This window comes from Streptomyces sp. NPDC056161 (genome assembly GCF_042268025.1).
Classification (GTDB): Bacteria; Actinomycetota; Actinomycetes; order Streptomycetales; family Streptomycetaceae; genus Streptomyces.
In genome coordinates this window covers 57,672-156,112 of record NZ_JBHJUV010000023.1, presented here as the reverse complement: position 1 = coordinate 156,112, position 98,441 = coordinate 57,672, and the positions used below count along the sequence as shown (strand labels likewise).

Here is a 98,441-nt window from a genome sequence, read left to right as displayed (position 1 = left end):
TGGTGACCGTGTTCACCAACCCCGCCCCGCCGAGTTGTGAGCGGTCAGTTCGCCGACTCGTCAGTTCGCAGGCGCGGTGGCCGTGTTGGCCGGTCCGTCGGCGGGCCGGTGGGCCGGTGGGCCGGGGCGTCGCCGCGGCGGGCGGAGAGGGCGCCCGCCCGACGGTCCGGGGGGGGCACCCGTCCGGGTGTACGGCAGTGGGGTGGGAGCCGCTGATCACACGGTTCCCCCGTGCCCGTCACCGGCAGGACGGGCCTAGCATCGTCAACAGTGGTCGGAGTTCCAGGAAGGTGCGGCGATGGCGCAGCAGGCGGAGCGGACGCCGCGTACCAGCGTCTGGCTCGAACAGAAGGCGCCCCGGGGCGGGCGCGGCGGCGGGCAGCCGTCCGGCCTGGACCGGGAGCGGATCACCGGGGCGACGGTACGGCTGCTGGACGCGGAGGGACTGGCCAGGTTCTCCATGCGGCGGCTGGCCGCCGAACTGAACGTCACCGCGATGTCCATGTACTGGTACGTCGACACCAAGGACGACCTGCTCGAACTCGCCCTGGACGCGGCCTTCGGCGAGCTGCGGCTGCCCGAGGCCGGGGAGACCGGCGGCGACTGGCGGGACCAACTGCGCTCGCTGGCCCGCGAGTACCGGGCGTTGCTGGTGCGCCACCCGTGGCTGTCCCCGTTGGCCGGCCGCTACCTCAACATCGGCCCCAACTCGCTCGCCTTCTCGGGCCGGGTCCAGCAGGTCGTACGCCGTTCCGGGCTGCCCGCGCACGGGATCACCGGCGCCATCTCGGCCGTCTTCCAGTTCGTGTACGGCTACGGCACGATCGAGAGCCACTTCGCCGCCCGGGTCGAGGCCGCCGGCATGACCCCGGACGAGTACCACCACGCGGCCATGACCGCGGTCACGGAGGCCCCGGAGACCGCCGAGGTCATCAAGGAGTCCACGGACATCAGGGCGGCCCGCGCCGGCGCGACGGTCGACGAGATGCTGGAACGCGACTTCACCTTCGCCCTGGACCTCCTGATCGCAGGAATCGAAGCCATGGTCCAAAAAACCAAGCCCAGTTAGCCCCACGCCCCCGCACCCCACCGACCACCTCCGTCGGCAACACCCCCCTTGAGGGGCGCGGGGAACTACGCAATCACCGCCGCTCGACCAACCGCGAGGAACTACGCAATCACCGCTGCTCGACCAACCGCGCCGGAAATCCCCCCGTCGCCACCGGCCCCCACCGCGTCGGCGTGACGCGGATGATCGACTTGCCCTGCTTGACCATCGCCTCCCGGTACTCGTCCCAGTTCGGGTGCTCACCCGCGATGTTCCGGTAGTACTCGACCAGCGGTTCCACGGAGTCGGGGCTGTCGATGACCTCCGCCGTCCCGTCGACCTGGACCCACGGCCCGTCCCAGCTGTCGCTCAGCACGAGCAGGCTGACCCGGGTGTCCCGCTTGGCGTTGCGGGTCTTGGCGCGCTCCGGGTACGTGGAGACCACGATCCGGCCAGCGTCGTCGACCCCGCAGGTCAGCGGTGACGCCTGGGGGCCGCCGTCGGCCCGCCGGGTGAGCAGGATGGCGCGGTGCCGGGGCCGTACGAAGTCCAGCAGCTCGTCGAGGGAGACGGCGGTGTTCGTCGCGATGTTCGGTGCCATGAGCGAAGCCTAAGGGGCCGTGACCTCGCTCAGGGTGACCCTGCTGGGCCTACGTACACGCCTACATCTGCGGCAGCGTCTCGCCCTGCACCGCCTGGATGTCCAGTTCGATCTTCAGCGTGGTGCCGATGGCCGCGATGCCCGCCTGGACGATCTGGTTGTAGGTGATGGCGAAGTCCGAGCGGTGCAGCTCCGTCGACGCGCGGAAGGCGGTGCGGACGCCGCCCCACGGGTCGGGGCCGGTGCCGAGGTAGGCCAGGTCCAGGTCGACCGGGCGGACGATCCCGCGCATGGCCAGCTCGCCGTGGACCGTCCAGCGGTCCGAGCCGGCCGGTGACAGCCCGGTGGAGCGGTAGGTGATCTCTGGGTGCTGCTCGGCGTCCAGGAAGTCCGCGGACCTGAGGTGGTTGTCGCGCATGCCGTTGCCGGTGTCGATGGAGGAGGCCCGGATCACCGCCTGGACACGGGACTTCCCGATGTCGTCGGGCGCGATCTCGATCGAGCCGGCGAATTCGGTGAACCGGCCGCGCACGCTGGAGATGCCCAGGTGCTGGGCGACGGCGGCCACGGTGGAGTGCGCCGGGTCGATCGTCCACGGTCCCGGCGGGGGCAGCTCGGAGCCGCCCTGCCGGGACAGTGTCACGGTGCCGACCTCGGCCCGTCCGCTCGCGGTGACGATCGCGCTGGAGGCGACGGGCGCGTACCCGATGGCCGTGACGATCACCGTGTACGCCCCGGGCGCGAGCGGGGTGGTGTCCCGCACGGCGCCCTCCGCGTCCGCCTCGGCCCGCAGTACCTGCGTGCCTGTCATGTCGGTCACCGTGACGACCGCGTGCGACACGGCCCATCCGTCCCGGCTGCGGATCCTCGCGGTCAGTCCCATCCCGTTTTCTCCCTCAGAAGCCATGGTTCGAACATTTCCATGGTGGCTTCGAAAATCTGTACAAATTGGTCGTAAAGTGTCCGGCCCGCGGGGGGCAGGCCGTCGCTCAGGACGTACCCCCCACGGGCCGGAGTAGTGCGCTACTCGCCGGGGTGGGCGAGTTCTATGTCGTGTCCGTCGGCCCCGGTGCCCTGCACCGTCAGGGCCGTCGCCACCGGCGGGTAGCCGGTCGCGATGACGGTGTAGTCACCGGCGTCCAGGTCGGTGAAGGCGTACGCCCCGTCCGACCCGGTGGTGGACGTGCCGACCACGTTGCCGGCCGCGTCCACGAGAGTCACCCGGGCGTCGCCCAGCGGACCGGACGGTGCCCGGACGACACCCTGGAGCCGGGCCCCCGCCTCCAGGTCCACCTCGACCCGGGTGACCCCGGTGGCACCGACCTCGACGGGCAGGGCCCGCGGCCGGAAGCCGGACGCGTTCACCGCGAGCGTCACCGCGCCGGGCACCAGCTCACCGAACGTGAACTGCCCCTGCTCGCCGGTGGTTCCGGTGGCGAGCAGATCGCCGCGCACATCGGTGACGATCACCATCGCGTCCTTGACCGGCAGCGCGCTGCCGGCCGCCCGGACGACCCCGCTCAGACCGCTGGTGCCGCTGAGCAGCACGTCGTACGACACCGGGTCCTCGTGCACCACGACCGTACTGGCCTGCGGCTGGAAGCCGTCGGCGGAGGCGATCAGGACGTACGAGCCGGCGCCCGGCGCGTCCAGCCCGTAGGAACCGTCGATCTGGGTGACCGCGCGGCCCAGCTGGCGGCCGGAGAGGGAGATCAGGGTGACCGCGGCCTGGCCCACCGGGGCGCTGTCGGCGCCGCGGACGTAGCCGTGGATCGGGGTGCCGCCGGAGCCGGACTGCTCCGGTGCGGGCAGGGTGGCGACGGCGGTCAGCTGCCGCGCGGCGGCCGGCTGGAGGCCGTCCTCGGCCTTCGCCACGACCGGGGAGGCCCAGCTGGGCACCTGCTCCGTGGCGGGCGCGGCGGCCTGGGCGACGATGGCCGGGGCCTCGGCCGCCGCGTCCTGCTTCGGGTCCTGCGTCGTGTTCTCGTCGGCGGTCTGCGCCAGCGCGCCCTTCGTCCGCAACGGAACCTCCTTGATGAACAGGGTGATCAGAAAAGCGAGTGCCGCGAGGCAGCCGGCGATCAGGAACACATCGGCGATGGCGTGGCCGTAGGCGCTCTCGATGACCGTGCGCACCGGCTTCGGCAGGGTGTTCAGGTCCGGGATGGCGTCCGAGGAGCCCGAGCCGGCCAGGGCCTGGGCGTTCTTCGGGCTCAGATCCGCCAGGCCGTCCTTGATGTAGTCGGTGATCTTGTGGGACAGCACCGTGCCCAGGGCGGAGACGCCGACCGCGCCACCGAGGGAACGGAAGAAGGTGACCGTGGAGCTGGCCGAGCCGAGGTCGGACGGATCCACCTGGTTCTGCGTGCACAGCACCAGGTTCTGCATCATCATGCCGATGCCGAGGCCCAGCATGGCCATGAAGATGGCCATCTTCCAGTACTCGGTGTCGTAGCGGATGGTGCTCAGCAGGCCGAGGCCCGCCGTCACCAGCAGACCGCCGGCGACCAGCCATCCCTTCCAGCGGCCGGTGCGGGTGATGAACTGGCCGGAGACGGTGGAGGCGACGAACAGGCCGCCGATCATCGGGATGGTCAGGACACCCGACATCGTCGGGCTCTTGTCGCGGGCCAGCTGGAAGAACTGGCTGAAGAACACCGTGCCGGTGAACATCGCGACACCGACGAACATCGAGGCGAGCGACGCCAGGGTGATGGTGGGGTTGCGGAACAGCCTGAGCGGGATGATCGGCTGGCTCGCCCTGGCCTCGGTGACCAGGAACAGCGCGCCGAGCACGATCGCGCCGCCGACCATCGTGTACGTCTGCCACGACAGCCAGGCGTACTTGGTGCCCGCGAAGGTCACCCAGATCAGCAGCAGCGAGACCGAGGCGGCTATGAAGAACGCGCCGCCCCCGTCGACCTTCACGTCCCGCTTCACCACGGGCAGGTTCAGGGTCCGCTGGAGCACGATCAGCGCGATGATCGCGAAGGGCACGCCGACGTAGAAGCACCAGCGCCAGCCCAGCCACGAGGTGTCGGTGATGACACCGCCGAGCAGCGGGCCGCCGACGGTGGCGACGGCGAAGGTGGCGCCGAGGTAACCGGAGTAACGGCCGCGCTCACGCGGGGAGATCATCGCCGCCATGACGATCTGCGCCAGGGCGGACAGACCGCCGACGCCGACGCCCTGGACGACGCGGCAGGCGATCAGCATGCCGGGGTTGTGCGAGAGACCGGCTACGACCGAGCCCAGGACGTAGATGACCAGGGCTATCTGGACGAGGGCCTTCTTGCTGTACAAGTCTGCGAGCTTGCCCCACAGGGGAGTCGTCGCGGTCATCGACAGCAGGGCGGCCGTGACCACCCAGGTGTAGGCGGACTGGCCGCCGCCGAGGTCGCCGATGATGCGGGGCAGGGCGTTGGAGACGATCGTGGACGACAGGATCGCCACGAACATGCCGAGCAGCAGCCCGGAGAGCGCTTCCATGATCTGCCGGTGCGTCATGGGAGCGAATTCGGAGCCTCCCCCGTGCTTGGCGTGAGCCCGCACACCGGCTGGTGTGGTCGTTGCCATGGGCTTCCTTTTCTACGTTTCTGGCTTCTGCGTTCTGCGTTCTGCGTTCTGCGTGCTTTATGCGGGTGTACGGGTGGTCGTCGCTTCGAGGACGGACGTGGGTGCGGGCGCCGGCGCCGGTACGGCTGCGGGCGCGGGCGCGGTCGCGGTGGCGGTGGCGGACTGCGGCGGGTGATGGGCCCGGACATGCGGGGGCCGGCAGTCGCCGAAGCTGTCCTTGAGCCGGGCCATGAGCCGGATCAGCAGGCCGACCTCGTCGTCGGTCCAGTCGCCGAGCCGCTCGGCCAGCAGGTCGGTGGTGCGCCGCGCCAGGTCGTCCACCATGGCGTGACCCGCGGGCGTCAGGCGCAGGATGCGCGAGCGCTTGTCGGCGGGATCCGGGGACCGTTCGACCCAGCCCCGGTCGACGACGTGGCCGACGGACCGGCTGGTGACGGACATGTCCACGGAGAGCAGCTCGGCGAGCTTGCTCATGCGCATGTCTCCGTAACGCCCGAGCAGGGTCAGTACGGCGGCGGAACCGCTCGGGCAGTCGTGCGGCAGCACCCGTCGCAGGTCCCGGTGCACGGCCCCGATGGCGCTGAACTGACGCCCCAGCTCCTCGAACTGCGTCTGCTCAGCCATCACACCTCCCGTGTTCGTTGCTTGAGGCAACCTTAGACTTGCTTGGTTGCTACAGGCAAACAACAGGGGGCCATCCGGCATAAAAACTTGGCAAAGACAAGTATTACGAGCGTAAATATGCAGCTGGACCGGGAGGCCGGACGAGGGCAGGCGGACGAGGGCGGGCACCGCGCGCTCGGAACGGGGGACGGACCCCGGGGGGACCCGGGTCCCGGGAGGCGGTCCGGGAGACGGTCCGGGCAGCCGTTCCGCGCCTGCTTCCTCGGCTTTCCCGGGGTTTTCCCGGGCTTTTCCTGGGCTTTTCCCGGGCTTTCCTGGGCTTTCTTCGCCGCCCCCGCTTGGGCGGCCCCGCCCCTCTTCGCTAGTGTCTCGGCCCATGGCTAACACCCAGGGCCCCCAGGGCAACCAGGACCCCGCAGGCAGCACCCAGATGTTCCGCGCGTTCGTCGACGAGTCCCCGCAGGGCCGGCAGCAGGCGACCGCCCCGGCCGGCCCCCGCGTCGGCCTGATCGTCGGCGTCGTCGTGGCCGTGGTGATCGTGGCGGTGGTGGCCTGGCTGGCACTGAAGTAAGGCCGGCCGCCGAGCCGTCGGACGGCTGAGCGGCCGGGCCGGGTGGCGTGGCGTGGCGTGGCGTGGCGTTACGCCGATACGCCGGTGAGCTGATCGGCGAGCCACGGCACGACATCCGTGGGGTAGGGCGCCGGCAGACCGAGCACGAGGTGCCGGAAGCCGGCCTCGACCGCCGCGTCGATCGCGTCCCGCGTGACGCCGGGCCGGTCGTAGGAGACCGGTACGAACAGGGAGCGGGTGACCGAGGCCGGATCGCGGCCGGCCTCGGAGCAGTAGCGGTCCAGCAGCGCGCTGCGGCGCACCGCGTCGTCGATCTCACCGCCCGGCATGTTCCACACGTCGGCATGGTCCGCGGCCACCCGCAGCGTCGCGGCCGAACGCCCGCCGACGAGGATCGGCGGATGGGGGCGCTGGACGGGTTTGGGGCTGCCGAACGCCCCGGTGAGGCGGTGGTGGGCGCCCTCGAAGTCGAACGGTTCCTCCTCGGTCCACAGCCGCCGGATCAGCGTGCATGCCTCGGCGAGGCTCTGCACGGCGTGCGCGGCGTCGTGGTAGGGCAGCCCGTGCGCCTCGTACTCGCGCCGGGCCATGGGCAGGTCGGGGCGCGAGCCGGCACCGATGCCGAAGTCGAGCCGGCCCCCGGAGACGATGTCCACCGTCGTGGCGATCTTGGCCAGCATCGCGGGCGGCCGGAACCGGTTGCTGGTCACCATCACGCCGAGCCGCAGCCGCCGGGTCTGGGCGGCGAGCGCAGCGAGCAGCGTCCAGCCCTCGAAGGTGGGCCCTTTCTGGTCACCCCAGATCGGCATGAGGTGGTCGTACAGCCATGCGTGCTCGATCTGCGGGGTCTCGTCCGCCGCCCGCCAGATCCGCAGTATGTCCTGGTAGTCGACGTGCGACGGGGCGGTCATGATCCCGAATCGGGGTCCGGGGGTGTGCGACATGATGTCGTCGTCCTCCTCTCGCGCGGCTGCGCCGCGGTCTCGAACGGTCGGCGTCGCCGCCGCGGCGCCGGGCGGCGCGGGGCGGACGGGGTGGCGTGGCGCGGACGGGGTGGCGTGGCGCGGACGGGGTGGCGTGGCGCGGACGGGGTGGCGTTCTTCTGCTGCGGGGCCGGTCTTGTGGTCCGTGGGGTCAGTGGGGGTCCGGCCCGGCGGACGGGGCGGGACCTCGGTGGTCGGGCCGGGGGCGCCGGCGATCGGGGCGGGACGCCGGTGGCCGGGCAGCAGTGGTGGGCGGCCGGACATGGGATGGTGGTGACCTGGCGGGGGCGGCCGTCGGGCTCCCGCTCGGCGTCCACAGAAAAGCGGAACTCCGCTCCGGAAAGAATACGGAACGTCGATCCGTTTAGGCAAGCCCGTCGGCGGCGACTCCGACGGAGGCGGATCCTGCGGCAGCAGGTCCGGCGGTGGAAGATCCGGTGGCGGAAGATCCGGTGGTGAAAGATCCGGTGGTGGAAGATCCGGTGGTGGAAGGAGCGGTGCGGTGAACGACCGTGACGCGGGCGCGGTGCGCGCGACCCGGCCCAAGCGGGCGGACGCCCGGCGCAACGAGGAGACCCTGCTCGACGCGGCGGCGGCGGCCTTCGTGGCCTCGGGGGTGGAGGCCCCGGTGCGCGACATCGCGGCTCGGGCCGGTGTCGGCCTCGGCACGATCTACCGGCACTTCCCCACCAGGGCGGACCTCGTCATCGCCGTCTACCGGCACCAGGTGGAGTCCTGCGCCAAGGCCGGGCCGGCCCTGCTGGCGAGCAGCGCGAGCCCGCACGCCGCGCTGGCGCAGTGGATCGACCTCTTCGTCGACTTCCTGGTCACCAAACACGGACTCGCCGCCGCCCTGCGCTCCGACAGCACCGGATTCGAGACGCTGCACGCCTACTTCCTCGACCGGCTCCTGCCCGTGTGCGCCCAACTCCTCGACGCCGCGGCCGCCTCCGGCGAGGTCCGGTCCGACCTGGAGGCGTACGAATTGCTGCGCGGCGTCGGAAACCTCTGCATCGGCGCGGACGGCGACCCCGGCTACGACGCGCGCAGGCTGGTCCGGTTCCTCGTCGAGGGGCTGCGCGGCCCGCGGTGACCGCCGGCCCGCCGCGCGCTCGGGTCATTTCCAGGTGACGGCCACGTCCTGCGTCTCGATGTGCATCCCCAGCGGTACCCGCCAGGCGTCCACGCACACCGTCCAGGTGTGGTCCTCCTCGGCCTTCGGACCGAGCGGTGCCGGGAGGTCCACCGCGGACTCCACCGTCGCCCAGTCGATGCCGAGCGCGCCGATGACATGCGTCCCGAAGGTCACCGTGCCCGAACGGACCGCCGTTCCCCCGGTGTTGCGGAAGGTCACCGTCACCTTCTCGCACCAGCGCTTGTCGGTACTCTTCCGGGCCGGGTCGTCCCAGGTGAGAGCGGCGGGGGTGGGTGGTGTGGCGGGGCCGCCGGACGGTGCCGGAACCGGGGACCCGGCACCCGTACCGGTCGGCGCGGTGCCTCCCGGCGTGGCCGGTGCGCCGGCTCCCGCCGCGCCGTCGGCCGCGGATCCCCCGCCGCCGACGCCGGATCCGGTCCGGCCGTCGTCGGCGGTGCCGCTTCCGCCCGGCGTCGGGCGGTCCGGCCGTGGCTGTGAAGTCGGCCCGGCGCCGGGCGAGTTGATGTCCGCGCCGGGCGGTCCGTCGAGCGGCACGAGCGTCACCGGGGCGCTCGGCTTCAGCGACGTGCCCGATGGCGCCTGCGGGGAGCCCCCCGGTGCCCCGACGGCGACGTAACCGCCGCCCCCGCCGCCGCCCCCGCACGAGGCCAGGACCGCGCCCAGACAGACGGCCGCCGCCGACGCCGCCGTGACGGCACCACGGCGGCCCTGGGCGAGACCCGTCCAGGGCCGGTGGACCGCTCTGGTCCGGGAGGCCGATCCGGTCCGGGGGGCCGATCCGGTCCCGGGGATCGCTCCGGTCCGGGGGGCCGATCCGGTCCGGGAGACCGCTTCGGTCCCCGCGTCCGGCCCCGTGCCCGTCCCGGTCCCTGTTCCCGTTCCTGTCCCAGTGCCGCGCATCGGGACAGTGTGGCTGACGCACCGTCAGGAAGGAAGGGGCGGGCGGGAGAAGGGCCGGGCGGGGAGGGAGGAGGAGCCGGGGCGGCCTCAGTCCGAGATGAGACCTTCGCGCAGCTGCGACAAGGTCCGGGTCAGCAGGCGGGAGACATGCATCTGGGAGATGCCGACCTCCTCGCCGATCTGGGACTGGGTCATGTTGGCGAAGAAGCGGAGCATGATGATCCGCCGCTCGCGGGGCGGGAGTTTGGCCAGCAGCGGCTTCAGGGACTCCCGGTACTCGACGCCCTCCAGGGCGGTGTCCTCGTAGCCGAGGCGGTCGGCCAGGGAGCCCTCGCCGCCGTCGTCCTCGGGGGCCGGGGAGTCCAGGGACGAGGCCGTGTAGGCGTTGCCCACGGCCAGCCCGTCGACCACGTCCTCCTCCGACACGCCCAGAACCGCGGCGAGTTCGGTCACGGTCGGGGAGCGGTCCAGCTTCTGGGACAGCTCGTCGCTGGCCTTCGTGAGCGCCAGCCGCAGCTCCTGGAGCCGCCGCGGGACCCGCACCGACCACGAGGTGTCGCGGAAGAAGCGCTTGATCTCGCCCACGACCGTCGGCATCGCGAACGTCGGGAACTCGACGCCGCGTTCGCAGTCGAAGCGGTCGATGGCCTTGATCAGGCCGATGGTGCCGACCTGGACGATGTCCTCCATCGGCTCGTTGCGGGAGCGGAAGCGGGCTGCCGCGTACCGCACGAGCGGGAGGTTGAGTTCGATGAGGGTGTCCCGGACGTAGGCACGCTCGGGGCTGTTCTCGTCGAGTGCGGCGAGCCGCAGAAACAGGGAGCGGGACAGGGTGCGGGTGTCGATGGCCTCCGAGCCGGCCTGGACGGCCGGATTGGGCGTGGCCTCAAGGGCCGTGACGTCGTCGAGCACGTCGAGAGCGTCGAGCTCCTTGGGCGCTGCCTCGCTGTTCGTGGGCGTGAGCACCTTCGAGCTGCCCTGGTCTGCGGACATGCCACCCCCTTTGGGTCGCGGGACGGTCGTGGTGCGTCCCCTGGGAGGAACGCAACCTTCACCTGAATACCGGAGCCGGAGCCCCGGCAAACGCGCTTCCCGCAGAATGTCACATGTCGGCAACGCGCTGTAGTGACATGTCGACACGAGAGTTCTGAATCAGCCCAGCCAGGAGGGGGTCTGGCGGCCCGCGGGCCGGCGGATGTCGGAATCTTCCCTGGTGGGCGAATCGCTCGGTCCGGTGATCGATCGCTCTCGCATTCGGTTGTGCGCCGGAGCGGTACGGCGGCGGATGCGCGGCGACCCGTCGGCTGTTCGTCGGCGACCCGTCGTCGGCTCGTCGGCGGCTCGTCGGCGGCCCGTCGGCGGCCTCGCGGCGGAGGCTCGGGGCGGTCCCGCAGGGCGCGGGGACCTGCGCGACCAGCCACGCCGGCGCCGCACGTCACGACGGCGCACGCCCCCACGGCTCACACGCCACCAGTACACGCCACCAGTACGCACCACCCAGTACGCACCACCCAGTACGCACCACCCAGTACGCACCACCCAGTACGCACCACCCAGTGCGCGCCACCCAGTACGCGCCATCCGACCGGCGGAACCCCTACGCGTCGATCCGGTTCGCCGACCGCAGCCGCTGGAAGCTGCGCGCGAGCAGCCGTGAGACGTGCATCTGGGAGACGCCGAGTTCCGCACTGATCTGCGACTGGGTGAGGTTGCTGTAGTAGCGCAGCAAAAGGATTCTCTGCTCCCGTTCCGGGAGTTGCACCAGCAGGTGACGGACCAGGTCGCGGTGCTCGACGCCGTCCAGGGCCGGGTCCTCGTAGCCGATGCGGTCCAGCAGTCCGGGCAGCCCGTCGCCCTCCTGCGCGGCCTCCAGGGAGGTCGCGTGGTACGAGCGGCCCGCCTCGATGCAGGACAGCACCTCCTCCTCGCTGATGCGCAGCCGCTCGGCGATCTCGGCGGTGGACGGGGAGCGCCCGAACGCCGTCGTCAGGTCCTCGGTCGCGCTGTTGACCTGCACCCACAGTTCGTGCAGCCGGCGCGGTACGTGGACGGTGCGGACGTTGTCCCGGAAGTACCGTTTGATCTCGCCGACGACGGTCGGCATCGCGAAGGTCGGGAACTGCACGCCCCGGTCCGGGTCGAAGCGGTCGATGGCGTTGATGAGGCCGATGGTGCCCACCTGGACCACGTCCTCCATCGGCTCGTTGCGGGAGCGGAAGCGGGCGGCCGCGTAGCGCACGAGCGGGAGGTTGGCCTCGATGAGCGCCCCGCGCACCCGGTTGTGCTCGGAGGTGCCCGGCTGCAAGTCCTTGAGCTGGGCGAAGAGCACCTGGGTGAGGGCGCGGGTGTCTGCACCGCGCCGCTTCTCGGGCACCGGGTCCGGGGCCGGAGCGGGAGCCCCGTCCTGGGGCGGCGCAGTACTGGCCGACAAGGTCAACGCCACCTCTTCTATCGGACACCTCATCCGTCAAAAGCGGTCATAGCATCACAAGACATGTGCACTGTGTTCAAGCACCGCATAACTACGTGTTGAGCGGCGAAGTGGGGCATAGATGCAAAAAATCCCCGCACCATTCCAGTGCGGGGGCGAGGCTTCGACCGTACGGCTCAGACCTCGTAGTCGGCGATCACCCAGGTGGCGAACTCCCGCCACAGCGCGACACCCGCCTGGTGCGCCGGGTGCTCCAGGTAACGTTTGAGGGCATCGGCGTCGTCGACCGCCGAGTTGATCGCGAAGTCGTGGGCGATGGGCCGGTCGGAGATGTTCCAGCCGCACTCCCAGAAGCGCAGCTCCTCGATGCGATCGCCCAGGGACCGCATGGCCGCCTCGCCCGCCCGGACTCGCGGGTCGTCGCGCTCGACGCCCTCGTTGAGCTTGAACAGGACCAAGTGGCGGATCATGGGCGTCCCCTCAGCTCTTTCCTCCGTTGACGGCCCAGGTCATGAAGTCACCGATGGCCTTGGCCGCGTTCGATATGCCCTCGAACCCTATCTGGACGTAGTCCGCCGCCTTGGCCGGGTCCGTGATGATCACGTACAGCACGAAGACCACGAGCACGTACACGGCGATCTTCTTGGCGTTCACCGCCACCGCGCCTCCCCTGTCACTGATGTGTCCGTCGGGCCGCCTGCTGCCGGCGGTGAGTGTAGCCTTCACGTGCCCCACGGGAACCAACGGCCCGCCGGCCGAGGGCTCTTGCCGGTCTCGCACCGCCCATGCGAAAGGGCCCCGTCGGTCGACGAGGCCCTTCTACAGCGGTAGCGGAGGGATTTGAACCCTCGGTGACTTGCGCCACACTCGCTTTCGAGGCGAGCTCCTTCGGCCGCTCGGACACGCTACCGAGGGAGACCCTACAGCACCGGGGGCGGGCGGCTGAAATCGGTATTTCAGCGCTCCCGGAAGAACTCGCTGAGCAGCTGGGCGCAGTCCTCGGCCAGGACGCCCTCGACGACCTCGGGCCGGTGGTTGAGCCGTCGGTCGCGCACCAGGTCCCAGAGGGAGCCGGCCGCGCCCGCCTTCTCGTCACGGGCGCCGTAGACGACGCGGTCGACCCGGGACTGCACGAGGGCGCCCGCGCACATCGTGCAGGGCTCCAGCGTGACCACGAGGGTGCACCCCGTGAGCCGCCAGGCGCCCAGCTCGGCGGCGGCCCGCCGGAGCGCGAGGATCTCCGCGTGGGCCGTGGGGTCGCCGGTGGCCTCGCGTTCGTTGTGGCCGCTCGCGAGGACCGTCGCGCCGTCCGGGGACAGCACGACGGCGCCGACCGGGACGTCCCCGCCCCGGACGGCCTGCTCGGCCTCCGTCAGGGCGAGCCGCATCGCGGCCCGCCAGCGGTCGCGTACCGGATCAGGGATCCGCTGCGCGGGTGATCCGGTCAGCGGACGGTCTCCAGCACCTCCGAGGCGCCCAGAGCCTCGGCGATGGAGCCCAGGGCGTCCTCCGCGTCCAGGGCGCGCAGCTCCTTCTCGCTGACGCCGAGGTCGTCGAGGATCTCGCTGTCGCCCACCGGGCCGTGGCCCACCGCGTCGGCGGACGGGCCGTCCTCGTCGTCCTCGTCCTCGTCGTCGGACTCACCGTCCTCCGTGCCGTCGAGGTCGAGGGCATCAAGGTCGGGGCCGTCCGAGCCGGGCTCGCGGCCGAGCAGTTCGTCGGTGAGCAGGAGTTCGCCGTAGGCGCTGCGGGCAGCGGCGGCGGCGTCGGAGACGTAGATGCGAGGGTCGTCCTCGCCGTCCACGCGGACGACGCCGAACCACGCGTCCTCCTGCTCGATCAGGACGAGCACCGTGTCCTCTTCGGGAGAGGCTTCCCGGGCCAGGTCGGCCAGATCCGACAGGGTTTCCACATCGTCGAGCTCTGTGTCGCTCGCTTCCCACCCGTCTTCGGTGCGCGCGAGCAGTGCGGCGAAGTACACCGTGACTCTCCCACTGGTCTTAGGCGTGCCGGTTGGGGGTCCCCCCGGCGGAGGTTCTGGGCGGAGAGAGCTGTGCTCCGAGCCCCGCCCACTCGGAATCGTGGCAGAAACAAAGCGCTCAGGGGACGTCTTCGGCTCCCTGTGTCTGGCAGTTTTGATCGCGCGAATGCAAAGTCGCATCCGTACGTCGGTCAAGGAATCACCAGCGCACTCGTTGCCGCCACCTGCGGATCGTACGCGGCTTTTGGGCGCGCTCACGCACGGCCTCACTCGCAACGCACCGGGGACCGCCGATCTTCCCTACCAGCGGAAGGTGCGCATGCGCAGTGTCTGCCGGAGTCTGGCCACCTTGGCGCGGCGCGGCTGGACGCGGTCGCGCAGTTCGCGCGCCTCCGCCAGCTCGCGCAGGAACCGGGCCCGGCGGCGTCGGCGCTCGGCGTCGGTCTCGGGTCCGGGTTCGGGTCCGTCGGGTCCGGACGCGCTCCCGGCGGTTGCGCCGGGCGCGTCGGTGCGGTCGGGCGCGACGGGGTCGCCGGGCGCGTCCGACTGGTGATCAGGCTGCTCAGGCATCGTTTCACCACCCTGGTCAGTCCATCCCACTGTCCCCCGAACGGGTGGTTTGATGCCAGCGCAGGCGGCGCAAGGGCGCGGTTACTGTTATGAGCATGCGTCTCCACGTCGTCGACCACCCCCTGGTCGCCCACAAACTCACCACGCTGCGCGACCGGCGCACCGACTCCGCGACCTTCCGGCGACTCGCCGACGAACTGGTCACCCTGCTGGCCTACGAAGCCACCCGGGACGTACGTACCGAACAGGTCGACATCACCACGCCGGTGGCCACGACCACCGGCGTCAAACTGTCCCACCCGCGCCCGCTGGTGGTGCCGATCCTGCGCGCCGGGCTCGGCATGCTGGACGGCATGGTCCGGCTGCTGCCGACCGCCGAGGTGGGCTTCCTCGGCATGATCCGCAACGAGGAGACGCTTCAGGCGTCCACGTACGCCACCCGGATGCCGGAGGATCTCTCCGGCCGGCAGGTCTACGTCCTGGACCCGATGCTCGCCACCGGCGGCACGCTGGTCGCGGCGATTCGGGAGCTGATCAGGCGTGGCGCCGACGACGTGACCGCCGTGGTGCTGCTCGCCGCCCCGGAGGGCGTCGAGGTCATGGAGCGCGAACTCGCGGGTACCCCGGTCACGGTCGTCACGGCCGCGGTCGACGACCACCTCAATGAGCAGGGCTACATCATTCCCGGCCTGGGGGACGCGGGGGATCGGTTGTACGGCGCTGCCGAGTAGCGCCGGGTGCCTGCGGCGCTTGTGCGAGTCGCGGGCGTGTGGGGTGGGGTGTCTGCGGCGTCTGTGCGAGTCGCGGGCGTGTGGGGTGGGGTGCCTGCGGCGCCTGTGCGGGTCGTGGGCGTGCTCGGTGGGGTGCCTGCGGCGCCCGTGCCGGTTCGTGAGTGTGCACGGTGAGGTGCCTGCGGCGCCCGTGCCGGTTCGTGACTGTGCACGGTGAGGTGCCTGCGGCGCCCGTGCGGGGTGGTGGGGGCGTGCGTAGCGCCTGGTCGCGGTGGGTGGGTCGGGGCCGGGGGGGGGGGGGGGGGGGGGGGGGGGGGGGGGGGGGGGGGGGGGGGGGGGGGCGCGCGGGGGGGGGGGGGGGGGGGGGGGGCGGGGGGGGGGGGTGTCCGTCCTCGGACCGGCGCTGATGCTCGTCGATGGGGGGACCGGTGACGGATGCCGGCCGCTGCGGGCGGACACCCCCCGCCCCGTCCCCTTCCCGCCGCGGGCGACCGCGGGGGACGCGTCAGCAGTTCTTCTTCGACGTGGCGGGCGTCGTCTTGGACGGGGCCAGCGCGGCCAGCGCCTTCTCGGCGTCCGCCGGGTTCGCGAGACCCTTGAAGGCGGTGCCGATGATGAGGTCGAGGGCGGTGCCCTTGCGTCCGGCGTCGGTACGACGCTCTGCGCCGCCGAGTTGGGTGGCGAGGACGGGCAGCGTGGTGTTCCGCGCGGAGTCGGGGCCGAGCAGTATCCCCGTACCCTTGATCTTCTGATCGAACTGGGTCGGCGCGTTGCCGACCTCGCCGATCTTGAAGCCGCGTTTCTTCAGCTCGTCCGCGGTGGTCTTCGCAAGGCCGGTGCGCGGCGTGGCGTTGTAGACGTTCACGGTGATGCCGCTGGGCCGGGGCACCGTCGCAGCCGGGCTCGCCGAGGCGTCGGTCCCGGTGGGGCAGTCCGGCTCGGCGTTCGCCGCCGACGCCTTCTTCCCGCCGGTGAAGACGTCGATGAGCTGCCAGGTCCCCCAACCGATCAGGGCGAGTACGGCGACCACGGCAACCAGCCCGAACGCGAACCTGCCGCGCCGCCGACGAGGGCGCATCCTGGGGTATTTGTCCCCCGTGATCCGGTACTTGCCGCCCATGCCGGGGGGAGTCAGCATGCTCATGGCCGCAGCGTAGTGCGCCTGGGCTGCCGTGCCTACTAGATGATCATTCGATGGCGCAGGAGAACCCGAAAGGGTCAACCGTCGAGCCGGAGACGGCCGACTGGTGGGGCCGAAGACAGCCGACTGGTGGGTGTGGGGCCGGGAGGGTGGCCAGTCGGGTCGCTCGGGCCGGTACGGTCGGCTCCGCGGGTCAGTCCAGTTCGAGCACGCGCGCGTGCAGCACCTGGCGCTGCTGGAGAGCCGCACGCACCGCGCGGTGCAGTCCGTCCTCCAGGTAGAGGTCGCCCTGCCACTTCACGACGTGCGCGAAGAGGTCGCCGTAGAAGGTCGAGTCCTCGGCGAGGAGCGTTTCCAGGTCGAGTTGGCCCTTGGTCGTCACGAGCTGATCGAGGCGGACCGGGCGCGGTGCGACGTCCGCCCACTGCCGGGTGCTCTCCCGGCCGTGGTCGGGGTACGGCCGGCCGTTTCCGATGCGCTTGAAGATCACACGGAAAGCCTACCGGTCAACACGTTCCGGGCGCAGCCGTGGCGACGGAGTGCGACGCTGGAAAAGGCGCCCTAAATCAGGGCATATCGGGAATAGGGGTCCGAGATGGGTGACAGCGAGACCGTGCGGCCGGCCACTTCCCCGGAAATGCGCGGGAGCGCTCCCGCACTGCCGAAGGAGGCCCTGGAGATCGCCGCTGGGTACGCCTTCGCGGGCCCGGCGCTGGATCTCGGCGCTCTGCTGTGGGACGGGCTGTGCCTGCCCGACGCGCAGGTCCGCATTCCGCTCCCGATGCTCAACCGGCACGGTCTGGTCGCGGGCGCCACCGGCACCGGCAAGACCAAGACCCTGCAACTGATCGCCGAGCAGTTGTCGGTGCAGGGCGTTCCCGTGTTCCTGGCCGACGTCAAGGGAGACCTGTCCGGGATCTCGGCGCCGGGCACCGGGGACGCCCGGGTGCGGGGGCGCGCGGCGGACGTGCACCAGCAGTGGACGGCGACCGGCTTCCCCGCCGAGTTCTTCGCCCTCGGCGGGGTGGGGCACGGCATCCCGGTCCGGGCCACGGTCACCAGCTTCGGTCCCGTGCTGCTGTCCAAGGTGCTCGGGCTCAACCAGACCCAGGAGCAGTCGCTCGGCCTGATCTTCCACTACGCCGACACCAAGGGCCTCGAACTGTTCGACCTCAAGGACCTCAGGGCGGTCGTCGCGTTCCTGACCTCCGAGGAGGGCAGGGCGGAACTGAAGGCGATCGGCGGGCTGTCGACGGCGACGGCCGGGGTGATCCTGCGCTCCCTCACCGCCTTCGAGGCGCAGGGCATGGCCGACTTCTTCGGCGAGCCGGAGTTCGAACCCGGCGACTTCCTGCGCTCCGCGGACGACGGCCGCGGCATCGTCTCCGTCCTGGAACTGCCCGCCGTGCAGGACCGGCCGCAGTTGTTCTCGACCTTCCTGATGTGGCTGCTGGCCGATCTCTTCCACGACCTTCCCGAGGTCGGCGACGTGGACAAGCCGAAGCTGGTCTTCTTCTTCGACGAGGCGCACCTGCTGTTCGACGGCGCGTCCAAGGCGTTCCTGGACTCGATCACGCAGACCGTGCGGCTCATTCGCTCGAAAGGGGTCGGCGTCTTTTTTGTCACCCAGACCCCGAAGGACGTGCCCTCCGACGTCCTCGCGCAACTCGGCAACCGGGTCCAGCACTCGCTGCGGGCCTTCACCCCGGAGGACCAGAAGGCTCTGAAGGCCACCGTGAAGACGTTCCCGAACTCGGCGTACGACCTCGAAGAACTGCTCACCGGCCTCGGCACCGGCGAGGCCGTGGTCACCGTGCTCAGCGAGAAAGGTGCGCCGACCCCGGTCGCCGCGACCCGGTTGCGCGCGCCGGAGTCCCTGATGGGCCCCGTCGACGCCGCCGCCCTGGACCGGGCCGTGCGGGAGTCTCCGTTGTACGGGCGTTATGCACAGGCTGTGGACCGCGAGTCGGCGTACGAGAAACTGACGGCGGCGCAGGAGCAGCCGCGGCCGGATCAGCCGCAGGCTCCGGCGCGGCGGGGCGGGGCGCCGAAGGAGGAGCCGACCCTGGTCGAACAGGTCGTCGGCAGCGGCATGTTCAAGTCCCTCGCCCGTTCCGTGGGCACACAGCTCGGACGGGAGATCACCCGCTCCCTGTTCGGCACGGCCCGCAGAAGGCGTTGACCGTGACAGACAGGAAGCGTTGAGCCCGGGGGGGGTGGAGAGAGGGTACGGGGCGCTGGGAGGGGCGCGAGGTACGGGGAGGGGGTGGGGGGGTGTGGGGAGGGAGTGGGGGGTGCGGGGGTGGGGGGGTGTGCGGGGGTGGGGGGTACGGGGAAGGGCGCCGGGCACTGGGAGGGGGCGCGGGAAGGGGGCGCGGGGCACTGGGAGGGGGCGCGGGAAGGGGGCGCGGGGCGCGGGAAGGGGATGTAGGGGTGCGGGGTGCGGGGTGCGGGGGTGGGCTGAGGGGCGTATGGAAGATCGCATGGAGATCACATAGAGATCGCATAGAGATCGCATGGACGTGATGGGGCGACGTGGTGGTGCCGGGAGTCGTGCTGTGCCCGGCACCACCACGTCGGTCGCGGCCATCGTGTCGAGGTTGTCGATCGGGGGCGATCGAGGGCGTGGCGATGGGTCAATCGCGCCAGCCGCGTGGCCGCTTCACGGGTTGCTGATGCGGCTTCGGTTGGTCCGTGTCCGGTTTCGGTGCTGCGCTGCGCAGGGCCTCCGCGCGCAGCAGGGCGCGCAGGACCGCGTACGGGTCTGAGGGCATGGCCGTGTTCCTCGTGGTTCCTCGTGTGTGCTGCCTGGGGTGCTGACGGACCTGGGGAGGGTGGGTCCGTCTCAGCAGCGCAGGACCACGGAACAGCGGGCGCGCAGGGCGTGCGGGGGCCGGGGCGGCAGGGGGAGCGGAGGGGCGTGCGGGGCAGCGGTCGGCGGATCGGCCAGGGGCGAGGGGCCGGCGGCCGCCAGGGGGTGGTGGACGGCCCGGGACGGTGGCCGCAGGGCCGTGTCGAGGCCGTCGTGCTGGACGATGTCGCCGACGACGATCGGTGTCGCGTGCGCCTCGGCGTGGGCGCCCGGCACCAGCAGCGCCAGCAGCAGCACGAGCACCCGCAGCCGGACTCGGCCGGACCGGAGGGTGCGCGCGCTGCTCATGGAAGGTCATCTCCCCGCGGGGCGTTCGGCGTTCATCGCGATGGCTGCGGGATCCGCTCGCACGGCGTACGGAGCGTCGTCACACGGCGCGGGGCACCTGGCTGGCGTGGTTGTGGATGCCGATGGACGTGATGATCTCGACGATGCCGACGGCGACCAGCCAGGCCCCGGCGACCACGGTGAGGACGGCGATCGAATCGAACGGCGAGACGATCAGTACGATCCCGGCGATGAAGGTGACGACCCCGAGGAAGATCTGCCAGGCCCGCGCGGGCATGGCGCCGTCGGAGGCGGCGGCCAGGGTCTGGGTGATGCCGCGGATCAGCCAGCCGATGCCGATCCACAGGGCGAGCAGCAGGATCGACTGCATCGGGCCGCGGAAGCAGAACAGGCCCAGCACGATCGACAGCGCGCCGCTGATGAAGGCGAGTACGCGCAGCGAGGTCGCCTTGTGCGTGCCGAAGGCGGCGGACAACTGGAAGATGCCGCTCACCACCAGGTAGATGCCGAACAGCACACCGGCGATGAGCAACGAGACGCCCGGCCAGACCAGGACGAGGATGCCCAGGATGAACGAGGCGACGCCGGTGAGCAGGACGACCTGCCAGGCGGCGCGCGACAGGGCGTGCAGTGGCCCCTCGAAGGGCGGCTCGGGTTCGTGGCGGCCGGTCGCGGTCGCCGGGTGGGTGGCGTGGACCTTGCGGTCGTCGTACTCGGGGCCCCAGTTGGAGCCGCTGCTCGGTGGCTCGGTCATGCTCCATGCTGGGATCGGCCCTGAGCGGCCCGCCACCCGGGACGGGCCACCCGGCTGACACACCCGGCTGACGCTATTTTCCGGATCTTCCCGGCTTCCCGGACCCATCGGCGGTCTTGGCCGTCTTGGCCGTCCTGGCCGTCGTCTTCGCCCTACCGGCGGTCATCTGCGTCGTACCGGCAGTCGTCTGTTGCGTCGTACCGGTGTCCTTCTTCGTCGTCTTCGTCGTCTTCGTCGTCTTCGTCGTCTTCGCCGTCGACTTCAGTTCCTGTTTGTACGCGCGCACCTTGGCCAGCGACGTGGGCCCGGTGATGTCGGCGACGGACCGATGGGACTTCGCCTCCCCGTATACTCCGGCGGCCTCGCGCCAGCCCTCGGGGCGTACCCCGAGCCGCTTGCCCAGCAGCGCAAGGAAGATCTGTGCCTTCTGCCGTCCGAACCCGGGCAGGTCCTCCAGCCGCTTCAGCAGTTCTGCCCCGCTGTCGACGTCCCGCCAGACGGCTTCGGTGTCCCCGTCGTAGTGGTCGACCAGGTACTGGCACAGCTGGTGGATCCTCTTCGCCATGGCGCCGGGGTAGCGGTGCACGGCTGGTTTCTCGGAGAGCAGCGCGGCGAAGGACTCCGGGTTCTGGGCGGCGATCTCGTGTGCGTCCAGGTCCTCGGCGCCGAGCCGTCGCGCGATGGTCGCCGGGCCCTGGAACGCCCACTCCATCGGCACCTGCTGGTCCAGCAGCATGCCGATCAGCGCGGCGAGCGGACTACGGCCGAGCAGCGCGTCGGCCTCGGGGTCCTGGGCGAGGTGCAGTGTCACGTCCATGAGTCGATGCTGCCGTGCGTCGGCCCTGGTCGCGCGCCAAGGGGAGGGGGCGCCGTTCGGCCGGGTGGCCGCCCGCCGCGCCGGGCCGTGTCCTCTCGCCCGCCCCCTGGGCCTCGACCCTCTCGCCGCTCGCGTACGATTCCTGCACCTACCCAAGATAATTAGGTAAGGCTAACCTAAAAATGGGAGGGTTGGTGTGAGCACCGAGATCTACCGCGACGCCTGGGGCATCCCGCACCTGCGCGCCGACAGCGTCCGTGAACTCGCCCGAGCGCAGGGGCGGGTCACCGCTCTCGACCGCGCCTGGCAACTGGAGGTCGAACGGCACCGCTCGTGCGGGACCTCGGCTTCCTTCCTCGGCGCCGAGGCCCTGTCCTGGGACGTGTTCGCCCGCCGCGCCCGCCTCGACGACACCGCGCGACGCTGCTTCGCGGCCCTGGAGCGCCGGGACCCGGAGACGGCGGACTGGGTACGGGCGTACGTCGACGGGGTCAACGAGGGACTGGGCCGAGGGGCCCGCCGCGCACCCGAGTTCACGGGGGCCGGGCTCGCACCGGGCCGCTGGGAGCCGTGGACGCCGATGGGTGTCTGGCTCGGCACGCACGTCCTGTTCGCCGGATTCCCCGCCAAGTTGTGGCGGGAGTGGGCGGCACGGCACCTCGGGCCCGACGCCGTCGGGCTGTTCGCCACGGACGGGCCGGGCAGCACCGGCAGCAACGGCTGGCTCGTGAGCGGCGCGCGCACCGCCACGGGGCGGGCGGTCCTCGCCGGCGACCCGCACCGGTTCGTCGAGGAACCCGGCGTCTATCAGCAGATCCGGCTCGCCTGCCCCGAGTTCGACGTCGTCGGCCTCGCCGTGCCGGGCGTTCCCGGCATCGCCCACTTCGGCCACACCGGCACGGTCGCCTGGTCCATCACCAACGCGATGGCCGACTACCAGGACCTGTACCGCGAGCGGTTGCGCCGTACCGGCGCGGGAGTGGAGGCGCTCGGGCCCGACGGCGACTGGCGGCGCGCACACCGGCACATGGAGACCGTGCGGGTGGCGGGGGAGGCCCCGGTCGAGATCGAGATCATCGAGACGGACCGCGGCCCGCTGATCGTCGGCGGACCGGAGGGATTGGACGGAGTAGCGGAGGACCCGGACGGCGTACCAGAGGGCCTGGACGGCATGCCCGAGGCCCCGGGTGGCCGACCGGAGAGCCCGGGTGGCCGACCGGAGGGCCCAGGTGGTGTCCCGGCGGAGGAGGGCTTCCACGCGGCGGTTCTCGCGGATTCCGCAACCCCCGGCGTCCCCAAGGTCCCGAGTACTCCCGAAGCCCCCGGCGTCCCCACCGTCCCGAGCGCCCCCAGCACCCCCCTCCTCCCCCTTCCCCTCTCCTCCCCCCTCGCCCTCGCCCTCCGCTTCCCGCCCCGGGTCACCGAGGATCTGGGGTTCGGCGCGCTCCTGCCGCTGCTGCGGGCCCGCCGGGTCGGTGACGTCGACCGGGCCTTCGACCGCTGGGTCGAGCCGGTGAACGTCGTGCAGGCCGCCGACACCGAGGGCGGGCTGCTGCACCGGGTCGCCGGCTGGGTGCCGGAGCGGGCCGGGGTCAACCGGCTGCGGCCGGTGCCCGCCTGGGAGTCGGCGTACGCCTGGCGGGGCCGGCACTCGACGCCCCGCGCCGGACTGACCGACGGCATCGCCGTGATGGCGAACCAGCGCGGCCCTGCCGCCCCCCTCGGCGTCGAGTTCGCCCCGCCGCACCGCGCCGACCGCATCCGCGCCCTCCTCGACGGGCGCCGGGTCTGGTCCGCGGCCGACATGGCCGCGATCCACACCGACACCCACCTCGCCTCCGCCGGTCCGCTGCTCGCCCGGCTGGCGGCCCTCAACGGCCTGACTCCCGAGGCCGCCCGGCTCCGCGACCGCCTGCTGGCCTGGAACCGCCGGATGGACGCGGACAGTTCCGACGCCGCGGCGTACGCGGCGGTGCGCGGCGCCGTCGTACGCCACCTCGCGGCACACCCGGCGTTCGCCCCGCTCGCAGAGCCGCCCGCCTACCCGGACGTCCTGCTCCCCTGGCTCGCGCTCGTCCCTCGCATCGGCTACGCCCTCGAACACCTGCTGACGGCCGAGAAGCTGTACGGCATCGACCGCCCCGCCGCCGTCCGCGCCGCCGTAGAGGAGGTCGCCGCCACGCCGCCGTCCGGCACCTGGGCCGACACCCACCGGCTCGCCCCCTGGCGCGCGCGGCCCGGGACGCCGTACCGGCCGGAAGCCGAACCGGGCCTGTCCGGCGACCACGACTGCGTGCTGTGCACCTCCGCCGTACCGGGTCTCACCGACCTCGCCGCGCGCGGCCCGGCCGCCCGCTACGTCTGGGACCTGGCCCGCCGCGAGGACAGCCGCTGGGTGGTGCCGTTCGGCGCCGACGGGGTTCCCGGCGCACCCCACCACCGCGATCAGCTCGACCTGTGGGTCCGGGGCGAACTCGTCCCGGTCGTCACCGACTGGACCCGCCTCACGAGGGAGACCACGATGCCCGACCCGCACACCGACCCGCATGTCGACCCGCATGTCCATCCATATGCTGATCCGTACGACGATGCAGACACTGGTCCGAACCCCGGCCCATACCCCGGCCAATACCCCGGTCCGCACCCCGGTCCGTACGGCGACCCGGGTTCTGGAACCCCGTACGCCGCTGTCCGTGAGGCCGTCCACGAGCAACGGGTCGACGGCTTCGGCACCGTGCGCGTCCTGCCCCTCGATCCCCGGGCCGACGCCGCCGTGGTCCATGCCTGGGTCAGCGAGGAACGCGCCGTCTTCTGGGGCATGAACGGCCTCACCGAGGACCAGGTGGCCGAGATCTACGCCCACCTGGCCACCCTCGACACCCACCACGCCTTCCTCATGGCCAAGGACGGCGAACCGGTCGCGCTGTTCCAGACCTACGAGCCCGCGGCCGACCGGGTGGGCGAGTGCTACGAGACGCGCTCCGGGGACATCGGCATCCATCTGCTGCTCGCTCCCGCCGGGCCGGCCGGCACCCGGCCCGGCTGGACGGCGGCGCTGCTCTCGGTGCTCACGGCGTACGTGCTGCGCGGCCTGGGCCGCCGCCGGATCGTGGTCGACCCGGACGTGCGCAACGAGAAGGCCGTCGCCCGCTTCCTGAAGTCGGGTTTCGTGGCAGGTCCCGCGGTCGTCCTCCCGGAAGTCGACCTCCCCGACGTCCAGTTGCCCGAGAAACACGCCCAACTGGCCTTTCTGGACCGGGCGGCGGTCTTCCCGGAGGAGGACGCCGGCGCCTGACGGCGGTCGCGGCGGGACCTCTTCCGGACTTTGCCATCTCTTTACAACCCGTTCCCCTGCCACCTCGTCTCTCCGCTCGATCCACAACCGCCCGCCGACCACCGGGCGGTGAGACGAGAGGAAGCGATTCGATGCGCCGTACTGTGCTGAGCCTCGTGGCGTTCGCAGCCACCGCCGTGCTGGCGGGCGCCGCGCCCGCGTTCGCCGACGGGCCGACCCCGGTTCCGTCCGCGCCGAAGGAGGCCACCCCCGTTCCGTCCGCGCCGAAGGAAGCCACCCCGGTTCCGTCCGCGCCGAAGGACGCCACCGCCGTTCCGAGCGCGGTTCCCTCCCGGGCATCCGGTGCCGCACCGGCCAGGACGCCGGGCCAGGTCTCCGTCGTGCCCAAGGGCGCGCCCGACACCGGGGTGGTGGCGCCGTCCTCGGCGTCCGGTTCGCGGGACGGGCTGCTCGGCGGGGGCGCCGCCGCGGCACTCGTCGCGGCGGGTGGCGCGGTCTTCGTCGTACGCCGTCGGCGGGCCGCCGGGACCACCGGGGCATGACCGCGCTCTCCAGGCGCGCCTTCGCCACCGCCGCGCTGGCCGCGCTGCTCGCGGGCTGCGCAGGGAACGGCGGGGACGGCGGGGACGGAGCGGGGAAGGCGGTCGGCGGCGGGGCCGTGGTGGGCGGGGTGCCCGCCACGGCCGGGAGTGCGGGCACCGCGCCCCGGCCGCTCGGCCGTTCGGTCCCGGTCCGGCTGCGGATCCCGGCCATCGGCGTCGACACCCCGCTCCTGCAACTGGGCCTGGAGCCCGACGGCGCCGTCCAGGTCCCCCCGGTCACCGCGCACGACCGGGCGGGCTGGTACCGGAACTCGCCGACGCCGGGGCAGGTCGGGCCGTCGGTCCTGCTCGGCCATGTCACGGTCGGCTCCTACGGGGACGGCGTCTTCCGGCACCTGGCGCAGTTGCGCGCCGGTGAGAAGATCGTGGCGGTCCTGGAGAACGGCAGGCAGGCGGAGTTCGCCGTCACCCGCGTACGGACGGTCCCCAAGGCGGACTTCCCGTCGGACGAGGTCTACGGCGACGTGGACCGGCCCGAGTTGCGGCTCATCACCTGCGGCGGCCCCCGCACCGGTGACGGCTACCCCGACAACGTGCTCGTGTTCGCCGCGCTCAGCGCCGCCGCGCCCTGACCGGCGGGAGCCCGGGACCGTGGCCGGGCCGGTGGAACGCGACCCGTGGGCCCGGCATCTTTCCCCACGGGTGCCACCGCCCGACCCCCACCGGTGCCCCGAGGGGCAGTACGACCCTGGAGAGCGTTGAAACGGTCCCGCGACACGGCAGCGTCCGAACTGTTCGCCGCCCTGTACCCACGTCTCGCCGGCTGGTGCCGCCGTCTCGTCGACGACGACGAGACGGCGCACGAGATCGCCTCCGAGGCGTTCACCCGGCTCTGGGCCCGCTGGACGTCCGTGGACGAGCCCCGCGGCTTCCTGTACGTCACCGCCGCCAACATCGTCCGCGACCACTGGCGCAGACTGGAGCGCGAACGCAGGGCCGTACGCCGTGTCCGCACGGAGGCCGCCGTCCGCCCGCATGCCGAGGCGCCGGATCCTTCGGTACGTCTCCTCGTGCAGTCCCTGCCGGAACGGCTGCGCGTCCCGATCCTCCTCCACTACTACGCTGACATGCCGATCCGGGAGGTGTCCGTGCTGACCGGACGCAAGGAAGGAACCGTCAAGGCCGATCTGCACGCGGCCCGGGAACTGCTCCGCGTCCACCTGAGGAGAAGCCTTGACCACACGGTTTGACGACGACCCGGAGTTCGCGCCCGACGATCCTCTCGCGGTGATCCTGCGGCCCCCGGCCGAGCATCTCGGTCCGCCCGCCGGCCGCTACGCGGCGATCCGCCGAACCGCGGCCCGCCGCAAGCTGCTCCGTGCCGCGGCCGGTGCCGGCCTGACCTGTGCGGTGGCCGCCCTCGTCGCGCTGCCCCTGCACCTGGCCTCGTCCACCCCCGCTTCCCCGACGGTTCCGCTGGCCCCGCCGTCCTCGGTCACGCCGAAGCCGTCCGCGCCCCCGGTCCCGACCCCGTCCACGGTGCCCACGCCGGCCCCGGCGTCCCAGGACCAGGGCTCCGGTCCCGCCACCGCGCGCGGCACCCGGGTGCCGCCGAGCGAGCAGTCCCGCCGCACCCCGGAACCACCGCCGAGGTCCGCGTCCGGTGCCGTATCCGGAAGGGTCCCCACCCCCGAGCGGTCCGTCCCTCGCTGACCGCCTCCGGACGTTGGCCGATCTGCGACGGTTGATCCGTGCGGATAAAGCGGAACTGACCCTCTTATTGGCCATGCGGACGGTGACCAGTTGTCGATGTCCCACCCGGTTCGCCCACCAGGCAATTGCCTGGTGGGCTAGCCTGCGTCCTTGTCCGGGTAACCCCTGTTCACCTGTGAGTGGTTTCTCTCCGTAGTGTGTTCGGTCGTGAGCAGGTGGCCCGCCGTATCGCACCCGGGAGAGAGCGCGCAAGATGCCGTATTTCAGTCAACATCTCCAACTGATCTTGGCTGAGATGGATCGATAACTAGACAATTCTTTGGGCGGTCAGCCTGGGGCGAGGAACCACTGCCTGCGAACGACCTCTGGATCCAGCCGGGTTCGGAGGCAGCGTGTTGGAGGGGTTGTGGAACGCTATTTCACCAGCGGATGGCACGAGGATCTACGGCGTCACGTGCGGGAGTTCGCCGAGCGGGAAGTACGTCCGCGGATATCCGAGATGGAATCTTCCCGTGCGGTCGCGTACGAACTGTCCGGGCTCATCGCCCGGCAGGGCTGGATCGGAGTGACCATCGGCCGGGAGTACGGCGGGATGGGGGCCGGACATCTGGCCAAGACCATCATCATTGAAGAACTCGCCCGAGTCTGTGGGGCGATGGGAGCCATGGTGCAGGCTTCCCAGCTCGGCGTCGCCAAGATCATCCACTTCGGCAGCGCGTTGCAGAAGCGGACCTGGCTGCCGCGCGTCGCCGCGGGCGACTGCCTGCCGACGATCGCGACCACCGAGCCGGAGTCGGGCGGCCACGTCCTCGGCATGGCCACCACCGCCGTCCGCGACGGCGACGACTACATCCTCAACGGCCGCAAGGTCTTCGTGGGCAACAGCCACGTCGGTGACGTGCACGGCGTGGTCGTACGCACCGGCGAGGGTTCGAAGGGGCTGTCCGCCTTCCTCGTCGAGTCCGACCGCCCGGGTTTCTCGCTCGCCCCCCACCAGCCCGCCATGGGCCTGCACGGCTTCAGCTTCGGTGAGCTGATCTTCGACAACTGCCGGGTGCCGGCGGCCAATCTGCTCGGCGGCGAGGGCCAGGGCCTGGCCGTCGCCTACTCGTCGAGCGTGCTGTACGGCCGGCCGAACCTGACGGCGGTCTCGCTCGGCATCCACCAGGCCGCGTTCGAGGAGACCACCGCCCTGTGCATCGAACGCGAACGGTACGGCGCCCCGCTCGCCCAGCTGAACAGCATCAAGCTGAGGCTCGGCAGGATGAAGTCACGCCTGATGACCGCCCGGCTGGCCGCCTACCACGCCGTGCATCTGCTCGACCAGGGGCTGCCCTGCGACGCGGAACTGATGAACGCCAAATACCTCAACTACGAGACCTCCGTCGAGTCGGCCCGCGATGCCATGGAGATCCATGCCGCGAGCGGCCTGTTCACCGACCGTCCGGTGGAGCGCTACCTGCGCGACGCCCAGCACATCTACGCCCCCGCCGGCACCTCCGACATCCAGTTGCTGCGCCTCGGCGAGGTCGCCCTGGGCACCGACAAGGGCCAGTGGTCCGAGCGGCTGGCCGAACTCGTCCGCACCGTCGAGCCGCGCCGCCGGCTGGGCCAGTTGGAGACGGTCGGCCACCCGGCCTGACGGCGGAGGGACCCGTGCGAAGGACAGAGAGCCGCGGACACGACACCGTGTCCGCGGCTCCCGCGCATCAGGTCCGGCGCCCGGCCCGCACACACGGTCCGTGCCCCGCGCCGGGGTGGCTCAGATCCCGCCCCGGGTCTCCAACTGGTGGATCCGGTCCGACAACTGATCGGCCAGCGACTTGATGGTCGCCAGGCCCTCCCGGCCCCACGGGTGGGTGTCCGTGTCCACGACGCAGATCGTGCCCAGGGCCATCCCGGTCTTCCGGTCGATCAGCGGCGCACCCATGTAGGAGCGGATGCCGATCTCGTCCACGACGGGGTTGCCGGCGAACCGCGGATAGTCGCAGACGTCCTCCAGCACCAGCGCCTTCTTGCGGACCACGACGTGCGGGCAGTAGCCCTGGTCACGGGTCATCGTCCGGCCCACCTGGGGCTGCTGCTGCGGCGCCGACTCCAGCTGCACGCCCGGCCGGCCGGCGGCGTACAGACCGGCGAAGTACTGCCGGTTCTCGTCGATGAAGTTGACCATCGAGAACGGCGCGCCGGTGGTGTGCGCGAGATTGCGCGCGAACTCGTCGAACTCGGGCACGGGGAGGTCCCCCAGCCCGAGTTCGCGCAGCCTGGCCACCCGGGCGGGCGCGTCCCGGTCCTCCGGGGTGAGCAGCAGATGGCTGGTCGGGTCGTAGGACGTGTTGTAGGGAACCGGGGCTGACATGCAGGGCTCCATTCGGTCGAGGTGAGGGGCTCAGCGCGACGGGTTAAGCTCCGCGGGCACATGGCCGGGAGTCGATGCGAGCAGGTGCTTGACGAGATCGATCAACACGCGGGTTCCGGAGTTGCACTGCCGCGCGTCGCACATCACGACGGGTACGTCGGGCTTGAGGGCGAGGGCCGCCCGCACCTCGTCGCCGTCGTAGCGGTAGGCGCCGTCGAACTCGTTGACCGCCACGATGAACTTGATGCCGCGCCGCTCGAAGAAGTCGACGGCGGCAAAGCAGTGGTCCAGGCGCCGGGTGTCGGCGAGGACCACCGCACCCAGCGCCCCGTTGGACAACTCGTCCCACATGAACCAGAACCGTTCCTGTCCGGGCGTGCCGAACAGGTACAGGATGTGGTCCGCGCTCAGCGTGATACGGCCGAAGTCCATCGCCACCGTCGTGGTCGACTTGTCCTCGATGCCCACCAGGCTGTCCGTGCGGGCGCTGACCGTGGTCAGCAACTCCTCGGTGCTCAGCGGCTCGATCTCGCTGACCGCTCCGACGAAGGTGGTCTTGCCGACCCCGAAGCCTCCGGCGATGAGGATCTTCAGGGCGGTCGGAAAGGGGTCAGAGCCGCTTGCGAAGACCATGCAGCACCGCCTCCAGGAGGTTTCGGTCGGTCGGGGAGGCCGCCTCTACGACGCGCGGCGCCCGGGTGGTGAGTGCCTGGTGCGTCACGAGGTCGGAGAGCAGAACTTTGGTGATGACGGCCGGCAGCCGCAGATGGGCGGACACCTCGGCCACCGACATGGGCACCCCGCACAGCGCGAGGACCTGGTCGTAGTCGGGGCCCAGATAGGTGTGCGGCCGGGTGCCGGTGGCCATCACCATGGTGAGCAGGTCGAAGTGGGACGAGGGCTGGGTGCGACCGTTGCTGACCGTGTACGGACGTACTAACCGCCCGGCGTCGTCATCGAGCCACGAACCGTCCTCGGCGTCCGTCATTCTCAGCGCCCCGGATCCATCGAGGCGCCGGCCGCCGGCTGGCGGATCGGCGTGGCGAGGTACGGGCGGACGCTCTTGACCAGCATGGCCATCTCGTAGCCGAGCACCGCCGCGTCGGCCTCCCGGTCGGCGAGAACCGCCAGGCAGGCCCCGGAGCCCGCCGCGCACACGAACAGCAGCGCGGTGTCCAGTTCGACCACCACCTGCCGCACGTCGGCACCCTGGGCGAACTGCATGCCCGCGCTGCGGGCGAGCGAGTGCAGGCCGGACGACAGGGCGGCCAGGTGTTCTGCTTCGGCAACTGTCTCCAGCCCGTCGAAGGCTTTCGACAGTCCGTCGGAAGACAGCAGAAGAGCACTGCGGGTGTAGGGGACCCGCTGGACGAGGCCGGCCAGAAGCCAGTCCAGATTCTTCGACTGGCCGGCATGCATGTCGCTCACGGTGGCGTTCTTCTCCTTGCTACAAGTCCGAGCCTGAGGTCAGCGAGAGCTGTCGAAGGGAGGCTCATCGGGTTCGTGGTCGGCGAGGCTGACTCCGCGCTGGAAGCTGGCCATCAGTCCAGGATCGTGCTCCACCTCGTGATCGTCGTCCCGGCGGGTGACGGGACCGTTCCGCAACTCCGCCACCAGATGCTCCTGCGCGCGGCGCTGCGGCAGCCGGGGCCGGTCTTCGTGGGCGTTGCCGCCGCCGTACGGGGAACCGTGGTCGTGGTGTGCCGCCGGTGCCCCCGCGTAGTGCTGCGCGGGCGCGGGTGCGGCGGCGGTCCGGGTCTGCGGCAGCGGCTGCTGCATGCCGGGCTGCTGGGGCTGCTGGGTACCGGCCTGGGCGGATGCGGCGGGGCCGGCCGGGTGCTGCGCCGTGGACATCTGCGCGGCGGGCAGCTGACTGGTGTGACCGTGACCCGTGGGCATCTGCGCCTGGGCCTGCGCCTGCGCGATCTGGGCCTGGCTCTGCATGGGCACCCGGGCCTGGGCGTGGGCCTGCATGGGGATCTGGGCCTGCGGAACCTGGGCCTGGGCCTGCGCCGTGGGGATCTGGGCGTGGGTCTGCGCCTGGACCTGGGCGTGGGCCTGGGCGTGGGCCTGCGGGGGCACCTCGGCGGGCGCCTGGGCCGGGGCCTCGCCCGCCTCCTCGCCGATCAGGCCGCGCGGAATGACCAGGATGGCCTGGATTCCGCCGTAGATGTTGCTCTGCAACCGGACCGCGATGCCGTGCCGGCGGGCCAGCGCGGACACCACGTACAGGCCGATACGGCCGTCGGCGAGCAGCTTGCTGAGGTCGATCCGGTCCGGCTCGGCGAGCAGCGTGTTGATCCGCGTCTGCTCCTGGAGGGGCATGCCCAGGCCGCGGTCCTCGACCTCGACGGCGAGACCGGCGGTCACCCGCTGGGCGCGCATCAGGACCTGGGTGTGCGGCTCGGAGAACATCGTGGCGTTCTCGACGAGTTCGGCCAGCAGGTGGATGACGTCGGCGACGGCGTGGCCGCGCAGCGTGCCCTCGATCGGCGGCACCAGCTTGACCCGCGAGTAGTGCTCGACCTCGGCGATCGACGAACGCAGCACCTCGGTCAGGGTCACCGGGCGGGTCCACTGCCGGCGGGACACCGAGCCGCCGAGCACGGCGACGTTCTCCGCGTGGCGGCGGATGCGGGTGGCCAGGTGGTCGACGTGGAAGAGGCCCTTGAGCAGCTCCGGGTCCTCGACCTCGTTCTCCAGCTGGTCGAGCATGTTGATCGCGCGGTGCACGAGCGACTGAAGACGCCGGGCGAGGTTCACGAAGACCTCGACCTTCTCCTCGCTGTCCGGCGAGGAGGCGCGGGAGAACTGCGCCGTGCGCGCGACGGCGGTACGGGCCTGCCACATGCCGACGTTGATCTCGTACGCGATGCGGGCGAGCGGGTCGTTCTGCGGCGGGGCCTGGTGCGTGAACGGCGGCTGCTCCACCTGTTCGCCCTGCTCCAGCCGGCGCAGCACGTCCTGGAGGTCGGCCTGGGCGCCCGCGATGACCTGACGCAGCGACGCGTATCCCTGGGCCACCGACCGGTTCGCGGCGCGGCCGGAGCGCCAGGCACCGGCGAGCACGGCGCAGCCGAGGACGGCACCGCCGGTGAGCACGGCCCAGGTGGTCGCGTCGGCGGTACCTTCCTGGGTGCGCAGGACGACGAACACCACGACGAGCGCGAGGAGCGCCATGAGCGTCGCGGGCAGCACCGCGAGCCGGACCACGGACGAGTGCTGGGAGCGAATGGCCGAATCACTCGGCGTGTCCCGGGTGGGGGGCCTGGCGTGTCTGTGCTGCGCCGAAGCCGCCGCCGTCACCCGGCCGGGCTCTGAACGCACTGCATAGGGCGGGGTTTCGGGCATCGGAGTCCTCTCGGGCATGCAGGTGGGGACACACGGCGCGCAGCGCGGACCAACCGTCAACTCCGGCATGGAATCAGACAGTTATTAGGACAGCCACCCTACGCCACCCTCCTTCGAGTGACGTAATCGCAGGTATCGGCGATAGCGGGTGGTGACCCGCCAAAACGATTCAGTCGGACTCCGTAACAGCAGGGAAACCCGAGTCGGTGAAATATTGGTGAAACTCCTCTTCCCGGGGCCCGCCCACGGCCCCCACCACCCCTCTTGGGGGCGCGAGGAACTGCGCACTCAACCACGACACACCGACAGTGGACCGACGACCTATCACCCCCCTCAGGGGCGCGGGGAACTGCGCGACAAGCCACAACGCGGCCGCAGCCACCCGACAACCCACCACCCCCCAGGAGCGCGGGGAACTCCGCAACAACCCACGACCCACCGACAGCCGACCGACGACCTATCCCCCCTCAGGGGCGCGGGGAACTGCGCGACAAGCCACGACGCGGCCGCAGCCACCCGACAACCCACCACCCCCAGGGGCGCGGGGAACTGCGCAACAAGCCACGACGCGGCCGCAGCCACCCGACAACCCACCACCCCCCAGGGGCGCGGGGAACTCCGCAACCACCCACAACACCACCGCAGCCACCCAACGACCCACCCCGCCCAAGCCAGCGCAGCGCAAAGGCCCCGGCCACCCGGCCGGAGCCTCCGCGTCCCACTTGCCGCTCTGTCGGTCGCTCGCCGTGTCTCGCTGCTTCCGATGCCGTCAATGCGTCACCGGACGACGATCACCACAGGGCTGTTGCCGTAGCCGCCGTAGCCGCCGTAGCCGAAGCCGTTGCCGAAGCCGTACCCGTAGGGGCTGAACCCGAACGGTGCGTAGCCGAAGCCGTAGCCGACCCCGAACCCGCAGAACCCGCGATTGAAGCCGCCGCGACATCCACCGCCGCCGTTCGGCAGGCTGCTGTGGGACAGCGCCGCGACGCCGTGCGTGGTGACTGCGGCTGAGGCCGGGCTGGCTGCCGCTCCCGTTCCGACGATCGCACCGCCTGCGAGGAGAGTGGCGGCCAAGGCTTGCATGACCGGTTTCCTGCGCATATTTCGGCCTCCTTTGCCCCGGTGAGTCCTCACTCATACCGGTGTGTCCCCTCGCTCCAGGTAACACCGGATCGGCTGAACGGACCACCCGAGCACCCGCCGCCGCGCATCCCCAGGCCCGGTCCAGGCCGGTACCGGGCGGCCGTCCGCAGCCTGGAAGCCGCGATCACGAGGGTTTTCGGCCCAGTGGCCGGTCCGGGCGCTGTTCACCCGTTGAGGTGACGCCCAAGCGCCTTGGCGTACTGCACCGTCAACATCGAGACCGCGGCCTTGCTCGCCGCGTAGACCACGTGGGCAGCCTGGGCGCCTCGCCAGACTCCGCGTCCGCCTGACCGCGTTCGACGCTGCGGGCACCGACGTAGACGGTGCGCCCCTGTGCGACCAGCCGGCGGGCGGTCTCGTAGCCGAGCCCCTTGTTCGCTCCGGTGATCAATGTCACGGTCATGCTGAGCGTAGGGCCGTTCAGCGACATTGCCGGACCTTTCTCCACCGGCCGATCGGTATTACCGACGAATTCCCGACCAGTGCTGCGGAAATCACGAATATTGATCGAAGGCATTCACTGGACCGGACGCAACCCGTTGCCCGACCCTAAAATGTGCCCGAGCCCCCTTCTCCCCCCTCCGAACAGCTCAGGGCCGACGGCGTCGGCGAGGGGCCGGATCTGGTCTCCATACCGGTGGGCGTGGGCTCCCTGGCCCAGGCCGTCGTCACCCACTACCGCAGCCGTCCCGCCGTGCGGGCGCCGGCGCTGCTGTCGGTGGAGCCGCGGTCCGCGTCCTGCGTCCCGCGTCCTGCGTCCTGCGTCCTGGCGAGCCTGATCCAGGGCTCACCCGTCTCCGTCACCACCGGCGACACCATCATGACCGGCCTGAACTGCGGCACTCCGTCCAGCATCGCCTGGCCCCACCTGAACCACGGGCTGGACGCCGCGGTGGCCGTCTCCGACGCGGACACCGCCCGCGCGGCCGCCCACCTGGCCGCACTGGGCGTCTCCGCGGGCCCCTGCGGCGCCGCCGCCCTCGCCGGTCTCCGCGCGATCCTCACCGGCCCGGGTGCCGACGCCCGCCGCACGGCCCTGGGACTCGGCACCGACTCGGTGATCGTGCTGCTGAACACCGAGGGGACGGCCGCCAATCCGCACGCGCCCGCCCCCGACGCCCCGTGACGACGCCCCGTGACGACACCTCCTGACGACACCTCGCGATGACACCTCGCGATGACACCTCGTGACGACACCTCGTGACGACACCTCGTGACGACGCGTCGCAAGGCGAGCGAGCGGACGACCCCGCGCCGGGACGTGAACCGAGACCTCTCCCCTCCCGCTCAGTCGGATGTGAAGCTCATGACGCCGTGGATGCGGGAGAGGGTGAAGACGCGCTCGGCGTTCCTCAGGTGGCACCAGGCGTCGAGATAGGGCGGGTCGAGCACGAGTCGGCTCAGGGTGCGCACGGTCCGGTTCCCCGAGGTGGCGACGTACTCGACGGTGACGGGTTCACCGGTGTCGACGGCATGGGCGAGCTGACGGACGTCGCTGTACGCCAGGTTCTTCGCCCACCCCGCGACGATCTCCTCGGTGTCCGTGCCGAAGGGGCCTCCCCCGTCGAACGGCGCGGGTTCGGGGATGCTCGGCGGGGCGGCGAGCAGCCGGGCGGCCAGCACGACGGGGTCGACGGCGGGGTCGACGGCGGCGGATGCCTTCGCCGCGCGCGGGGCGGCGTTCCGGCCGCCGGCCCTCGTGCCGATGGCGCGCGGAGCCGGTACGGGAGCGGCGGCCCGCCGGGGCCGGCCCTTCTCGACGCGTGCCGTGCCGTCGGCCGTCTCCGCGACAGGGGCGTACCCCTCGGCCCGCAGCGCGGCGAGCGTCGTGTCGACCGGGCTGCGGCTGACCAGCACCGTCGGCGCCAGCTGTCGCAACCCGAGCTTGGCGAGTCCGGGGTGGGCGGCGAGTTCGGCCAGCAGGGCGGGCTCGTCGCCGTACAGGACGCAGGCGGCGGGGGCGACGCGTACCCGGCCGTGGCTGCGTGCGGTGTCGGCGATCAGGTACGACAGCGGCTGCGGCAGGGGGCCGACGGCGACGGCGGCCAGCTCGGTCGTGAGGTCGCCGGGGACACGGCCGGCGTCCAGGGCCCGACGGATGCTGCCGGGGCTGAACCGCCACACGGACGCCGTGCCGCTGGTCTCCCGGTCGGCGACGGAGTCCAGGAGCGAGGCCAGCCGCGTGGACGGTGTGCCGGTGACGACGGCAGTGAGGTCGGCGCCGATCCGTGTCGTCGTGGTGGCCGAGGGCAGCAGCCGCCGGCACTCGATGTCCAGGCCCTCCGTGTCGCCGGTCCGCAGGTGGATGCCCAGGGCGGACAGAGCACCGCGTGCGAGTACGCCGAGGAGTTCGGCCTCACGGATCACGATGGCGAACGGCGTTCCCTCCTGGGGTGCTGCGTGGGCGAGCGGGCGGTACCAGCCGATCAGCGGCCCCAGGTCCGGGGTGACCCTCGCGCCCTGCCCAGCGGGAAGCTGTTCGGCCGCGTCCAGCAGCCCGTGCCGGGCCTGCACGCAGCCGTTGCAAGGCGGTGCTCCCGCGAGAGAGGGAAGCGCCTTGTTGTCCTCGTCGCGGGCCTCGGTGGGGGTGAGCGGCAGGTTCCGCCACGTCCGGAGCAGGGTGGCGAACTGCTCCGCGGGTTCCTGTTCCGCCCAGGCGTCGTACGCCTCGGTGGGAACCACCCGATCACCGTCCCTGGCCAGGAGCCCGGCCGCGTACGCGGTTTCGAGAGCGAGGCGTACGACGGCGTCGTCGGCCTGAGCGGCCTTGCCGATCCGGGCCAGTTCACGCGCACCGATCCCGCCGGACTTCAGCCGGGCCGGCGCGGTCGCCGAGCAGACCGACAGGACCGAGGCGGCACGGGAGGCGAACTCGGTGGCCGCAACCGATGCCTCCTGGTCCACCGCTCTCCGGCCGACGGCCGCCGTGCGCACGGCGGGCGGGGCGGGTGTGAACGGGGCGTGCCAGCCCGGTCCGCGCAGCGCGAGCGCGACCTCGGCGGGCATGCGTGCGGGTCCGTGGCGGTGACGTTCCTGGACCAGGAGCCCCCGTTCCAGCGCCCATCGCTCGCCCGTTTCGGGGCCGGGACCAGGAGTGCCGAACATGATGAACCGCGGCTCCTCGGGCGCGGTCTCCGCTCGGCGTCCGAGCAACTTCCGGACCGCCGCGGGTGCCTCGGCGACCACTGCGGCGACCCGCTCCGGGTCGCTGTGGTGCGCGACCAGCGCGGCCAGCCGCTGTGACTTGGTGCCCGGCGGTTTGGCGCCCAGTGCCACCAGCATGCCGCGCAGCTCGTCGGAGGTCGCGCCCGCGAGCAGCCGCTCCAGCGGCGCGTCCAACCCGAGGGGCGTGTCCCACGCCTGTCGCAGCGGCGCGGCCATGCGGAGCTTCCCCGCACCGTCCGGCCAGACCAGAGCGTGATCGGCCAGCACCGTCAGCGCGGCGTCCAGTTCACGGGTGATTCCGTCTCCACACGTGACTCCGTCTCCACCCATGGCTCCGTCTCCACGCGTGACTCCGTCTTCACGAGCGGGATCGTCCTCACGAGCGGTCGTGTCGCCCACCGCTCCCAGCAACTCGGCCAGGGCATCGTGCGACATGGGTGCGCCGTGTGCCGCCAGCGCCTCCGCCACCTGGAGGTGCGGCAGCGCGAGCCGCGGCAGGACCAGTGCCACCGATCCCGGGCGCTGAAGACGGTCCGCCAGTTCCCCCACCGAGCGCGGCTCCGGCGGGGACACGGCGTCCCTTCGTACGTCGAGCACACGCGCCAGCCGAGAGCCGTCGAGGCCGGCCAGCCATGTCGCCAGTGTCGATCGGGATTTCATGCGGGTTACACCTCGTAGGACCAGGGAATGTCACGGTCGGGCCGGAGTCACGACGCCGGTCCAAGGATGCTGCATCCCGTGGTCCGCGGGCACCGCGCATGGGGCGGATTCCCCCCTTGGCAGGTGCTGCGGCGCCGGCTGGGGCCGCCCCCGTTCGATGCGGGACGGCTGCCTCGCCGCACCAATGGCGGAGTGCCGGCAGGAGCGCGGCCTGCCTGCTGCCTGATGCCGTCCGCGTCGCCACTGGCCGCCGAAGTGCCGGACTCGTGCCCGCCCGGTCACGAACCGGAGAGCAGCGCCGCGCTCACGGCGGTGACGGCCGGCAGCAGGAGGAGGACGGCGATCCGCACGCACCTGTTCTTGCTACGGGCGATCCGGCTGGTTCCGGTCAAGGTACGCATCAGCCGAGGATGCGGATCACAACTGCTCCGAAGAAGACCCGACGGCAGTTCGTCCTTGCGCTCCGCCTGGACCACGTCCTCGTAGTAGGCGAGGACGTGGGAGCTGTCCCTGATCCTCGGTCCGTGGCGGGGCAGCAGTGCCGCCAGGAGAAACAGCAGCGCCGCGGTGGTGGTGACCGCCCCCGTCCACCACAGCGGACGGGGCCAAGAGGCGCAGGCCGGGTAGCGGGCGAAGAGGAATCCCAGGAGCGATCCGCAGGCGGTGAGCAGGACAGCGGCTTTGCCGTCCGCCCGGCCGATCTCCACATGGTTCTGAGCGATCAGCTCGCGTGACAGGGCGACTACGTCCTCGGGGTCGCGTACGACCTGCGGGCGGCGGCGGGTCAGGGCGAGCGGGAGCCTCACCGGTGGTCTCCGTAGCCGCTGTCCCCGCCGCCCGTCGGTTCCGTACCGTTGAGCTGACGCAGGATCTCATCACCTTGCGGTACTCCCACGTCACTGAGCACATGGGCCAGACTCACGCCTACGAAGCTCCGGTCCTCGGGTGTGAGTGACTGGAGTGTCGCCGCGAGCGTGCGTTCCCAGCCGTCCGGGTCGGAGAGGACGTTGCGGTGGGTGACGGTCCAGTCGAGCACGTCCCTTGCCTGTTCCGGCTGGTGCAGCAGCCAGAGTGCTGCCAGACCCACGGGACCGCCCGCGATGACCTCACGATAGAAGCGGTACGCCTCGCGGTGAGCCTCGCCGAAGCCTGACGGGAGGAGCAGTCGCGTGTCGTCGCCGGACGCGGGCAACAACGCGGCAGGCGGGTCCAGGAACCAGTAGGTGAGGCCCGAACCGTCGATCGCCTGAGCCCGGCCGGGCGGTATGACCTCGGTCGTGCCGAAGTGGTGCGGCGGCTTTCGCAGCGGGTCGGCCGTGCCGGGCGGGACGGCCGCACCGGGCGAGACGGCCTGCTCTCGGATGTGGCCGATCACCAGGTCCCGGGCCCTTTCCTCGGTGAGCTGGTTCCGCGCCGCCAAGACCGGGTTGCTGACCCTCCAGGCGACCTCGTAACGGGCGGGGGCCTTCGGCGAGCGGCGCGGCAGGTCGATCAAGAGGCGCCGCTCGGCGAGCGAGACCCACACGACGTCGAAGAAATCCCCCCGGCGCACCGCACGCACCGTCGGCCGCGGGTAGCCCCAATGGTCGGGGCCGCGGGGCGGCACCATGCGGTCCTGTCCCTCGCTCGCGAGGAGCACCAGGGCACGTTCTTCTCGAAAGCCGAGGCGGAGGCGGAGCAGCTGCCGGACGGGCGAGGAGGTGAGGGGCGTGACGAGTGGACCGGTCATGATGAGAGCCCTCCTGGGGGAAGGAACGTCTGGGCGCGATGGCGGCGCAGTACGAAGCGCAGGACGCCACGGTGGGTTCGGGCCATGGCGGCCAGTGCCGTCAGGAAGTGCGGGAAGGCAGTGCGGTGTCGCAGGTCCGGATCGCTCTCGATCAGGGACAGACCCGTCGCCGTCGCCGCGTACGTGTCGGCGTCGTCGAGAGCGGCGACCACGAGGTCGAGTGCTTGCTCGGGGCGGTCCTGGAGGAGGTCGGAGAGGCGGACGCGGCGGACGCTCGGCGTGCCGGGCCGAGGGAAGGCCGCCAGGCTCATCGATTCGATGACGTGGACGGCCATCGTGTGGCGCTGCGTTCCCGGACCGGCCGCCTGCCACGCGTGCAGGCGGTCGAGGACCAGCGGATGGTTGGCGTTCTCGGAGAGCAGGGTGCTGAGGGCGAAGGACACCGCGGTGCGCAGGCGTCGCCCCAGCTCCTTGTCCGGGTCGTCGAGTACGGCGTCCAGAAGCCTGAGGGCGACGGTGGGGTGAGCCAGGCCGTAGCTGCCCGCGCAGGTTTCGGCCACGGTGCAGCGGAGGGGTTCGTGGGCGGCCCGGCTCCAGCTCCGCAACTGCTCGCGAACCGGACGGGTATGGGCGGGATGCTGCGCCATCTCACCCAGCGCGTAGGCCACCAGCCGGCGCTGCCAACGCATGGGCGAGGCGGCGAAGGACTGCAACCGACGCAGGGGGTCCGGGCCGGTCGCGTGTGCCAACACCTTTCCGATCGCCTGGCCCGCCGCGAGTTCGATGCCGGACTGGTGGGGAGTTTCCTCCAGCGTCCTCCACAGCAGTTCGGCCATGCCTTCGTAGTCCAGCCACAGGCAGCGGAGCAGGGCGTCCGACCGGTGTCGTCCGGAGAAGACGATCGGTTGGACCGGGTAGCGCTGTGCCACCCCGAGGCGCGCCGGAAGCGGCCGGGCGCCGATGGCTTTCAGCCGCTCCTCGAAGGCGGGCCCGAGAAGGTCGGGTTGAGTCCACGGCCCCTCCACCAAAGGTTCGCGGCCACCCGTACCTTCCGGACGTCCGGCCCTGGCAGCCACCGGCCCGCCCCGTTCGGCGAGGCGGTGGCGCAGGGTCGTAGCGAAGTCTTCGACAACCGTACGATCCTGGCCGGACAGCAGCGCGACCGCCGCCATCAGGGCGAGGTCGTCGGCTCGATGGCGCGATGTGGTCAGCGCTTCGCGTGCCGCCTCCACGCTGCCGGCCCGCAGATCGACGAGCAGGGACGTGGGTGTCCCGCCTGACCTGACGAGATCACGTAGCCCATCGGCCACTTCCACACCGGCTCCCGGCAGGAGATGGGTGCTGAGGTAGCCGACGAAGTCCGTCGAAGTGAGGTGTGTCCTCGCCTCGGCGCCCTGGTCAGCGCTGAGTTCACCCGTCCCGGTCATGACGTCCAGGCGCTTGGCCGCGACGTCGGCCGACGCTGGTGGGCGGTGCGCGACCTGCCAGGCCACCGTGTCGGCGGGAAGCTCCACCTCCGCCCGGACCGTGATGACCAGATGGGCGCCCGACTGACGCAGCGACGCGGCCAGCGCGGTGAGCGCCACTTCACTGAGCGAGGCTGCGGCCTGCGGTGACATGCCCTGGAGCACATAGCCGCGGCTTTCCTTGGGGCGCCAGTCCGAGACGTCGTCCGGTGAGTCCACCCCGGTGACGCCGCCCGTCCCGTACCGCTCCGTCAGCAGAGCGAACGCGGTGGTACTCGCGCCCGTACCGCTGCCGGCCCGCAGTATCAGGACGTGGCTGTCCAGCACTTTCCGGCACTGTTCGTACCTCGGCGGTTCGACGAATCCGTACAACCGGGCACGGACCTCCTCCGCGAGGTAACGGCCCTCCCGCAGGCGGGGCTCGGGGATGCGGTTGCTGACGTCGTCGTCGCGCCCGAAATACAGGTTGACGTCACGTCCGACCCCGCCGCCCATCAACGCCAAGCCCTGGTCCAGCCGCTGCTCGTTGCCGCGATAGGAGTACGACGGGGCCCGCAGGTCACCGCCGTCTTCCGGGCCGTCCGGCGTCGCGGCGGCGTCGGTGTCGCCGCTCACCGCGATTCCCCGACCTCGCCGACGCGCTTGTCGCCCGCCACGTTGTCACCGCTGCCCCAGTGCTGATTGGTTCCGTGGTACGCGGTCGAGCCGCCGGTGTACGTGACGTCCCGTCCGACACTCCCCATGATCGCGACGCCCTCGTGGACGTTCTGGGTGTTGTCGTCGTAATGCGCGCCGGACCGCTTCTTGTGGTCCTCTTCGCCTTCTGCGGGGGCATCGTTCTGCGCTGCCGACTCCGCACGCGGTCGCACACCGGCCTGCACCAGGTTTCCCGAGGGCGAAGGGACGTACAGCCAGGCCCGTTGCGAGAAGTGCTTCCCCTCCACCGTGGCCGGCACTTCCACGCAACGGTCAGGGTGCAGTCCGGAGTATCCGCCGAGCACGACGTCCTCGTAGACACGGTGGGAGATGACCGCGGCCAAGTGGGTGACCTGCTCGCTCGCGGCCGCGAGGATCGCCTTGACCGGTCGCGAATCCAGCAGCCGGTGTGTGTCGTTGCGAGCCGTCCCATTGCCGTCACCGGGGCTGTCGGCGTCCGGGAGCGGACCGACGTGGACACTGGCGCGAAGCCGGATGCGGGGACCGACACTGTGCAGGTTGTACGCGCCGAGAATGTCGTCCAGCACACCCAGGAACGGCCAGAGGACGAACGGCATCAGCGTCGGCTCGAAGCCGAACACCACCCCGTCGCCCGTGTTGGCGGGGAAGCGCTTGGAGTCGCGCAGTTCGTGGAGTTCGGCCCGCTCAAGCGCCTGGTCGACGAGTTCGGGGATCAACCGGCTCACCGGGCCGTGCTGAATGGCGGGAAGCCCGGTGAAGTCCTTCGCGTCGACCGCGAACAGGGCACGGTAGGGAGGCAACGGCCGGCTTTGGGCGTACGGGGTGGGAACAGACATGCCTGGTCTCCTCGTGGAGGACGGACGGTGACGAAGCCGATGAAGGCTGATTCGAGGTTCCGTCGGTCCGGTCCGCTCCACTGCACAGCACAGGGCACTTCGCGGGTGTCTCAGATCACAGTCGAGGCGGCCCCCGTCGACACTTCCGGCCCGGGTACCGGTCCGCTCAACCGGCCGGGGGTGACGGCGGCACGGGCGACACGGGCGACACGGGCGACACGGGTGGGGACTCCAGCGTCGCCCAGCGCCGTAGCGCGGTCACATCGTTGATGACGATCACTTTGCGGGCCGTCGCGACCGCACCGGATCCCCGCAGTTCCCGCAGTCCCGTGATGACCGCGTTGCGAGTCACTCCGATCGCCTGGGCGATCTCCTCCTGACTCAGGCCCGTGAGCCGTAGGCCGTCGGGTCCCCCTCCCCGGGAGTTCAGCTCGGCCAGTCGTAGGAGTGTCCGGGCCAGCCGGACGATCAGGGGCAGGTTCAGCAGTTCGGTGCGGTGCGTGTCGGACTCCCGGAGCCTGGAGAGGGCCTGACGCATCAAGTCCATGACGAGTCCGCGTTGCTCGACGAAGCGGCGGAACCGTGCGGCCTCCAGCACGACAGCCGTGCACGGGGTGAGAGCGATCACCTCCGCCGTACGCGCAGTGTCGTTGAAGACGGACACCTCGCCCAACAAGTCTCCCGGCCCTCGGAAGGCCAGCCAGTTCACGGCTCCGTCCGGTTCCAGGCGTACGACCTTGGCGAGGCCGTGGGTGAGGGCGAGCAGGTACGTTCCCGCAGAGCCTTGCCTCAGCATCACGTCGCGTTCGCGGAAGGTGCGCGTCGTGCCCTGGTCGCGTAAGTCGTGCCACGCCTCGTCCGACAGCACTTCGTCGCCCTCCCGGTACGGTCACTTCGGCCTGCGCCGCCCATGAGTTCTACGCGGGTTTCGCCGCCTGCACCGTTGGCCGGACAACTTTGTCCAAGAACAGCCGCTCCCACCACGCTGTCGCTCGCGGCCTGCCGGTCCGGGGTCGAGCGTGATCAGGGGTCCGTACGCTGGTTGGCAACTCGGGCGGGCGTTGGGCCTTGCCGCAATCAGCACGAGCGGGCTGACCGTCCGCGACGTGCGCGAGTGGCCGGCCAAGCCGGTCGGCATCTGCCAGTGCCCCGAAACACCGAAGGCCCCGGATCTCTCCGGGGCCTTCGACCTGTGTGCACTCGGCAGGATTCGAACCTGCAACCTTCTGATCCGTAGTCAGATGCTCTATCCGTTAAGCTACGAGTGCTTGTATTGTTTTTTCTGCTTTTCCTGCCGCTTCCCGGCCCTCTGGGCCGCTCCTGGCGACAGGAAGAACATTACATGACTGCCGCTGCCATGTGAAATCCGTTCCGCTCACCCCTTGTGACCTGGGAAGACAGCCAGATGGTGGGCTCGGGCGGATCCAGCAGACGGGTCGGACGGCCGGACCGGTCCGACGCCCCAGCTGGACATGGGCGGGCGACCCGGCCAACTCCGGATGGATGTGGACACGGAGCCGTCGACCTGGCCAGGGGTCGACTGCGTGGTCGACGGTGCGGTGGGCGGTGCGGTGCGCGACTGGCGGCGGACGCGTGCCGCAGGGGCGACCCGGTTCACGGGGGTGCCGACGAAAAGCCCGGTCGGACGGCGCCGCGGACGGCCGGCTGCCGCCGGGTAAAGAAGGAAGAGAAACGAAAGAAAAGGAAGAAGGGGAGCGGAGAAAAGGTGGGGAAAGCGGCTTGGGAAATGCTCTGGACATGACTCGGGGAGTTCAACCGATATCGGCTGAACTCCCTGGTCAGAGAGCGGAGGCGGAGGGATTTGAACCCTCGATGGGCTTTAAGGCCCAAACCGCATTAGCAGTGCGGCGCCATAGACCGGACTAGGCGACGCCTCCAGCACTACCTCCCACGCGAGCGCGCGAGTGGTGCGTGCAGATGATGACACAGTCGAGCGTGCTGTCACCAATCGGCTCCCACGGTACTAGGCAGTCGGGCCGCAGAGCAAAGCCCTCGCCCGCCGCGCCCGGCCCCGCAACGTCCGGCGGTCTGCCGCGTTGATCAGGTCATGTTGCTGGTCATCTCGCGCACCGTCGGCTCCGCCGCCGCCCTCGCCGCCGCCTCCGTCACGGCGCTCACCACGCTCACCGCGCTGTCCGCGGCGCCCGCCGTCGCCGCCGCGCCCCGCACCGCCGCGCCCGCCGTCGCCGCCGTCCCCGCGCCGGCCGCCTCGCCCGCCGCCGTCCCCGCGCCGGCCGCCTCGCCCGCCTCCGTCGCGGCGCCGCCGCCCGTCCGGGACGAGGACCGGGCCGGCGGATCAGGGTCCCGATCCCGAGCCGGGTCCGGGCCCGGGCCCGGGTCCGGATCCGGCGACCGGTTGACCATCACCGTCGAGCACGCGGGCCGGGGGCACGACGGGACGTACGAACTGTCCTGTCACCCCGCCGCCGGCAGCCACCCCGACCCGCGCGGCGCCTGTGCCGCCCTGGACAAGAACACCCGCTGGGGCAGCGAGCCGTTCGCGCCCGTGCCGGCGGGCAGCGTCTGCACCATGCTGTACGGCGGACCGGCGACCGCCCGTGTCACCGGCACCTGGGCCGGACGCCCGGTGGACGCCACGTACAACCGCAGCGACGGCTGCCAGACCGCGCGGTGGAACCGGATGGTGCCGTTCCTGCCGGACCTGGGCTCCTGAGCGTCCGCACCGACCGGGTGACCGGGGGCGCACCGGCGATTCGTGGCGGAATCCCCCGGTCCCGTAAACGTCCAGCAAAGGTCTCGCGAAGCGGAGGCATGCGGTCACACGTTCCCCGTCACTTCGTCGTGCGACCTCCCTCTCATCCGGCATCGCGAGCGCAATCGCTGCCTTTAGACTCCCTCGCGTGACACGCTGCGGGCCGGTTGGCAAGATGGCACGAGCGGTCGGCAAGGTGCGGTAACAGGGAGGAAGCGTCTCGTGAGCAGCAGGCCATCCCGAGGCGCTGCTCGCCTCGCAGCCATACTCGACGCGCTGCCCGACGCGTTGGTGCTGGTCAACGCCAATGGGACCGTCGTCAACGCCAACTCCATCGCCCTGGAGGCGTTCGAGGCCCCGGGCACCGCCCTGGTGGGGCGCGGGCTGCTCGATCTGCTGCCCCAGTTCGACTCCCGGCTGATCCCGGGCTCCATGCGACGCCCCGGCCACGTCGACACCCGCGGGCGCACCAAGCCCACGCGGATGATCGCCCGGCGCACCGACGGCAGCGCGTTCCCCGTCGAGGTCACCAGCGCCAACCTGGAGAACGGCCAGCAGGCGTACGACGGTTACGGCTACACCGGCGACGAACTGCTGATGCTCGTCGTGCGCGACCTGTCCGGGACCGTGGACACCGAGGCCGAGCTGGCGCGCTCGCAGCGGCAGACCGAGATGATCCTGCGGGCCGCCGCGGAAGGCGTGGTGGGCACCGACACCGACGGGCGGATCGTCCTCGTCAACCCGGCCGCCGCCCAGATCCTCGGCTACCGCGCCGGTGAACTCGGCGGAAAGGAGCTGCACACCCTCGTACTGCACTCGCGCCCCGACGGCTCCCCGTTCCCGTACGAGGAGTCGCCGCTCGCCGACACCCTGCGCTCCGGGCGCAAGCACCGGGTGCGCGGGCAGGTGCTGTGGTCCAAGGGTGACAAAAAGGTGCCGGTCGATCTGACGACCGCGCCCGTGCGCGACGGCGACCAGCTCGTCGGCGCCGTGATGACCTTCACCGACCGGCGGCCCTATGACGCCCTGGCCGACGAGAAGGCCGCCTCGGACCAGCAGCACGCGCAGCAGCTGGAACGGCTCTCCGAGGACCACGCCTCCGATCTCACCGCCCTGCGCCAGCAGCACGTGGCCGAACTGGAGGAGCTGCGCGAGCGGCACGCGGAGGAGTTGGCGTCCGGCGAGGAGCGGTACGCCGCGCTCGGCGAACGGGAGAAGGACCGCTACGAGGCCCTGTCCGGCCGGCACGAACAGCTGCTCACGCTGCTCGCCGGCTCCCTGCGCGGCCCCCTCGACGAGCTGCGCCGCGACCTGGCGGCCCTCGCCGCCGACGACGCCGGCCAGCTGTGGCCGGAGGCCAACCAGGTGCTCCACCACCTGTCCGCCGGCTACTCCCGCATCACCCAGCTGATCGACAACGTCCTCGGCTACCAGCGGCTCGACGCGGGCACGGAGAACGTCGTCCGTACGAAGGTGATGCTCGACTCGGTCGTCGCCGCCGGTGTCGACGGTGCCGTCGAGCTGATCGGGCCCGGCCGGGTGCAGTTCGCCGTGCACGCGCCGCCCATCGAGGCCGAGGTCGACCCGCAGCGGCTCGCGACCGCGCTCGCCCATCTCATCGCGGACGTCGCCGGGGTCGACGCGACGGGCAACGCGCCCGTGTCGACCGGGGGTTATCTGGACAACACCGTGGTGGTGGCCGCCGCGCAGCGCGGCGAGGTGGTACGGATCGAGGTGCGCGGCCCGTACTCCGGAGGAGATCCGGTGCACGAGCCGATCGTGCGCGGCATCGTCAGGGCCCACGGCGGCGTGCTGCAGACGCACGAGGTGCCGGGCATGAGCGGCAACGCGTACGTACTCGAAGTGCCGCTCGGCGGCGGAGCGGGCGCCGTCCAGGCGCCGGCCCTGCCCGCGGTCGCCACCGGCGGGCCGGCACCGGCCGAGCAGACCTCGGGCGGCGGGCGGCGGCGGGCCCGGCGGTCCTCCGTGGACGCCTTCCTGGACAGCGAGGTCACCGGCGAGTCCGGCGGCGAGACGGAGGCGCCCGCCCCGACCGGGCGGCGCAGGCGGCGGGCGGTCGAGGAGACCGCGTCGGGTGCCGCGGGCCCGGCGGAGGGCACGGAGGTCTCCTCCTCCGGCACGGGTAGGCGGCGCGGACGCCCCGCCGATGACGCCGGCGACGAGGACGGACACGGGCACGGAGACGGGGACGGAGACGGGGACGGAGACGGGGACGGACACGGGGACGAGGGGGTCTCCGAGGGTGCCGTCATGACGGCGGCCGAGCACGCGGCGGGGACCGCCGCGGTGGGCAGTGGCCTCGGCGGGACCGTGCCGCCGCAGGGCGTGCCCGCGCCCCCCGGACGGCGCGCCCGGCGCGAGAGCGGCGAACCGCAGGCCGCGCTGCCGCCCGCGCTGCCTGCCGCGGGCACCCAGCAGGCGCCGCAGGCCGGGGCCGGGCCCGCCCCACTGGCGGCGGCCGCGGGTGCCGCGCCGGCCGAGGACGGGCAGCCGACCGGGCGACGGCGCCGCGCGCTGGCCGCGGCGGCGGAGCGCGCCGCGGCGCAGGAGGCGGGCGCGCGTCCGGTGTTCGCGCTGCCGCCCGCCGATGCGGACCGCTCACCCGTTCCCGGCGTCGGCAACGGCCACGGGAATGGTCATGGGAACGGCCACGGGCCGGGCCAAGGGGATGTGGAAGGGGCCGGGGGCGGCTCCGGGCAGGGGGAGTCCGCGGGTCGCGGGTCGGTGACGGGCCGGGGGTCGGCAGCGGGCCAGGTGCCCGGCGCCGGTCCCGTGCCCGAACAGGCGCCGGTGCCCGCGCAGGGGCCGCTGCCGGTGCCTGCGGTGCCGACTCAGGGACAGGTGCCCGCTCAAGGACAGGTGCCTGCTCAGGGACAGGTGCCTGCTCAGGGACAGGTGCCTGCTCAGGGACAGGTGCCGGCCGTCGGTCCGGCGCCGGTGCCCGGTGCGGGCGTACCCGGCGACCACGGCCGGCACGACGCCGTACCGCACGACCAGGCCGAGGACCACACCCCGCCCCAGCCGCACCCCACCACCGCGCCGACCGGCCGTCGGCGGCGGGCCATGGCCCAGCCGGGGGAGGCTCCGGCGGCGCCGGGCACACCCGCGCAGGGCGTGCCGGTCCAGCCGGCCGGGACGGCGCAGGCGGCACAGGCGGCACAGCCGTTCGCCCCCGTGCCGCCGGGTGCCGCGGTTCCGCCGCCCGCGGCGGCCCCGCCAGGCCCGCAGGACCAGTCCGGCCTGCTCCCGGCCGCCCAACCGCTGCCCGCGGAGACGGCCCCCGCCGCACTCCCGGCCGGGGCTCCACCCGCCGCCGGCACCCCGGCGACGGACACTCCACCGTCCGGCACCCCCAGGACCGGCACCCCAGCGGCCGACGCACTGTCGTCCGCCACGCCGTCGCCCGCCACCCCGGCGTCCGGCACACCGGCGTCCGGCACACCGCTGCCTCCGGAGCACGCCGGTGCCCAGCCGCGCGCGGCCCAGCCGCTGCCCGCCGAGGCGACCGGCGCCCCGGTGGACCCGAACTCGACACAGGGCCGGGCGATCAGTGTGCGCACGCTGGGGCAGGGCGTGCCGTTCAGCAGGCAGGCCGCCCAGGTGCAGCAGCCGACGGCCACGCCTCCCCCGCACGGCCCGAACGCCGCCGGCCGTCGCCGCAAACTGGGCACCCGGCCGGATCCGGCCGCCGACCCCGAGCAGCGCCCTGACCAGCGCCCTGACCAGCGCGCCGAACAGGGGAGTCGGGCGCACTCGCCGTCCGAGCAGCCGTCCGCGCAGCCGTCGCCCGCCGGGCAGTCCCGGCTCGCCCCGGGCACCGAGGGCGCGGGACGCTCGTACGCCATCGGCGCCCCGGACGAGAACGCCGCCGAGGGTCCCGAACCACTCGACGGCCCCGGCGGTGCGATCGAGGTCGCGGACCCGCCGCGCCCGCAGCCGATGGACGACGAACTGCCGCCCGAACCGCTGGACAACCCGCGTCGGCTGCTGGTGTGGCCCGCACCGGACGTCACGACCCAGCAGGCACTGAGCGACCGCGGCTACCGTCCGGTGATCGTGCACTCCCGTGAGGAGGTCGACGCGCAGATCGCCGCCTTCCCGGCCGCGCTGTTCGTGGACCCGCTGACCGGGCCGATCACCCGGACCGCGCTCCAGTCGCTGCGCCAGGCCGCGGTGGCGGCGGAGGTACCGGTCCTGGTCACGGCCGGGCTCGGGCAGGCGACCCGGGAGGCCGCGTACGGTGCCGACCCCGCCGTCCTGCTGAAGGCCCTCGCACCCCGGGACAGCGAGCAGCATCCGCCGCGGGTGCTGCTCATCGAGGAGCACGCGGAGATCGCGCTGGCGCTGACCGCGACGCTGGAGCGGCGCGGGATGCAGGTGGCGCGGGCCGCGAGCGACGCCGACGCGGTGACCCTGGCCGGGCAACTGCGGCCGAACCTGGTCGTGATGGACCTCCTCCAGGTGCACCGCCGCCAGGCCGGGATCATCGACTGGCTGCGCGCGAACGGCCGGCTCAACCGCACCCCGCTCGTCGTCTACACCGCCGCCGTCGACCAGGCCGACCTGCCGCGGCTGGCCTCCGGCGAGACGGTGCTGTTCCTCGCGGAACGCTCCACCAGCACCGAGGTGCAGGCCCGCATCGTCGACCTGCTGGCCCGCATCGGCACCAACTAGCCGCTCCGCGGGGAGTGGCGGCAGCGGTGGAGGGCAGGGACGCGGGCGCTGCGCTGCCGAACCGGTCGGAGACAGATCAGAACCGATCGGAGACGGGCGAGGACCCGTCGTAGACAGGTGAGGACCCGTCGTAGACAGGTGAGGACCCGTCGTAGACAGGTGAGGACCCGTCGTAGACAGGTGAGGACCCGTCGTAGACAGGTGAGGACCGGTCAGAGACGGGTGACTTCCAGTTGACCGTCCGCGTACCGCCTGCGCAGCACCTTCTTGTCGAACTTTCCCACGCTCGTCTTCGGCACCACCTCGACGACCGTCCAGCGCTCCGGGAGCTGCCATTTGGCGATCTTGCCCTCCTGGGCGAGGAAGGTGCGCAGGGCCTCGAAGTCGACGGCGGCGCCCGCTCTGAGGACCACGGTGGCCAGCGGGCGCTCGCCCCACTTGTCGTCCGGTACGGCGACCACGGCGGCCTCCGTGACGTCCGGGTGCGACATCAGGGCGTTCTCCAGGTCGACCGAGGAGATCCACTCACCGCCGGACTTGATGACGTCCTTGGCGCGGTCGGTGAGGGTGAGGAAGCCGTCCGGACTGATGGTGCCGACGTCACCTGTCTTCAGCCAGCCGTCCTCGCTGAACTTCTCGGCGGGTCGCAGCGGCTCGGCGTCGGGGCCGTTGTAGTAGGCGGCCGCGATCCACGGGCCCCGCACCTCCAGCTCGCCCGCCGACTCGCCGTCCCAGGGAAGGCGTTCGCCGCCGGGTCCGGTGAGCCGAGCGGAGACACCGGCCGGAAAACGGCCCTGCGTGAGGCGGTAGGCGAACTCCTCCTCCGTGCCGATCACGTGGGCCGGCGGCCGGGCCACCGTGCCCAGCGGTGAGGTCTCCGTCATCCCCCAGGCGTGGCACACCCGCACGCCGAGCCGGTCGAAGGCCGTCATCAGCGAGGGCGGACAGGCCGAACCGCCGATGGTGACCTGGGTGAGGGAGGTGACGTTCCGGGGCCGGGCGGTCAGCTCGTCGAGCAGGCCCTGCCAGATGGTCGGCACCGCGGCCGCGTGGGTCGGGCGCTCGGACTCGATCATCCCGGCGAGCGGCGCGGGCTGCAGGAAGCGGTCCGGCATCAGCATGTTCACGCCGGTCATGAACGTGGCGTGCGGCAGGCCCCAGGCGTTCACATGGAACTGCGGGACCACGATCAGCGAGGTGTCCTGGTCGGTCAGGCCCATCGACTGGGCCATGTTGACCTGCATGGAGTGCAGGTAGATCGAACGGTGGCTGTAGACCACGCCCTTGGGGTCGCCGGTCGTGCCCGAGGTGTAGCACATGGCGGCGGCCTGGCGTTCGTCCAGCTCGGGCCAGTCGTAGGTGGTCGGTTTGCCCGCGATCAGTTCCTCGTACTCGTGCACCTGCGCCCGGCCGGCCGCCAGCGGGGAGCGGTCGCCGGGGCCGGAGACGACGATGTGCTCGACCGTGGTGAGCCGGGGCAGCAGCGGGGCGAGCAGCGGGATCAACGACCCGTTGACGATGATCACGCGGTCGGCCGCGTGGTTGACGATCCAGGTCAGTTGCTCGGCGGGCAGCCGCAGGTTGAGCGTGTGCAGCACCGCGCCCATGGCCGGGATCGCGAAGTACGCCTCGACGTGCTCGGCGTTGTTCCACATGAGGGTGGCCAGCACGTCCGGCCCACGTACTCCCAGGTCGTCGCGGAGTGCGTGCGCCAGCTGGGCGGCCCGGTCGCCGATCCCGGCGAAGCTACGGCGCTGAGGAGCGGCCTCCCCGGTCCCCCCGGTCCACGTGATGACCTGGGACGAGCCATGGACCCGTCGGCCGTGTTCCAGAATCCGCGAGATCGTCAGCGGGACGTCTTGCATCGTGCTGTACACCGAGGGCCTCCCCATCGAGTTACGCGGTGGTAGCTACTGGCCGCGATTCTCGGGGCATACCCGGCGGTATGTCACTACCTCCGGCCCGCTCGGTCTGTGTTCCACACCGGCATCCCCTGATCGGCGCCGACGACCGGCCCACTCGGCCCTCGGGACAGCACTCGCCTACGAAGACCTGCCCGGAGCCGCCCGCACCGACGCGGACCTCCGTGAAGCCGTCCTCATCGACGGGGGGCCTCTGCGGAGCAGCACTCGCCGACGCGGACCTCCGTGAAGCCGTCCTCATCGACGGGGACCTCCGTGGAGCGGCACTCGCCGACGGAAACCTCCGTGGAGCCGCGCTCGTCGACGGGGGCCTCCGTGAGGTCGCACGATTGGTCCAGGCGTCGGGTTCCCCCTCGTCATCCCACCGCCGAGCGCAACCGGCTGGGCTCGGTACGGACGCTGTCGACCGCACCAACCTCCCGCGGCATCCCCCGACATCCCTCGATATGCCTGCACGCCAGCGATACGCCGGGGGTACGCCCGGAATGTGCCCTGCATGCCCGAATAAGCCCCTAAGCCCCGCAAGATCCACAAGCCCCACAAGGTCTGCAAGCCCCGCAAGATCCGCCAAGAACCGCTATCGAACGAGCCCCAGTTCAGGATCCTCACGCAGCTTGCCGAGCGCACGCGACACCGCGGACTTCACCGTGCCCACCGACACCCCGAGCACCTCGGCCGTCTGGGCCTCGCTCAGATCCTCGTAGTACCGGAGGACGACCATCGCCCGCTGCCGCGCCGGCAGCTTCGTGATCGCCCGCCACATCGCGTCGTGCAGTGCCTGGCGCTCGGCCGGGTCGTCGTCGCCGGGCACGGGCTCCGGCTCGGGCAGTTCGTCGCAGACGAACTCGTCGACCTTGCGCTTGCGCCACTGCGACGTCCGGGTGTTCAGCAGCGCCCGGCGCACATAGCCGTCGAGCGCCCGGTGGTCCTCGATCCGCTCCCACGCCACGTACGTCTTGGTGAGCGCGGTCTGCAGCAGGTCCTCCGCGTCGCTGGGGTTGGCGGTCAGCGAACGGGCGGCACGCAGCAGTACCGGCTGCCGGTCTCTCACGTACGACGAGAACGACGGATACACGGAAGTCCCTCCACCCGACCGAAGCCGGGGGTGGGGCAGGGTCTGCCTCGCCGCCGGGGCGGCGTCCGAAGCACTGGTGCAGACGGGTGTGGTCATGGCTCCACGCTATGAGTGACCTGAGTCGGACGGATCGGCCGCAGGTCCCGAAGCAGAGTCCCCCTCAGGTTGTAGGGGTGGGGGTGGCTACACCTCCTGAAGGTGGAGTAGGGGACGAGACCTGCTCCGGGATGACCCCTGGGGGTCATCCGTCCGCCGCCAGGACCAGCCCCGACGTAGGCACTCCGGTACCGGCCGTCACCAGGATCCGGGCGGCCCCCGGTATCTGGTTGGCGGCCGTGCCCCGCAGCTGGCGCACCCCTTCCGCGATGCCGTTCATCCCGTGGAGGTACGCCTCTCCGAGCTGTCCCCCGTGCGTATTGACCGGCAACCGCTCCTCGGCCATGAAACCCGTCGCCTCCCCTGGCCCGCAGAACCCGAACTCCTCCAGTTGCATCAGAACGAACGGGGTGAAGTGGTCATACAGGATCCCCACGTCGATCTCGGCCGGGGTGAGCCCGGAGGTGCGCCACAGCTGGCGGGCCACCACACCCATCTCCGGCAGGCCGGTCAGGTCGTCACGGTAGAAACTGGTCATCTGTTCCTGGGCCCGGCCGGCGCCCTGGGCGGCCGCCGCGATCACCGCCGGCGCCCGCGGCAGATCACGGGCCCGCTCCACGGAGGTGACCACGAGCGCCTGCCCGCCGTCCGTCTCCTGGCAGCAGTCCAGGAGTCTGAGCGGCTCCACTATCCAGCGCGAGGCTGCGTGGTCGGCGAGCGTGATCGGGCGACCGTGGAAGTACGCCGCCGGGTTGGTCGCCGCGTATGCGCGGTCCCCCACGGCCACTTGCCCGAACGCCTCGGGGGTCAGCCCATACGCGTGCAGATAGCGCTGAGCCGCCATCGCCACCCAGGAGGCCGGGGTGAGCAGCCCGAACGGCAGCGCCCAGCCCAGCGCCACGCCCTCCGCCGACGGCTCCCGGTGCTGCACGCCCGAGCCGAATCTCCGGCCCGACCGCTCGTTGAACGCGCGGTAGCAGACCACCACCTCGGCCACGCCCGTCGCCACCGCGAGCGCCGCCTGCTGGACGGTGGCGCAGGCCGCGCCGCCGCCGTAGTGGATCCGTGAGAAGAAGGACAGCTCGCCCATCCCGCATGCCTGCGCCACGGTGATCTCCGGGCTGGTGTCCATCGTGAAGGTGACCAGCCCGTCCACGTCTCCCGGGGTCAGCCCCGCGTCGTCCAGCGCGGCCCGCACCGCCTCCACCGCCAGCCGCAGCTCGCTGCGTCCGGAGTTCTTGGAGAACTCGGTGGCGCCGATCCCGACGACGGCGGCCCGGCCGCCGAGCTGGTCGCGGGTGCGTACGGCCATCACGCACCTCCCGCCGGGACCGTGACCGTCACCGTCCCGGTCACGTGTCTGCCGATGGCGTTGGACCCGACCACCCGTACTGTCGCGGTGTCGCCGTCCACCTCCTCGACCGTGCCGGTCAGCACCAGGGTGTCTCCGGGATAGTTGGGCGCCCCCAACCGGATGGCGGCCTTGCGGAGGACCGCCGTCGGGCCGAAGTGGTCCGTGATGTACCGGCCGACCAGGCCGTTCGTCGTCAGGATGTTCATGAAGATGTCCGGGGAGCCCTTCTGCCGGGCCAGTTCCGCGTCATGGTGCACGTCCTGGTAGTCCCGGGACGCGATGGCTCCGGACACGATCAGAGTGCGGGTGACCGGGATCTCCAGCGGCGCCAGTTCCGCGCCCGCCGTCATCGCCGGCTTTCCTGCCGTCACCGCCATGCCTCACTCCCCATGTGCGATCAACTTCCCCAGCTCCTGGAGCGCTTCGCTCCCGCATCCCAGATAGGCGTCCAGCTGCCGACCCCACAGGAAGTGCCGGTGCACCGGGTGGTCGAGGTCGGCTCCGGTGCCGCCGTGCAGATGCTGACCCGTGTGGACGACGCGCTGCCCCGCCTCGGACGCCCACCAGGCGGCGGTCAGCGCATGAGTGGCATACGGCAGCCCGGCATCGCGCCGCCAGGCCGCCTCGTACGCCGTCACCCGTATCGCCTCGGTGTCCAGGTGCGCGTCGGCGGCCTTGAGCTGGACGGCTTGGCGAGTGGCTAGCGGGCGGCCGAACTGCTCCCGGGAGTTCGCATGCGTCACCGCCCGCGCGAGCGACCCGGCGCAGACACCGGCCTGGAGCCCGGCGAAGGCGGTACGGGCGGTGGCGAGGATGTCGTCGTAGGCACCGGTGTCCTGGGGCGGCTCGCCGGTCCCCAGGCGCTCCGCGTCGGCGCGGTCCAGGGTGAGGCGGCCGGCCGACCAGGGTGCGGTCAGGTCGACCGGCGTGACCGTCGCCCCGGCGGCGAGGGGGGTCAGCCACAGCCGTCGCCGGCCGTCGGCGACGAGGACGTGTGTGGCGTCGCGCAGCCAGGGGACGACGGGCACCGTGCCGGTCAGCTCGGCCGTGGCCGCTCCCTGTGCCTCCTCCGGTCCGCCCGGTGCCGAGGCCCGCACGTCCGGCTGCGCCGGGAACGCCCCGACGGCCACCAGCGATCCGTCCCTGAGCCCCGGCAGCAGCCGTTCCCGCTGATCCCGTGTGCCGTGAGCCGCCACCGCCAGGATCCCGAAGACACAGCTCGCCGCGTAGGGCACCTGGGCCGTTGTTCGCCCCTGTTCCTCCAGGAGCAGCACCAGGCCGAGCAGTCCCAGCTCCTCCACGGCGCCCACCAGGCCCGCGCCGGTGAGTGCCTTCCACAGTTCCGGGTCGCTGCCGGTGCCGGTGGCCGTGAGCCGTTCGTGCGTGGCCAGGTCGGTGAAGATCCGCGCTGCCAGGTCGCGGGCCGCGGTCTGTTCCTCCGTGGGCGTGAAGTCCATCTCAGACCCCGCCCTCGGTGACCCGGAAGACCGGCAGGACCAGGGGGTCCGTGTCGCCGCCCGGTTCCTCGTACCGCCGGAATTCCACGCGCACCGGCAGGCCGACGCGCACCTCGTCGTAGGGCACCCCCACCACATTGCTCACCATCCGCACGCCTTCGGCCAGTTCGATCAGGCCGACCGCGTAGGGAGGGTCGAACGCGGGGAAGGACGGGTGATGCATCACGACGTACGAGTACACGGTCCCCTCGCCGCTCGCTTCGACCGTGTCCCAGTCCAGGCAGCCGCACGTGTTGCAGCCCGGCAGCCAGGGATGGCGCAGGGTGCCGCAGCCGGTGCAGCGCTGGATGAGCAGCCGGTGCCCGGCCACCCCCTCCCAGAAGCCGGCGGTGTCCCGGTTGACCACCGGTCGGGGGCGCGGGGGCCGTGGTTTCCGATGCACGGGGGCGTATTTGAGGATGCGGAAGCGGTGCGTGCCCGCGAGGTCGGCGCCCACCCGGACGTCCATGCGGGTCGTGACGAAGTACCCCGTGCCGAGCCTGGTCATCTTGCGCTGCGACACCGATTCGATCACCGCGTCGAAGGTGACCTCGTCCCCGGGCCGCAGCGGTCGCAGGTACTCCTGTTCACAGTCGGTGGCGACCACCGAGGTGCAGCCCGCCTCGTCGAGCAGGGTGAGCAGCTCGACGTACGCGTCCGTGCGCCCGTCGTACCCGGAGAGTCCGCCCATGGTCCACGCCTGGAGCATGGTGGGCGGGGCCACGGCGTCCGGGCCTGTGTACGCCGGGTTGGTGTCGCCCATCGCCTCGCACCAGTGCCGGATCATCGGTGCGTTGACCGGGTCCTTGCCCGCGCAGGCGAGGGCTGCGGCCCGTCCTTCGTACGCCTTGAGCCGGACCCACAATTCATCCGGCGCACCCGGCTCGTCCCGCGCGGCCGGCTCGTCCGACGCGCGCCGTTCGTCCGGAGTGCCCGCGGCTGCCGCCGCCCCCGTACCCGAGCCCGTACGCGGCGCACCCGGTCCTGGCCCCGAGTCGACACCCACCGCGGTTTTCCTCCCCGCTCCCGAGCCGAGCCCGGCCGCCCCCTCCACGCCGGTCACCGTGCCCCCTTCCTCACCCGTCACCGCCGCCCCCTCGTCATCCCGAGCCGCATCGTCGCGACGATCTCCCGCTGCACCTCGCTCACCCCGCCCCCGAACGTGTTGATCTGCGCTGCCCTGTTCAGCCGTTCCAGCTCGCCGTCCGCGAAGGCACCCGGCGAACCCGACCGCACCGTCCCTGCCAGCCCGTCCGTCCCGATCGCGTGCTGACATATTCGGTACACCGCCACCGCCGATTCGGTTCCCGCCACTTTCACGCCGCTGGCGTCTCCCGGCGCGAGCCGACCCGCTCCCACGTCCCCCACCAAACGCCAGTTCAGCAGGCGTGTCGCCGCCAGTCGCGCATGCGCCTCTGCCAGCTGCGCACGCACCCAGGGCTCGTCAATCCGACGCTCGCCGGTCACCGGATCGGGGGTACGGGTTGCGGCGACCGCGGCCGCGTAGAAGTCCTCGGCCTGCATGCCGACGGCCGCGAGGGCGACCCGCTCATGGTTGAGCTGGTTGGTGATGAGCGACCAACCCTCGTTCTCGGCCCCGACGAGGTTCCCGGCCGGGACGCGGACCCCGTCGTAGTAAGTGGCCGTGGTGGTCTGCCCGCCGACCGTCTCGATGGGCGTCCACGAGAACCCCTGCGCGTCGGTGGGGACGAGAAGGATCGAGATGCCGCGGTGCCGGGGCGCCTCGGGATCGGTGCGGCAGGCGAGCCAGATCCAGTCCGCGTACTGGGCACCCGAGGTGAACGTCTTCTGCCCGTCGATCCGCCAGCCGTCGCCCGCCCGCACGGCCCGCGTCCGCAGCGAGGCCAGGTCGGTACCGGCCGACGGCTCGCTGTAGCCGATCGCGAAGGTGAGCTCCCCGCTGAGGATACGGGGCAGGAAACGGGCCTTCTGCTCCTCGCTGCCGTACTTCATGAGCGTGGGCCCGACCGTGTTCAGGGTGACCATCGAGACCGGGGCGCCGGCCCGGTACGCCTCGTCGAAGAACACGAATTGCTCGTCCGCGCCCCGGCCCTGGCCGCCGTACTCGACCGGCCAGCCGAGCCCGAGCCAGCCGTCGTCGCCGATCCGGCGCAGCAGCGCCCGCCGCTCCCGTGGCTCGACGGGTCCGGTCGGCAGCACGGCCCGGAAATAGGCGCGGAGTTCGGTGCGCAGCTGCTGCTGGCGTTCAGTGGGGGCGAGGTGCACGGCGGTGTAACCTCCCGGCCCGGTGACGGATTCGTACGGACCGGGTCCGGGCCCGCACGAACGGCGCTCTCTGGCTGGACGATGATTTCTGACTGTCCGTCAGATACCGCCAGGTGTCAAGGTCGCCGGAAGATCGGAGGGCCTGAAGACCGGGGGACGGGGCGAAGGAGAAGAAGGAAGGGGGGATGGAGGAAGAGGGGAGCAAAGGGAAGGCGCCGGAGACGGGAGCCAGGGAACAAAGGACAAGAAACAAGAAACAAGAAACAAGAAACAGAGGACAGGAGACAGGTGACAGGGGACAGGGGACAGGGGACGGCAGCGGAAAACGCCTGCGCGGCGGTACCGAAGTACCGCCGCGCAGACGTGCTACGACCCCGAAAGCACACCCCACACAGGACGTCAGTCCCGGCTTACCACAGGTGGTCGAAGCTGACGGAGACGTTCTCGTTTCCCTGCTGGATGGACGTGAACGCGGAGCCGTCGACCTGGGCCGTGTTGCTCTGGTTCGAGGCGCCGGAGCCGCTCGCGTTCTGCGCCGTGGTGGACGAGTTGCCCTTGTTGTCGCCACCGACCCCACTGCCGATGACGCTCGCCACGCCGGTCGCCGCGGCGGCGTTCGATCCGTCGTTCGCGAGAGCCCCGTTGTCCGCGGCCGCGACGCCGGTGAAGAGAGCGGCGGCGAGCGGGAGCGCGGAGACGGCGGCGAGAACGCGAGCGGTACGGATGCTTGCCATTTTGTTCCTCCAGGACAATACCCATTGGCCGAATGGCCGGGAGCACGGGAAATTCGTGAAGTACGGCTTATGCCTGGGAAGTTGGCCGACCCCCCGGGCGGTTCTGCACGACGTCGCGAATCCAGAGTTGCCCATCGAATCCCCGGCGAACCACCCCACAGGCCCTGATTCGCACTCAAGCGTGATGACATGTCGATAAACCCCTTTCGCCATCTTTGGTGACCTCGTGGCCTGAGAGCACCCAGTACGGACTTCTCGGACTCAAGCGACACAAGCGATGAATCGTTTCGTCGCAGTTCCGGCCAGCCCGCACGCACCGGCGTGTCGACCCCGGCCCCCTCTTCCTTTTCTCGAACGCATGTACGACCATGAGGTATGGCCACCACCGATCGGCAGGCCACGACGCTGGCCCTCGCACATGCCCTGTCAGCCGCCGAACGCGGACTGGCCGTCATCCCCCTGTCCCGGACGAAACTCCCGGCCCTGCGATCCCCCCACCGCGCCCACGCCACCCCCGATTCCACCCCCGCCCCAGCCCGGTGCCACGGCGAATGCGGCAGCTTCGGGCACGGCGTGTACGACGCCTCGACCGACCCGGAACGCATCCGCGAGCTGTTCTCCGCCGCACCCTGGGCGACCGGCTACGGCATCGCCTGCGGGCTGCCCCCGCACCATCTGATCGGCGTCGACCTCGACACCAAGTCCGGCACGGACTCCTCGGCCGCCCTGCGTGAACTCGCCCTGCGCCACCTGTTCACCGTCCCGGAGACCGTCGTGGTGCTGACGCCGAGCGGCGGCCGACACGTCTGGCTGACCGGTCCGCCGGACGTCGTCGTCCCCAACTCGGCCGGTCGGCTCGCCCCCGGTATCGACATACGGGGCGCCGGCGGCTATCTCGTCGGCCCCGGCTCCCGCACCGAGCACGGCGTCTACACGACCGCCCCCGCCACCGCCCACCTCGCCCCCGCGCCCTGTCCGCCCGCCCTGCTGCGCCTGCTCCTCCCGCCACCCCGCGCACCTCATCCGGCGCCCCCGGTGGCCGGCGACCACGGCAAGGGGCTGGTCCAGTTCGTCCTCGCGGCTCACAAGGGCCAGCGCAACACCCGCCTGTTCTGGGCCGCCTGTCGCGCCTACGAGAACGGCATCGGCCCTGCCCTCGTGGCCCCGTTGGTCGAGGCGGCCCGCAACACCGGTCTCTCGGAGGCCGAGGCACGGGCGACGATCGCGTCGGCGGCCCGGATGACGAGGCACCGGCCATGACGGGACCCGGCCATGACGGGACCCGGCCATGAGCCCGGACCGGGGTGTCCCTGAGAGGTGTCAGGGCGATCCCCCACCGATCACCCATATCCTCGACGGGGCGTTGCCGCTCCCCTGAGCCCACCCGCACACTGCATGCATGCCGCGCATCGTCTCCAGAGCCGAAGATCGAACTCCTCGCACGCACCGAACCAATCCCGACAAGCAGGACTGACGCACCAACGGACGACGCCAAGCACCACCCACCATCCACTCACCACTCACCACGCACCACGCACCATGCACCACGCAAAAACGACGCGGAGATCTTGGCCACTTCCCACCGATCAGGAAGCAGGGCCGTTTCCTATAGGTTCGGTCGCACCCGTCGTAGAACGGGCCCGGACCCACGCATGAGGGGGACTCGCATGGCCTTCATCCACCACACCACCATGAAACCCACCAAGCTGGAACTGCTCACGGAGTGGCTGCCGAAGCAGAGTTGGTACGTGGGCGACGCGAAGGCACCGGAGCTGCTCAAGGCAGGTGGGTTCCGCCTGGACGACCCTGAGGGCGCGGTCGGGATCGAGTTCATGGTCGTGGTGGACACCAGCGCACAGGAGCAGGAGCGGGAACCGGTGGCGTACGTGGTACCGATGGGCTACCGCGGCGCGGCGCTCGACGGCGTCCCCGCGGAGGCACTGATCGGCACCTCCGAGCACGGCGTGCTCGGCACCCGCTGGATCTACGACGGTATCCACGACCCGGTGGTGATGGCGCAGTTGCGCGCACTGCTGCACGGCGAGGCGACGGCTCAGCACCAGAGCGAGAGCGACACCCCCGACCCGAACGTCACCGTGCACGGAACCGGCCCTGATGACGGGTTCGAGGTTCACGTCAATCGTGTGCTGGGGCCGGCAGCAGACGGACGGATGCCGTACGGACATCTCATAGCCGGGTGGACCTGGCCGAACGGAACGGCTGGTCAGGGAGTAGTGGCAACGGTGGCGCCCCGGTAGGTGGCCGTCCGCGGAAGCCGAACCGATCGGTACTGGCAGCCGAATCAGGCCGAGGCAGATCGTGCTGCGGCCGTGTCGTCCGAAATGCTTCCCGCCGACGACGCCCGCCGTGGGACGGAAGTCGTCTGGTACGACGACGTCGAAGTCGTTCACTGCGGCGCCGGCCTGGAGAAGATCTCGTGCGCGGTCTGCGGAGCGGATCTCGGTGCGTCGAATTGCTGGGGGAAAACCGTCTCAGAACGCCACCGCGACGGCTTTTCCACACGGACGTCGTTCGTGCGGCCGGCGAGGACCACGTACAACAGCGGTCGGATGCTCCACAGGTGGGGTTAGCCCTACCTCGTAACCGGAGGCCGGCTCCAGGGACCGATCGGGCGCCCGCCGATAGCTTTCCGTTCTGGGTGCTCAGGCCCCGATACGCCCGGAAAGACGGTGCGTCCCACGAGATCCGAAGGCCGTACATGAAAAGCTTCACCTCCTTGTCCCGCTCCATGTCCACGGACCCGCGGCGCCAGATCAGGTTCCTGACCGCCCTGACCGGAGCGCTCCTCGTCGCCTTCTTCCTCGCGCCCAACGCTCTGGCGCGGAGTTCCGTCAACACGGCGAACGTCGGCGATTCCTTCCGCCGTGGATTCGTGGCCTACTGGGCTTCCGGCAGCGAGGATTTCCCGGCGTTGCTGGGCACCACGGTGAGTTACTGGTTCCGGTTTCATCTCGTCAAAGCTGGGGTTTCCGCACTGCTTCTGGCAGTGGCCGTGGGGCTCGGCGTCGTCCTGTGGCGGCGCGGCCGGCAACAGATCGAACGACGGTCCCACCGGCTCCCAGTCACGTGGGCCGGCTCCCTCGTCGGGGTGCTCGGGATCTTCGCCCTCGTCGCCCTGATGGCCAATCTGCAAGGAGCGGCGGCACCGTTCGCCTCGCTGCTTCCCATGCTGACGACAGGCGGTGCCGACGGCGAACTCACCCAGAGCCTCGCCCAGGCCCGGCAGCAACTCGCCGTCTACCCCGACGGTCAGCGCTCCCCCGCCCTGTCCGTGATGATCAGCGACTTCGCCGTGTACCACGCCGCATTTGCGGTGATGGCCGCTTTGCTCGCGCTCGCGATGGCCAGTGCAAGTGCCTTGCTGTGGCGGCAGCTGAAGACCTCGCCCGAAAGGCAGTCGAGGCGCGCGCCGAAATTCGGCTTCACCGCCTCGGCTGTCCTGACGGCCGCTGCGCTCGTGGTCGCCTTCGCGAACACGACCAGCGCGGCGGACTCACCTCGCGCACTCGCCGACTTCTTCGCCGGAGGGTGGTGAGTCACCCGTCGGAACAGGAACCGCCTTTGTCGTCAGCGAAGAAGGTGCCCCGGAACTTCGCTGGCCCTTGGTCGGCGAGACAGCCGCGAACAGCCCGATCGACGTCGCGAGAATCGCGGTGAGAGTCGGCGATCGACCCGACGTCGGGAGAGCCCGTCATGCCCGCTCACGAGTTCCTGTGCCTGAGCGAGGACGCGTGAACGACGTGCCCCGACCGTGCCCGCCGGTACGGGGAGCCGCGGGGAGCACCGGGCGGCCACAGGGAACGCGCACGGCGACGGCCCCCGACCATCTCGCCTGGTCAGGGGCCGTTCTCACTACTCATCGCGCGGAGGCGGTGGGATTTGAACCCACGGTGACATCGCTGCCACGACGGTTTTCAAGACCGTTCCCTTCGGCCGCTCGGGCACGCCTCCCCGCGCCGTGCTGTCGTCGGCGCGGGGACAAGACTAACCGGTCGGCAGGTGCGCCGGGTCAGCTGTCGCCCTCGCGGGAGCCGAGGGTCAGCTGGGCCGTGTGCTCCTGGCCGCCGCGCTTGTAGGTGACGGTGACCTTGTCGCCGGGCTTGTGGGTCCAGATCTCGCCGATCAGGGTCGGGCCGCTGTCGATCACCCTGTCGTCGAGCTTGGTGATGACATCGCCGGGCTTGAGGCCCGCCTTGGCCGCCGGACCGCCCGTCTCGACCGCCGCCGAGCCGGAGACGCCCTGGTCGGTGATCGTCGCGCCGTTGGTGGTGTCCTCCAGGGAGACGGACGCGCCGATCTTCGCGTAGACCGGCTTGCCGGTCGCGATCAGTTGCTGGGCGACGTACTTGGCCTGGTTGATCGGGATGGCGAAGCCGAGACCGATCGAGCCGGACTGGCTGGAGCCGCCCAGTCCGCCGCCACCGGTCGACTGGATCGCGGAGTTGATGCCGATGACCGCGCCGCCGGCGTCCAGCAGCGGGCCGCCGGAGTTGCCCGGGTTGATGGACGCGTCGGTCTGCAGGGCGCTCATGTAGGACGCCGCGCTGCCGGAGCTGCCGTCGCTGGAGGCGACCGGGCGGTTCTTGGCGCTGATGATGCCGGTCGTCACCGTGTTGGACAGTCCGAAGGGGGCGCCGATCGCGATCGTCTCGTCGCCGACGGCCACCTTGTCGGAGTCGCCGAGGGCGAGCGGCTGGAGGTCGGACGGGGCGTTCTTCAGCTTGATGACGGCGACGTCGTAGCCCTGCGCGTGGCCGACGACCTCCGCGTCGTACTTCTTTCCGCTCGGGAACGTCGCGGTCAGCTTGCCGCCGTCCACGGCGTCCGCCACCACGTGGTTGTTGGTGATGATGTGACCCTGTTTGTCGAAGACGAACCCGGTGCCGGTGCCGCCCTGGCCGTTCGTCCCCTCCGAATCGATGGTGACCGTGCTGGGCAGCGCCTTGGACGCGACGGCCGCGATGGTGCCCGGGGAGCGCTTGACCTGCGAGGCGGTGCCGCCGTCGGAGGCCGAGACGGTGGTGGAGCCGCTGTCGTCGTTGTTCTTGGCCAGGGTGTAGCCCAGGCCACCGCCCAGGCCGCCCGCGACCAGCGCGGCCACCAGGACCGCGGCGACCAGCCCGCCGCGACCGTTGCCGCGCGGCTTGGTGGCGGGCTGCTGGTACGAGGCTCCCCAGCCGGAGCCGGCACCCGCGCCGCCGTCCGCATAGCCGGCACCCGCGCCGCCGTCCGCGTAACCGCCGTCCGCGTAGGAAGGGGTGGCCGGGGGCGGGGGCGGCCAGGAGCTGTCCGGGGCGGGGCCGGACGCCGGGGTGGGGTCGGAGGCCGGCGTGGCGTCCGACGGGTCCGTGGCGGACTGCGCGGCGGATTCCGGGGCGCCGGGGGTGCCCGGGGGCACCGGCGGGACCGGGGCCGTCGGGGCGCTCTCCTCAGGCGGGGCTGCCTGTGGGGAAGCAGCGGGAGATGCCACCGGCACGGGGGGTGCGGACGGGGCAGGAGGTACCGTAGTGCCCTCGTTCTCGGTGCTCACAGCTTCTTCTCCTCGGTCCACGGCTGTTGTTCTCGGTCGCACTCGGTCACGCGCGTTCAGGATTGTTCACGGTCCGGCGCGATGCAGCTGTGCATGTGCTTTTGTCTGACGTCAGCTTTTCCCACGGGACGTCAGAGCACCATAAGCGGTCGCTGTGGGTCCGAGGCCAACCTTTATATAGGGCTTTTCTGACAAAACTTCTATTCATGAGCGAAGTCACTGCCACCGTTCGCTTCACGTACGCGCCCGTGCCGCCACGCGTACCTCCACACGATGGCACCATGACGCGGTGACCCACGCACCACAGCACGACGTCCAGGTCGTCGCCCACCGGGGGGCCTCCGAGGACGCCCCCGAGCACACCCTCGCCGCCTACAAGAAGGCGATCGAGGACGGTGCGGACGCCCTTGAGTGCGACGTACGGATGACCGCGGACGGCCACCTCGTCTGCGTCCACGACCGGCGCGTCAACCGTACGTCCAACGGGCGCGGGGCGGTGTCCGCCCTGGAACTGGCCGAACTCGCCGCTCTGGACTTCGGCTCCCGCAAGACCCGCGAGACCTGGCGCGGCCGGGACGAGGAGCCCGACTGGGAGTTCCGTCCGGAGGATCGCGCGGAGACCTCCGTACTCACCCTGGAACGGCTGCTGGAGCTGGTCACGAGCGCCGGACGGCGGGTGGAACTGGCCATCGAGACGAAGCACCCCACGCGTTGGGCCGGACAGGTGGAGGAGCGGCTGCTGGCGCTCCTGAAGCGGTACGGGCTCGACGCCCCGGCCGGCACCGCGCACCCACAGGTACGGATCATGAGCTTCTCGGCGCGCTCGCTGCACCGGGTGCGGGCGGCCTCGCCCGCCTTGCCGACGGTGTACCTGATGCAGTTCGTCTCGCCCCGGCTGCGGGACGGGCGGCTGCCCGCCGGGGTCCGGATCGCGGGCCCGTCGATCCGGATCGTACGCAACCACCCGGCGTACATCGAGCGGCTGAAGCGGGCCGGTCACCAGGTGCACGTGTGGACCGTCAACGAGCCCGAGGACGTCGACCTCTGCGTCGGGCTGGGCGTCGACGCCATCATCACCAACCGTCCCCGCGCCGTACTGCGCCAGCTCGGGCGGTGACGTCGGAGCCGATGACACCGGCTCCGTGGAGGGCACCCCGTGTGACATAAAGAGCCTCGTAAGACCGGTTCACCCCCCTTGACCCCATCCGCATACCTGAAGCATGCTCCCTTCTCGGCCAGAGCATCGAAATCAAGCCACACCCTCTCGACTCCGTCACGAGAAGTGCTCCGGCGCGTTCGCTCCGTGTTCGATCGTTGCGAGTGCGTCTCCGGACGCGGATTGGCCGGTTTCCAGTACAGGCCAATGGGGCATCCACACCGTGGCGTGGGGCGAAGGAGGTCTCGGGGGTGGCGTTGGTGGTGGCACAGGAGGTGCCCACGTCGTCGAGCATGGCCGTACCCCATGGCCCTGCGGGCGTGGGGAAAGCGAGACACCGGATGCGTGATCAGTTGCGCAACGGTGGCGTATCAGAATCGGTCATCGACGATGCCGTACTGATCCTGTCGGAACTTTTGAGCAATGCCTGCAAGCACGGGCGTCCACTCGGTGACGCCCCGGCAGGTGACGGGGACGTCCGCGCCGCGTGGTCCGTGGACCAGGGCGGTCGGCTCATTGTCGAGGTGACGGACGGTGGCGGTCCGACCCGCCCGGCGCCGGCCACCCCGTCGGTCAGCGCGCACGGCGGTCGTGGGCTGAACATCATCACGGCGCTGGCCGACGACTGGGGCGTCCGGGACGACACCCGGGGCGAGGTCACCGTGTGGGTCGTCGTCCACGTGGACGTGCACGATCCGGACGCCGGGCATCGCCGGGACGACTTCGCCGCACCGGCCGTCTCCGCGCTTCCCGACCTCGGGTTCGCGGACGCCTTCGACGACGCGGACTGACGGCTCGGACCGAAACTTCAGCCGATCGTCGGCCCCGGTCGCGGGCAGCGACGCGGTGTCGGCCGAGCGGGGCGAATCGTCGACCGCGCGGGGGAACTCCTCGACCGCGTGAGGGGACTCACCCGGCGACCGGGGCGAATCGTCGACCGGGCGGGGCCGATCGTGGGGCGACTCGTCGCGGGGCACCGCACACGGCACCGCCCGGCGTGCGCCCCGTCGTCCACAGGGACCGCCCGTGTCATCCACAGGAGCCGCGTCATCCACAGGTCCCGGTCGGGCCCCGCGCGAGCGGCTAGGCTCCGCCCGTACGAGATGAGCCGTAACCGGGAGACAGCCACCATGGCCAAAAAGCGACCCCAGACGAAGGCCAAGCACCCGCAGACCACGGGTGGTGTCGGTGCCGTAGGCGCTGACGGGCAGGTTCCGGTTGTCGGCGCCCGCGAGCCCTGCCCCTGCGGCAGCGGCCGCCGCTACAAGGCGTGCCACGGCCGGGCCGCCGCGCATGCCGCGACCGAGCTGGTGCAGCGTCCCTTCGAGGGCCTGCCGAGCGAGGGTGACTGGGTGGCGCTGCGCGAGCTGGTGCCCGCCGCCACCGCGCTACTGACTCTGAAGGACGACCTGCCCGAGGGCGTCCCTTCGGTGACGCTCGCCACGGTGCTCCCCATGGCGTGGCCGGCCCTGCGCCGCGACGACGGCACGGTGCTGCTCGGCCTGCAGAACGACACCTCGTCCGGTGACATCAGCCGCGACCTCGCCGACACCCTCCAGCGGGCCCTCGTCGCCGAGCCGGGCACACCCGTCCAGGGCCGGCGCGCGCCGGCCGACGGCCCGCGGCTCCAGGACCTCCTCGCCCCCGAGGGCGCCTTCGAGCCAGTTGTGCACAGCGGCTTCGAGTTCTGGGTGCCGGACGCGGAGAACGCCACCCCGGACGTGGCCGCCTCCCTGGAGCGGGCCAACGCCGCGGCCGTCCCCACGGTGAAGCTGACCGGCGTGGACTGCGCGTACTGGTGCGAGACCACGGAGAAGAACCACCTGCGCTGGGTCATGCCGTACCCGGAGGAGCAGCTTCTGGACGCCCTCGCCCGGCTGCACGCGGCGGGCCGCTCGGATCTCGGCGACGGCACCCGCCTCGTCGGCTCCTTCCGCGCCCACGGGCTCACCGCGCCGGTGTGGGACCTGCCGAGCTCGGTCTCGGCCGAGGACGTGGAGAAGCCGGCCGCCGAGTTCGCCGAGCGGCTGACCGGGGCTCTGGCCTCCGACGCTCCGCTCACCCCCGACGAGCGACGCGCGCGCGGAGGTCTGACCAACCGACAGGTCACGCTCAACTGAGACACAGATTCCGCACAGGTGTGCGATTGTCCGGCCGGTCAGTCGCGCCCCGGACCGTCGCAGCGGGTGACTCCTGTCACAACTCCCCGATGTAACAGGGAAATCGGTGTCCGAATAGCCGAGACGGAATTTGCGAACCGCCGATCTCTTGTTACCGTTCCAGTAGCCCGGTTGCTGGTGCATCCCCCGTCGCCAGCAACCGGGCCTTTCCATGCCCGGCCACCCTGTGCGGAACGTGACTGTCCGTCAACTTTCGTCGATCGGACCGGAGTTGCTTCCCGAACGCAGCAGCAGCGGCCCCTGGTCCCCGCGGGTGGAGAACTCCGTGACCGCGCTGTAGCCGTCCGGGCCGCCCCGGAGACGCTCGCGCGGCGTGTCACAGGTGCCGGGCGCGTCGTCGGCTCCCACCAGGCACCGCGTCCGCACAGTACGGTCGCCGGGCGCCAGCAGACTGAGCACGGACTCCAGTGCCGCCCCGGTGGCATTGCGGTAGTAGGTGCGCGCCCAGGTCTCCGCGCCCTGTGTCAGGACACAGGTCTGGGCCTCGATGCCGCCGGGTGAGGAGAGTTCCGGCCCGCAGCGGGCGGCCGTGGCGAGACCCAGGCCGAGCCGCAGCGGCGAGGAGCTGCCGGACGGGACGGACGGGACGGGTGACGCCTTCTCGTCATCGCGTGCGTCGCCGTGCACACGGTCGTACGAGAGGTCGTACGGCGCGTCGTGGACGGCCCCGTGCACGGCACGGCGTACGGCCGCTGCGCCCTTCTCGCCGACGGGGCCCGCGGACGCCACGGCCAACGGCAGCGCCAGCGCGCAGGCCGCGACGCCCGCCAGGGCGAGCAGACGTACGTTCATGTGCGGACGATAACGAGCGGGAACGGGGTCCCGGTCCCGCGCGCGCCCGACACCCCTACAACTCCGGCGCGCTCACACCCGTACGAGTGAGCGCGTCGACCGCCGCGTCCACCACGGCCTCCACGTCGGGCACCCAGGGCGCGGCCGAGCCGGGCAGCGGGGCGCGCTCCCAGCGGATGGCGCCCTGGCCGGTCTCGGAGGGCGGCAGGGCGAGGTAGCCGCCCGTGCCGTGGAAGCGCAGGGAGCCGGGGACGAAGTCCTTGGCGTAGAGCAGTTCGCCCAGCTGCTCCATGGAGTACGGCCGCACGAGCAGGGCCCACCGGGTGGGTGAGGCGACCACCGGGCCGAGCCGCATGCCCCGGCGGTCGAGCGCGTCGAGGGCGCGGGCCGCCGCGAGGGCGGGCAGGCTGACCGCGCAGGGCGCATCGCCCCCGGTGGCGAGGACGATGGGCGCACCCGGCCGATTGGTCCACCACCAGCGCACCATGCGCTCGTCGGTGGTGGCCGCGAGGAGGCCGGGGTCGAAGGGGTGCGCACCGGGCACTGTGCACTCGGGGTCGGGACATGCGCAGCGAGCCCGGCCCTGCGGGTCCGGGGCCACGCCCGGGAGCACCGGCCACTGCCATTCCGCAGCGAAGGTGAGGGCCGCGCCGATCAGGTCAGGCCCCCCGCCGTTCCGCCTGGACAGGAGCCTGCGTCGCCTTTTGAGGATCTCGCGCATGAGCGCTCGTTCCTTTCCGTTGCACCGCTGGCAACACTGTGGACCACATCACATCATGTGTCGATCACTTCACTGTGCGTACCTGTTGGCGCATCACACCCCTGCTCCGGGCAAGGGGACCCCCAAGGGGTCGAGCGTTGGCCGTTTCCGCGTCCCTACTGCACTGCGCCTGTCAAAACACGGCCGCGGCGTGGGGGTGGCGAAGTCTGGCGTTTCGCCGTCCCGCGCATTTCCCTCCGCCTCGCCACGGGAGGATGGGGCACGGTCGTCGGTGGTTAAGACGCCCGGGTCGGTCGCCAGGTTCCGGGTGGCCCCCAACCACCCCTGGCCTTCTCCGAGTACGTACCCATCACGACCGTTGTGACGCTCCGTGGAGCAAACCCAGTCGACCGCAATGAACCGATACCCGAGGCAGTTTCAAGCCAACTTCACCGTAGCGCAAGAGGTCCGGCGGAAACCCACAAGAGGCCCACGGACACCAGGAATCCCCGCAGGACAATGCTGGACATCTCATCATGAGTGCGTGTACATGTGGAGACATTGCTAGCTACGCAGAATGACATGGGGGTTTGCGATGCTATTCAGCAATACGCACTGGTCTGAAGGCCGTGTGCCATGAGTGCCTCGCATCCTCCGAAAGTGGCCGGAATCGATTCTTCGATCGCCACATCCGCACACACTGTCGCCCCCGCACCAGCCGCACCGAGTGCGCCCCCCGTGACGAAGACCACTGTCTCGAACGTCCCGGCACCCGGCGCCCTCCTCCAGGACCGGCTGGCCGGCTGGGTCTCCGACCTCACGACCCTCCACGAACTCACCGAACGCCTGGCCCGCACCGACTCGCTCGACCCCGCGCTCCAGGAAGTGCTGAGCGCCGGAGCCGCCCTCGTGGGCGCCCGGCGCGGTCTGTTCGTCCTGGAGCCCGACGACGGTCTCGGTCCCCGCCGGACGGTCGGTCTGGGTCTCGCGCGGTCCGATCTCGGCCACATCGAGACCGTGCCCCGCTGCGCCCTGCCCTACGGCAAGCTCCTCGACACGGCCGCCGGACTGCCCGGCGGCGACGGCGAGATCGTCCACTCCGACCTGTTCGCCGAGGACGGTCTCGACCCCCGCCACCGCGAGGTGGCCGTCCGCCTCGGCTACGCCGCCAGTTACGCCCTGCCGCTGTCCACCGAGGACGCGGGGCGGCTCGGCGCGGCCGTCTGGTTCTACGACGAACCGGCCGAACCGCACGAGCGGCAGCGCCACCTCGCCGGCCTGTACGTGCGCTACGCCACCGAACACCTCGCCCGGCTGCTGGAACTGGAACGCACGCGCGCGTGCATGGCGACCGTCACGGAGGAACTGCTTCCCTCCCGGCTGCCCCGGGTGGCCGGCGTGCAGCTCGCCGCCCGGCACCGCAGCGGCCCGCGCGGCGGCGGCGACTGGTACGACGCGCTGCCGCTGCCGGACGCCGCGCTCGGCCTCGCGGTCGGCTCGGTCACCGGCTGCGGGCCGAGCGCGGTCGCCGCGATGGGCCGACTGCGCGCGTCGCTGCGGGCGTACGCCGTGATGGAGGGCGAGGACCCGGTCGCCGTCCTGTCCGACCTCGAACTGCTGCTGCGGCTGACCGAGCCCGCCCGCTCCGCCACCGCGCTGTTCGCCTACTGCGAACCCGCGCTGCGCAAGGTCACGCTGGCCGGCGCCGGACACAACCCGCCGCTGCTGATCGGTGAGCGGCGCACCGAGTTCGCGGAGACCTCCGTGTCCGCGCCGCTCGGGATGCTCGCCTGCTGGGAGGCGCCGAGCGTGGAGATCGAGGCGGCGGCTGGAGAGACGGTTCTGCTCTACACCGACGGGCTGCTGCGCCGTACCGGCGACCCCATGGACCGCGCTTTCGCCCGGCTGCACGCGGCGGGCGCCAGCGCCCCTCGCCCGCTGCGCCGCGACCCCGACGCCCTCGCCGACCACGTGCTGCGGGCCATGCTGCCGGGCGGGCCGGACGCGGCGGACAGCGAGGAGGACGTCGTCCTGCTGGCGGCACGCTTCGAATGACTTCTGCCCGCCCCGCGGGGTGCGTCCCGGGCGGCTGATGTCCGCGCCGAGGGGCGGTTCGCTTCGGGGGACCGCCGTCCACGCCGGTGGACAGTTCGCTTTCGGCGACCCCTGACCGCGCCGACGGGCGGTTCGCTTCGGGCGACCGCCGTCCGCGCCGAAGGTGCGCACCGGTTGACCGCTGTCCCGTCGGCGGCGCGGGCGGGACCGGGCCGGACCCGAGTCGCGTGACCGGTCCGGACCGGAGCGCGCGGACCGGACGGGACGCAAGCGGGTGGCGTGCTCGGCGCCGCGCGCAAGCGGGTCGCATGACCGGGCATAACAGGTCTTCCCGCCCCGGGACCGACCCGGTGCGACCGTACGATGATGGGGATCCCCCCTGCTCGTGCGGAGCCCAGAGCGCCGAGCGTCCGGGGAGGATCCGTGCCGTATCGAGGAGGATGACCGTGGCCGACGAACTCAACCCGGAGACCCCGGAGACTGAGTCGGAGGAGCCGATCAAGCAGCGCAAGAACGGCCTGTACCCGGGCGTTTCCGACGAACTGGCCGAAAACATGAAGTCCGGCTGGGCCGACACGGAACTGCGCGACCTGAAGCCGGTGGAGCAGGCCGAGCACGCCGCTCGCCGCCGGGCCGCGCTGTCCGCCCGTTTCCCGGGTGAACGCCTGGTCGTCCCGGCGGGCAACCTGAAGGTGCGCTCGAACGACACGGACTACCCCTTCCGGGCCTCCGTGGAGTACGCGTACCTCACCGGGAACCAGACCGAGGACGGCGTACTCGTCCTGGAGCCGACCGCCGACGGCCACCAGGAGACGATCTACCTGCTGCCCCGCTCCGACCGGGAGAACGGCGAGTTCTGGCTCTCCGGCCAGGGCGAGCTGTGGGTCGGCCGCCGCCACTCGCTCACCGAGTCCGCGGCGCTGTACGGCATCCCGGCCGCGGACGTCCGCGAGCTGGCCGACACGCTGCGCGAGGCCACCGGCCCGGTCCGCGTCGTGCGCGGGTACGACGCGGAGATCGAGGCCGCGCTCACCGACAAGGTCACCGCCGAGCGCGACGACGAGTTGCGGGTCTTCCTCTCCGAGGCGCGGCTGGTCAAGGACGGGTGGGAGATCGGCGAACTCCAGAAGGCGGTCGACTCGACCGTGCGCGGCTTCGAGGACGTCGTGAAGGTCCTCGACCGGGCCGAGGCCACCAGTGAGCGCTACATCGAGGGCACCTTCTTCCTCCGCGCGCGGGTGGAGGGCAACGACGTCGGCTACGGCTCCATCTGCGCCGCCGGACCGCACGCCTGCACGCTGCACTGGGTCCGCAACGACGGCCCGGTCCGCTCCGGCGACCTGCTCCTGCTGGACGCCGGTGTCGAGACCCACACGCTGTACACCGCGGACGTCACCCGCACGCTGCCGGTGAGCGGCACCTACAGCGAGATCCAGAAGAAGATCTACGACGCCGTGTACGAGGCCCAGGAGGCCGGTATCGCGGCGGTGCGGCCCGGCGCCAAGTACCGCGACTTCCACGACGCCGCCCAGCGGGTGCTCACGGAGCGGCTCGTCGAGTGGGGTCTGGTCGAGGGACCGGTCGAGCGGGTCCTGGAGCTGGGTCTGCAACGCCGCTGGACCCTGCACGGCACCGGTCACATGCTCGGCCTGGACGTCCACGACTGCGCGGCCGCGCGGACCGAGACGTACGTGGACGGCGTGCTGGAGCCCGGTGTGGTGCTGACGGTCGAGCCGGGCCTGTACTTCCAGAGCGACGACCTGACCGTGCCGGAGGAGTACCGCGGCATCGGCGTCCGCATCGAGGACGACATCCTGGTCACGGAGGACGGCAACCGGAACCTCAGCGCCGGGCTGCCCCGCCGGTCGGACGAGGTCGAGGCGTGGATGGCCGCACTGAAGGGCTGATGTCGTGATGAATGGCCGAGTATCGCCAGGTACTCGGCCATTTCATCTGTTTTCACCGCTTCACCCGCTTGGCACGCCTTGTCCGTCGATGGCTCGGGCCGGATCCGCCCGACCGCCCGCACCATTCGCGGCGCACGGACACCGGCACCGGCACCGGCACCGGCGTGGGCGTCGGCAGTGGCAGTGGCAGTGGCAGTGCCGTGGCATGCGGGTTGTGCTGACAGCGACCGAGGGGGACACCGAGGGATCGTGGACGATTTCTGGACCGGCGTCGGTGTCGATCCGCGCCTCGAACCAGACATGCCGGACCTGGGGGACGGGCGCCGGGACGGGCTGCAACGGATCCTGAGGGACGCCGTGCGGGACGGCCGGCTGACGCCGGGCACGCGGTTGCCCGCGACCCGGCAGCTCGCGGCGGAGCTGGGCATCTCACGGGGCACCGCGAAGGCGGCCTACGACCAGCTCGTCGCCGAGGGCTATCTGACCGCGCGGCAGGGCTCGGGCACCCGGGTGGCGGCGCTGCCGTCCGGGGACGCGGACGCGCCGGAGGCGGCCGCACACGCGCGTGCGCCGCGTTTCGACCTGCGGCCCGGCCGCCCCGACGTCGGGGCCTTTCCGGCGGCCGCCTGGCTGCGCGCGCTGCGCCGCGCCCTCGCCGCGGCACCCTCCGTGGCGTACGGCTACGGCGATCCGCGCGGCCGGATCGAGCTGCGCACCGCGCTCTCCGGCTATCTGGGACGGACCCGGGGGGTGCTCGCGCCGCCGGAGCGGATCGTGGTCACCTCCGGGTTCGTCCAGGGCCTCGCGCTGCTCACGCGCGTGCTGGGCGGGGGCACGGTGGCCATGGAGGACCCCGGGCTGCCCTTCCACCGGGAGGTGGTGCGGCGCAACGGCGCTCGCGTGGTGGCCGTACCGGTCGACGAACGCGGGGCCCGCGCCGAGGCATTGGGGGACGCGGCGGCCGTGGTCGTCACGCCCGCCCACCAGTTCCCCACCGGGGTGACGCTGCACCCGGAGCGGCGCCGGGCGCTCGGCGACTGGGCACGCGCGCGTGGCGGGCTGATCGTCGAGGACGACTACGACGGGGAGTTCCGCTACGACCGCCGGCCGGTCGGCGCCCTCCAGGGCATGGCCCCGCACCAGGTCGTCTACCTGGGCACCGCCTCCAAGACGCTGGGCCCGGGGCTGCGGCTGGGCTGGATGGTGCTGCCGCCGCACCTGGTGGACGCCGTCGCCGACGCCAAGCTGCACAGCGACCACCACACGGAGTCCCTGGGCCAGTTGGCGCTGGCCGATCTGATCGACAGCCAGGGCTACGACCGGCACGTGCGCGCGTGCCGGCTCCGGTACCGGCGCCGTCGGGACCGGCTCCTGGACCGGTTGGGTGCCGACCGGGTGAGCGGGATCGCGGCCGGTCTGCACGCCCTGGTGGAGGTCGGTGACGAGGCGGAGGCACGGGCCCGGGCCGAGGCGGCGGGACTGGCCCTGGGCTGCCTGGACGACCACTGGCACACGCCCGGCGGCACGGGGCGGCCACAGGGGCTCGTCGTCGGGTACGGGACGCCACAGGAACGGGTTTATCCACAGGCCCTGGAGGCGCTGGCCGAAGTACTGGACGGCCGCTGAGCGGAAAAGGGTCACGCCGATGCGGCGGTCCCAGCGGCAGCGGTCCCAGCGGCAGCGGCGGCAGTCCCAGAGGTGGCAGTCCCAAAGGCAGTGGTCGTAGAGGCGACGGTCGTAGAGGCGACGGTCGTAGAGGAAGTGGTCACCGAAGCGACGGCCGCAGCCGCAGAAGTCGCAGACGCGGAGGTCGCGCAGACGCGGAGGTCGCGCGGGCAGAGGTCGCACAGGCGGTGTTCACACCGCGGCGTCTTTCGTCGTGGAGGCTAGACCGCAACGAGCGGAGCGTCCTTCGTCCACTTGAGCATCTTGTCGAAGCTCACCACCGTGCCGCCCCGGCCGGGCTTGTTGCCGATGTGGACGTGATCGGCGAGTTCCCTGATCAGACACAGCCCGCGGCCGTGCTCCGCATCCACCCGCGCGGGTCGTATGGCCGGGGGATGCGTGAAGCCCGGCCCGGAGTCGGTCACTTCGATCCGGCATCTCTCGCCGTCCAGATAGGCGGTCACCCGGTACACCCCCGAGGTGCCGCGCGCGCCGCCGCCCCCGTGTTCCACGGCGTTCGCGCATGCCTCGGTCAGAGCGACGGACAGATCGTAGGAGATGTCCGGATCCACGCCCGCCGTCTCCATCGCGCCGAGCAGCAGCCGTCTCGCCAGGGGAACGCTCGCGGCCTCGCGGCGCAGATGGAGTGACCACCAGATGCTCATGCTCCAGCCTCCTGGCCGCGGCTCGACATACCGTTACCTATTGCCGCGCGCGCCCCGGTGTAAGCACACCGTTGACGTGACGCCGCCCATACGGGGGATGTACTCAGACAGGAATCGGTGTATGGAGAGAGTTTCGTACCTGCCGTAGGACACGCGTGGGTCCAGTGGGATGATGAGCGCGCCATGTCTGCCCCCCAGCCGCGCACGGCGCGCTCCGGACATCAAGTCCGGATCCTGCGGGCCGCGGTGTTCGCCGCGGTCTGCGTCGTGCTGGCCGCGGCCGGGCATTCCCTGGCCTCCTGCGCCTCCGTCCCGCTGTGGACGCTGGCCGTCGGCTTCCTGGGCTCCCTGGTGCTCGTGGCACCGCTCGCCGGGCGCGAGCGCTCGCTGCCGGGTATCGCCGCGCTGCTCGCCCTCGGCCAGATCGCGCTGCACGCGCTGTTCGGACTGGGGCAACACGGTATGACCGGCATGTCGTCCGGCGCGGTGCCGACGGGTTCGACGGGCGCCATGGGTTCGATGGGGTCGATGGGCTCCATGGACTCGATGAGCGGGACGACCGACGCCACCCTGGTCGAACAGGCCGCGCGGCTCGTCTGCGGTGCCGGCGCCGCGGCGATCTCCCCCGCGCACGCCTACCGGATCCTGGCCGGCGCCCACCTGATCACCGGCTCCTCCGGTCCGGCCGCCGGCTCCGCCGGCCTGAACGCGGCGCACCACGCGACCGCCGCCACCACCGGTTCCGCCACCGCCGCCGCCTCCTCCTTCTCCTTCTGTTCCTTCGGCGCGCTGCTGCCGTCGCTGCCGATGCTGCTCGGCCACCTCCTCGCGGCGGTCGTCGCCGGCTGGCTGCTGCGCCACGGCGACCTGGCACTGCTGCGCCTGATGGAGCTGTCGACGCACGGGGTCGCCGAGGCGGCGCTCGTACGGTCCCTGCGCGGGGCGCTCGCGCTGGCCCGCGCGCTCCGCGGCGGCCTCGCGGCCGAGCGGAATCCCGGCCCGCGGCTGCGGCGCAGCACCCCGCACGACGCGCCCGCCCCGCACACCACCGCGCTCCAGCACACAGTGGTCCGGCGCGGTCCCCCGGCCGCGCTCGCACTCGTCCTCGCCGCCTGACGCGACGCGACCCCGCTCCACCGAGGTCCGGCCAACCGGGATCCAGCCACTGAGATCCGGCCACCGGGATCCGGGAGGAGAAGGCCGCCGCGTCCCGCGGCACGCGCGCGTGCGTACGCGCGCCCTTCTTCCTGACCGGAGAACCACCGGAACCCACTCGAAGTGGAGTGCTTTCTGCCATGAAGGCTTCTCGTATCGCCGCCGTCACCGCCGTCGCGGGCTCGGCCGTCCTCGCCCTGTCCGCACCCGCCTTCGCGCACGTCACCGTGCAGCCGGAGGGCACGGCGGCCAAGGGCGGCTACGCGGTCGTCGACTTCAAGGTCCCCAACGAGCGCGACGACGCCTCGACCACCAAGGTGGAGGTCAACCTCCCCGCCGACCACCCGCTGGCCTCGGTGATGCCGGAGGCGGTCGACGGCTGGACGGTGCAGGTCACCAAGTCCACGCTGGCCAAGCCCGTCGAGGTACACGGAGAGAAGATCAACCAGGCCGTCACCAAGGTCACCTGGACCGCCGACGGCAAGGGCATCCAGCCCGGCTACTTCCAGAAGTTCCCGCTGTCCATCGGCGCCCTGCCCGAGGACACCGACGAACTCGTCTTCAAGGCCGTCCAGACGTACGACAACAAGGACGTCGTGCGCTGGATCGAGGTGCCGGAGAAGGGGCAGGCCGAACCGGAGAACCCGGCCCCGGTCCTCGCCCTGACCGCCGCGTCCGACGACGGGCACGGCGACGCCGCCGCAGGCAGTTCCTCGGGCCAGACGGACACGGCGGCCACCGGCAAGGACGCGGCCGCCACCACCAAGGCGTCGGACTCCTCCGGCGGCAGCGACACCACCGCGCGGGTGCTCGGCATCGTCGGCATCGTCGTCGGCGCGGCGGGCATCGCGTACGCCCTGATCGCCGGGCGGCGGCGGACCGCCGCCTGACCTCGCTCACCAGCGGTGTGCACCGGGGCCGGGCGGCTCCCGCACCGACCCCGGTGCGCACCGGATCATCCACATCTGGGACATTTTTCTATGCGCAAGACAACGTTCGCCGCGGCCGCGCTGCTCGCCGCCGCCACTTTGACCCTCTCCGCCTGCGGCAGCGGGGACGACAGCAAGTCGCCCGTGGCCGTGGTCTCGGAGGAGTCCGGCTCGACCAAGGTCCCCACCGTCCTCGATCAGCCGTTCGAGAAGCCGGGCCTGGTCCTCACCGACACCCAGGGCAAGAAGTACGACCTGCGTACGGAGACCAAGGGCCACCCCACGCTCGTCTACTTCGGCTACACGCACTGCCCCGACGTCTGTCCGCTGACCATGAACAACCTCGCGGTCGCCAAGAAGGCGCTGCCGAAGGCGGAACAGGACGAGCTGCGGGTGGTGTTCGTCACCACCGACCCCGGCCGTGACACACCCGCCGAGCTGGGCAAGTGGCTCAACGGCATCGACCCGCAGTTCATCGGTCTGACCGGTGACTTCGCCACCATCCAGGCCGCCGCCCGCTCCCTCGGCATCTCCATCGAACCGACGACGAAGGACAAGAACGGCAAGCTCGTCTCCGTGCACGGCACCCAGGTCGTCGCCTTCTCACCGAAGACCGACGCCGGCTACCTCCTCTACGGCGAGGACGCCACCGTCGACGACTACACCAAGGACCTCCCCAAGATCGTCAAGGGAGAGAATCCGTGAGGCGCCTGGCCCTGCCCGCCGCCGCACTGGCGGGCACGCTGGCCCTCGCGGGCTGCGGCGGCTCCGACGCCTCAAAGCCGGATCTTTCGGTCAGTTCCGTCTATATGCCCCAGCCGGTGTCGGCGGCCGACATGGCGGCCGGGTTCCTGAAGATCGTGAACAAGGGCGGTACGAAGGACGAGTTGACCTCGGTCACCAGTGACCAGGCGGGCCGGATAACCCTGCACTCCACCAGCGGCGGAACCATGCAGGAAGTCGCCTCCTTCGCCATACCCGCGCACGGCCGGCTCGTCTTCGCGAGCGGCGGCAACCACCTGATGTTCGAGAACCTGAAGAACCAGCCGAAGCAGGGCGACACGATCACGCTCCGGCTGAAGTTCGCCGACTCCGGTCCCCTCACCGTTGAGATGCCCGTGAAGTCGGCCACGTACAACCCGTCGACCGATCACTGAGGAGGGAACCACCTTGACGCGGACCACCACCTCCCGCCTGCGGATCCTGGTACTGCTGCTCCTGGCCGTCAGCGGCGCGCTGCTGGCCGGCGCCGGCCCGGCCTCCGCGCACGCAGCGCTGCTCGGCAGCGACCCCGCTCAGGGGGTGGTGGTCGACAAGGCTCCGGACAAGGTGTCGCTCACCTTCTCCGAGCAGGTCGCGATGAACAACGGCTCGGTGCGGGTGCTGGACCCCAAGGGCAAGCGGGTCGACAGCGGCGAGCCGGCCCACGTCAGCGGCGCGACGTACGCGGTGCGGCTCGTGAGCGGCCTGGGGGAGGGCACGTACACCGTGGCCTACCAGGTCGTCTCCGCCGACAGCCATCCCGTCGCCGGTGCCTACACCTTCTCCGTCGGCGCCCCCTCCAAGACCACGGTCTCGGTCTCCGGTGAGACGGTGGGCGGCGGAGTCGTCGGCTGGCTCTACGAGTTCGGCCGCTATGTGTCGTACGCCGGCTACGTCGTGCTGGTGGGCGGGGCCGTCTTCGTCCTCGCGTGCTGGCAGCGCGGGTCCGGGGTGCGGGCCGTACAACGCCTCGTCGTCGGCGGCTGGCTCGCCCTGACCGCCGCCACGCTCTGGCTGCTGCTCCTGCGCGGCTCCTACACCGGTTCCGGGACCTTCGGCGAGATCTTCGACCTGGACCTGCTCGGTCAGGTGCTACAGACCAAGTCGGGGGCCGCGCTGGTCTCCCGGTTGCTGCTGCTCGCCGCCGCCGCACTGTTCATCGCCGTGCTCTTCGGCGCCTACGACAAGCGGAAGGACGAGGAGAAGCGCGACCTGACCTTCGGGCTCGCGGTCGGCGGGACCGTGGTCGCCGCCGGGCTCGCGGCGAGCTGGGCCATGGCCGAGCACGCCTCGACCGGTCTCCAGCCGGGGGTCGCCATGCCGGTCGACGTGCTGCACCTACTGGCCGTCGCCACCTGGCTGGGCGGTCTCGTCGCCCTCCTCGTCGCGCTGTACCGGGCGCCCGCCGGGACACCGGTCGGCGCCACCGCCGTACGCCGCTTCTCGGCCATCGCCTTCGGATCCGTACTCACCCTGGTCGCCACCGGCATCTACCAGTCCTGGCGGCAGCTCGGCTCCTGGTCGGCGTTCACCGACACCCGCTACGGACAACTGCTGCTCGTCAAGATCTGCCTGGTGGCGCTGATGGTCGGCATCGCGTCGGCCTCCCGGCGGTGGACGGCCCGGCTCGCGAACGCGTCCACCGCGCGGACCGGGACGACGGGATCCGGGACGACGGGATCCGGGACGACGGGATCCGGGACGGCGGGATCCGGGACGGCGACGGCCGACGTGGAACTGTCCGAGGAGGGGACGGCCGAGAAGACCCCGGCCGAGCTGCGGACACCGGAAGGGGCGTCGGCCCAGGTACCGGCGGCGGAAGGGGCGTCGGCCGAGAAGGAGCAGGTCGCCGTGTCGGCCACGGCCCGTGGGGCCGCGCCGTCCGAGCGGGCCGCCTCCGGCGAGACCGCACCCACCGGCACCGACACCGCGCGCGCCGCCCAACTGGCCCGGCAGCAGGCCGCCGTGCACACCGCCCGGCAGAAGCGGCTGCGGGACGCCGACCCGAACCGTTTCGGGCTGCGCCGCTCGGTGCTCGCGGAGGCAGGCGTCGCCGTCGTCCTGCTCGCCGTCACCACCGTGCTGACCCAGACCGAGCCCGGACGCACCGAGCTGGAGGCGCAGGCCGCCCAGACGTCGTCCCCGTCCTCCTCGGCGTCGGCGTCGTCCGGCGTGGTGGCCCTGGACATGCCGTTCGACACCGGCGGCCAGGACGGCAAGGGCGTGGTACGGATCGACCTCGACCCCGCGCGCGTGGGCGGCAACGAACTGCACGTCTATGTGCAGCGGCCCAACGGCCGGGCCTTCGACATCCCCGAGGTGAAGATCGCCTTCACTCTCGAAGCGAAGAACATCGGCCCGCTCCCCGTGACGCCCGACCACATCACCACCGGGCACTGGTCCGCGAGCGGAGTGCAGATCCCCATGGCCGGCGACTGGAAGGTCGCCGTGACCGTGCGCACCTCCGACATCGACCAGACGACCGTCTCCAAGAACGCGCAGATCGGCTGAACCGCACCATGCCAGAGCAGTCCACGCCCTCCGGAAAGCCCGCCCCCGAGGAGCCCGCGACCAAGCAGTCCGCAACCGAGCAGCCCGCAACCGAGCAGCACCGCCCGAGGGCGGGCATATCACGGCGGACGCTGCTCGGTACCGCCGGTGCCACCGGTCTGGCGCTCGGCGCGGCGGGCGGCGCCGTGGGCTACACGACCGCGCCCGCCCAGGCCACGCCGCTGACCTCGGTGGGCGCCGACCAGGCGATGTTTCACGGGAAACATCAGCCCGGCATCACGGAGGGTCTCCAGGCCCGCGGTCACCTCATCGCCTTCGACCTGGCGGCGGGCGCGGGCCGTACCGAGGCGGCGGCTCTGCTGCGCCGCTGGTCGGCGACTGCCGGGCGGCTGATGGCGGGCGAGCCGACCGGGCACGACGACACCGATGTCGCCCGGGACGCCGGACCGTCCTCGCTGACGGTCACCTTCGGCTTCGGGCGCTCCTTCTTCACCCGCACCGGGCTGGAGAAGCAGCGGCCGACCGCCCTCGACCCGCTGCCCGACTTCTCCTCCGACCAGCTCGACAAAGCACGCAGCGACGGCGACCTGTGGGTGCAGATCGGCGCGGACGACGCCCTGGTCGCCTTCCACGCCCTGCGCGCGGTCCAGAAGGACGCCGGCACCGCCGCCCGGGTGCGCTGGCAGATGAACGGCTTCAACCGCACCCCGGGCGCCACGTCCCGTCCCATGACGGCCCGCAATCTGATGGGCCAGATCGACGGCACCGGCAACCCGAAAACCACGGACGCGGACTTCGACCAGCAGATCTTCGTACCCGGGTCGGGCGAACCCGCCTGGATGGCGAACGGCTCGTACGCCGTCGTACGCCGGATCCGCATGCTCCTCGACGAGTGGGAGAAGCTGTCGGTCTCCGCCCAGGAGGGCGTCATAGGGCGCCGGAAATCCAATGGGGCACCGCTCAGCGGAGGCACCGAGACGACCGCGATGAACCTGGAGAAGGCCGACGCCCAGGGCAATTACGTCGTCCCCATCAATGCGCACGCCCGGATCACCCGGCCCGATCAGAACGGGGGCGCGGCCATGCTCCGGCGCCCGTTCTCGTACCACGACGGCTTCGACCCGGACGGGACGCCGGACGCGGGGCTGCTGTTCGTCTGCTGGCAGGCGGATCCGCTGCGCGGCTTCGTGCCGGTGCAGCGCAAGCTGGACCGGGGCGACGCGCTGTCGAAGTTCATCCGCCACGAGGCCAGCGGCCTGTTCGCGGTCCCGGGCGGGGCGGCGGAGGGCGAGTACGTGGGGCAGCGACTGCTGGAAGGGTGAGGCCCCCGCGAGCCGCGGACCGGTGGCGGCCGGAACCTGGTGAGAAGCGGGAGGCCGTGTCCGGCCTGGGCCTGGTGGAACGCGGACCGGTGGCGGCGGGGCGGGTGGCCCGCGGTCCGTGTCCGGCCGGGGCCTGGTGGGACACGACTCGGCTGCGGTCGGGAGCCGGCGAGACTCGATCCGTGTCCGGCCCGCGCCCGGTGAAGCGCGGTCCGTGTCCGGTCGGACCGGATGGCACGCGGTCCGTCTCCGGTGAAGCCCCTGTGGGACGCGACCCGGCTGCGGTCGCGGCGCCCTGCCCGGTTGTCGCCGTCGGGGCCCGGCGATACGCGTGAGCCGGGTTCGGCCGCGGCCACTAGGGTGAAGTCATGCCAGCGAGCTACGCGTATCTCGGTCCCGAGGGGACCTTCACCGAGGTCGCCCTGCGCACGCTTCCTGAGGCGGCCACCCGGGAACTGATCCCGTACGTGTCCGTGCAGTCCGCGCTGGACGCGGTGCGCGCCGGGGACGCCGAGGCCGCGTTCGTGCCCATCGAGAACTCGGTCGAGGGCGGCATCACCACCACCCTGGACGAACTGGTCGCGGGCGCTCCGCTGATGATCTACCGCGAGGTGCTGTTGTCGATCACCTTCGCGCTGCTGGTGCGGCCCGGCACCCGGCTGTCCGACGTCAAGACGGTCACCGCCCACCCGGCGGCCCAGCCGCAGGTCCGCAACTGGCTCCGGGCCAGTCTCCCGGACGCCCGCTGGGAGTCCGCCGCCTCGAACGCGGACGGCGCCCGCCTGGTCCAGGAGGGCCGGTACGACGCCGCCTTCGCGGGTGAGTTCGCCGCCGCCCGCTACGGGCTCGTCGCCCTGGAGACCGGGATCCATGACACGGAGAACGCTCAGACCCGGTTCGTGCTGGTCGGCAGACCCGCCCGGCCCGCCGCACCCACCGGGGCGGACAAGACCTCGGTGGTGCTGTGGCAGCGCGACGACCATCCGGGCGGACTGCGCGACCTGCTCGGCGAGTTCGCCACCCGGGGCATCAACCTCATGCTGCTCCAGTCCCGGCCGACCGGGGCCGGTATCGGCCACTACTGCTTCTGCGTCGACGCCGAGGGGCACATCGCCGACCGCCGTATGGCCGAGGCCCTGATGGGGCTGAAACGGATCTGCCTGCAAGTGCGGTTCCTCGGCTCGTACCCACGGGCGGACACCGGGCCGGACGGGGTGCGGCCCACAGCGCACGGCACCTCGGACGCGGAGTTCGTGGCGGCGGCGGACTGGCTGGCACAGTGCCAGGACGGTCGTTTCTAGCCAGTCCTACCTGCATATCTTCGTTGTCCACAGGAGTTATCCACAGGCGCCCATCTCGACCTGGGGACAAGTCGACAAGGGAGAGTCGGTCGGTCGACAAATCGGTTCGAGGGGTCGGAGGGGGTCATTGTCACGCCGGTCGGCCGTCGTCCACCCGTTTCTCATGGTTCATCTTTTGGGGCGACCCCTTTCCACCCGAAAGTGGGTGTCACCCCGGTTTGAACCGGGAATTCTTCAGCCCTACCCGGACTTCCGGAGTGATCAATTCCGTAATCCACAGAACTTCCACACAGCCTGTGGATAACTCTCCCGGAGGCGCCGACCCCTGTGGACAACCCTGCCCCCAAGTCCCTTTCTCCCCAAGGAATTCAAGTCAACCCGACGCTCCGCGCATGCCCCGTCCCAGGGAGTGAGGTGGCTTCAATTGACACACTGGGCAATTGCCGCACAACTGAACGTAAGTCGCCATTTCGGAAAGTGATCGAATAACGATTCGTTGGCGGCACCGCCACACCGGTAGCCTTGGGCCCGTGATTGACCTTCGCCTGCTCCGTGAGGACCCCGACCGTGTGCGTGCCTCCCAGCGCGCCCGTGGAGAGGATGTCGCGCTCGTCGACTCCCTCCTGTCCGCCGACGAGCGGCGCAGGTCGTCCGGCGTCCGCTTCGACGAGCTGCGGGCCGAGCAGAAACAGCTCGGCAAGCTCATCCCGAAGGCTTCCGGCGACGAGAAGGCCGACCTGCTGACACGCGCCGAGCAGCTCAAGGCAGAGGTCAAGGCCGCCGACGCGGACCGTGACGCGGCCGACACCGAGACCCAGGACCTGCTCCTCCGGCTCGGCAACCTCGTCCACCCCGACGTGCCCGTCGGCGGCGAGGAGGACTTCGTCACGCGGGAGACGCACGGCACGATCCGCGACTTCGACGCGGAGGGCTTCACCCCCAAGGACCACCTGGAGCTGGGCCAGCTCCTCGGCGCGATCGACGTCGAGCGGGGCGCCAAGGTCTCGGGTTCGCGCTTCTACTTCCTCACCGGCATCGGCGCCCTCCTGGAGCTGGCCCTGGTGAACGCCGCGATGGCCCAGGCCACGGCGGCCGGATTCACCCCGATGCTGACCCCGGCACTGGTCCGCCCGCAGTCCATGGCCGGCACCGGCTTCCTCGGCCAGGCGGCCCAGGACGTCTACCACCTCGACAAGGACGACCTGTACCTGGTCGGCACCTCCGAGGTGGCGCTGGCGGCGTACCACATGGACGAGATCCTGGACGCCGACAAGCTGCCGCTGCGCTACGCGGGCTTCTCGCCCTGCTTCCGCCGCGAGGCCGGTTCGCACGGCAAGGACACCCGGGGCATCTTCCGGGTGCACCAGTTCGACAAGGTCGAGATGTTCTCCTACGTCGCCCCGGAGGAGTCGCAGGAGGAGCACCGGCGGCTGCTGGAGTGGGAGAAGCAGTGGCTGACCTCGCTCGAACTGCCGTTCCGCGTCATCGACGTGGCCTCGGGCGACCTGGGTTCCTCGGCCTCCCGCAAGTTCGACTGCGAGGCGTGGATCCCGACCCAGGGCAAGTACCGCGAGCTGACGTCCACCTCGGACTGCACCGAGTTCCAGTCCCGCCGGCTGCAGATCCGGGTCCGTGACGGCAAGAAGGTCCGCCCGCTGGCGACGCTCAACGGCACGCTGTGCGCCGTACCGCGCACCATCGTGGCGATCCTGGAGAACCACCAGCAGGCCGACGGCTCCGTGCGCGTGCCCGAGGTGCTGCGCCCGTACCTGGGCGGCCGGGAGGTCCTGGAGCCAGTGGCCAAGTGACCACCGGATTCCCGTACGGCCTCGTCGCCACCGACCTCGACGGCACGCTGCTGCGCTCCGACGGGTCGGTCTCCCGGCGCACCCGTGACGCGCTCGCCACGGCCGCCGCGGCGGGCGCGGCCCACATCGTCGTCACCGGCCGCGCCGTCCCTTGGACCCGGCACATTCTCGACGACCTCGGCTACCAGGGCCTCGCGGTGTGCGGTCAGGGTGCGCAGGTGTACGACGCCGGGGAGCACCGCCTGCTGACGGCCGTGACCCTGGACCGTCAGCTGGCGGGAGTGGCCCTGGCCAAGATCGAGGTCGAGGTCGGCCCGCTGTTCCTCGCGGCGAGCCGGTCCGGCCTGGACGGCGAGGTGCTGGTGGGCCCCGGGTACGCGGTCACCGGGTCGCTTCCGTCGACGCCGTTCACGGACGTGGCCGATCTGTGGGCCGCCCCGCTGACCAAGATCTACATACAGCATCCGGAGTTGTCGGACGACGAACTGGCCGAGGCCGCGCGGCGCGCGGCGGGCGGGTTCGTCACGGTCGCCATGGCCGGCGAGGGCGTCGTCGAACTGCTTCCGCTGGGGCTGACCAAGGCCACGGGACTCTCCGTGGCGGCCCGCCGCCTCGGACTGAAACCGGCCGACACGATCGCCTTCGGCGACATGCCCAACGACATCCCGATGTTCGGCTGGGCCACTCACGGGGTGGCCATGGCCAACGCCCACGAGGAACTCAAGGCGGTGGCGCACGAGGTGACGTCCTCCAACGACGAGGACGGCATCGCGGTAGTCCTGGAGCGCCTGCTGAACGGGGACAACTGACCGACCGCCCGCCGGAAAGCCGCCCCCTGCGAGCTGCGCCGCCGGCGGATGGGCCGCCCCGCCCGCCCGGCGACCCCGTGGGCCGGCCGCCGGAAGCCGCTCCCGCCGCCCAGCGGTCAGCGGTCAGCGGTCAACGGTCAGCGGTCAGCGGTCAGGCGCACGAAAGCTTTCGCCGTGCGGTTGACGGTGGTGCGGCGGTGGTGCGGCGATGGTGGTGCGGTCGGCCTGGCGCAACTGACGTCGGGGCCTGAGAGGCCGGACCGGTGTCTCCGGGCCCGCAGAACCGGTGTCTCCAGGCCCGCGGCCCGCCCAAGCACCGAGCCCCTTCGGACCAACCCCCGGTCAAGAAGCCCGGCAAAGTGACAGTGACAGTGACAGTGACAACGTCTCGCGGAGGATGCACGGATCGAACGTGCGCGGGCTTTCCAGCCCGACCACGGCTTAGCAAGCCGGTGCCTTACCACTCGGCCAATCCTCCGGGTGGGCGGCCCACGCGAGAGCGACATCGCGTGCTCGAAGCGGCCGCCCCGGGCAGCTCCCCGTGCGGAGCGGGCTTCAGGCGGCGGAGTGGGTAGTCACACCGCAGCCCGCCACAGGCTGCCCTGACGGGAACCAGACGTACTGTCGTGCATGGACATCGCCCGGCTCCTCTCCCAGAACGTGGCGCCGGGGCTGTCCCGGCGGGGTGGGCACGGACAACTGTGCCGGGCCGGGCGAACCGACGCCACTGAATTAACCGGCGGACGCCTACCGTCGGCGCCACCTGCGCCGACGCGCCTTGCTGAAGAACCAGCCCGCCGGTGGCTCGTCCGACCGCCATGGCTGGGGCTCGGGCTCACTGGAACGCCAGCGTGCGGCGAGCATACGGGCTCGGGCGGACGGCTCGGATCTGTCGGCGCCCCGTATGAAGTCGTCGTCCAGGACGACGCCGTCCCACGCCTCGTCCTCGGATCGCCCGCCATCGTCGTACTGTGGCGCCTCGTCAGCCATCCCCGTGCCTCCTAGCGGTGCATTGCATCCCCCATTTGTCCCAGTGTGCCCGGCCCGAGGTGAAGCCCCCGTCAAGACCGGGGCTTCACCTCGGAAGCGGTCTACTCCTCTCCGGCCAGGGTCAGCGACCGCAGCTTCTGCCCCGCGTACCAGGTGGCCAGGACGGTGACCACGACCAGCAGCACCGTCGCCGTGACCAGTCCCACGTCCGAGGTGATCAGATCGCCGCCGGCGACCTTGTGGGCGACGGCCAGTGACCACTGCTGCACGCTCAGCGTGCGCACACCGGGCACCAGGGAGCCGAACAGCGCCTCCCAGACGAGTGCGTAGACCAGCCCGAAGACCACCGCGTGCCGGGAGACCGTGCCCAGCAGGAGGAAGACCGCCGCGTACGCGATCGAGGCGACCAGCGAGGCGACCGTGTAGGCGACGGCGACCTGCTGCCCGTTGCCGTTCAGGATCAGGCCCGCGATCAGGGTCGGTACCGCGGAGAACACCATCGTCACCGCGACCGCCACGATCAGCTTGGTGAAGATGATCGTCGGCCGCTTGATCGGCTTGGACAGCAGATACACCACGGAGCCGTCGTCGATCTCCGGACCGATCGCGCCGGTGCCCGCGATGACAGCGACGATCGGCACCATCGCGGCGAGTGCGAAGCCGCCCAGCACGTCCGCGGCCGTCTGGTCGTCGGCTCCGGCGAGGGCCCGCACCACCACCGCGATCACGATCAGCAGCAGGGGCAGGGCGCCGAGGATGAGGGCCCGACGGCGGCCGAGCAGAGCCCGGTAGGTGAGCCGGGCGACTGTGGGGTCGTACATCTTCGGCCTCCTACGCCGCGACCAGATACGAGAAGACGGACTCAAGGGACTCGTCGGACGGCGAGACCGTGAGCAGCCGGATGCCGTGGTCGCGGGCGACCTTCGGCAGCAGCGTGGTGAAGCGGCCGAAGTCGACGGCCTGGATGCGCAGCGCGCCCTCGATGAGGTCGACCTCGATGCCGGACGTCGACGGGTCGGCGATCAGCGCCGCCGCGAGAGCCCGGTCGTCGCTGGAGCGCACCAGGTAGCGGTGCGGGCGATCGGTCATCAGGCGGCGGATCCTGCGGAAGTCGCCGCTGGCCGCGTGCCGCCCGGCGACGATGACCTCGATGTGCCAGGCGAGTTGCTCGACCTCTTCGAGGATGTGCGAGGAGAACAGCACCGTGCGCCCCTCGTCGCCCATGCGCCGCAGCAACTCCATGAGCTGCATGCGCTGGCGCGGATCCATGCCGTTGAACGGCTCGTCGAGCAGCAGCAGCGAGGGTTCGTGGACCAGCGCGGAGGCCATCTTCACGCGCTGGCGCATGCCCTTGGAGTACGTGGAGATCTTCCGGTCCTGCGCGTACTCCATCTCGACCGTGGCCAGGGCGTGCTGGGCCGCCTTGTCCCCCAGGCCGTGCAACTCGGCGTTGGCGACGACGAATTCGCGCCCGGTGAGGAAGTCGTACATCGCCTCGCGCTCGGGGACGATGCCGATGTGCCGGTAGATGTCCTCGTTGCGCCACACCGGCTGTCCGTCGAGGGTGACCGAGCCGGTGGAGGGGGCGAGGAAGCCGCCCATCATGTTGATCAGGGTGGATTTTCCGGCGCCGTTGGGGCCGAGCAGGCCGGTGACGCCGGGGCCGATCGTCATGGTGACGTCGTTGACGGCGACCACGTTGCCGAACCAGCGGGAGACGTGGTCGATGGAGAGCGTGGTCACAGTCCCACCTTCTGGTAGCGGCGCAGCAGGAGGCCGTAGCTGGCGGCGATCAGGCCCAGCGCGACGAGCAGATGGACCACGCCCGCGCCGGTGGACGGACCGGCCCCTCCGGGGTAGGCGGAGGTGGCCCCCAGGAAGGCGGACTGCACACCGTCGACGATCGTGATCGGTGAGAACAGGCCGATCCAGGCGATCGCGCCGGTGCTGCCCTGCGCGTCCGCGATGGCCTGGAGCGTGGAGACCGCGCCGTAGGAGATGGTCAGTACGGCGATCACGGCGGCGATGCCGAAGCCGCGGCGCGGGGTGACGGCGGCGATGACCAGTCCGATGCCGGCGAACAGCAGCGAGAGCAGTGCCACGGAGACCAGCCCCTGTGCGAATTCCTTGGTCTGGTGCGCGAACCCGAGCTTCGCCAGCAGCGCGCCCACGTAGAGCACGGCCAGCGGGGCCGCGGTGAGGATGAACAGCGCCGAGGCCAGGGCCGCGTACTTGGCGCGGACGTAGTCGGCGGTCTCGATGGGCCGCGAGAAGTACAGCGGCACCGTCTTGAAGCGCAGGTCCCGCGAGACGGACTGGGGCGCCTGCGAGGCGACGTACAGGCTGATGACCGCCTGCATGACGATCGCGTAGCGCGTGTAGTCCAGCGGCAGTTCCTTCGCCTTGGTGACGACGGCGACCGCGACCATGATGGCCGCGGGCACGCACATCACGATGAACAGCAGCATCGGCAGCGCCTTGGACTTCACCGAACGGCCGAGGCCGTAGGCGCCGCGCAGGGACTGCGAGTAGAGGGAGCGGCGGGCGTACGAGCGGCCCAGGCGGGGGCCGTCGTAGGTGCGGTAGCCGATGTTGTGGATGCGGGTCTGGTCTCCCGAGGGCGCGGCTACCGGGTGTTCAGCTGCCATGGCCGACCGCCTCCTTCCGCTGCTCGTCGCTGTCCCGGAACACCTCCGAGATGTGGTGCCTGCGCTGCTCCATGCGGACCAGGCCGAGACCGAGGTCGGCGACGACATCGCGGACCAGGTCGTACGTCTCCTCGCCCGCGGCGGTCAGCAGCAGGATGTGTCCGGCGCCGGGCAGGCCGCTGCCTTCGTCGTGGACGTCCACCCCGCGTGCGTGGAGCGCGTCACGCACCGCGTGGGTGCCGCTCGGGTGGGTGTCGCTGTCGGTGACCTCGATCGCCAGGGTGGTGGTGGTCTGTGTGAAGTCCCGGGTGGAGCTGGAGCGCAGGAGCTTGCCGCCGTCGACCACCACGACGTGGTCGCAGGTGCGCTCCAGTTCGCCCAGCAGGTGGGAGGTGACCAGGACCGAGATGCCGAAGTCGGTGTGGATGCGGCGGATCAGGCCGAGCATCTCGTCGCGGCCGACCGGGTCGAGGCCGTTGGTCGGCTCGTCGAGGAAGACCAGCTGGGGGTCGTGGACCAGCGCCTGGGCGAGCTTCACGCGCTGCTTCATGCCGGTCGAGTAGCCGCCGATGGGACGGTAGCGCTCCTCGTACAGACCGACGTGGCGCAGGGTGTCCGCGGTGCGCTCGCGGGCGGAGGCCGGCGGGAGTCCGGACATCCGGGCCATGTGGACGACGAACTCGGTGGCCGAGACGTCGGGCGGCAGGCAGTCGTGCTCCGGCATGTACCCGACCCGCTCGCGGATGTCGGCACCCTTGGTGGCGACATCGAGTCCGAGCACCTCGGCGCGGCCCTCGGTGGCGGGAGAGAGACCCAGCAGGATCTTGATCAATGTTGATTTGCCGGCCCCGTTGGCGCCCACGAGGCCCGTCACACCGGGTCCCACGTCCACGGAGAGCCGGTCAAGAGCGGTCACCCGGGGGAACCGCTTGCTCAGGCTTTCGGTCGCGATCACAGTCACGCCTTCGACGGTAGTGACCCGTGGCCATGGCGGTCGTCAGACCGGAGAGCCGTCTTCGCGTCACTCTCCAGTCGTACGGACCCGTAGGGGACGCCCTGCCTGAGAGCTACCCGGAGTTGTCCACAGCCGACGATCTCGCCTATTGACGCGGCCTCTAACAACTGTCACATTCACCAGTGTCAAGTTACGGGCGAGTAGCGCAACCGACGGCCGGGCCACCCCGTGCGCACGCACGGGCGGCGGACCGGGGAAGGCGGGGCGGTGTCGGCATGACGACGGCAGTGGCGGACGAACTCCACAGGGACCTGCGCGGATTCAGGCGGGTCCAACGCCTGGCCTACGCGTGCGCGGAGGCGGTCGCGGCGCACCTGGCGCCGGGCACCACCGAGCGCGAGGCGGCCCGCATGCAGCGCGAGTGGCTGCGCGAGCGCGGGGTGCGGGACTGGTTCCATCTGCCCTTCGCGTGGTTCGGGGACCGCACGGCGTTCGTGAACTTCCGCGTGCCGCCGCAGTTCTTCCCGACCGACCGCCGTCTGGAACCCGGGATGCCGTTCATCCTGGATCTGGCACCGGTGTACGAGGGGTTCACGGCCGACATCGGCTACTCGGGCTCGCTCGGCGTCAACCCCGTACAGGACCGGCTGCTGACCGACCTCCTGGCGCACCGCGAACTGATCCTGCGCGAGGTGCGCGAGCGGCGCCCGCTGCGGGAGATATACGCGGACGTGGACCGCCTCATGGTCCGCCAGGGGTACGCCAACCGGCACCGCGCGTACCCCTTCGGAGTGATCGCCCACAAGGTGGACCGGGTGCGGCAGCGCCGCTGGTCGCCGCGGCTCTTCGGATTCGGCGCCCAGTCCCTGAAGGGGCTGGCGTCCGACGCGCTGCGCGGTCACCGCGAGGGCTGGTCGCCGCTGTGGTCCCCCCACCGGTTCTCCGACCACCCGCCGCAGCCCGGCCTGTGGGCGGTCGAACCGCACCTCGGCTTCCGGGGTACGGGCGCGAAGTTCGAGGAGATCCTGGTGGTCACCGACTCCCGGGACCCCGAGCGGAGCGCATTCTGGTTGGAGGACGAGCCGCCGTGGTGGTCCCCCCGCGCGCGGGAGTGCGACTACGTCCACGGGAGCGAGTACGGCGTCGACGGCGGGAGCAGAGCCGGGAGCAGGATCAGGGTCGGCGGCGAGATCGGGGCCGGGGCCGAGATCGGGGCCGAGGCCGGGACCGGGACCAGGGCCGGGACCAGGAGCGGACCCGAGCCCGGAAACGGATGCGGCACCCGGAGCGGGTACGACCCCGGGAGCGGGTACGACCCCGGGAGCGGGTACGAGCGTGCGGGTGCACGACGCTGGGCGGAGGACACGTGATGACGCTGAAGGACGCGCGGGAACGCCGGGTGCGCACCGGCGGGGTCGAGCTGTGCGTGGCGGAGCTGGGTGACCCGGAGCAGCCGACGGTGGTGCTCGTGCACGGCTATCCGGACAGCAAGGAGGTCTGGTCGGAGGTCGCCGGCCGGCTCGCCGACCGCTTCCACGTGGTGCTGTACGACGTGCGCGGCCACGGCCGCTCGACGGCCCCCGAGCCGTTGCGCGGCGGGTTCACGCTGGCCAAGCTCACGGACGACTTCCTGGCCGTCGTGGACGCGGTCAGCCCGGACCGGCCGGTGCACCTGGTGGGGCACGACTGGGGATCGGTGCAGTCCTGGGAGTTCGTCACGGTCGACCGCACCGAGGGCCGCATCGCGTCGTTCACCTCGATGTCCGGTCCGTCCCTCGACCACTTCGGGCACTGGATCAACGCGCGCGTGAAGCGGCCCACGCCCCGCCGGTTGGGTCAACTCCTCGGCCAGGGCGCCAAGTCCTGGTACGTGTACCTGCTGCACACCCCCGTCCTGCCCGAACTGGCCTGGCGCGGCCCGCTCGGCAGGCGCTGGCCGAAGATCCTGGAGCGGGTCGAACGGGTCCCCGGCGGCGACTACCCGACCCCGTCCCTGCCGCGGGACGCCGCGCACGGCGCCTGGCTGTACCGGGACAACGTGCGCTCCCGGCTGCGCAGACCGCGCCCGGACGCGTACGCGCACGCGCCCGTGCAGCTCATCACGCCGCTGGGGGACGCGTTCCTGTCCGAGAAGCTCTACGACGAACTGGAGCGGTGGGCACCGCAGTCGATCCGTCGCACGCTTCCGGCCAAGCACTGGATCCCGCGCACCCGCCCGGACCAACTGGCCGCCTGGATCGGCGAGTTCGCCGACCGGATCGAGGGCGGACGCACGGAGCCTCAGGCGCCCACCGGCAAGTACGCGGACCGCTTCGGCGGCCAACTGGTGCTGGTCACCGGCGCGGGCAGCGGCATCGGGCGGGCGACGGCGTTCGCGTTCGCGGAGTGCGGCGCGCGCGTGGTGTCGGTCGACCGGGACGCGGAGGCCGCCGCCCGCACGGCGGAACTGTCCCGTGTGCTCGGCGCCCCCGCCGCCTGGGCGGAGACCGTCGACGTCTGTGACGAGCAGGCCATGGAGAAGCTCGCCGCCAAGGTCACCGCCGAGTACGGCGTGGTGGACGTGCTGGTCAACAACGCCGGAATCGGCCTTTCCGGATCCTTCTTCGCCACGACGTCCGATGACTGGCGTGCTGTCCTGGACGTCAATCTCTGGGGTGTCATCCATGGCTGCCGCCTGTTCGGCGGGCGGATGGCCGAGCGTGGCCAGGGCGGCCACATCGTCAACATCGCCTCGGCGGCGGCCTATCAGCCCTCCAGGGTGCTGCCGGCCTACAGCACCTCCAAGGCCGCGGTCCTGATGCTCAGCGAGTGCCTGCGCGCCGAACTCGCCAGCCAGGACATCGGGGTGACGGCGATCTGCCCCGGTTTCGTCAACACCAACATCACCTCCACCGCGCGGTTCACGGGCGTCGACGACGAGGAACAGCGCCGTCGGCAGCGGCGCACCGCGCGGCTGTACGGGCTGCGCAACTATCCGCCGGAGAAGGTGGCGGAGGCGGTTCTGCGGTCGGTGGTGCGCGACGAGGCGGTGGTCCCGGTCACGGCGGAGGCCCGCGGCGCGCACCTCATGTCCCGTTTCCTGCCTGGGGTGTTGCGCCGGATCGCCCGGGTGGAGCCACGACTGTGAGGACGGCGCGGCCCAACGCCCGCTCGGGTGCCTGGATTTGATCGGATATAGACCGATACGATCCATGCCATGGAGCGGCTCGTTGCCATCAGGCAGACACCAGACGGAGGCCAGACGGACACCAGGCAGACACCAGACAGATCACGACATTCGCAGCGCTCGCCACCGAACAGCGGCCTGTGGAGCGGTACTTGGATCGAATGACGGCAAGTTACGGCGTTGTCAACGGGCTTGACGAACTGCCCTGAACTGCCCAGGAGTTGTCCACAGATTCTCCAATTCCTCTGTGGATAACCGCACTTGGCTGTGGACCAAACCTCCAGGTGAAAACAACCTGCGTGATCCACGTCTCCCCCGGCATCCTGGTGGAGTGAACACTCGAAGAGGGAGAAACGAGAGGGAGAGCGGGGACGGGACCGCCGAGAGGCGCACCGTGAAAGTGTCGAAGTACCTCTCGAAGCACCTGCGCCATCAACCCGACCGGATCGGCCTCGCGCTGGACGGGGGCGGCTGGGTCGAGATCGACACGCTGATCGCCGCGGCGGCCGCGCACGGGTTCCGGTTCACCCGCGGGGAACTCGACCACGTCGTGGCCACCAACGACAAGCAGCGCTTCGCCATCGAGGGGACCCGGATCCGCGCCAACCAGGGGCACACCGTGGAGGTCGACCTCGGACTGCCCCCGGCGACCCCGCCGCCGTACCTCTACCACGGCACCGTCGCCCGGAACCTGGACGCGATCCGCGCCACCGGCCTCCAGCCGATGAACCGGCATGACGTGCACCTCTCCGCCGACCGGGCGACCGCGACCCGGGTCGGCGCCCGCCGCGGCCGCCCCGTCGTGCTGTCGGTGGACGCCGACGCCATGCACCACGACGGTCACGTGTTCCGCGTCAGCGCGAACGGAGTGTGGCTCACCCAGGCCGTACCACCGCACTACCTGCGGTTTCAGCAGCCCACCGGCCCACGGTGACCGGTGGGTGGCCCGGACCGCTTCCGCGCCACCGAGGCCGCCGTCACGGGTGTGCGGACCGTCAGCCCAACTGTGCGATCGCCTCCATGGCGATCAGCTCGAAGACACTCTCGTCCGCGGCGAAGTCCGAGTCCGGGATCGGCCAGTGGATCACGATCTCGGTGAAGCCGAGTTCCCGGTGCCTGCCGGCGAAGTCGACGAAGGCGTCGAGGGACTGCAAGGGACGCCCGCGGTCCGGCGTGAAACCCGTGAGCAGGACCTTGTCCAGGGCGTCGGCGTCGCGGCCGATGTCCGCACACGCCTTGACCAGCTTCTCGGCCTGGTGGCGCAGGGCCTGCCGGGACTGCTCGGCAGTGCCGGTCTCGTACAGCTTCGGGTCACCCGTGGTCACCCACGCCTGCCCGTGACGCGCGGCGAGCCGCATCCCCCGGGGGCCGGTGGCCGCCACCGCGAAGGGCAGCCGGGGGCGCTGCACGCAGCCGGGAACGGTGCGCGCCTCATGCGCCGAGTAGAAATCGCCGGTGTGCGAGACACCGTCCGCCCCGTCATCGGTCAGCAGCCGGTCCAGCAGCGGGACGAACTCCGCGAAACGGTCTGCGCGCTCTTTCGGCGTCCAGGGCTCCTGGCCGAGAACGGTCGCGTCGAAGCCGTTGCCGCCGGCGCCGATACCCAGCGTGATCCGGCCGCCGGAGATGTCGTCCAGCGAGATCAGCTCCTTGGCGAGGGTGACCGGATGCCGGAAATTGGGCGACGTGACGAGGGTTCCCAGGCGGATCCGTTCCGTGACGCCCGCGGCGGCCGTCAGCGTCGGTACCGCCCCGAACCACGGGCCGTCGCGGAACGACCGCCAGGAGAGGTGGTCGTAGGTGTACGCCGTGTGGAACCCCAGTTCCTCCGCGCGCTGCCAGGCGGAACGGCCTCCCTCGTGCCAGCGGCGGTACGGGAGGATCACTGTGCTCAGGCGCAGACTCATGGCTCAGAGCCTACGGCGACGCTCGACGAGCCCGGAAAGAGCGCCCAGCGGGAAGCCCGCCCAGCCCCGCCTCGTCCCACCTCGTGCCGCCCCGTCCCGCGTGGCCAAGACCGACGCCGCTCAGGCAGGCCACGGCGGGGTGGCGAAGACCGACGCCGTTCAGGCAGGCCACGGCGGGGTGGCGAAGACCGACGCCGTTCAGGCAGGCCACGGCGGGAGGGACGGACGCCGACGCAGCCGGACCTGCACCGACGATGCCGACCGCCGCCGGATTCGGGCCGTATATGACTCATTCGTGCGAACCATCGCACGGCCGTGCTGGCATATGCGCGAGAATGGCCCGGTGACCTCAGCGACCCGACAGCCCGCGACCCCGACTGCCGCCGTTCCGCCCCGCCTGATCGCCACCGATCTGGACGGCACCCTGCTCCGCGACGACAAGTCGGTCTCCCCGCGTACGGTCGCCGCGCTGGCCGCCGCCGAGGAGGCGGGCATCGAGGTCTTCTTCGTGACCGGCCGCCCGGCCCGCTGGATGGACGTCGTCAGCGACCATGTGCACGGTCACGGCCTGGCGATCTGCGGCAACGGCGCCGCCGTGGTCGACCTGCACGGCGGCCCCGGCGCCCACCGGTTCGTGAAGGTGCGCGAACTGGCCCGGGAGAACGCCCTGGACGCCGTACGACTGCTGCGCGACGCGGCACCGGGCACGGTGTACGCGGTCGAGCAGACCTACGGCTTCCACCAGGAACCGGCCTACCCGTATCTGCACATCGAGGTGCCCGACGCCCTCCTGCCCGCCGAACGGCTCCTCGCCGCCGACGGACCCGGCGGCCGCGAACCGGTGCTCAAGATCCTCGCCTACCACCCCGACCTCGACCCCGACGCCTTCCTCACGCTCGCCCGGCTCGCCGTGGGCGAGCGCGCCACGGTCACCCGCTCCAGCCCCAGCGCCCTGCTGGAACTGAGCGGCCCGGGGGTCTCCAAGGCCAGCACGCTCGCCCTGTGCTGTGCCGAGCGCGGCATCTCGCCCGAGGAGGTCGTCGCCTTCGGGGACATGCCCAACGACGTCGAGATGCTGACCTGGGCCGGTCGGTCGTACGCCATGGGCAACGCCCACCCGGACGTGATCGCAGCCGCGTCGGGGCGGACGGACGGCAACAACGACGACGGTGTGGCGGCCGTCATCGAGCGGATGCTGGCGGAGCCGGCGTAGTCACCACGGCGGCGCACCGCGCAGCCGCACACCGCGCCGGGCCAGCCACGGCACCGGATCCACCGCCGATCCCGCCTCCGCCGTGACCCGTACCTCGAAGTGCAGGTGCGGGCCGGTCGAATTGCCGGTCGTGCCCGACTGGCCGATCCACTGCCCGAAGTCCACCCTGTCCCCCTCCCCGACGGCCACGGCGGCCAGATGCGCGTACTGCGTGCAGTAGCCGTCGGAGTGCCGGATCACGATCTGGATGCCGAAGGCGCCTCCGCACGACACCTCCACCACATGGCCCGAACCGGCCGCCCGCACCGGCGTGCCGATGGGCACCGCGAAGTCCTGCCCGGTGTGCCGGTGCGCCCACCGTTCGCCGCCGCGGCCGAAGCCCGCGGACAACTGGTACGTCCGCACCGGCGCGACCCATGCTTCGCCGACCCGTGTGCGGGGCTCGTCCAGCCGTGCGGCGGTGGGGCACCGGCCCGCGGCCACCGAGGAGTCCGCCCGGTCCTGCAACTGGCCGCGGGCCGTCACCAGCTTCCGTTCGATGTCCCGTCGCAATGCGGCGAGTTCCGTGGTCCGCCGTCGTAGCGCGCGCCAGGCCGTCCTGGCCCGCGCCTCGTCCGCGGCGAGTCGCGCCTCGGCCCGGCGGCTGCTGTCCACGGCGTTGCTGACCGCGAGACTCGTCCGCGACAAGGCGTGCTGACCGCGCATCAGCTGCTCGGCGCCGGTCGCGAGCAGGAGCCGCGCGGTCAGCGGCAGGCCCCCGCCCGACCGGTACTGGGCACGGGCGAGACGGCCGAGGTCCGCGTGCAGTACGGAGATCCGCCGTCGCTCACGGCCGAGCAGCCGTTCGGCGCGCAGGGCCCCGGTGCGCTGCTTCTCCGCCTCGCGCCGCCCCGTCTCGTACTGCCGCGTCGCCACGGCAGCCTCCCGGTACAACTGCGTCACCCGGAGGCTGACCGCCTGCACCTCGCCGGAGCCGGGCCCGGAGCCGGGTCCGTCTCCGGCCGCGTGGGCGGCCGGGACCCCGAGGACGGCGAGTGCCCACAGCCACAGCAGGGCCCAGACGGCCGGTGGACGACAGCGGTACGAGCGCATGCCGGCGATGGTGGCGTGCCGGGACGGCAGCGGTCACCCGCGACGCGTACGCCGGGGGACCGGTTGCCGCCAATGGCGCAGCACCGGCCGGACCGACGACCGGGTACGACACGCACGGACGGCCTACACGGCGGACCGACGACCGGGTGCGGCGGCCGACCGTCGGCCGGGTACGACGGACGTGCACCGGCAGGCGGGCACGGCGTGCAGCGGGCAGGCCGGTACGAGGTGCGCCGACGGTCAGGTGCCAGGTGCACCGACGGTCAGGTGCGACGTGCGTCGACGGTTCACCACGGGGCCAGGACCGACGACGTGGGCCCCACCGCACGAGCCGACGGCTCGCCACGGTGCCGGCCGACGCGTCGGTTCCGCGCGCACCGGCCGCTCAGAACGGTGCCTGCCACACCACCGTGGTGCCCGCGCCGTCCGGCCCGATGCCCGGCCCGAGCCGGCTGTCACCGCCCAGGAACTCGGCTCGCCGCTCAAGGTTGCGCAGCCCGCTGCGCCGCCCCGCCTCGGCGACGGCGATCCCGACCCCGTCGTCCGCGACGGTCAGCCGGACTCCGGGCCGACCGGTCGGCAGGGTCGCGGTCACATCGACGACGACCTCGATCCTGGACGCCCCGGCGTGCCGGAAGGCATTGGACAGCGCCTCCCGCAGGACGGCGATCAGGTTCCTGCCGGTGTCGTCGCCGACGAGGGCGTCGACGGCGCCCACGAAGCGGTACGCCGGTGTGAAGCCGAGGGGCACGGCCGCCATGTCGATCTCCCGCAGGATCCGGGTGCGCATCCCGGCCGGCACCTCCGCGGGGTCCTGCTGGAGCGCGAAGATCGCGGCGCGGATCTCCTGGATCGTGACGTCGAGTTC

At 71.5% G+C, this 98,441-nt stretch carries 84 protein-coding genes, 5 tRNA genes and 4 pseudogenes (1 of these 93 only partly in view); 36 read left to right on the top strand and 57 right to left on the bottom strand.

Going from position 1 to position 98,441, the window contains the following annotated elements:
• Window positions 1-298 precede the first annotated feature (298 nt).
• On the top strand, window positions 299-1,069 hold the full coding sequence (locus ACFC09_RS22615; protein WP_376531136.1) for a TetR/AcrR family transcriptional regulator: 771 nt from the start codon (window positions 299-301) through the stop codon (window positions 1,067-1,069).
• Between the two features lie 109 nt (window positions 1,070-1,178).
• Here the strand turns inward: ACFC09_RS22615 and ACFC09_RS22610 are convergent, their stop codons facing one another.
• From ACFC09_RS22610 to ACFC09_RS22595, 4 genes are all read right to left on the bottom strand, one after another.
• Complete coding sequence (locus ACFC09_RS22610; RefSeq protein WP_376531134.1) at window positions 1,179-1,649, bottom strand: PPOX class F420-dependent oxidoreductase; 471 nt, start codon at window positions 1,647-1,649, stop codon at window positions 1,179-1,181.
• A gap of 61 nt (window positions 1,650-1,710) precedes the next feature.
• Window positions 1,711-2,532, bottom strand: a complete 822-nt coding sequence (locus tag ACFC09_RS22605) for a YceI family protein (protein WP_376531132.1) — start codon at window positions 2,530-2,532, stop codon at window positions 1,711-1,713.
• Between the two features lie 140 nt (window positions 2,533-2,672).
• The gene (locus ACFC09_RS22600; protein ID WP_376531130.1) at window positions 2,673-5,225 is read right to left on the bottom strand and encodes an MFS transporter; all 2,553 of its coding nucleotides are present in this window, start codon (window positions 5,223-5,225) and stop codon (window positions 2,673-2,675) included.
• A 57-nt stretch (window positions 5,226-5,282) separates the two neighbouring features.
• Window positions 5,283-5,849, bottom strand: coding sequence for a MarR family winged helix-turn-helix transcriptional regulator (locus ACFC09_RS22595; protein WP_376531128.1), 567 nt, complete (start codon window positions 5,847-5,849; stop codon window positions 5,283-5,285).
• 376 nt (window positions 5,850-6,225) lie between these two features.
• Between ACFC09_RS22595 and ACFC09_RS22590 the strand changes: the two genes are divergently transcribed.
• Window positions 6,226-6,420 (top strand): hypothetical protein, encoded by a 195-nt coding sequence (locus ACFC09_RS22590; RefSeq protein WP_376531126.1) that lies wholly within the window; start codon window positions 6,226-6,228, stop codon window positions 6,418-6,420.
• Window positions 6,421-6,488: 68 nt separating this feature from the next.
• Here the strand turns inward: ACFC09_RS22590 and ACFC09_RS22585 are convergent, their stop codons facing one another.
• Complete coding sequence (locus ACFC09_RS22585; RefSeq protein ID WP_376531124.1) at window positions 6,489-7,364, bottom strand: LLM class flavin-dependent oxidoreductase; 876 nt, start codon at window positions 7,362-7,364, stop codon at window positions 6,489-6,491.
• A 541-nt stretch (window positions 7,365-7,905) separates the two neighbouring features.
• Between ACFC09_RS22585 and ACFC09_RS22580 the strand changes: the two genes are divergently transcribed.
• On the top strand, window positions 7,906-8,496 hold the full coding sequence (locus ACFC09_RS22580) for a TetR/AcrR family transcriptional regulator (RefSeq protein ID WP_376531122.1): 591 nt from the start codon (window positions 7,906-7,908) through the stop codon (window positions 8,494-8,496).
• A gap of 24 nt (window positions 8,497-8,520) precedes the next feature.
• On the opposite strand, the gene ACFC09_RS22575 is transcribed toward ACFC09_RS22580, so the two are convergent.
• The 9 genes from ACFC09_RS22575 to ACFC09_RS22535 form a co-directional block, all read right to left on the bottom strand.
• Window positions 8,521-9,102 carry a hypothetical protein gene (locus tag ACFC09_RS22575; RefSeq protein WP_376531119.1) on the bottom strand — a complete coding sequence of 194 codons (582 nt, stop codon included), beginning with the start codon at window positions 9,100-9,102 and terminating at the stop codon, window positions 8,521-8,523.
• Window positions 9,103-9,546: 444 nt separating this feature from the next.
• Window positions 9,547-10,452: an RNA polymerase sigma factor SigF gene (locus ACFC09_RS22570; protein WP_376531116.1), complete on the bottom strand. Its 906-nt coding sequence runs from the start codon at window positions 10,450-10,452 to the stop codon at window positions 9,547-9,549.
• Between the two features lie 604 nt (window positions 10,453-11,056).
• Window positions 11,057-11,923: an RNA polymerase sigma factor SigF gene (locus ACFC09_RS22565; protein WP_376531113.1), complete on the bottom strand. Its 867-nt coding sequence runs from the start codon at window positions 11,921-11,923 to the stop codon at window positions 11,057-11,059.
• A 143-nt stretch (window positions 11,924-12,066) separates the two neighbouring features.
• Entirely contained in the window at window positions 12,067-12,360 is a 294-nt protein-coding gene (locus ACFC09_RS22560) for a Dabb family protein (protein WP_376531110.1), read from the bottom strand.
• A 10-nt stretch (window positions 12,361-12,370) separates the two neighbouring features.
• Window positions 12,371-12,550: a hypothetical protein gene (locus tag ACFC09_RS22555; protein ID WP_376531153.1), complete on the bottom strand. Its 180-nt coding sequence runs from the start codon at window positions 12,548-12,550 to the stop codon at window positions 12,371-12,373.
• 165 nt (window positions 12,551-12,715) lie between these two features.
• Window positions 12,716-12,800, bottom strand: a tRNA-Ser gene (locus ACFC09_RS22550).
• 46 nt (window positions 12,801-12,846) lie between these two features.
• On the bottom strand, window positions 12,847-13,278 hold the full coding sequence (gene tadA, locus ACFC09_RS22545) for a tRNA adenosine(34) deaminase TadA (RefSeq protein WP_376531107.1): 432 nt from the start codon (window positions 13,276-13,278) through the stop codon (window positions 12,847-12,849).
• Window positions 13,279-13,334: 56 nt separating this feature from the next.
• Complete coding sequence (locus ACFC09_RS22540; RefSeq protein WP_376531105.1) at window positions 13,335-13,871, bottom strand: hypothetical protein; 537 nt, start codon at window positions 13,869-13,871, stop codon at window positions 13,335-13,337.
• Between the two features lie 300 nt (window positions 13,872-14,171).
• Window positions 14,172-14,441, bottom strand: coding sequence for a hypothetical protein (locus tag ACFC09_RS22535; RefSeq protein ID WP_376531103.1), 270 nt, complete (start codon window positions 14,439-14,441; stop codon window positions 14,172-14,174).
• Between the two features lie 95 nt (window positions 14,442-14,536).
• Here ACFC09_RS22535 and upp point away from each other — a divergent pair, with 95 nt between their 5' ends.
• Entirely contained in the window at window positions 14,537-15,172 is a 636-nt protein-coding gene (upp, locus tag ACFC09_RS22530; RefSeq protein ID WP_376531101.1) for a uracil phosphoribosyltransferase, read from the top strand.
• 505 nt (window positions 15,173-15,677) lie between these two features.
• Here the strand turns inward: upp and ACFC09_RS22525 are convergent.
• Together ACFC09_RS22525 and ACFC09_RS22520 are read right to left on the bottom strand one after the other, a co-directional pair.
• The gene (locus ACFC09_RS22525; RefSeq protein WP_376531099.1) at window positions 15,678-16,316 is read right to left on the bottom strand and encodes a LytR C-terminal domain-containing protein; all 639 of its coding nucleotides are present in this window, start codon (window positions 16,314-16,316) and stop codon (window positions 15,678-15,680) included.
• Between the two features lie 190 nt (window positions 16,317-16,506).
• Window positions 16,507-16,803 carry a type II toxin-antitoxin system VapB family antitoxin gene (locus tag ACFC09_RS22520; protein WP_003999914.1) on the bottom strand — a complete coding sequence of 99 codons (297 nt, stop codon included), beginning with the start codon at window positions 16,801-16,803 and terminating at the stop codon, window positions 16,507-16,509.
• 105 nt (window positions 16,804-16,908) lie between these two features.
• Between ACFC09_RS22520 and ACFC09_RS22515 the strand changes: the two genes are divergently transcribed.
• Complete coding sequence (locus ACFC09_RS22515) at window positions 16,909-18,495, top strand: helicase HerA-like domain-containing protein (RefSeq protein WP_376531097.1); 1,587 nt, start codon at window positions 16,909-16,911, stop codon at window positions 18,493-18,495.
• 454 nt (window positions 18,496-18,949) lie between these two features.
• On the opposite strand, the gene ACFC09_RS22510 is transcribed toward ACFC09_RS22515, so the two are convergent.
• The 4 genes and pseudogenes from ACFC09_RS22510 to ACFC09_RS22495 all read right to left on the bottom strand — a co-directional run.
• On the bottom strand, window positions 18,950-19,087 hold the full coding sequence (locus ACFC09_RS22510) for a hypothetical protein (RefSeq protein WP_376531095.1): 138 nt from the start codon (window positions 19,085-19,087) through the stop codon (window positions 18,950-18,952).
• 71 nt (window positions 19,088-19,158) lie between these two features.
• On the bottom strand, window positions 19,159-19,473 hold the full coding sequence (locus ACFC09_RS22505; protein ID WP_376531093.1) for a hypothetical protein: 315 nt from the start codon (window positions 19,471-19,473) through the stop codon (window positions 19,159-19,161).
• A gap of 79 nt (window positions 19,474-19,552) precedes the next feature.
• Complete coding sequence (locus ACFC09_RS22500; protein WP_376531091.1) at window positions 19,553-20,227, bottom strand: HdeD family acid-resistance protein; 675 nt, start codon at window positions 20,225-20,227, stop codon at window positions 19,553-19,555.
• Window positions 20,228-20,456: 229 nt separating this feature from the next.
• A pseudogene (locus tag ACFC09_RS22495) lies at window positions 20,457-21,044 on the bottom strand (HhH-GPD-type base excision DNA repair protein); the annotation flags it as partial.
• A 196-nt stretch (window positions 21,045-21,240) separates the two neighbouring features.
• Here ACFC09_RS22495 and ACFC09_RS22490 point away from each other — a divergent pair.
• From ACFC09_RS22490 to ACFC09_RS22465, 6 genes are all read left to right on the top strand, one after another.
• On the top strand, window positions 21,241-24,339 hold the full coding sequence (locus ACFC09_RS22490; RefSeq protein WP_376531088.1) for a GNAT family N-acetyltransferase: 3,099 nt from the start codon (window positions 21,241-21,243) through the stop codon (window positions 24,337-24,339).
• A gap of 131 nt (window positions 24,340-24,470) precedes the next feature.
• Window positions 24,471-24,881, top strand: a complete 411-nt coding sequence (locus tag ACFC09_RS22485) for a sortase-dependent protein (RefSeq protein ID WP_376531086.1) — start codon at window positions 24,471-24,473, stop codon at window positions 24,879-24,881.
• Window positions 24,878-25,513 (top strand): class F sortase, encoded by a 636-nt coding sequence (locus tag ACFC09_RS22480; protein WP_376531084.1) that lies wholly within the window; start codon window positions 24,878-24,880, stop codon window positions 25,511-25,513. Before ACFC09_RS22485 ends, ACFC09_RS22480 begins: the two co-directional genes overlap by 4 nt.
• A gap of 126 nt (window positions 25,514-25,639) precedes the next feature.
• Entirely contained in the window at window positions 25,640-26,131 is a 492-nt protein-coding gene (locus ACFC09_RS22475; protein WP_376531082.1) for an RNA polymerase sigma factor, read from the top strand.
• Window positions 26,115-26,594 (top strand): hypothetical protein, encoded by a 480-nt coding sequence (locus ACFC09_RS22470; RefSeq protein ID WP_376531080.1) that lies wholly within the window; start codon window positions 26,115-26,117, stop codon window positions 26,592-26,594. The genes ACFC09_RS22475 and ACFC09_RS22470 overlap by 17 nt, the downstream gene beginning before the upstream one ends.
• A 406-nt stretch (window positions 26,595-27,000) precedes the next feature.
• Window positions 27,001-28,236 (top strand): acyl-CoA dehydrogenase family protein, encoded by a 1,236-nt coding sequence (locus ACFC09_RS22465; protein ID WP_376531078.1) that lies wholly within the window; start codon window positions 27,001-27,003, stop codon window positions 28,234-28,236.
• 120 nt (window positions 28,237-28,356) lie between these two features.
• Here ACFC09_RS22465 and ACFC09_RS22460 read toward each other — a convergent pair whose 3' ends face one another.
• From ACFC09_RS22460 to ACFC09_RS22430, 7 genes and pseudogenes are all read right to left on the bottom strand, one after another.
• Window positions 28,357-28,953, bottom strand: a complete 597-nt coding sequence (locus ACFC09_RS22460; RefSeq protein WP_376531075.1) for a GAF domain-containing protein — start codon at window positions 28,951-28,953, stop codon at window positions 28,357-28,359.
• A gap of 30 nt (window positions 28,954-28,983) precedes the next feature.
• On the bottom strand, window positions 28,984-29,586 hold the full coding sequence (locus ACFC09_RS22455) for an ATP/GTP-binding protein (RefSeq protein WP_376531072.1): 603 nt from the start codon (window positions 29,584-29,586) through the stop codon (window positions 28,984-28,986).
• Window positions 29,564-29,941, bottom strand: coding sequence for a DUF742 domain-containing protein (locus ACFC09_RS22450; RefSeq protein ID WP_376531070.1), 378 nt, complete (start codon window positions 29,939-29,941; stop codon window positions 29,564-29,566). Before ACFC09_RS22450 ends, ACFC09_RS22455 begins: the two co-directional genes overlap by 23 nt.
• A gap of 2 nt (window positions 29,942-29,943) precedes the next feature.
• Entirely contained in the window at window positions 29,944-30,372 is a 429-nt protein-coding gene (locus tag ACFC09_RS22445) for a roadblock/LC7 domain-containing protein (protein ID WP_376531151.1), read from the bottom strand.
• 48 nt (window positions 30,373-30,420) lie between these two features.
• Entirely contained in the window at window positions 30,421-32,166 is a 1,746-nt protein-coding gene (locus ACFC09_RS22440) for a sensor histidine kinase (RefSeq protein WP_376531068.1), read from the bottom strand.
• Window positions 32,167-33,081: 915 nt separating this feature from the next.
• A complete protein-coding gene (locus ACFC09_RS22435) occupies window positions 33,082-33,405 on the bottom strand; it encodes a hypothetical protein (RefSeq protein WP_376531065.1) in 324 nt (107 codons plus the stop codon).
• Window positions 33,406-33,721: 316 nt separating this feature from the next.
• Window positions 33,722-33,850 (bottom strand): annotated as a pseudogene (locus tag ACFC09_RS22430) (SDR family NAD(P)-dependent oxidoreductase); the annotation flags it as partial.
• A 180-nt stretch (window positions 33,851-34,030) separates the two neighbouring features.
• Here ACFC09_RS22430 and ACFC09_RS22425 point away from each other — a divergent pair.
• Window positions 34,031-34,573, top strand: a pseudogene (locus ACFC09_RS22425) (pyridoxal-phosphate dependent enzyme); the annotation flags it as partial.
• A gap of 161 nt (window positions 34,574-34,734) precedes the next feature.
• Here the strand turns inward: ACFC09_RS22425 and ACFC09_RS22420 are convergent.
• The 8 genes from ACFC09_RS22420 to ACFC09_RS22385 form a co-directional block, all read right to left on the bottom strand.
• Window positions 34,735-37,272, bottom strand: a complete 2,538-nt coding sequence (locus ACFC09_RS22420) for a helicase-associated domain-containing protein (protein ID WP_376531063.1) — start codon at window positions 37,270-37,272, stop codon at window positions 34,735-34,737.
• Between the two features lie 278 nt (window positions 37,273-37,550).
• Entirely contained in the window at window positions 37,551-38,078 is a 528-nt protein-coding gene (locus ACFC09_RS22415) for a Pycsar system effector family protein (RefSeq protein WP_376531061.1), read from the bottom strand.
• Complete coding sequence (locus tag ACFC09_RS22410) at window positions 38,075-39,001, bottom strand: hypothetical protein (RefSeq protein ID WP_376531059.1); 927 nt, start codon at window positions 38,999-39,001, stop codon at window positions 38,075-38,077. Before ACFC09_RS22410 ends, ACFC09_RS22415 begins: the two co-directional genes overlap by 4 nt.
• A complete protein-coding gene (locus tag ACFC09_RS22405) occupies window positions 38,998-41,082 on the bottom strand; it encodes a hypothetical protein (RefSeq protein WP_376531057.1) in 2,085 nt (694 codons plus the stop codon). The genes ACFC09_RS22410 and ACFC09_RS22405 overlap by 4 nt, the downstream gene beginning before the upstream one ends.
• Window positions 41,079-41,981 carry a hypothetical protein gene (locus tag ACFC09_RS22400; RefSeq protein ID WP_376531054.1) on the bottom strand — a complete coding sequence of 301 codons (903 nt, stop codon included), beginning with the start codon at window positions 41,979-41,981 and terminating at the stop codon, window positions 41,079-41,081. The genes ACFC09_RS22405 and ACFC09_RS22400 overlap by 4 nt, the downstream gene beginning before the upstream one ends.
• Before the next feature lie 166 nt (window positions 41,982-42,147).
• Entirely contained in the window at window positions 42,148-42,849 is a 702-nt protein-coding gene (locus ACFC09_RS22395; RefSeq protein ID WP_376531052.1) for a Crp/Fnr family transcriptional regulator, read from the bottom strand.
• Window positions 42,850-43,176: 327 nt separating this feature from the next.
• Window positions 43,177-43,249: transfer RNA gene (locus tag ACFC09_RS22390), tRNA-Arg, on the bottom strand.
• Between the two features lie 539 nt (window positions 43,250-43,788).
• Window positions 43,789-43,879 (bottom strand) — tRNA-Ser (locus tag ACFC09_RS22385).
• A 170-nt stretch (window positions 43,880-44,049) separates the two neighbouring features.
• On the opposite strand from ACFC09_RS22385, the gene ACFC09_RS22380 reads away from it, so the two are divergent.
• Together ACFC09_RS22380 and ACFC09_RS22375 are read left to right on the top strand one after the other, a co-directional pair.
• Window positions 44,050-44,676, top strand: coding sequence for an SSI family serine proteinase inhibitor (locus ACFC09_RS22380; protein ID WP_376531050.1), 627 nt, complete (start codon window positions 44,050-44,052; stop codon window positions 44,674-44,676).
• A gap of 261 nt (window positions 44,677-44,937) precedes the next feature.
• Window positions 44,938-49,410, top strand: coding sequence for a PAS domain-containing protein (locus ACFC09_RS22375; RefSeq protein WP_376531048.1), 4,473 nt, complete (start codon window positions 44,938-44,940; stop codon window positions 49,408-49,410).
• Between the two features lie 212 nt (window positions 49,411-49,622).
• Here ACFC09_RS22375 and ACFC09_RS22370 read toward each other — a convergent pair whose 3' ends face one another.
• The 8 genes from ACFC09_RS22370 to ACFC09_RS22335 form a co-directional block, all read right to left on the bottom strand.
• Window positions 49,623-51,287 carry a long-chain fatty acid--CoA ligase gene (locus ACFC09_RS22370; protein WP_376531045.1) on the bottom strand — a complete coding sequence of 555 codons (1,665 nt, stop codon included), beginning with the start codon at window positions 51,285-51,287 and terminating at the stop codon, window positions 49,623-49,625.
• A gap of 622 nt (window positions 51,288-51,909) precedes the next feature.
• On the bottom strand, window positions 51,910-52,503 hold the full coding sequence (locus ACFC09_RS22365; protein ID WP_376531042.1) for a SigE family RNA polymerase sigma factor: 594 nt from the start codon (window positions 52,501-52,503) through the stop codon (window positions 51,910-51,912).
• Window positions 52,504-52,648: 145 nt separating this feature from the next.
• On the bottom strand, window positions 52,649-53,815 hold the full coding sequence (locus tag ACFC09_RS22360) for a lipid-transfer protein (RefSeq protein WP_376531040.1): 1,167 nt from the start codon (window positions 53,813-53,815) through the stop codon (window positions 52,649-52,651).
• Window positions 53,815-54,207 carry a MaoC/PaaZ C-terminal domain-containing protein gene (locus ACFC09_RS22355; RefSeq protein ID WP_376531149.1) on the bottom strand — a complete coding sequence of 131 codons (393 nt, stop codon included), beginning with the start codon at window positions 54,205-54,207 and terminating at the stop codon, window positions 53,815-53,817. The genes ACFC09_RS22360 and ACFC09_RS22355 overlap by 1 nt, the downstream gene beginning before the upstream one ends.
• A 30-nt stretch (window positions 54,208-54,237) precedes the next feature.
• Window positions 54,238-55,314 carry an acyl-CoA dehydrogenase family protein gene (locus tag ACFC09_RS22350; protein ID WP_376531038.1) on the bottom strand — a complete coding sequence of 359 codons (1,077 nt, stop codon included), beginning with the start codon at window positions 55,312-55,314 and terminating at the stop codon, window positions 54,238-54,240.
• Window position 55,315: 1 nt separating this feature from the next.
• Entirely contained in the window at window positions 55,316-56,218 is a 903-nt protein-coding gene (locus ACFC09_RS22345; RefSeq protein ID WP_376531147.1) for a bifunctional MaoC family dehydratase N-terminal/OB-fold nucleic acid binding domain-containing protein, read from the bottom strand.
• A 218-nt stretch (window positions 56,219-56,436) separates the two neighbouring features.
• The gene (locus ACFC09_RS22340; RefSeq protein WP_376531035.1) at window positions 56,437-57,600 is read right to left on the bottom strand and encodes an acyl-CoA dehydrogenase family protein; all 1,164 of its coding nucleotides are present in this window, start codon (window positions 57,598-57,600) and stop codon (window positions 56,437-56,439) included.
• Window positions 57,601-58,010: 410 nt separating this feature from the next.
• Complete coding sequence (locus tag ACFC09_RS22335) at window positions 58,011-58,334, bottom strand: hypothetical protein (RefSeq protein WP_376531032.1); 324 nt, start codon at window positions 58,332-58,334, stop codon at window positions 58,011-58,013.
• A gap of 375 nt (window positions 58,335-58,709) precedes the next feature.
• Here ACFC09_RS22335 and ACFC09_RS22330 point away from each other — a divergent pair, with 375 nt between their 5' ends.
• From ACFC09_RS22330 to ACFC09_RS22320, 3 genes are all read left to right on the top strand, one after another.
• Window positions 58,710-59,594: a bifunctional DNA primase/polymerase gene (locus ACFC09_RS22330; protein WP_376531029.1), complete on the top strand. Its 885-nt coding sequence runs from the start codon at window positions 58,710-58,712 to the stop codon at window positions 59,592-59,594.
• 407 nt (window positions 59,595-60,001) lie between these two features.
• Window positions 60,002-60,592: a 1,4-alpha-glucan branching protein gene (locus ACFC09_RS22325; protein WP_376531027.1), complete on the top strand. Its 591-nt coding sequence runs from the start codon at window positions 60,002-60,004 to the stop codon at window positions 60,590-60,592.
• Window positions 60,593-61,053: 461 nt separating this feature from the next.
• A complete protein-coding gene (locus ACFC09_RS22320; RefSeq protein ID WP_376531024.1) occupies window positions 61,054-61,890 on the top strand; it encodes a tat (twin-arginine translocation) pathway signal sequence in 837 nt (278 codons plus the stop codon).
• A 329-nt stretch (window positions 61,891-62,219) separates the two neighbouring features.
• Here ACFC09_RS22320 and ACFC09_RS22315 read toward each other — a convergent pair.
• Window positions 62,220-62,306, bottom strand: a tRNA-Ser gene (locus ACFC09_RS22315).
• 58 nt (window positions 62,307-62,364) lie between these two features.
• Complete coding sequence (locus tag ACFC09_RS22310) at window positions 62,365-63,885, bottom strand: S1C family serine protease (RefSeq protein ID WP_376531021.1); 1,521 nt, start codon at window positions 63,883-63,885, stop codon at window positions 62,365-62,367.
• 289 nt (window positions 63,886-64,174) lie between these two features.
• Between ACFC09_RS22310 and ACFC09_RS22305 the strand changes: the two genes are divergently transcribed.
• The 3 genes from ACFC09_RS22305 (at window position 64,175) to ACFC09_RS22295 (ending at window position 67,161) form a co-directional block, all read left to right on the top strand.
• Window positions 64,175-65,002 (top strand): glycerophosphodiester phosphodiesterase, encoded by an 828-nt coding sequence (locus ACFC09_RS22305; RefSeq protein WP_376531018.1) that lies wholly within the window; start codon window positions 64,175-64,177, stop codon window positions 65,000-65,002.
• Between the two features lie 203 nt (window positions 65,003-65,205).
• Window positions 65,206-65,832: an ATP-binding protein gene (locus tag ACFC09_RS22300; RefSeq protein ID WP_376531016.1), complete on the top strand. Its 627-nt coding sequence runs from the start codon at window positions 65,206-65,208 to the stop codon at window positions 65,830-65,832.
• A gap of 339 nt (window positions 65,833-66,171) precedes the next feature.
• Window positions 66,172-67,161, top strand: coding sequence for a DUF5926 family protein (locus tag ACFC09_RS22295; protein WP_376531015.1), 990 nt, complete (start codon window positions 66,172-66,174; stop codon window positions 67,159-67,161).
• A gap of 246 nt (window positions 67,162-67,407) precedes the next feature.
• On the opposite strand, the gene ACFC09_RS22290 is transcribed toward ACFC09_RS22295, so the two are convergent.
• Window positions 67,408-68,013 carry a hypothetical protein gene (locus tag ACFC09_RS22290; protein ID WP_376531012.1) on the bottom strand — a complete coding sequence of 202 codons (606 nt, stop codon included), beginning with the start codon at window positions 68,011-68,013 and terminating at the stop codon, window positions 67,408-67,410.
• Window positions 68,014-68,068: 55 nt separating this feature from the next.
• Window positions 68,069-68,734 carry a bifunctional DNA primase/polymerase gene (locus ACFC09_RS22285; protein WP_376531009.1) on the bottom strand — a complete coding sequence of 222 codons (666 nt, stop codon included), beginning with the start codon at window positions 68,732-68,734 and terminating at the stop codon, window positions 68,069-68,071.
• A gap of 615 nt (window positions 68,735-69,349) precedes the next feature.
• Between ACFC09_RS22285 and ACFC09_RS22280 the strand changes: the two genes are divergently transcribed.
• From ACFC09_RS22280 to ACFC09_RS22270, 3 genes are all read left to right on the top strand, one after another.
• Window positions 69,350-70,768, top strand: coding sequence for a PP2C family protein-serine/threonine phosphatase (locus ACFC09_RS22280; RefSeq protein WP_376531006.1), 1,419 nt, complete (start codon window positions 69,350-69,352; stop codon window positions 70,766-70,768).
• Window positions 70,769-71,208: 440 nt separating this feature from the next.
• Entirely contained in the window at window positions 71,209-72,675 is a 1,467-nt protein-coding gene (locus tag ACFC09_RS22275; protein WP_376531003.1) for an aminopeptidase P family protein, read from the top strand.
• A 249-nt stretch (window positions 72,676-72,924) separates the two neighbouring features.
• Window positions 72,925-74,301 carry a PLP-dependent aminotransferase family protein gene (locus tag ACFC09_RS22270; RefSeq protein WP_376531000.1) on the top strand — a complete coding sequence of 459 codons (1,377 nt, stop codon included), beginning with the start codon at window positions 72,925-72,927 and terminating at the stop codon, window positions 74,299-74,301.
• 260 nt (window positions 74,302-74,561) lie between these two features.
• Here the strand turns inward: ACFC09_RS22270 and ACFC09_RS22265 are convergent, their stop codons facing one another.
• Window positions 74,562-75,005 (bottom strand): ATP-binding protein, encoded by a 444-nt coding sequence (locus tag ACFC09_RS22265; protein WP_376530997.1) that lies wholly within the window; start codon window positions 75,003-75,005, stop codon window positions 74,562-74,564.
• Between the two features lie 183 nt (window positions 75,006-75,188).
• Between ACFC09_RS22265 and ACFC09_RS22260 the strand changes: the two genes are divergently transcribed.
• From ACFC09_RS22260 to ACFC09_RS22220, 9 genes are all read left to right on the top strand, one after another.
• A complete protein-coding gene (locus tag ACFC09_RS22260; RefSeq protein ID WP_376530994.1) occupies window positions 75,189-76,121 on the top strand; it encodes a hypothetical protein in 933 nt (310 codons plus the stop codon).
• Between the two features lie 179 nt (window positions 76,122-76,300).
• Complete coding sequence (locus tag ACFC09_RS22255; protein WP_376530992.1) at window positions 76,301-77,050, top strand: YcnI family protein; 750 nt, start codon at window positions 76,301-76,303, stop codon at window positions 77,048-77,050.
• Window positions 77,051-77,140: 90 nt separating this feature from the next.
• Window positions 77,141-77,794, top strand: coding sequence for an SCO family protein (locus tag ACFC09_RS22250; protein WP_376530989.1), 654 nt, complete (start codon window positions 77,141-77,143; stop codon window positions 77,792-77,794).
• Window positions 77,791-78,246, top strand: a complete 456-nt coding sequence (locus ACFC09_RS22245) for a copper chaperone PCu(A)C (protein ID WP_376530986.1) — start codon at window positions 77,791-77,793, stop codon at window positions 78,244-78,246. The genes ACFC09_RS22250 and ACFC09_RS22245 overlap by 4 nt, the downstream gene beginning before the upstream one ends.
• Window positions 78,247-78,259: 13 nt before the next feature.
• The gene (locus tag ACFC09_RS22240) at window positions 78,260-80,362 is read left to right on the top strand and encodes a copper resistance CopC/CopD family protein (protein WP_376530984.1); all 2,103 of its coding nucleotides are present in this window, start codon (window positions 78,260-78,262) and stop codon (window positions 80,360-80,362) included.
• 8 nt (window positions 80,363-80,370) lie between these two features.
• On the top strand, window positions 80,371-81,684 hold the full coding sequence (gene efeB / locus ACFC09_RS22235; protein WP_376530981.1) for an iron uptake transporter deferrochelatase/peroxidase subunit: 1,314 nt from the start codon (window positions 80,371-80,373) through the stop codon (window positions 81,682-81,684).
• Between the two features lie 368 nt (window positions 81,685-82,052).
• Complete coding sequence (gene pheA, locus ACFC09_RS22230) at window positions 82,053-82,985, top strand: prephenate dehydratase (protein ID WP_376530979.1); 933 nt, start codon at window positions 82,053-82,055, stop codon at window positions 82,983-82,985.
• A gap of 530 nt (window positions 82,986-83,515) precedes the next feature.
• Complete coding sequence (gene serS / locus ACFC09_RS22225; RefSeq protein WP_376530976.1) at window positions 83,516-84,793, top strand: serine--tRNA ligase; 1,278 nt, start codon at window positions 83,516-83,518, stop codon at window positions 84,791-84,793.
• Window positions 84,790-85,602, top strand: a complete 813-nt coding sequence (locus ACFC09_RS22220) for an HAD family hydrolase (protein WP_376530973.1) — start codon at window positions 84,790-84,792, stop codon at window positions 85,600-85,602. Before serS ends, ACFC09_RS22220 begins: the two co-directional genes overlap by 4 nt.
• Window positions 85,603-85,993: 391 nt before the next feature.
• Here ACFC09_RS22220 and ACFC09_RS22215 read toward each other — a convergent pair.
• The 6 genes from ACFC09_RS22215 to ACFC09_RS22190 form a co-directional block, all read right to left on the bottom strand.
• Window positions 85,994-86,080, bottom strand: a tRNA-Ser gene (locus tag ACFC09_RS22215).
• 269 nt (window positions 86,081-86,349) lie between these two features.
• Complete coding sequence (locus tag ACFC09_RS22210) at window positions 86,350-86,592, bottom strand: hypothetical protein (protein WP_376530971.1); 243 nt, start codon at window positions 86,590-86,592, stop codon at window positions 86,350-86,352.
• A 101-nt stretch (window positions 86,593-86,693) separates the two neighbouring features.
• The gene (locus ACFC09_RS22205) at window positions 86,694-87,413 is read right to left on the bottom strand and encodes an ABC transporter permease (protein ID WP_376530968.1); all 720 of its coding nucleotides are present in this window, start codon (window positions 87,411-87,413) and stop codon (window positions 86,694-86,696) included.
• Between the two features lie 10 nt (window positions 87,414-87,423).
• Window positions 87,424-88,335 (bottom strand): ABC transporter ATP-binding protein, encoded by a 912-nt coding sequence (locus ACFC09_RS22200; RefSeq protein WP_376530966.1) that lies wholly within the window; start codon window positions 88,333-88,335, stop codon window positions 87,424-87,426.
• The gene (locus ACFC09_RS22195) at window positions 88,332-89,240 is read right to left on the bottom strand and encodes an ABC transporter permease (protein ID WP_376530963.1); all 909 of its coding nucleotides are present in this window, start codon (window positions 89,238-89,240) and stop codon (window positions 88,332-88,334) included. Before ACFC09_RS22195 ends, ACFC09_RS22200 begins: the two co-directional genes overlap by 4 nt.
• Complete coding sequence (locus ACFC09_RS22190) at window positions 89,230-90,195, bottom strand: ABC transporter ATP-binding protein (RefSeq protein ID WP_376531144.1); 966 nt, start codon at window positions 90,193-90,195, stop codon at window positions 89,230-89,232. Before ACFC09_RS22190 ends, ACFC09_RS22195 begins: the two co-directional genes overlap by 11 nt.
• Before the next feature lie 275 nt (window positions 90,196-90,470).
• On the opposite strand from ACFC09_RS22190, the pseudogene ACFC09_RS22185 reads away from it, so the two are divergent.
• The 3 genes and pseudogenes from ACFC09_RS22185 to ACFC09_RS22175 all read left to right on the top strand — a co-directional run.
• Window positions 90,471-91,283 (top strand): annotated as a pseudogene (locus tag ACFC09_RS22185) (M24 family metallopeptidase); the annotation flags it as partial.
• 281 nt (window positions 91,284-91,564) lie between these two features.
• Window positions 91,565-93,322 (top strand): SDR family oxidoreductase, encoded by a 1,758-nt coding sequence (locus tag ACFC09_RS22180; RefSeq protein WP_376530960.1) that lies wholly within the window; start codon window positions 91,565-91,567, stop codon window positions 93,320-93,322.
• Between the two features lie 433 nt (window positions 93,323-93,755).
• Window positions 93,756-94,295: an RNA 2'-phosphotransferase gene (locus ACFC09_RS22175; RefSeq protein WP_376530957.1), complete on the top strand. Its 540-nt coding sequence runs from the start codon at window positions 93,756-93,758 to the stop codon at window positions 94,293-94,295.
• Between the two features lie 61 nt (window positions 94,296-94,356).
• Here the strand turns inward: ACFC09_RS22175 and ACFC09_RS22170 are convergent, their stop codons facing one another.
• Complete coding sequence (locus tag ACFC09_RS22170) at window positions 94,357-95,268, bottom strand: LLM class flavin-dependent oxidoreductase (RefSeq protein WP_376530954.1); 912 nt, start codon at window positions 95,266-95,268, stop codon at window positions 94,357-94,359.
• A 325-nt stretch (window positions 95,269-95,593) separates the two neighbouring features.
• Here ACFC09_RS22170 and ACFC09_RS22165 point away from each other — a divergent pair, with 325 nt between their 5' ends.
• Complete coding sequence (locus tag ACFC09_RS22165) at window positions 95,594-96,481, top strand: Cof-type HAD-IIB family hydrolase (protein WP_376531142.1); 888 nt, start codon at window positions 95,594-95,596, stop codon at window positions 96,479-96,481.
• On the opposite strand, the gene ACFC09_RS22160 is transcribed toward ACFC09_RS22165, so the two are convergent.
• Window positions 96,482-97,573, bottom strand: coding sequence for a M23 family metallopeptidase (locus ACFC09_RS22160; protein ID WP_376530952.1), 1,092 nt, complete (start codon window positions 97,571-97,573; stop codon window positions 96,482-96,484).
• Window positions 97,574-97,958: 385 nt separating this feature from the next.
• Window positions 97,959-98,441: the 3' portion of a GAF domain-containing sensor histidine kinase gene (locus tag ACFC09_RS22155; protein WP_376530949.1), read on the bottom strand. 1,212 nt of this gene lie beyond the right edge of the window; only the last 483 of its 1,695 coding nucleotides appear in the window; the start codon falls outside the window, past its right edge; it ends in the stop codon at window positions 97,959-97,961.

Bases quoted from the DNA above. Each gene is read 5' to 3' on its own strand.
- ACFC09_RS22615 (WP_376531136.1), top strand. From the start codon at position 299: ATGGCGCAGCAGGCGGAGCGGACGCCGCGTACCAGCGTCTGGCTCGAA.
- ACFC09_RS22610 (WP_376531134.1), bottom strand. From the start codon at position 1,649: ATGGCACCGAACATCGCGACGAACACCGCCGTCTCCCTCGACGAGCTG.
- ACFC09_RS22605 (WP_376531132.1), bottom strand. From the start codon at position 2,532: ATGGGACTGACCGCGAGGATCCGCAGCCGGGACGGATGGGCCGTGTCG.
- ACFC09_RS22600 (WP_376531130.1), bottom strand. From the start codon at position 5,225: ATGGCAACGACCACACCAGCCGGTGTGCGGGCTCACGCCAAGCACGGG.
- ACFC09_RS22595 (WP_376531128.1), bottom strand. From the start codon at position 5,849: ATGGCTGAGCAGACGCAGTTCGAGGAGCTGGGGCGTCAGTTCAGCGCC.
- ACFC09_RS22590 (WP_376531126.1), top strand. From the start codon at position 6,226: ATGGCTAACACCCAGGGCCCCCAGGGCAACCAGGACCCCGCAGGCAGC.
- ACFC09_RS22585 (WP_376531124.1), bottom strand. From the start codon at position 7,364: ATGTCGCACACCCCCGGACCCCGATTCGGGATCATGACCGCCCCGTCG.
- ACFC09_RS22570 (WP_376531116.1), bottom strand. From the start codon at position 10,452: ATGTCCGCAGACCAGGGCAGCTCGAAGGTGCTCACGCCCACGAACAGC.
- ACFC09_RS22565 (WP_376531113.1), bottom strand. From the start codon at position 11,923: ATGAGGTGTCCGATAGAAGAGGTGGCGTTGACCTTGTCGGCCAGTACT.
- ACFC09_RS22560 (WP_376531110.1), bottom strand. From the start codon at position 12,360: ATGATCCGCCACTTGGTCCTGTTCAAGCTCAACGAGGGCGTCGAGCGC.
- tadA (WP_376531107.1), bottom strand. From the start codon at position 13,278: ATGCGGCTCGCCCTGACGGAGGCCGAGCAGGCCGTCCGGGGCGGGGAC.
- ACFC09_RS22535 (WP_376531103.1), bottom strand. From the start codon at position 14,441: ATGCCTGAGCAGCCTGATCACCAGTCGGACGCGCCCGGCGACCCCGTC.
- upp (WP_376531101.1), top strand. From the start codon at position 14,537: ATGCGTCTCCACGTCGTCGACCACCCCCTGGTCGCCCACAAACTCACC.
- ACFC09_RS22525 (WP_376531099.1), bottom strand. From the start codon at position 16,316: ATGAGCATGCTGACTCCCCCCGGCATGGGCGGCAAGTACCGGATCACG.
- ACFC09_RS22515 (WP_376531097.1), top strand. From the start codon at position 16,909: ATGGGTGACAGCGAGACCGTGCGGCCGGCCACTTCCCCGGAAATGCGC.
- ACFC09_RS22510 (WP_376531095.1), bottom strand. From the start codon at position 19,087: ATGCCCTCAGACCCGTACGCGGTCCTGCGCGCCCTGCTGCGCGCGGAG.
- ACFC09_RS22505 (WP_376531093.1), bottom strand. From the start codon at position 19,473: ATGAGCAGCGCGCGCACCCTCCGGTCCGGCCGAGTCCGGCTGCGGGTG.
- ACFC09_RS22500 (WP_376531091.1), bottom strand. From the start codon at position 20,227: ATGACCGAGCCACCGAGCAGCGGCTCCAACTGGGGCCCCGAGTACGAC.
- ACFC09_RS22485 (WP_376531086.1), top strand. From the start codon at position 24,471: ATGCGCCGTACTGTGCTGAGCCTCGTGGCGTTCGCAGCCACCGCCGTG.
- ACFC09_RS22480 (WP_376531084.1), top strand. From the start codon at position 24,878: ATGACCGCGCTCTCCAGGCGCGCCTTCGCCACCGCCGCGCTGGCCGCG.
- ACFC09_RS22460 (WP_376531075.1), bottom strand. From the start codon at position 28,953: ATGTCAGCCCCGGTTCCCTACAACACGTCCTACGACCCGACCAGCCAT.
- ACFC09_RS22455 (WP_376531072.1), bottom strand. From the start codon at position 29,586: ATGGTCTTCGCAAGCGGCTCTGACCCCTTTCCGACCGCCCTGAAGATC.
- ACFC09_RS22450 (WP_376531070.1), bottom strand. From the start codon at position 29,941: ATGACGGACGCCGAGGACGGTTCGTGGCTCGATGACGACGCCGGGCGG.
- ACFC09_RS22445 (WP_376531151.1), bottom strand. From the start codon at position 30,372: ATGCATGCCGGCCAGTCGAAGAATCTGGACTGGCTTCTGGCCGGCCTC.
- ACFC09_RS22435 (WP_376531065.1), bottom strand. From the start codon at position 33,405: ATGCGCAGGAAACCGGTCATGCAAGCCTTGGCCGCCACTCTCCTCGCA.
- ACFC09_RS22420 (WP_376531063.1), bottom strand. From the start codon at position 37,272: ATGAAATCCCGATCGACACTGGCGACATGGCTGGCCGGCCTCGACGGC.
- ACFC09_RS22410 (WP_376531059.1), bottom strand. From the start codon at position 39,001: ATGACCGGTCCACTCGTCACGCCCCTCACCTCCTCGCCCGTCCGGCAG.
- ACFC09_RS22400 (WP_376531054.1), bottom strand. From the start codon at position 41,981: ATGTCTGTTCCCACCCCGTACGCCCAAAGCCGGCCGTTGCCTCCCTAC.
- ACFC09_RS22380 (WP_376531050.1), top strand. From the start codon at position 44,050: ATGTTGCTGGTCATCTCGCGCACCGTCGGCTCCGCCGCCGCCCTCGCC.
- ACFC09_RS22365 (WP_376531042.1), bottom strand. From the start codon at position 52,503: ATGACCACACCCGTCTGCACCAGTGCTTCGGACGCCGCCCCGGCGGCG.
- ACFC09_RS22360 (WP_376531040.1), bottom strand. From the start codon at position 53,815: ATGGCCGTACGCACCCGCGACCAGCTCGGCGGCCGGGCCGCCGTCGTC.
- ACFC09_RS22355 (WP_376531149.1), bottom strand. From the start codon at position 54,207: ATGACGGCGGGCGCGGAACTGGCGCCGCTGGAGATCCCGGTCACCCGC.
- ACFC09_RS22350 (WP_376531038.1), bottom strand. From the start codon at position 55,314: ATGGACTTCACGCCCACGGAGGAACAGACCGCGGCCCGCGACCTGGCA.
- ACFC09_RS22335 (WP_376531032.1), bottom strand. From the start codon at position 58,334: ATGGCAAGCATCCGTACCGCTCGCGTTCTCGCCGCCGTCTCCGCGCTC.
- ACFC09_RS22330 (WP_376531029.1), top strand. From the start codon at position 58,710: ATGGCCACCACCGATCGGCAGGCCACGACGCTGGCCCTCGCACATGCC.
- ACFC09_RS22325 (WP_376531027.1), top strand. From the start codon at position 60,002: ATGGCCTTCATCCACCACACCACCATGAAACCCACCAAGCTGGAACTG.
- ACFC09_RS22320 (WP_376531024.1), top strand. From the start codon at position 61,054: ATGAAAAGCTTCACCTCCTTGTCCCGCTCCATGTCCACGGACCCGCGG.
- ACFC09_RS22295 (WP_376531015.1), top strand. From the start codon at position 66,172: ATGGCCAAAAAGCGACCCCAGACGAAGGCCAAGCACCCGCAGACCACG.
- ACFC09_RS22290 (WP_376531012.1), bottom strand. From the start codon at position 68,013: ATGAACGTACGTCTGCTCGCCCTGGCGGGCGTCGCGGCCTGCGCGCTG.
- ACFC09_RS22285 (WP_376531009.1), bottom strand. From the start codon at position 68,734: ATGCGCGAGATCCTCAAAAGGCGACGCAGGCTCCTGTCCAGGCGGAAC.
- ACFC09_RS22280 (WP_376531006.1), top strand. From the start codon at position 69,350: ATGAGTGCCTCGCATCCTCCGAAAGTGGCCGGAATCGATTCTTCGATC.
- ACFC09_RS22275 (WP_376531003.1), top strand. From the start codon at position 71,209: ATGACCGTGGCCGACGAACTCAACCCGGAGACCCCGGAGACTGAGTCG.
- ACFC09_RS22265 (WP_376530997.1), bottom strand. From the start codon at position 75,005: ATGAGCATCTGGTGGTCACTCCATCTGCGCCGCGAGGCCGCGAGCGTT.
- ACFC09_RS22260 (WP_376530994.1), top strand. From the start codon at position 75,189: ATGTCTGCCCCCCAGCCGCGCACGGCGCGCTCCGGACATCAAGTCCGG.
- ACFC09_RS22255 (WP_376530992.1), top strand. From the start codon at position 76,301: ATGAAGGCTTCTCGTATCGCCGCCGTCACCGCCGTCGCGGGCTCGGCC.
- ACFC09_RS22250 (WP_376530989.1), top strand. From the start codon at position 77,141: ATGCGCAAGACAACGTTCGCCGCGGCCGCGCTGCTCGCCGCCGCCACT.
- efeB (WP_376530981.1), top strand. From the start codon at position 80,371: ATGCCAGAGCAGTCCACGCCCTCCGGAAAGCCCGCCCCCGAGGAGCCC.
- pheA (WP_376530979.1), top strand. From the start codon at position 82,053: ATGCCAGCGAGCTACGCGTATCTCGGTCCCGAGGGGACCTTCACCGAG.
- ACFC09_RS22210 (WP_376530971.1), bottom strand. From the start codon at position 86,592: ATGGCTGACGAGGCGCCACAGTACGACGATGGCGGGCGATCCGAGGAC.
- ACFC09_RS22205 (WP_376530968.1), bottom strand. From the start codon at position 87,413: ATGTACGACCCCACAGTCGCCCGGCTCACCTACCGGGCTCTGCTCGGC.
- ACFC09_RS22195 (WP_376530963.1), bottom strand. From the start codon at position 89,240: ATGGCAGCTGAACACCCGGTAGCCGCGCCCTCGGGAGACCAGACCCGC.
- ACFC09_RS22180 (WP_376530960.1), top strand. From the start codon at position 91,565: ATGACGCTGAAGGACGCGCGGGAACGCCGGGTGCGCACCGGCGGGGTC.
- ACFC09_RS22170 (WP_376530954.1), bottom strand. From the start codon at position 95,268: ATGAGTCTGCGCCTGAGCACAGTGATCCTCCCGTACCGCCGCTGGCAC.
- ACFC09_RS22165 (WP_376531142.1), top strand. From the start codon at position 95,594: ATGCGCGAGAATGGCCCGGTGACCTCAGCGACCCGACAGCCCGCGACC.
- ACFC09_RS22160 (WP_376530952.1), bottom strand. From the start codon at position 97,573: ATGCGCTCGTACCGCTGTCGTCCACCGGCCGTCTGGGCCCTGCTGTGG.